Genomic DNA, 115343 nt, shown 5'->3' with positions numbered 1-115343 from the left:
GCAGTATTCCACCCATGCGGCCGCTTCCTCGGGCGTTCCCGACCCGTCGTTGACACAGATGAGCGGCTCTACGTTCAGCTCACGGCAAAACCGGATAAACTCATCCGTTCCGAAATATTTGTTCGTCCAGCCGCCCCACGCTTCATTCATCACGCACGGGCGTTCATACATCGGCCCGATAGCCTGCTGCCAATGGTAAGCGCTGATATAATTGCCCGCAAGTCTCATCATGCCGGCATTCAATTCCTTCGTCATCGCCATGACTTCCTGGCGGACATTGCCTGTGCGTACGGAAGGGAGCAAGGAAATGTGATCCAGCCAAAGCATCCCCGTGGATACGTGATCCAGCCAGCGCTCATGCTCCGCAGACACATACAAGCGGAACTCTGCTTGCTCGCAATCGCGTGAAACGGTGAGCACCGCTTCATAGTGCCGCCAGTCGTGGCTGATCAGCTCGATATTCGTCCGGCCCAGCACTTCGCCGCTTGCCCGGTCTACAATCTCCGCCGTGACCTGCTTGATCTCCACAGAAGCTCGCGCATATAGCGCCAAATCATAGCCTTGCGAATCCTGCTTCACTGCGATCGCTTGGCTTATGCCCGCATAAGCCTCATCATCGCTATAGATGCGAATCATCTGACTATGCCCGGAATGGCGGGCGGCCGCAGCCTCAAGCCCATAAACGGTGCTTTTGCCGTTCGTATAGGGACGCCAGTCACCGGAAATCCCTCTGTACGTGACGTCCATACTTTCAAAGTCCATATCTTTGAGCGGATAAGCCAACATGGCATCCATATGATCGCGGATGTCTTCGACGAAGTGTCCGAACAAGAACGGATTAATTTTACTTGTGCCGACGCGATTCGGCATGACCTGGATTCTAGCTTTTGATTGCACCATAGTCTAAACGCTTCCTCCCCCTGTTATCCTTTTAATGAACCAATCATAACGCCTTTCACAAAGTGCCTTTGAACAAACGGGTACATAACTAGCACCGGCAGGCTGGAAATAATGATCACAACATATTTGATGCTTTCGGCAAGCAGCACTTTGGACTCCAGCCCTACATTGCTGTCAGCCGCATCCGCCGAGTTGACCATCAGCACCTCACGCAGCACGAGCTGCAGCGGATACAAGTCTTTGCTGCGAATGTAAATCAGCGCGTTGAAATAAGAATTCCAGTGACCGACCGCGTAGAACAGGATCATGACGGCCAAGATCGGTTTGGATAAGGGTAAAATGACATGCGTCAACAGCTTCCAGTTCGAGCACCCGTCGATATGTGCTGCTTCCTGAATCTCCCAAGGGATGCTGGTTTGAAAATAAGTGCGCATCACAATCAAATTATAGGTGGCAATAGCGCCCGGGATTACCAGCGCCCACATTGTGTCCACCATCCCCAAGTTTTTCACGAGGAGATAAGACGGAATGAGCCCCCCGCTGAAAAACATCGTAAGCGTTACGAAAAACATAATGATCCCGCGTCCGGGCAGATCCGGTCTTGACAGCGGGTAAGCGGCGAGCGTCGTCATTAGCAGATTGATCAGCGTACCCACGAGTGTGTAGATAATAGTATTGCCGTAGCCGTTCCAGATTTGCTCGTTCTCAAAAACGTTCCGGTAGGCGTCCAACGTTATTTGCTTAGGCAGTAAGACGACTTCGCCGCTTAGCACCAATGCGGGATCGCTGAAGGATGCGCTAACGATAAAGATGAGCGGGTACAGCACGGCGACCACGATCAGGACGGCCAATATGTTCACGACGGCATCGAATATCTTCTCGTCCGATTTCCTTTTCTTGCGCGTTATTTCCTGCACGACAGGCCCCTCCTTACCATAAACTTGTCTCCGCCTTTTTCCGGGCGAACCGGTTCACGAGCAGCAGCAGCGCCAGATTAACGACAGAGTTAAACAAGCCAATAGCAGCCGTGTAGCTGTATTCGCCTTTCAAAATACCTGCGGAGTAAACGAACGTGGAGATCACATCGCTGGACTCCAGATTTAAATTATTTTGCATAAGCAAAATTTTCTCAAACCCGACATTCATGAAATGACCGACGTCGAGTATTAACAAAATGACGATGACCGGCAAAATTCCGGGAATCGATACGTGCCAGATGCGCCGCAGCCGGCTTGCGCCATCCATTTTGGCCGCTTCGTACAGCTGCGGGTTGACGCCGCTCAGGGCTGCAATATAGATGATCGATTGCCACCCCATATTTTGCCAGATGTTAGAGCCGATGAAGATCGTCTTGAACCATCCTGCCGAATCGAGAAACCGAACCGGCGTACCGCCAATCGCTTCAATAATCGTATTGACCGGTCCCCCTCGGGTAGACAGGAACAGCATGATCATCCCGACCATAACGACAATGGAAATAAAATGGGGAATATACGTAATGTTTTGCACAATTTTACTGAACGCCTTGTTTCGAATTTCCGTAACCAGCAAAGCAAGGAGGATCGGAATCGGGAAAGCGAACAGCAGAGAAAATAAATTAATCGAAATGGTGTTCCAGAGCAGCCTCCAGAAGTAGTACGACTCGACGAACCGCTCGAAATGATCCAGACCGACCCAGGCGCTGCCGCTGATGCCTTTGGCCGGTGAGAAATTCTTGAAGGCAATCTGCAGCCCGTACAGAGGCCCGTAATGAAACACAAGATACCATGCGATGGGGATGAGCAGCATCAAATAGAGGTCGTACCTGCTGCTCACCGCTTTCCAGAGGCTGGAGCGCCTCGATTGGGTTCGAGACGCCACGCCTGCCGTATTTACCGTACTCTTCATCTATAGCCCTCCAGCCGTCAAATACCGCTTATTTTCGCTGCTTTATCTTGTCGTAAGCGTCCTGATACAGCTTTTGCAGCTCGTCGATTTTCATTTTCTTGAGCGTGCTCTGGAACTCGCCCCACTTGTCAAAGCTAAGCGCTCCAGCGATAAACTTGGTGCTTTGTTCTTCGTAATACTTATCAATATCGTTACGTAAAATATTGATTTGCTGCGCAGTTTGCTCGTCGAACATCGGAGCCGCATAGAGAATTTTCGGCATATAAGGATCGAGCTTCTTTTGGGCTTCCTGTACCTGCGGCGGGTTGATGAACGAAGCTACCTTTTCGCTAATCAGATGAGGGGCCCCGCCTCCGGCGTAAGGGGTGATTTTGGACTGATTGCCTGTCGCCAGGAAGGCGTCCGTATAATAAGGAATCCCATTGCGCATTTCATAATTCTCTCCTTGGCGGCCGAATCGCAGCAAAGTAGCTCCTTCGTCACTGTAAAAATAATCAATCCAACGCATCGTTGCTTCCGGATTCTTATTCACCGAGGTGATGGCGAAAGCTCCGAAATCCCGTGGCACTGGAGCTGACAACTGCAGCCTGTCGCCATGCGGCCCTTTTACTGGAGCTATGCCGGCGTATTGTTCGTTCACTTTCCCACCCAGCATCGGATTGTTCGTCTGGTCAAAGAAGAAGCCTGTATTGCCTGATCCTTGCTTCGCCAAATATTGCGCTTCTTTCTGTGAAAAGATCTCCTGATCCAGAAGCTTTTCCGAATACAGCTTATTTAAATACATTAACATCTCTCTATTCCGGTCATTCCCCATCCATATTTGGACTTTGTCATTCTCGATGTTAATGTAATAGCCAAGCTGCTTATCCAGGCCGAATGACCCGCCCATGATATCGGCAACCGGGATGCCTAAGCCAGGTCCACCGCTGGCACGAGCCGTCATCGGAATTTCATCTTGCTTGCCGTTGCCATTCGGATCCTTATCACGGAACGCTTTTAGAACTTCGTACAATTCTTCCGTCGTTTCCGGTTCTTTCAGATTTAGTTTTTTCAGCCACGATTGGTTCATCCATCGCTTGTCCGTTCTGGCAGCGTTTACAGAAACAATGCCTGGCAGCGCATAAATATGACCTTCCGGCGTCGTGATCGCCGAGCGAATCTCCGGATACGTGTCCATCAGCTTCTTCATGTTCGGTGCATATTTATCGATCAAGTTCTCAAGCGGAATCAGCTGCCCGCCCGAGCCGTAGCGAATGGCCTCAAGAGGTGTGAGACCGGAGCGGTACATAGCGTCCGGAAGCTCATTGGACGCGAACAACAAGTTCTTCTTCTCCGCGAAGCCGTCCGTCGGCGCTTCAATGAATTCCACCTGCACGTTGCTCAGCTTCTCATAATCCTGGAACACCGGCATATCCTTGAAAGGTCCGTTAGCCGGCGCAATCCGCGTGAACATCTTCAGCTTGAGCGGTTGGCTTACAATCGGGAATCCTTCGGATGACACGCTTTTCGTTGCATCGCCCTGAGGCTTCTTCTCTTGATCTGTGCTCGAAGCCGTATCGGAGCTGCAGGCGGATAACGTCATACTGGAAACAACTAAAGTAGAAAGCAGTAAAGTCCCCCAATTTTTTTTCATTTTATCTTTCCTCCGTTCGTGGATGTTAGCCCTTGTTGAGAAAGCGTTTTCTAAGGGTTGCTCTCATTATAATGAATGTCGACTCCCCAATGGTTCAACATATATGACTTTCCATTCTACTTTTTTGACTGTTTCAAATGATCGATATACGCTTGCGGCGTCATTCCCGTTATCCCTTTGAATACTTTGAAGAAATACGTATAGCTCACGAAGCCGACCTCGCTGCTGATCTGTTTCAGTGCATAAGAGCCTGATTCCATCAGCATGCAGCCTTTCTTAATGCGAACCCGGTTCAAATACTCGGTGAAGGTCAACTGCGTCTCCTCCTTGAACAGCCTGCTTAGATAGGAAGGATTCAAGTTCAAGGCGCCGGCCGTACTGTCCAGAGAAATGTTAGAAGCATAATGGTCGGTGATGAATTGCACCGCTTTGGCAATATGGCGCGAATACGGTTCGCCGGCATGCTGCTTCTTGATCGTCTCCACCAACTGGGCGAAGTACGCTAACAGCCGCCGTTCCAGCTCGGACACGCTCCCCATGCGGGCAAGCTCGTTCCGTGATGACGCCATGTCCAGCTCCTCGGTCGACATGTGCGGATCATGCCGCTTCAACGATAATTGCACGAGATGCAGCATTTCGCTGACGATCACTTGCACCGTCATGGCATAGACAGGGAGATGAGCTGCTGCGGCAAAAATCGTTTGAACCGTGTGCTGGATCCGCTCACCGTCCAGCTGCTCCAGGAAGAGCAGCAGCTGCTTCTGCTGCTCGGCAAACCGGGCATCCCGCAGCATGGAGGCGTTCATGCCTTGCTGGAACTTGGCGTCCAGCTCTTGGTCGGCTGTGCGGTAGCTGCCTCCAAGCTGCTTCAGGCTGCCGCATAGAGGCCCGATGACATGCACGCATTTCATGTTCAAAAACTTCTCCAGCGCGTGAGCTAGCGAGCTAACCGCCTGGCGGATGGAGCTGGCGACCGTATGCTCGCTTCGTTCCTCCGAGGCGAAGAGCGCAATGAAACGCCCCTCCCCTACATAGCCGACCGTCCGCGTCTGCACGTCGCCGATCGCCATCTGCATCACATCGGTGGCCTGCTGCACAAGCCGGTTCTTCTGCACATCGTTCAAAGACTCCGTCAGCAGCAGAAAAGGAACGATTTGTACGGCGGCTACGCCGTAATTAACACAATGGGCGTAGAGCCCATTATCCTTCGCATAAGCTTGCAGCGCTTCCCCTGCATGCTCCGCATCTCGGGCCAAATTAGCCACGTATTCCCGAAGGATGACCGGGCTTAAGCGCTCGATCATTTTGGATTGCGCGCTTCTAGCTTCATGCTCCCGTTCTTCGCTCCGCAGCGCTTGAACCGCCTGTTCCAGCAGTCCCAGAAGCGTCGCCGGATTCAAGCGGTGCTTGAGCAAATAGTCCATCGCCCCGTTCATCAAGCAGGTTCGCACATAATCGTAATCGTCGAACGAGCTCAGCATAATCATCTTCACCTTCGGGAACCGCTCTCGGATCATCCGGCTGAGCTCCACGCCGTTCATAATGGGCATGCTCACATCCAGGATGGCAATATGCGGCGCCTCCCGCTCCATCATCGTAAGCGCGATCTCTCCGTTCTGCGCTTCACCGCAGATGGTGAACCCATGCTTCTCCCAATCCAGCATACTCTTCATATCGTTACGGGCCAGCGCCTCGTCATCCACCAACAAAACACGAAACATCTTTCATCCCTCCTGCTGCAATTGGGCCTGCTCCGCCGCCTTCCACGGAATGAGCGGAAATTTAATCTGTACCGTGGTATGACTGTTCGGCTCGCTATGAACAAACACGCCGTAAGACTCTCCGAACAGGCGCACGATCCGTTCATGCACGTTGCGGACTCCCATCCCGCTGAAACGCGTATTCGTCTGAACCTCGAACAGCGCATCGATCTGCGCTTGCGTCATGCCCTTGCCGTTATCTCTGACTTCGATTCGCAGCTCTTGGCCTTCCACATAAATGTGAATATGCACGAGTCCTTCATGCTCGGAGGCGGAGATTCCGTGAATGATTGCATTCTCCACAAGCGGCTGCAGCATCAGCTTCAGCACGCTGAATTGCAGAAGCTCCTCCTCTTTCACTTCAATAAGCAGCCGGATCGGCTCTACATATTTGTATTTTTCAATATTGACATAACTGCGGACATATTGCAGCTCTTCCTGCAAGGTAAGAAATTCATTCGTATTGCCGAGCACACCGCGCATCAGCTCGATGAGCGACTCCGATACCTCCACAATATTCGGCACCCCGTTCAGCTTGGCCAAATATTTCACCGTATTGAGCGAATTATATAGAAAATGCGGGCGAATCTGCGCCTGCAGTACGGCCAACTCCGCTTCCCGCTTAGCCTTCTCGGTCGTCACGATCCCTTCTAGCAAGCGCTTTAATTCCTCGACCATGCCCTTGAAAACATGGTATAGCTGGCCGATTTCATCTTTGGAGCGGATCTCAACGGCCGGCAGCGTCATGTTGCCTTCCGTCACATGCATCATCATCGATCGCAATCTGCGAATATTCCGGGTAATACGCGAGGATACCTGCAGCGTGCCGATTACGATGAACATAAACACAATAATGGCTACTGTTGCCAGTACATTGCGGATTCGAGCCGTTTCCGTGAGCAGAGACTTCATCGGGACGAGAGTGAGTGTCGTCCATCCGGTATAAGCGGATTTCCGCATGACGACCAGGTACGATTTTTGATCGATCATTCTTTCCACCGATCCGTCCGTGCCCGCCAATTCCTGGCCAAGCCCAACGATCGTTTCCTTGTCGAAGGCGCTCGTCTGCGGCTGGTAGATGAATTCATTCTTCCTGTCCACGACATACATCATGCTGTCCGAGGTCGGTTTGACGTCATATATTTTCTTAATGAACTCGTCATTCAGATCGAACATGACCATGCCGATCAAGCTTCGGTTGTAGCGCAGCTCGCGCCCGGTCACGATCGAATCGCTGACGCCGGTTTGATGGAAATAAGCATGGCCCGACGGATTTTGCAGCAAATCTTTCATCATCGGTGTCAGCAAAATATTCTTATCCAGCCAAGGGGAACCGACGAAGAACACCTTCTCGTTCAAACCAATGACAGCTACCCGCGATATGTAAGGCTTATAGGCGATCAAAGCGGACAAAAACTCCTCGATCCTCTTCTGCTCCTGGAACCATTCGTAACTCGGCTCTACTGACTTGCTCTGCAGCGTATCCAGCACGGTCCGATTCGTAGCGACTACCGTATTCAGACGGCTAACCTCCTCCAGCCGGAGATTCAAGGACTCATCCGCCTGCCGGATGCTTTCGGTTACGGACGTTATCGCATTATTTTTGACCGTTTCTCTCATATACAGATAGACAATACTCGTCACGGCTACGATGCCAAGCAGCGTGACCAGCGAGAAAGCGACGAAGATTTTCCCCTGGATGCTTACCGTAGGTGAAATGAACTTCTTTAAGGAGAAAAACTTCATGGACGGAACCCCTTTCCCATTCGCCTTAATTAGAAAAAAACATGAACCCGGCCCGTCTCCAGGCGTGATTCATGTTCTAATATTACCTACTGCAGGGCGTTATGCATAGCCCCTCTCCGTCATCTTCGGCCTGAAGCAGGACGATACCCGGACGGGTGCGGAACGGAGCGGTCCGGTCGTTGCCGAAGAAGGTTGACCACAGCTTGCCTTCCCGGTCGGTGAACATCGTGCCGTGCCCGCCGTGTGGAACCGCCAAGCGTCTCGGCGTATACGGACCGTACACGTGGTCGGAGACGGCGTACATAAGATCGTACGTGCCGTCTACGCGCGTATCGCCGTTCCATTCCGCAGCCCCCAGAATATACTTGCCTTGATGCTTGACAATGAAAGCTCCTTCATACCCGACGCGCTGTCCGTCCGAGCATAGCAGCTTGCAGGGGTCTTCCGCGAAGCCCGTCATATCTGTCTTCATCCGGGCGATTTTACCGTCCTGCCAGACGAAATACACCTGGCCGTCCTCATCTTGGAATAGACTGGAATCAATATCCGTATTCGTCATCCGGCCCATATCGAGATAAGGTCCTTCCGGCTTGCCGGATGCGCTCTTGATTAATCCGGTCCCCCCGCCCTTCAGCGAATATGTGATCCAGAACGTGCCGTACAAATAGATCATCTCCGGTGCCCATAGGCACGGGTCTTCATAAATGTTGTTCTCCCAGGTGCCGTTCTCGGCCAAGTCCCATACTTTGGCCACATGCCGCCACTCCTGCATATCGGCAGAGTTCCACACATGAAGCTGATTGTTGCGGTCCCAGAAATTGCTGTACGGCTTATCGGAGGTCCCGGTCATATAATACGTCCCGTCGGGTCCGACGCTGATATGCGGGTCGCGAATCGGGAAGCCGGCGACCGGCTTCAGGCTGCCCACGGCCCCTTTCTCCAGCACGGCTTCCTCATCCGGACGGATGAAGCCCGGTTCCGTCACGGACATCGGAACGATGGAGGGGTAGTGCTCGACAGGCGAATAGCTGCCGCACCCGGTGAAAGAAGCATACAGCCGGTCATCCGGGCCGTCAAACAAGCTGATCTGCCCGCCGTGCGGCAGCGCCAAATACCGGCGGCTGTAGGGGCCATAGATCGACCGGCTTACCGCTGCGAACGTATCGACGGCATCGCTGCCCATTCGAGCGAGCCGGTCCGCACAGAACAGATAATAGTACCCGTCCCGTTTGTACAAACAAGCCCCGTGCGAGCCCGCTTGCCATTGATTCGTGAAGGATGGCCGGTCCTCACGTCCCGGTACTTTCCAAGGCTGCACTTCGGCCGTAATCGGACTCTCCGCAAGGCCGGTCAGATCGTCCTTCATGCGGGCGATTCGGCCATTGCCGTAAACCCAGTAGACGGCCCCGTCTTCATCCTCGAACAGCGAGGCGTCCCGGCCGTCCGCCGTCATCCTTCCCATATCCCGGTAAGGGCCATGAACGGAGCCGGATTCGCTCCGCAGCAAGCCCGTCCCTCCTTCGGTTAACCCGTAAGCGACCCAGAACGTGCCATGCAAATAGCGGATTTCCGGCGCACGAACGCCCTGCCCGCTCCCCTTCTCCTGCTGCCATGTTCCCTCGGCTTCCATGCGCCAGACCGTTTCCGGTCCCGTCCATGCCTTCAAATCCGGGGAAGTCCATATTTGCAGGCTGGTGCCTTGTGTCGTTCCGGTCAAATAGTACGTTCCGTCAGGTCCCTTGCAGATACTCGCGTCTTCCAGCGGGACCGGCATAATCGGGCGGATGACGACGGCCGTGTCCGAATAGCCCGTGCATGCGGACCATTCCGTTTCGGGATGCGGAGGTTTGATGAGAAAGTCGCTCTTCACAAGTAGCGCCTCCTAGTGTGTGTTTTTAAGAATAGTATAACGCGCGTTAGGCTTACGCTTAATAGAGAAACCGGAAGAACAGGTGAGGAATATGGACATCTCCTTCACTCCAAAGCCGTTTTTGTCAATTGTTGTCCTACTTCTTCGCGCCATGCTACAATATAATGACAAGAAATGACAAGCATCGGGATCGACTTATAGAGGGAGCTGCGGACGATGTCGAATACCCCGGGGAAACAAGGGCCTATCTACCATCTGCCTCCTTTTGGAGAGCCGCCACCGTTAAGCGTACAATTCATTGGCGTCAATTACTGTGAACCTCATTACCGGAACGTTCGAACGCTGGCCAGAATTACCGTGATCGGTTATGTGCTTGCCGGCCAAGGCCGTGTACAAGCCGGTCCCTTGTCAGGCATTGCCCGGCGCGGGGATATTTTCATCCTGCCGGCAGGCTGCAGACACGAAGTGACCGCAGACCCGGATCATTCCGACACATGGAGTTACATCTGGTTAAACATAAGCGGCTCGTGGATCTTGAACATGCTGGAGGCTTATAAACTGCTTGATCATATCACGGTACAGGACAGCGGTCTTGAGCCTGTCTTTCAAGATGCTATCGAAAGCGCTAAGACCCTAACGATTGAAGACATGCAAAGTTATATTCAAATCGTCCTGATGCGTATCGTCGTCTCCCTGTCGGAATCGCTTCGCGGAAGAGGAGACACGCTTACCCCTACGGTTCGCGCGATTAAACAATTTCTGGACAATCATATTCTTCATCCGTTCGACTCCGGTAAGCTCGCGGACCATATCGGCCTTTCCTACAAACAGATGAACCGGTTGTTCAAACAAGAAGCCGGTACGACGCTATACAATTATGTTATCAACAAAAAGATTGAATCCGCCAAACTGATGCTGCTGGACACGCAGCTGACCGTCAGCGATATCGGGTATAAGCTGGGATATGACGATCCGCACTATTTCTCCAACTTATTCCATTCCAAAGCTGGCGTAAGACCGAGTGAATTCCGCAAGCTGCTTGGCCGAACGGAGTAATACCGTTCCATCACTTTCAGACGGAGCTTCCCTATGAACGTACAATTGGATTTGACAACGATGCTGATTGCGCTTGTGATCGGGCACCTCTTCACGGTGATGTTCATAGCCGCTTATCTGCGCGGGCAGAAGAACGATACGACCGTTCAACTCTTCATCACGGCCAAATGCGCCCAAGCCGCAGCTTGGTTCGTTCTGATGCTGCGCGGTGGCATGACCGACCCGTTGACGGTCTCTTCGGTGAACTCGCTGCTATTCATCGGGTACGCCTTCGAAGCCGTTTCCATCGTCCATTGCCGGCAGGCACTCAGCCGTTTAACGAAGTTCCTGTACATCGCACTGGTTGCCGTGAATATCGCCGGATTCCATATGATCCTTCTCTTCTTCAACAGTGAGAGATTACGGATTATTTTTGCTTCCGCAGGAATAGCGGCGCTGATAGTCCTGCCCGCATACCGGCTGCTTCGCGGGCGAACGGGTTCCAATCTCGCGAAGATCATGGGCTATTTCTATACGCTGGTTATCGTTACGCTTCTGGGCAGGATCGCTTTGGCCCTTCTTTTCAACAATCCGCTAAGCTTATTCAGCCACGGCGCCAATCAGACCGTGATGCTGCTTGCCCAATATTTGATCATGATTTCGGGGAATACGGGTTTCGTACTATTAATGAAGGAACGAACAGACCGTGAGCTGTACATACTGGCCCATTATGACGATTTGACCGGCGCCATGAACCGCAGAGCGTTTATTTCACGCGCCAAGATGTGCTTAACGGCTCATGCCAGGGTCAAGGAACCGGTCAGCCTGCTGCTGTTCGATATCGACCAGTTCAAACATATTAACGATTCGTTCGGCCACGATGCGGGCGATCGCGTCCTGGTCGACCTTTCCTCGCAAGTGAAACGGCATATGGGTACGGACGATCTGTTTGCCCGGTACGGCGGGGATGAGTTTGCCATTTTACTTCCAGGCACGGATGAAATGGCATCCACACAGCGCTCGGAACGCATTCGGCAAGCGGTGGAGGAGTCCGTCGCGATGTCCGCTAACATCCCCTATACGATCAGCATCGGCGTCTTGACGGTTATACCGGACCGCGATACGACATTTGAAGCGCTATACAGCACTTGCGATCAAGCGCTATACCAAGCCAAAGCGCTGGGACGGAATGCCGTATCCCGAGCCTTACCCGCCGAATAACGCCTGGTTATGACTTCTTAGAGCGTATCTCTTGGGCGATAAGCTGCGTGATCTCCGCCAAGCCGCTCGAGCCAAGGTCGCCTTCGCCACGCTTTCTGACGGACACCGCTGCGGAGCGTTTCTCGTTCTCGCCCAGCACGAACATATAAGGGACTTTCTCAAGCTGGGCCTCGCGAATTTTGTATCCCAGCTTCTCGTTCCGCACATCGGCTTCAACGCGAATGCCAGCCTCCTCCAAGCTGTACTTCACTTGCAAAGCGTAGTCGGCATAGTTCTCCGATACCGGCAATAGTTTGACTTGGACCGGCGCCAGCCAGAGCGGGAAGGCCCCGGCAAAATGCTCCGTCAATATCCCGATAAACCGCTCGATAGAACCATATACCGCGCGATGGATGACGACAGGACGATGCTTCTGGCTGTCTTCGCCGATATAGGAGAGATCGAATTTCTCAGGCATCTGGAAATCGAGTTGGATCGTTCCGCACTGCCAGCTTCTCTTCAACGCATCCAGAATATGGAAATCGATCTTAGGCCCATAAAACGCTCCGTCGCCTTCATTCACCTGATAAGGAATTCCGAGCTTCTCCAGTACGTTCTGCAGCGATTGTTCCGCCTGCGTCCACAATTGTTCGGAGCCCATGGAATCTTCCGGCCGGGTAGACAGCTCGACCTTGTACGAGAACCCGAGTACTTGATACACGTGATCGATAAGCGAAATAACACGACCGATCTCTTCCTCGATTTGTTCAGGCTGTACGAACAGGTGCGCATCGTCCTGACAAAATGTCCGAACCCTCATCATGCCGTTCAAGGCTCCCGAGAACTCATGGCGGTGTACTTGACCGAATTCACAAATGCGCAGGGGCAGATCCCGGTAGGAGCGCAAGCTGTTCTTGAAGACGAGCATATGTCCCGGGCAGTTCATCGGTTTGAGCGCATACTTCGTATCGTCTACGTTCGTGAAGTACATGTTGTCTTTGTAATGATCCCAATGTCCGGACTGCTCCCATACCCGGTTATTCATCATCAGCGGCGTGCGCACCTCTGCATAGTCCCGCTGCCGCTGCAGCTCACGGGCAAAGTTCTCGAGCTCGTTGCGAATCGTCATCCCTTTGGGAAGAAAGAAGGGCATCCCCGGCGCTTCTTCCGAGAACATGAACAGCTCAAGCTCTTTGCCAAGCTTGCGGTGATCGCGCTTCTTGGCTTCCTCCAGGACGTGGAGATGCTCTTCGAGCTGGGCCTTCTTCGGGAATGATGTCCCATAAATGCGCTGCAGCATTGGATTGCTGGAATCTCCGCGCCAATAGGCGCCCGCCACGCTCATCAGCTTGAACGCCTTGACCAGGCCTGTCGAAGGAAGGTGAGGTCCCCGGCACAGGTCCGTGAATTCGCCTTGGTCGTACATCGTAATGACGGCATCTTCCGGCAATCCTTGAATGAGCTCCAGTTTAAGCGGCTCTTCAAGCTCCCCGAATGCCTGGACCGCTTCCGCCCGGCTGACCACTCTGCGGATGACCGGCAGATTCTCGCCGATAATGTTCGCCATCTCTTGTTCGATGGCTGACAGATCTTCGCTGGACAGCGGTTTCTCCAGATCCACATCGTAATAAAATCCGTCCTCGATGACAGGTCCGATCCCGAGCTTAACGGACTTCCCGCCATATAGGCGTTTGAGGGCTTGCGCCAAGATGTGAGCCGTGCTGTGTCTATAAATATCCAAGCCGTCTTTGCTGTCCAGGGTAACAATTTCAATAAGGCTATCGTGCTCAATCGGTTGGTTCAGATCAACGAGCTTGCCGTTTATCTTGCCTGCCGCCGCATTTTTCTTCAAGCCCGTGCTGATCGACGCCGCCACTTGTTCAATGGTCGTGCCTTGCGCATACCTCCTATTTGTTCCATCCGGCAATGTTACTTTGATCTCCATGATTTAGCCTCCATTCCTCATTCGTTATTGTTTCGTTGAACGCAAAAAAACGCATCTCTCCCTAGAAGGGACGAGTGCGTTCGGCTCGTGGTTCCACCCTAATTCGACCAGGCTCTTCCGCTCGGCTGTACGCCAAATACTGAAGATGCAAGGTCCTTGTTGGTATCCGGTATCGGGGATAAACCGGTGCCGCTTACTGCCGCCAACATCGGTTGGCTGGGTTGGGCGCCACGGCTGCAAAGGGGTAATTTCACAACCGGTAACTGGAGAAGCTTTCAGCTGGAACTTCTCTCTCTGGACAGTTCGTGAAGGAAATCATGTCTTTGGTCATTGCCTGTTATGAGTTTCAACTTTTCTTGGAACAATCATACATAAGGACATTTCGAAAAGTCAAGCCCCAAATAAAAGCCCGCCGGTTAAGCAATGAAGCGGGCTTCTCTCACAGGCCGGCCTTACGCCTCAAAATGATACTTTTTCTTGGCGAACCGGCCGATCGCGTTCACGATTCCGTACAAGACAATGGAGAGGAGCGCCAGCATCGCAATGCTCACCATGACCATGTTCATCTGGAATACCTGGCCGCCATAAATAATTAAATAGCCAAGCCCTGCCTTCGATGAGAGGAATTCTCCCATGATCACGCCCACTAACGTTAGCCCTACGTTAACCTTCAACGTGGCCAGCAGATTAGGAATGCTCGCCGGCAGGAGCACCATCCGCAGCATTTGCGCCTTCGACGCGCCGAAGGACTCCATTAATTTCAGCTTCGTTTTGCTAATTTCCTTAAACCCGCTTTCGACCATCATGATCGTGACGATCACCGAGATCGCCATCGCCATGCCATAAATCGAGTATCGGTCTCCCAGCCAAATATAAAAGATCGGACCGAGCGCAACCTTAGGCAGCGCGTTTAAGACGACCACATAAGGCTCCAGCACCTTCGACGCGAAAGTGGACCACCAGAAGAGAACGGCAACGAAAGTGCCGATCAACATCGATACGGCGATTCCGATCAAGGTTTCCAGCGCCGTCGTCCAAGTATGCTTGAACAGATCGCCATGGAAGGCGAGCTCTTGGAATGAGCTGACGATTTGCGAAGGCTTGGAGGTCAGCATCGCGTCCACCCATTTCCAATTGGCGGCCAGCTCCCATAACCCGAGGAACAGCACCAGGACAAGCAGTTGGGACAGGCGAACGGTCCACAGCTTGCGCTTCTGAACCCGCAAATAGTCGGCATACTGCGCAGATACCGCCTTCTCCGGGACTAAGGTGATCCCTTGCTCTTTTAATGGCTCCGAACTGATGCTAGGCTCTCTAACCGGCATGAACGACATGACCTTCCAGCTCCCTCCAAATGTGATTAAAGTAATCGTTATACCCGGCGGCTTCCCGTTTGTTCCACGGTGTCAACTGCGCGCCTTGCCCCAAATCAATGTCATAAATGGCAGAGATCGTGCTCGGCCGTTTGGACATCACCATAACCCGGTCGCCCATGCTGATCGCTTCGGATATATCGTGCGTAACCAGCACAGCCGTCTTGCCCTGGTCTTTAATAATGCTATGAATTTCATCCGCCAGCGTAATGCGCGTCTGGTAATCGAGGGCGGAGAACGGTTCATCCAGCAGCAGAATATCCGGCTCCGTCACGAGCGTCCGGATGAGCGCGACCCTCTGGCGCATCCCGCCGGACAGCTGGGCCGGACTATGATGGGCAAAGCCGCCCAAGCCGTAACGGTCCATCAGCTCCAGCGCTTTGCGCTTCGCCTTCCCCAGATCCATCTTGCGAATCTCGGCGCCAACCAACAGGTTGCTCAAAATATCGCGCCATTCGAACAAATGGTCATGCTGCAGCATATACCCCACCTTGGGGGAGGTGCCTGTCACCTCCTGCCCGTCAATGAGCACCTTGCCTTTCGTCGGTTGATACATCCCCGAGATGAGCGAGAGCATCGTGCTCTTGCCGCAGCCGCTCGGCCCGACGATACTGATGAATTGACCCGCTTCGATGGCGATATTGATCCGGCGAATCGCCTCAGTCTCCTGTTTGAGCGTGAAATAGCTTAAGCAAACATCCTTGAGCTCGATTTGGGCCATCGTTATTCCGCCTTTCCGATCTTGTTCACGAAGGTCATATCCACAACGGCATTGATATCAGCCACTCGATCGGCCGGCTTCAGTACGCCATTGTCAATCAGCACCTGCTGCAGCGCAGCAAACTGCTGGGCGTTCAATTCAGGAACGGCAGGCCAAGTATCCTGTTTCAGATAGCGGTCGACGGATTGAATCAGAATATCTTTCGGCGTCCCCTCGAAATAAGGCGTCAACGCGCCCGCAATCTCATCCGGAGAGGCGGTTTGCATCCACTCTCTGCCTTTGGCCACGGCATTCACGAATTTCTGGATCACGGCAGGGTTTTTCTTGATGTAATCGGAGGTTGCGACATAGGACGTCTCCGGGAATGCGCCGAATTCCTGACCGACGGAAGCGACATAATGCGCTTTGCCTTCCTTCACCAGACTGGAGGCAATCGGCTCGAAGACTTGGATGAAATCTCCTTTGCCGCTGGTGAAAGCGCCGGCCATCGCGGTCGAAGCGATATTCGTGATCACGTCCGTCTGGGCCACTTTCTCCTGCGTCAGCTTCGTGTTCAACACCATTTGCGGCGCACTGCCCGGCCTCCAGCCGATAACCGACTTGCCGGCCAGATCGCTCCACTTGAAATTAGCAACCGGATTGCGCGAGAGCAGGAAGGAACCGTCTCTCATGGTGAGCTGATGAAAGATTTTGAGCGTTTTGTCCCCCTTCTGGTTATAGATGTAGATGGCTGTTTCCGGTCCGACCAGCGAAATGTCGGCGACACCGGCGATGAGTGCCGCAGCTCCTTTATCCGAGCCCTGCGCCGTGTTCATATCGACGTTCAACCCCATCTCTCGGAAGAAGCCCTTCTCCATCGCAATGTAATGGGGCGCATAGAAGACGGAACGGATCACTTCGGAGAACTTGACCGTTTGCAGCGCCTCGGGCTTCTTGTCTGCAGCCCCGGTTGATGCAGCCGGCGAAGTGGCTGCCTGGCCGCACCCGGCGGCAAGCGTAACTAACATGGCGGAGAGCACAAGCGAAGCGGTTTTCCTCATTGTCAACATGGTCGATCATCCTTTCAGGTTGATTAAAGTATTTGAGCAGCCTGGGGCTGTTTAAACACCAAATGCGATTCGGCCATTTCCTTGCCATATTGAACCATGCCCGAATGTCCGACATCCTTCAGCGGAACAGCGGTTATTCGCTCTCTGAGCAAGAACACCTCGACGCCCGGAAGCAGCATTTCCAGCGCATAAGCAAGCGGAAGGCCATTCTCCATCAGTTCAACGGAATGCGAATTGCCGACGATGAAATTGAGTCCCCGCTGTTTGGCCAGCCGGACGAAGTCATGATCCTCTCTCACCCTGGAGATGCTGGCGATAATCGTATCGGTTTCGGGATACATCTGCAGAGCCGTTTCCAAATTGTGCATCGTAAATCCAGTGTGCGGGAAGAAGTGCAGCACATGTTCGACGGGACTATCCGCCGTGCCGCTGAGCAGCCGCGCCGGATTGGCGAGCGTCGCTTCCTGCAGGCTCATCTCTCCGCGAATGCCCCGCTCCGCCTCGAGAATATCATGATCGATGTCTCTGCCCATGAGCCGGTCGATGCGGGCTAAAATATCGCCGGCCGTGCGGATCTCTTCCAGAGCGATCCCTTTATGTAGGACGTTGCCGGGGACGCCGCCGAAGGCGATGTCCGTTTTCAATTTGCGGTGGCCGTGCAGGAAGGTCATGCCGGGATGGAGCCCGTGGAACGCTTCATGCATTTCGATCAGCGCCAAATTGTACAGAGGCAGGTAATCCGAGAAAGGCACGCCTCCCGAGCTTGCAGCGTCGGCAACGGGATGATGCACGACGATCAAGTCAAGCTCCATGGCGGAGGCCAGCTCTATCACCGATTCCGTCAGCGTCATGCCGACGCCGATCTTCTTCACGGCCTTTTGCTTATCGCCGAATATAAGGCCGGGAATTTCGATCACGCTTTTGCCCGGAATGTTCGAAGTTTTCATCACGACATACGGATTCGTTCCCGAAGTGATTTCATTCCAATCCATCACCATCCTGCCTCTGGAAATGTGATTCAGCGCCTCAAGGACGGCTCCTACATCGGCTTGCGGTGGTATCCTCTTCATCTCTCGCCCTTCCTTTCTCCTGCTGTTTTGGCCTGCTTGGCCTAACGGGTCCAACAACAAATAACCGCTACTATGCGCATACGGAATCCATGAAGAAATCCGATAGTGTCAATAGTAGCGGTTGTAAAGCTCTCCAGGATTCCGGAGTTCCTTAGCACCTGCTAGAGGTTAAATGAGTGAAGTCAAGCACTATGGCATCCCGTCTCTTGTTTGCACAAGGATTCGATCCGTAACGCTCTCCCTCTTTGTAAAACGCTTCCATAGCCATCATATCATAGATTTGCCAAAAATGCTTGACTAATTGCATATTGTATACAAAAATTTATGACAACTTCTATGTCATCTAAAATAACATGAATCTAGCGTATTGGTCAACAAAAATATAAAAATTTCAATTAGTTTTTTGAATTCATGTGATATTACATAACACAAATATCACTCCAGCGGCTCTTTAAGCACAATCACTGTTCCTGAGAATTCCGTCTCGGGATCGTAATCCTTCAGGACCAGCTTGACCTCAAGTCCGAGCTTACTCTCGATCTGTTGCTTGAGCATGCGCTTATTAGCTTCCATAAGCAGAATGTCCACACTGGCGGTCAGACTCCGGTTCGATGCATCCAGTACTTTCAAAGCAGGTATACGCTTATGCGTGGCAAAAATAAACACTTTGTCTCCGGATATTTCTATCTTCTGCGACTTGATGCCGGTTCCGAAAATTTCCTGATTGATCGAATTATAAATCTTAATGAATTCCTGTTTTAATTCACCGGTCGAGTATGCCTGCTTCATCCAGCCGCCCCCCTGCCTTTTTTATTACTCATTATAGCATAGGAACCGATAGATTAATGCTCGTTTACATCAACCGGCGATCGGCAGATGAATACTGATGGTTGTCCCTTTACCTTCCCTGCTTGAAATTCGAACCGTTCCGCCGTGAGATTCAATAATTTTCATGGTCGCCATCATGCCGAGCCCCGTTCCGTTTTCTTTGGTCGTGTAAAAGGGAGAGCCGATCTTGGCGATCGCCTCTTCCGGAATTCCTTTGCCTTGGTCCATCACTTGAACCAGGATGGTATCCGGATTCGGTCGCGCGGCTGCAATCCGGATTTCCCCGCCATCCGGCATGGCCTCCATCGCATTCTTAATCAGATTAATGAAGACTTGTTTCAGTTGGGCCGCAACGCAAGCGACAGCGGGCAAATCGTCGACATCGACAGCCTTAATTTCAATACGATTAATCAAAGCTTGGGAGCTAAGGAGCATGACGACGTCATGAATGATTTTGCCCACCTGCTCGCTTTTGAACTCCTGAGCTTGCGGCTTCGCAAGGAATAGCAGCTCATTCGTAATGATTTCAATCCGCGTTAGCTCGTCCGTCATAATGTTGAAATATTCCGGATTCACACCCCGCACATTCTTCTCGATCAGCTGGATAAACCCTTTGAGCGAAGTAAGCGGATTCCTGATTTCATGCGCAATGGAAGCGGCCAGCTGCCCGACCGCCGTCAATTTCTCCGATTCGAGCAGCAGCTGCTCATTCTTGTTCTCCTTGGTAATGTTTCGCGCAACCCCGTACACCCCTACGGTTTCACCGTTCATGATGATGGGCATATTGGTGACTTTCACATCGATAACTTTCCCGTTCTTATGTATCGCTTTCGTTTCATAATGCTGGGTAATTCCTTTGACCGCTTGGGTAAACCGCTTTATCGTCAGTTCTAATTCCTCGGGCTGAATCAATGGGATGAACGACATGTTCAAATATTCACTTTCCCTGTATCCCAGCAATTGCTCCATAGCCGGATTCACGCTGAGGTAGTACCCATCGAGATCAAACGAGAAAACAGCTTCGGGATTATATTTAAAAAGCGACTCATAGTGGAGCTCCTGCTGCAGCCTCGCTCCCTTCTTGCGTGTTATATCTTGGAAAATGACGGTTAGCCCGTCAGGCGATGGATACGCTCTCACTTCAAACCAAGACGCGAGCGGCGGATAATACGCCTCGAACTCCACCTTCTCTTGTTCGCGCATCGCTTTATGATACTGTTCATAGAATGGCAGATGCACCGCTTCCGGAAATTCATTCCACATGCATTTGCCCACTAGCTCCACTTGCTCGCGGAACAAGACCCTTGCCGCTTCCTTATTGATATAGGTGAATTCCCAAAGGCTGTTTACCGCAAAGAAAGCATCGGTGATTCGATCTATCATTCCGTTCATTTCAGGATAATCCGTCATCTTAACCTCCACGCTCCTCGTCTCGCGAAAAGTAACACAGCAAATTAAAAAAGCCTAAATAAAAGCTGCTTCTGCAGCTTGTATTCAGGCTTATGCCCAGCACTGTCTCTGGTTCATTACCGCCAAATTATGGACTTGGATTCAGAATGAACACGATGACGCTTTTATCCAGATGAAAGTCCCAATCGACAAACACATCGATAACTCTCGTATGTAAAATCGGTTCGAAATGGCCGTTGTTATGCAGATAGCTTTTCTCCAGACTGCGTTTCGCAAGCCGAAGACTCTCTTCATGGCCGATTCGAATCAATTCTTTCTCAATGCTAATCAGGATCCCGTTGCGAATGACGACGAGCGTTCTGTCATTAAGCTTGCAGGAATATAACTCTTCCGGCCTCTTCTCAACCTGATGACTCAGACTGTCAATTTCCTGGTGAAGCTCCTCCTTGCCTGTATACCCTTCAAGTAATTCGGGATGCTCCTTACCCTCGTCCGCTTCAATCCCTACCATGATCCCGGAATGATTATGCAAGCCCCAATCGTAATAAAACTCCTGAATGTTCATGCCCGCAATGACAAGCAAATAAGCTTTAAATTCAGGAATTAACGATTTGACCAGCAGGTCTCTCGTATGTTGAATTGCAGCGATTTGGTCCTGTTGAAGGAGCACTTTCTCTGTCGGGGATAAAAAGTTACGCAAATAGATGACGACAAAAGGGCGGTTGATACTGACGAATATGGATTGCGGCCCTTTGCCGAAAGCTTCTCTTAACAATCTGCCTACATGGCTGGCTAGCTCGTTCTGAATCCGTTTCTCATCGGTTTCCAAGATTTATTCATCCTCGATTTAGGCAAAAGCATCGTATCTCTCGCCCACATTAATATTAGTTTCTTTTCTCTCATAAGACAACCTTTAACTGCACATTTCAGTAAGTACATCTACCATTCTGTCCATAGTTTGTAAAAATAAGCTTTTAAATGAAAAAGCAGCTCAACGCGGCTTGAATATACATCCCTATGGTGCATTTGGCGTTAAAATAAACACAATGATACCTTTATCCAGATGGAGATTCCAATCCGCAAACACGTCTGTCAGGTCGGATTTCAAAATTTTCGCGAATTGCTTGTTGTTGCGTAAATATCTTTTGGCGAGATTGCGCTCCGCCAGCTTCAAGACTTCTTCAAATCCGAGCCGAATCATTTCTTTCCCAATGTTAACCAGAATTCCGTTCCGGATCACGAGAAGTGTTCGTTCATTGATCATACAGGAATAGATGTCGTTCGGCTTCTTCTGAATCAGATGAGAGACTCGTTCGATTTCATCGTGCAGTTCTTCCTTACCTGCGTAGGCCTCTCCCGGGCTGCGGACCAGCGTATCGCCCTCGTTCTCAATCCCGACGATAACACCGGAATGGTTGTGCAGGCCCCAATCATAGTAAACTTCTTGAATGTTCATACCAGCGAGCAGCAGCAAGTACGCCTTGATCTCAGGAATTAACGATTTCATCACCAAGTCCCTCGTATGCTGAATAGCTGCAACCTGCTCTTGCTGAAGCAATATTTTCTCGGTCGGCGACAAAAAATTTCGCAAGTATATGACAATAAACGGCCGTCTGATGCTAACAAAAATCGATTGCGGTCCTTTCCCGAAAGCGTCTCTCAGCAGCCTGCCGATCTGGCTTGCGATTTCGATTTGAGATTGTTTTTCCTTATTATCCAAAAAATCCATCCTCGATCTTGATAATGAATGTCAAGTAAAACTAGTCGAGCTTTCCTTTCTTCGCAGCTAAAAAAGCCTAAATAAAAGTTGAACATTCCAACTTTTATTCAGGCTTATGTCCAGCGAATTATTCTGGTTCATTAATGCCGTATGAGTTTACCGTTACTACCGTTACATGATACACCGTGCAACACGATATAGATAAAAGCATTATTTCTTTTACCCTACTACGTATTGTAATAATTTTTGCCGATTATCACAACTGCAAATTTTCCCAAGCTTCTTCCTTACCGCTATGTAGCCAACCCTTCGGCAGCCCTCGCCGCTTACCGATATCCTTTGCTGCCTAGCTCCTCACAGGCAAGTCCTCTTACTGGTAAGTCCTCTCACAGGCAAGTCCTCTTACTGGTAAGTCCTCTCACAGGCAAGTCCCGCTCATCGGCAAGTCACCTCACCGGCACGCCCTCTCCCGGCAGGCGGCAGCCCTAGCCCCGACGCATGCGTAACTGGAATTTCTCCCTTTATTTCAGGGTAAAGGGCCTCCTATCGGCGTTACAACGGGAATTTCTCCTGTTATTACGGTAAAAATCGCCGCACTTCGGCCATCTGACGCAATATGAACAGGAGAGATTCCTGTTATTCTTCCAGTAGGCCCGATTGAGGATCAATTAACGGGAGGAATTCCCGTTATCGCTGATCGTTGAAAAAGGACCCGCCCGTACCGGCAGTTCCTCCCGTCAATCCCTGCTCCCGCAGCAGCTTCCTGTGCCGCGCGTCAAACCGCTACCGCCCCTACGAAACCTAAGAACTGGCCGCCACGCTCTTGCTTCGCATCAACACAAGCATCAGGACGATGCTGGCCATAGAGGTAAGGATCATCAGAATGAACGGCAGCCTGGGGTCGATCGTATAGGTCCATCCCCCGATGACTCCCGTCGGCGAAATGCATAATAAAACGAGAACTTGCAGAATCGAGAACATGTTGGCACGCTGATCGTCATCGATTGAATTGGCGACAACCGCCTCCAAATATGGACTCGATATAATGCTGCCGGCAGCGGCAAGCATCGTGCTGACAATGATCAAGCTTATTTGCCCTGGCGCTGCGGCGATCAACACAACTTTGGACAGGATCATCAGCAGGAAGCCGCCTATCATATACCGGTAAGCCCGGTTCTCCTGCAACCGCGGTACCACGAGAAACATCAAGACAAGCATCGCCACGGACGATATAGCCGGGAAAATCGAGATGAGCGCATCATTCATGTTCAAAGCTTCGACCAAATAGATCGAGAGATAAGCATTTTGCATCGTCACTTGAAAATTAGAGCATATATACACGCCGAAAATAATCAGCAAAGCGCGTTTGGCCAGAATCGCTTTGACTGCGCCGGCGTACGCGCGAAGCGTGTCCTTGACCTGCAGCGTCGAACTCTCGCTTCGCTTGCGAATGCCGATCTCCGTCTCGTGCGTTGCGAAGTTCCGCGCGAAGAACATAATCGTCAAGCTGATGAAGAACATGACATACAGGATCCGCATGGCAGGAACGAGCGTAAAATGGTTCACAAGCAGCCCGCCAAGAGGAGCAAACAGGCCTCCGATCACGCCGATGAGCTGCAAAATCCGAAAAACCTGAGACCGGTCACTCTCATGGGTATCCTCAACCAGCAAACAGTACCATGCGGTATTCGGCACCCGGAGGAAACTGTTAAGAACGGCCGCGGCGAGAAAATACCAAAAATTTTGCGATACCGCCCAGATCAAGGCAGCCGCACTCCAGCTGACAAGGTCGTAATAGAGCAGCGCACGCCGCCTCCCCATCCGGTCCGTGAGGTATCCGCTCAGGATGGACGTGAAAATTTGCATCACAAGGCCTATGGAAGTAATCCAGCCGATTTGCCTCTCATTCACACCTAGCTGAAACATGTAAACGGTTGCATACATCGTCAGCATACTGTACGGCACAATAAACATCGGTTCATAGATGAGGCAGCCTCTGGCATTGCCTTGAATTTTCCTGAACATTTTGAACCCTCCCATTCCTGCCGCCGCTCCAAAAAAAATCAGACAGAGCTGCTGTGCATCTGACTGATGTCGGTAGAAGGCCTTGATTATTTTTTGAAAGGAAGCTCGATCCGTACGGTCGTCCCCTGATCAATTTGGCTTTCAATCGTTAATTTGCCGCCATGTCCCTCAATAATTCGCTTGCATACCATGAGCCCCAAACCGGTGCCGTTCGTCTTCGTCGTGAAGAAGGGCTCCCCTAATTGTGACAGTCTGTCCTCGGAGATACCTACGCCCTGATCTTCCACGGAGATGATCAAGCCTTCGTGGCACTGATGCTTAATCCCAATTCGGATAATTCCACCGCTGACCATAGATTCTATCGCATTCTTCAGCACATTGATGAGTACCTGCTTGATTTGGTCCGGGTTACATGCAATGGCGGGAAGATCCGGGTCGGTGTCCATTTGGATTTGAACATTATACAGATGAGCATGCGGCTGCAGGAAAGCAATGACACTCTGCACAAGGTCCTGAATTTTGTTCTCCAAGTAATAATTCAGATGCGGTTTGGCCAAAGTCATGAACTCATTCACGACATAATTAATATGCTCCAGCTCTTCCAGCATGACATCGACATAGTCCGTATTTTTGGCTTTAAGCAGATGCACGAACCCCTTCAAAGAGGTCAATGGATTCCGGATATCATGAGCGATTCCGGCGGCCAACTGCCCGATCAGCGACAGCTTCTCGGACCTGATGATCGCTTCTTCCGACTTTTTGCGCTCGGTGAGATCCCGAATCACGCTTTGTACGATGGGGAACCCGATATTTTTGTGGACATAGATCGACGATAATTCAACATCGATGAATGTGCCGTCTAACTTGCGCATCTTCATCTCAATAAACTCGCTGTACCCGTCGGAATTCATGACCTCATGAAGCCGCGCGATGATAAGATCCATGTCGTTGGGGCAGAAAAAATCATAGATCGACCTGCCTTTGAACTCCTCCGAAGAGGTGCCGCCGAACAGTTTGCAGCAAGCATCGTTGACGAACTGGACGAAACCGTCCTTGTGCAAAACAATCGCTTCCGGATTCAGCTTGATCAACCGTCTGAACTGCTTCTCGCTTTCCAGAAGCTCCTCTTCGAATTTCTTCCTCTCACTGATATCCCGTTCGATACCGACGAAAGCGATGACTGTTCCTTCGCTATTTTTCACAGGCGAAACCGTAACGTTCGCGTAGAAGGAAGAGCCGTCTTTTCTAAGCTTCAGCGCCTCGAAATCCTTGACCGTCTGGCCGTCAATGAGCGACTGGTATAAGCGCAGCGCGTCCTCCCTATACGCTTCAGGCGTCATGGGCAGAAACGTGCCTACCACTTCCTCCCTCGTCCAGCCGTGCAGCTCTTCGAATTTCTTGTTCACCTCGAGCACCGTGCCATGTATGTCAACGATTACAATCCCATCGGAGGTTAAGTTCATTAAGGAATCGATTAAATGTTGTTTCAATGTCATGTCTAGCATCCCATCCCTAATTCTAACGATTCAATGCGGTTTAGTAGCTTTATTCGTTTTCGATGGAAAAAATACCTTTTTTATTTGCGCCAATCGATAAAAAAAGAGCAGCCGCCGAGGCGATCTGCTCCTGATCCTCACAAGACCGGCACATCTAGTGCCGTCTTTATATTTTGCAAATCCAATAGAAGCTGTTCGTTCATATTCCATGGGTGATACCACCCTTTTTCCATCATATACCTCATGATTTTCTCATGCGTATCGATGCTTTCTTCCAATTGCTTCTGAAGGATCGCTTTAATTTCCGGCGTGCCCGCTTCGGTTACAGCCATGGCGTAGCTCCTGACGGCGCTTTTGGCCGAAATTAGAAAATCGGTCGCGATGACCTGATCCGTCAACGTATGCATACCCGTCAAATGCTCGATAATCGTATTCATACTATCCGCCTCCTAGAGGATCGCATTGGATATAATCTGTTCCAGCTCCTGCAGCTGCCGCGTCGATAGTTGAACGTCCGCCAGCAATATTTCCTTCAGAGCCGGATCTGAGACCAGAAGATTCATCGTCTTCGCCTTCGTCAGGCCGTTCGTTTTGAACGTCGCGATTTCGTGAACTTCCAGCTTTTCGTGCAGCGCATAAGCCATCGGTCATTTCTCTCCTGTCTCTCAATCAATTAAGGTTTCAGCAGCACTTTAATACAATGATCCTGCCTCGTATCGAACAATTCATAGCCTTGCTTCGCTTCGCTTAAAGGCAGCACGTGCGTTACGACATCGCTCGGATCCACTTTGCCGGAATCGATCAGTTCGTACATATACGGCATATAGTGGATCACCGGCGCTTGTCCGCTGCGGATATTGACGTTCCGTTGGAAAATGTCGCCAAGCGGGAAAGCGTTATAACGCCCTCCATATACACCTGTGATTTGGATAGTACCGCATTTGCGAACAGCTTGCGAAGCGAGGACAATCCCGCCCATCGCGCCCCCGTGCAGCTTCAGCCCGGAAGCGATCGACTCCAGCGGAGTCATTTTCCCGCTCATCCCGGTGCAGTCGATCACGACGTCGGCTCCGCCTTTCGTCATTTCCTTCAATATATTTCCGGTTTGTTCACTGTGCTCCAAATTAACGATTTCCACACGGTTCGTCCTTTTGGCATGCTCCAGACGGTAGTCCAGATAATCGACGGCGATCACGCGGCTCGCTCCTTTGAGCCAGCTGAATTTTTGCGCGAGCAGCCCCACCGGGCCGCAGCCGAGAATGATTACCGTATCTCCGTCTTTGACTCCTGCGTTATCTACGCTCCAATAGGCCGTTGTCATTGCGTCTGCAATCAAACAGAGACTTTCGTCCGGATGCTCACAGCTTTCGGGAATTTTAAAATGCGTAAAGTTGGCATACGGCACCCTGAGCATTTCAGCCTGTCCCCCGGGGTACCCGCCTGTTGTTCCTGAATAACCGAAATAAGCTCCCATTTCACCGTTCTCGTTGGAGTTGTCGCACTGGCTCTCCAGCTGATTTTTGCAGTAGAAGCATTCGCCGCAAGAAATATTGAACGGTATGATAACCCGGTCGCCTTTTTTCAATTTCGTTACGCCGGGGCCGACTTCTTCCACAATGCCCATCGGCTCGTGTCCGATCACATAGTCTTCCTGGAGATTCGGAATCATCCCATGGAGCAGATGCAGATCGGATCCGCATATCGCCGTTGTTGTCATTCTGACAATCATATCGTCGGCTTTCTCGATTTTCGGATCGGGTACTTCTTTCACCACAACATTCTTAAGGCCTTGATAAGTCACAGCTTTCATAATAGTGTTCCTCCACTCCTGTTATTGATCGGGTGTCCGGTCAAACATGCCTTTCCTTGAGGTGTCGCCGGGGAACAGATTCATTCGTCCCATATGTACAGCATTGATCGCGCCTAATTGATCCAGTTTGTACTGTTCCTGAAGCTCGTAAGGGTGAAACCATTTCTTTCTCATCATTAGCTCGGATACTTCCTGGTGAAGCGCAATCCCCTGATGAAGCTGGCTGCGCAAGAGCGCTCTCGCGTCGGCGGACACCGTTTCCGTCAAAGCGATCGCCGTGTTGATGACCCCTTCCTTGACACGAACCAGAAAGTCCATGGCAAAGGTCATATCGGCCATTTCCGGCATATTCAGCGCATTGCTCGGGTCTAAATTATCGTAATCGTACGCTTCCTTCATCTATGCTCACCCTCAATTTCGTATAGGAGTTGGACGATCGGGAATCGGTGCTTGAAACGGGACTCTCTCATAAATGGCCTGCAAATCTGCGATGGCTTGCAAGGATTGTTCCACATCTTTCTGCATCAACGCTTTTAATTCTTGATCGAAAACCAACCCTTGCATCATTTTGGATTTCAGAACACACAACGTTTTGAAATTAAGAACTTCATGAAATTCCATGGACTCGTGCATAGCTAATGTCGGTTGGACTGTCATTGAAACACCTCCACAGGTAGAATGTCCCACTATCGCTTTTTTAACCAGAACACAAACGATAATAACCCTCGAGGCAATGCCTTGAGGGTTAGTTAGGTATGGACATGGTCTCACATGGCCGGACGTTTTAACAATTCGATCCCGTTAACCGGCAATTCTATGATGCCAGATACGATTTCATTCGATTCCAATCGCGTGTAGACGCGGTCATCAAGAGACACGCTCTTCGCTTCTCCGCTGAAATTCATCACAAATACGTAGTCCGACGAACCGTCCGTCCGCACCTGAGCGGTCACTCCCGGAGGCAGCTCCGTATCTATGGACCGTACGATTCCATTGTGCGTAATCAGCTTATGATAGAAAGCTTGCAGAAAATCCGGCTTTAACCGCGTCGCCATATGATAGGCTTTCCCTGCGCCGAATCGGTTCACGGTCAGAGCAGGCTGTCCGGCATAGAAGCTGTCGGTATAAACACCCAGCACCTCTGCGCCCTCGGCATGGATGATCTCGCATATTTCATGCGCTTCGAAGGCCCCTGCCAGTCCGAGCGGATTATCCGGGTGCATAGCCAAGCCATTGCGATCGTGATCGTACAACCCTTCGATCTCTTCCGCCCAAATGCCGAGCGTTCTCCGAAGCGGTCCCGGGAAACCGCCGAGATGGCACAAATCATGCTCATCGACGACACCGGACCAATACGTCGTGACCAGCGTTCCGCCTTGCTCGACGAATTTCTCGAGCTTGCGGCCCGTCTCTTCGCGGCACATATACAGCATCGGAGCAACGATGAGCTTGTATGCGGCCAGGTCATCCCCTGAGCCGATCACGTCCACCGGCACGCCTTGCTCCCAGAACTCGCGATGATGGGCAAGCACGGTTTCCTCGTAATGGATGCCCATATTGCGCGGACCTTGGGCGTCTTTCACCGCCCAGCGGTTATCCCAATCGAATATTATCGCCGTTTGGGCCGGGGTAATCGTGCCGACCAGTTCGGAGACGTTCGCCAGCGTCCGGCCCAGCTCCGCCACATCCTTGAACACGCGCGTATGCTCATACCCGGCATGATCGACGACGGCGCCGTGAAACTTCTCGGAGGAGCCTCGGCTCTTCCGCCATTGAAAATATTGCACCGAATCCGATCCGTGCGCTACCGCCTGCAAAGAGGACAATCGGTGCATCCCCGGCTGCTTCAGCTTGCTGACCGGCTGCCAGTTCGTCAAGCTCGGCGTGCTTTCCATCAACAGGAACGGCTTCCGTTTCAGCGAGCGGTACAGGTCGTGATAGAAGGCAACGGAGGCTCCGAGCGTGCTGTCATCCTGCCGCTCATGCCAAGTCGGATAAGCATCCCATGAGATGACGTCCAGCATGCCGGCAAACTTGCGGTAGTCCAAGCTTTCAATCATGTGCATATTCGTCGTCACGGGGAGCTCGGGATTCGCCCCGCGAACGGTATCGATTTCATGCCGGCAGAAGTCAACCGTTTGATCCGTAACGAACCGGCGCCAATCCAGATTATGTCCGTGAACCATATGTTCCCCATGCGGGGCCGGCGATTCCACCTGCTGCCAATCCGTATACGTATGCGCCCAGAAGGAAGTCCACCATGCCGCGTTCAAAGCTTCGAGCGAACCGTATTTCTTTTGCAGCCACTTGCGGTAAGCGTCCTGACAATAGTCGCAATGGCAGTCTCCGCCGAATTCATTGGAAATATGCCAGCCGACGACCGCCGGATGCTGACCGTAGCGCTCGGCCAGCTGGCCGTTCAAGATTGCCGTCTTCTCCCTGTACACGGGACTCGTATAGCAATGATTGTGCCTGAGGCCGTGCAAATTGCGGATGCGATTCGCCCCCACCCTTCTTACCTCCGGGTACCGTTCCGACATCCAGGCCGGCCGGGCGCCGCTCGGCGTCGCAAGCCATGCATAGATGCCATTGTCTGCGAATGAGTCCAGCAGCTTGTCCAGCCACTCGAACGTGAACGTGCCTTCCTCCGGCTCCAGAGCAGCCCATGCGAAAATGCCGATCGCCATCACATTGCAGCCTGCGAGCTTCATCAGCCGGATGTCTTCCTCCAAAATGTGCGGGTGCTGCAGCCATTGATCCGGATTATAGTCAGCGCCGTGCATCAGCACGGGCAGCTTCTTGCTGACCGGCGGGAACTTGCGTGTCATCGCCATCTCTCCTCTATGCAGGATATCGTCGTATTCTCTTATTCGCTTTTGATTATAGGATAATTCGCGTCTATACTAATAGAACAGAAAGCATGAAAAATCGTACAATATGAACATAGGTGGTGAGGATCGCATGATGCCGTTCCTGCTGGCTGAACTCGTGACGTTGGAGAATATCATGCCGCTCTACGTGTACTGCGTAGGCAGCCATGAGCAAAAGCATCTTAAGAGGCCTGACGGATATCCGGCGCAACAGCTCTTCTTGAGCCGCAGCGGCCGGGGAACTTTCCGGCTGGAGGGCGGTCCCGATATGGCGATGACTCCCGGAACGATGCTCATCCTTCCCGCCGGCGTACCGCACGAATATGATCCTGCCCCTGGCGAGGATGCCTGGGAGCTCGGTTTCGCCGCCTTCAGCGGCTCTGCTGCCGCTTCCATAATGGCGCATCTGGGCTGCCGGGAGCCCGTTCTGCTCGAGAAAGCTCATTTCGCTGCGCTTTGGGATAAGCTTGAATCGTTATGGCAGCACATCTCCCTGAATGGAGAGAGCGGTTATTGGGAGGCTTCGCGACGGATGTACGATATGCTGCTAACGGTTCTTCAAGGGCAATCGGACCAAGAGGTGAAACAGCGAATGACCCCCGCGGGGCAGCCCAATGCCGCCCTGCAGGAAGCGGTCAAGCTGATCCATGACCACTATAACGAACGCCTGCATGTGTCCAACTTGGCCAGAGCGGTCGGCTACTCCGTCCAGCATTTCCACCGGCTGTTCGTCGATAGTTACGGCGTTACGCCGCAGCAGTATATCCAGCAGATTCGCATGCGCCGGTCGGTTCAGCTGTTTCAAGAGAACCCCGGGATGACCGTTGAAAAAATAGCGCACCAACTGGGAATGGAGCCCAGTTATTTTATTCGTATTTTCAAGCGAACCTATGGCGAGACGCCTAAGCAGTTTATGAAAAGGAGCTAAGCGGGCGGCTGGGGAGGGCGTGCGGTGGCGGGGGCGTGCGCTGGCGGGGGCGTGCTGGCGGGGGCTAACGGACACAGCAGCCCCTATTCGTTCCATCGGGGCTGCCTGGAAACTGCAACGGACACCAGCGCCGCTATTTGCTCGTTTCGGGCGTATTTCACGCACGAATAAGGCAAATAGGGTATCTGGTGTCCGTTAGGCGTGAAAACCCGCCGGTTTCACGGAAATAACGGCCGTGGTGTCCGTTAGAACACCACGGCATTCCTCAGCGCGAGGGTCGCGCGCTGACTATCCACAACGCGCGGGCTAACGCGCTCGCGCTAACGGACACAGCAGCCCCTATACGTTCCATAGGGGCTGCCTGGAAACTGCAACGGACACCAGCGCCGTTATTTGCTCGTTTCGGGCGTATTTCACGCCCGAATACGGAGAATAGGGTACCTGGTGTCCGTTAGGCGTGAAAACCTGCCGGTTTCACGGAAATAACGGCCGTGGTGTCCGTCAGAAGCGCCGGTTCATGAGCCGACGGGATAGTGTCCATAGGCGAGAGTCGGCGAGGGTCAGCGAAGATCGCTAACTCCTTGCCCGTCAGGCGCCACCCCCGCAGGCGAGCTGCTAAGGAAGCACATTGCCTGCCGCACGATAAATCTCATACCATTCCTCGCGCGTCAATTGAATCTCGCTTGCTTTACAGCAATCCAGCAAGCGCTCGATATTCATGGTCCCCGTGACCGGCTGCATCCGTGCCGGATGGCGCAGCAGCCAGGCCATGGCGATCGTCGTATTCGTCACATCATATTTGTCCGCGATTTCATCGATCTTCTGATTCAGCTCCGGGAACTTCTCGTTCCCGAGGAAAACCCCTTCGAAGAAGCCGTACTGGAAAGGCGACCAAGGCTGAATCGTAATATCGTTCAGTCTGCAATAATCAAGCACATTGCCATCGCGGTTGACGGCGGAATCGTTCAGCATATTGACATTCATGCCGTTCGAGATCATCGTCGCATTCGTAATGCTGAGCTGCAGCTGATTGGCGACAAGGGGCTGCTTGACGAACTTCTTCAGCAATTGAATTTGCAAAGGCGTCTGGTTGGAAACGCCGAAATGCCGAACTTTCCCGCTGCTCTCAAGAAGATCGAACGCTTCCGCAACCTCTTCGGGCTCCACGAGCGCATCCGGGCGATGCAGCAGCAAAATGTCCAAATAATCGGTTCTCAACCGCTTAAGAATGCTATCTACCGATTGCAGAATATGTTCTTTGGAGAAATCGAACATCCCTTTGCGAATGCCGCATTTGGATTGCAGAATGATCTTCTCGCGAACATCGTCGTTCATATGAATCGCGTCCGCGAAGATTTCCTCACATTTGCCTCCGCCGTAAATATCCGCATGGTCGAAGAAGTTGGCTCCCGCCTCCATCGAAGTCTGGACGAAGCGCTCAGCCTCCCCTTTCTCCAAAGCATTGATTCTCATACAGCCTACCGCTATAACAGGAACTTCCAATTGACTTGTACCAAGCTTGATCGTTCTCATTGTTGGCTAATCCTCCTCCAAGGCTCTATCACAGTGCGCCATATACCTAATCTAGTTGTAACGCTATTATTGTGACACATAAGCCCGACGGTTAGCAAGATTAGCTAACAATGACAATGCCCTTACCCTTGAATGCTCTTCACCATGCAGCCGCAAGTGGCAAGATGCATCCCTTCATGGACGGCCACGAAGCCCAGCAATTCGCCCGCCCGGTGAAAGGTCAACGGTCCCAGCTGCAGCGGCGCTGCCAGGGGCTCCTCCAGACGATCGGGGGCGAGCTCGGAGAGCACGTTGAGCTGCAAGCTCAGCTGCTCGAGGAGCTCATCTTTGGAAGGGGGCGAACCGGTCCAGGCCGCCGGCGAGGTACCGGTATTGAACAACGCGGCGTATGTCTCCGGAATTGCCGATGCATTGGAGAAGCCGAGCATCATGCACGCATCCATCCAATAAACCATATGACCTATGTTCCAGCGAAGCGTGTTGTTGTAAGACGGGGGTTGAATGTCGAGCCATTCCTCAGGAATGGCCTGCACCTGCTGCAGCACCAATTGACGTACAGTTTGAGCCGTGTTCTTCATCATTTCGGACATTTTCGTTTCCTCCTTTGTCATGTGAAGCGCTTGTTATGTACCAAGTATAGGTCTCGGGGCATCAACCATCAATGCACTGCACATTACCGGAACGTTAAGTATAAGTTAACGTTTCCTCATTGACAGATATACAGGAACACGCAAAAATAAGCTTAAAAGGTATCTGCGCTCAAGAACGGAGGAAAGCGATGGAATTCAAGCAATTGGAATATTTCATGGCGATTTGCGAAGAGCTTCACTTCACTAGAGCAGCCGAGCGAATGGGTGTCAGCGCTCCGAATATCAGCCAGCAAATCCGAAGGCTGGAAGAAGAGTTGGGGGTCCTGCTTTTCGACCGCATCGGCAAAACGATCGCCCTTACCGACGCCGGCGCAATTCTTCACGAACATGGAACCGCTGTATTCGGACATCTCCAGCAAGCCAAGGACGCCATTGCCGATTTGAAGCAAATGCAAGGCGGCTCGCTATCCATCGGCGTGCTGCCCGGCGATGCGGATCTGATGTTCAACGCTTTGCTGCTGAACTTCCATCAAACGTATCCCACTATCTCGCTATCGCTGCTGGAAACGACCAAAGTCACCGAACAGGTGCTGGACCGAACCATCGATGTCGGCGTTACCATCGGCCCCGTGGCCGATGAGCGTCTCACCGTAATCCCTCTATTCCATGAGGAATTTTCTTTGGCCTTAAGCGCTAATGACCCGTTTTCTGCGGAAAGCTTCATTCCGCTTAGCAAGCTAAAGACCATGAAGACCGTCATGTTCCCGGCCGACCATCAATGCCGCAAGCTGATCGACCGCTTCTGCATGGAGAAGGGATTTGCCCTGCAGCCGCATATGGTCACAACCACCCTGTCCTCCCTCATCCAAATGGTTCAAAGCGGCGTCGGCGCCGCCGTTCTGCCACGGCTGCTCTTGGAGAACCTCCGCAACCCGGACATCAAGGTTGTGCACCTGACCAACCCGGTGCCTTCCCAGGATATCTGTCTAATCTACCGCAGCGATAGATATGTCGGATATGCCATGCGTACGTTCATCAAAACTTTGCGCGCGTACATCGAGTCCGCTATCCATCATGCGCAGTCGTCATAGACAAAGAGAAAAGCTTACCCCTGCCGCACCTCGGCCGGGTAAGCTTTTCTTGCATCGCTGCATCTACTTCTCGAAACGGGCAGGAAAATGAACGTCACCTGCTGGACGCCTGTCACTTTCTCCAGATCGATTTCCGAATAATGAACCTCCTTCTACGCTTCTGGCCTCCTCGACAAAAAAGGCTGTCGATCATGATCGACAGCCTTCCAAATCTCCGTGTATGGGGTCTGAATCACGGCTTCTCCGGCCGGCGAAGTTAATGCTGAGGTAATCGGATGAAGCCCGCGGCCGGCTAACGGACACAGATGCTCTTATACGGCGTATTCTCGCCGTTCTGACGATCTAACGGTCACCAGCGCCGCTATTCGCGGTTTTCGAGCCGATTTCACCGAGAAATCGGTAAATAGGAGCTCCTGTGTCCGTTAGCGCCGAAACAGGCCAGGGCGCCTACAAATAACGGCTGGGGTGTCCGTTAGCGCCCGGCGAACTGAGATTGGCACGGACAGTCCCACCGTTCGGCATGTGTGCCTGCCGTACGTACACCCCAGTCCGGTGCAACGGGATTAGCGGTTAGCAGTCTGGCTCTGCTCGGCCAAAGCTTTTGTACCCGCTTCCAAAACAGCAAGAATACGCTCCACATCGTATACGCTCCCCGCCCAGGTGCCTCCGCTGACAGACTGGAGGGCTGCCCATAGACGCGTGTCGTCGGGGAGCTTCTCGTCAGGCGCAAGCATCGGATGAGGCGAACGCGCTGCAAGCACTCGTGCGCCTTCTTCAGGCGAGAGCAATGCGACTCCGGCAACGGCTTCCGCTCCGACGGTAGCAGTGCCTGCGAGATCCGCCCCAATTCCTCCATCGCCACCGCCATGCTCTACAGCCTCTGCATCTCCACCGCCTCTTACACCAACCTCAGCTTCACAAGCTTCCACAGCTTCCGCTCCGACTGCGACTTCGCGATCAACGCCCGCTTCATTTGCGCACTCAGCACACCCGGCGCCAACGCCGGCGCCAGCTCCAGCTCCAGCTCCAGCTCCAGCTCCACCGTGTGCGACACTAACGGCGCCAACACCGACAAAATTAATGCTGCCCACCAGCCGATTGCGGTCAATGACAATGTCGATCAGATCGCCATCCCGCAGCTTCCCGATCGGACCGCCGGCCAGCGCTTCCGGCCCGACATGACCGATGCAGGCGCCAGTCGATACGCCGGAGAACCGGGCATCCGTGATAAGTGAGACGTATTTGCCGAACGGCAAGTGCTTCAATGCCGACGTCAATTGATACGTCTCCTCCATCCCCGTGCCCGACGGCCCCCGGCCGATCAGCACCATCACATCGCCGGCTTGAATGCCGCCGTTCTTAATGGCCGAGATGGCCGCCTTCTCCGAGGTAAATACTTTGGCCATACCCCGGTGGCGGTAAACCCCGTCATCGTCAACGGTTGAAGGATCAATTGCCGTCGATTTGATGACCGAGCCCTCCGGCGCCAAATTCCCCATCGGAAACGTAACCGTAGAAGTCAGTCCCCTCGCTTTGGCTCGTTCCGGACTCATGATGACATCATCCGGATCAATCCCGTCTCTCTCCATAAGCAGGCTTCGCATCCGTACCCGGCGTTCGCTCGCCTCCCACCAATCCAGAACGGTGCCGAGCGTTTCGCCGGTGACGGTCAACGCCTGCTCTTTCAGGACGCCCAGCCTGCGAAGATGAAGCATCACTTCCGGCACCCCGCCGGCCAGAAACACCCGCACGGTCGGATGATAATCCGGACCGTTGGGAAGTACGCTCACGAGTCGGGGCACTTCTTGATTGACGCGTATCCAATCCTGAACATCCGGCACTCGCAGTCCGGCTGCATGGGCAATAGCAGGTATATGCAGCAGCAAATTCGTCGATCCGCCGAAGGCCGCATGTACAACCATCGCATTGTGAATGGACGCTTCCGTCACAATGTCCTTCATGCGCAGTCCCGCTTCCTCGAGAGTCATCATCGCGCGGGCCGATTGCCTCGCCATCTCCAGCCATACGGGCTGGCCCGAAGGGGCGAGCGCTGCATGAGGCACCGTCATGCCCATCGCTTCTGCGATCACCTGCGAAGTAGCGGCAGTGCCGAGAAACTGACAGCCCCCGCCAGGTGTGGCGCAGGCCCGGCAGCCCAGGTCTGCAGCGGCTTCCAGACTGAGCTCGCCGCTCGCATATCTGGCGCCGATGGTCTGGATCTTCCCGGCATCCTCCCCTTCCGTCGGAGGCAACGTCACGCCGCCGGGGACGATGACGCAAGGAAGCTCATGCATGCCGGCTAATGCGATCATCATCGCAGGAAGTCCCTTATCGCACGTTGCCACACCGAGCACGCCTTTGCGAGTCGGCAACGAACGGATGAGACGCCGGAACACGATCGCCGCATCGTTGCGGTACGGAAGGGAATCGAACATCCCTTCCGTGCCTTGAGACCTGCCGTCGCACGGATCACTTACATAGCCGGCGAATGGAACGCCTCCGCTCTCTGTGATCACCTCCGCAGCCGCTTGTGTCAGCAGGCCGACCTCCCAGTGTCCGGTGTGATAGCCGAGCGCGACAGGACTGCCGTCTTCCTTGCGGATCCCGCCCTGCGTGCTCAACAACAGATACTGCTTCCCCTTCAGCCTGGACGGCTTCCATCCCATCCCCACATTCTGGGTCAGGCCGAACAAGTCCCCGCTGGGAGCATGCAGCAGCATGTCCGGGGTAAGCGGCAGCGCGCCTTCCGGCCCCTGTGCGTGCGTACGAATCGCATAAATATCGTTATTTTCAGCCAAAGCCATAATCGATCTTAATTGCTCTGTCATCGACTTTCACCCTTCCGCATAAGGTTCCCTAGCCAGATTGCGCCATGCTGTCAGAACAGCCCAAAAAACTACGCTTTTAGAAATACCGTTTTAATTGAGGTGAAAAATTCGATCGCCGCCTGCCCCTGTTCGCGCGAGTGGGAGCTGGATTGCTTCATGCCGCCGAACGGTGCCTGCAGCTCCACCCCGGCTGTCTCGGCATTAATTCTGACCAGACCGGCATCCATCTCTTGGATGAACGATAAAATGTTGCCGATGTTTTGCGTATAAATCGAAGCGCTCAAACCGTAATCCGAATCGTTCGCGAGCCGAATCGCTTCTTCCATCGTTTCCACCTGAATAAGCGCAAGCACCGGCCCGAATATTTCTTCCCGGGCAATCGCCATATCCGGCGTCACTTTATCGAATACGGTCGGCTGAATATAGAAGCCTTCACGAAGGTCCGGATGATCCGGCGAAGCTCCGCCGAACAATAGCTCGGCGCCTTCATCGATCCCTTTTTGAATATAGGATTGTACCGTCGCCAGTTGATTCTCATTCGCGCAAGGCCCCAGCCATGTCCCGGCATCCAGACCATGCCCGACGGTAAGTCCTTGCAGCTTGGTCAGCAGCTTTTCCTTGAAGCTTTCATACACGTCACGCATCACGATGACACGGCTCGTTGCCGTACATTTCTGACCGGTCGAGCGGATCCCGCCGCTGATCGTCCCATCAACCGCCAAATCCAGATCGGCATCCGCTGCGATCAGAATCGGATTTTTCCCGCCCATCTCAAGCTGATACTTGGCCCCTCTGGCCAGCGCTGCCTGACCGACCTTTTTGCCGACCTGATTGGATCCGGTAAAAGTAATGCCGTTCACGTCCGGGTGCTCGGCAAGCCCTTGACCGATAACCGCGCCGCTTCCGGTCACCAGATTGATGACGCCGGCAGGCAGCCCCGCTTCTGCGAAGCACTCCACGACTTTGGCAGCGGTCACCGCAGTCTCCTGTGCAGGCTTCAGGACGACCGTATTCCCATAGATGAGAGCCGGAGCCATCTTCCAGACCGGAATCGCCACGGGGAAATTCCAAGGCGAAATCACGCCCACTACGCCGAGCGGAACCCGAGTCGTAAACATCAGCGCTTCGCTGTCCGTAGAAGGAATCACATCCCCGATCTTGCGCATCCCTTCGCCGGCGTAATAACGCAGGATGGCAACGCCCCGTGCGGTCTCGCCTTTGGCTTCCGGAAGCGTTTTGCCCATTTCCCGGGTCATCGTCTCGGCAATTTCATCAAGCCTTCTTTCCAGTGCATTGGCCGCCCGGTATAAGAAGTCGCCTCTAGCTGCGCCCGACAGCTTCCGCCAACCCGATTGCGCGCCTTTGGCAGAGGCGACGGCTTCATTCAAATCCTCCAGCGACGATGACTGCACGTAGCCGACGACTTCGCTGCGTTTGGCGGGATTAATACTGGGAACTGTGTGCCCGGTACCGGCCTGACGCCATTCGCCATTGATATAATTCAAATACGTTTGTCCTCCAACAAATACGGATTCCATACTCATTCCTCCTGCCTAATTTAGTAAATTTAAGATGATTGGCCTGCATCAACAACATGATTAATAAGAGTCCCAATTCCTGCAATATTGATTTCAATCCGGTCTCCAGGTGCGAGAGTAAACTCGTTCGGCGGCACAATACATGTTCCAGTCAGCAATACGGTACCGTCAAACAATTCATTATCGCGAATTAAAAACTGGATCAATTCCTCCAGCTTGCGTTTGAGCTGTCCCGTATTGGCCGTTCCTTCGACGACTTGCTCTCCGTTGCGGTAAATGCGGCTGGTGATTTGCAAATTGTAAGGATCTTCAACCGTTTCGGGCAGCCGGATGGCCGGCCCCAAGGAACAGGATCGCTTCCACATCTTGGCCTGCGGCAGGTACAGCGGGTTCTCGCCTTCAATATCCCGGCAGCTCATATCATTGCCGGCGGTGTAGCCGATCAATTGCCCGCTGGCGCTCAGAACAAGCCCCAGCTCCGGTTCCGGCACCTGCCACACGGAGTCGCTGCGAAGCTGCACATCTCCGCCGGGGCCTACCGTCCGGGCAGCCGTCGATTTGAAGAAAATCTCCGGACGCACGGCATCATAGACCTTATCGTAAAAAGTCGTGGCGTCCAGTCTGCCTTCCGTTGCCTCATAATTGCGCGCATCCCGGCTGCGCTCATACGTAACTCCGGCCGCCCATACTTCAGGCGCTTCGATAGGAACGAGGAGCTGCAGCTGCTCCAGCGAACTTGAAAGCGCTTTAGAATTGGATGCCGTTTCGTTTACTAACTGCAGCGGTGAGATCCCCCTTTCGGCAGCCTCATGGACCAAGGCCAAGTAATCGCGCTGCGGAAGCAGGTAAATCTCCTCATTGTCAGTAACGGCAGCTAACTGGGCAACTCCTTCATTGGCATAACGGATTATTCTCATCCATGCTCACTCCTCGCATTTTGTTTTATAATATAAAACGACGTTCTCAAAATGAGGTGTAAAAATGCCTGGAACTGGCATGCAATTGCTTAAACGCGCCGAAACCCCAGGGTTTGCGAAATCATATCCGCTTCTTTCTTCAGCAGGCTGATATACTGGCCAAACAAGTGATCATCAACCGTAACCACAAGCGTAGAGATGCTGATTGCCGCCGCAATCGAACCGTTGTGTTCAAAAATGGGAGCCGCACCGCACCTTACGCCAGGTTCGTTCTCCTGGTTGTCAACGGCATAGCCCAGCTCTCTCACCTGATCCAGCTCGTTCATGAACGCTTCTCTCCCCGTAATTGTCGCTTCCGTATACTTGGAGAAATGATAATCCCGAAGGAGCGCATCCCGCTCATTCGGCGTTCGATAAGCCGCCAGCACCTTCCCGACTGCACTGCTATGGAGCGAAACCCTCCGGCCGATTCGGGAATACCGGATCGCCGCTTTGGCTCCTTCCACCTTATCCAAATAGACGCCTTCCCTCCCGTCCAGGATGACGAGATGCGCGGTCTGGCCCGTCGTTTCGGATAAAGCCTCCAGATGCTTGCGGGCAACCGTACGAATATCCAAGCCCTGCAGCATAAGCTGTCCCTTCTCGAGCAGCTTCAGCCCTAGCTTGTATTTGCCGGTGTCCGTATCCTGATGGATGTAGCCGTGTAACTGAAGCGTTTTCAATAAGGCGTGTACCGTACTCTTGTGAAGCTCCATTCGCGCGCTGATTTCCGTAATTTTCAGCTCTGTCGTGTACTCGTCGAATAAATCCATAATTCTCAATGCTCTGTCCAGCGCTTGAATAATCGGCATGCCATCACTCCTAACTACAAGTTCATCATAAACCTTTCGGCCCGCGCAAGCAAGATGAAGTTATCGCAAGGAACGCAGCAAGTCTCCAGAGTGTATCAAGCGGCATTAGCACTGTATAACGCCAAAAGGCGGCCGGTGGCCGCCTCCTATACTTCCCCGCCCGGATACAGCGTTGAGCTCGACAGCCGCTTCGGCTGCGGCAGCGGAACCCCCGTAGGGCGCATGTTCCAGTCCGCTGGCGCTGGCTTGCTGGCATAGATGGAAGCTGACTCGCTGTTATAAATGATAACCTGCTCCGTGCCGCTGCCCCATAAGTCGGCATGAACGGCGTAGCCTTCGGAAGGAAACTCCGCAACGACTTGCATATGGCCGTCGTACAAGGCAGGGGCCAAATCGCCGCCTCTGCGGTAAGCCAGAATATAGTCCGGAGCGTCTTCCGTCCAACCGCGCAAAGGCTCGATAATCGTCAGCCAACCCGGCGTCTTGCGGTCTTCCTTCCACACCTCCCGGCCGCTGCTGTCCAGCAGGAACAAAGCGTCCTTGCCGACTAATCCTTTGCCGTCATCCTCGCGCACAAGCCGGTCCAATCCGGCAATTTGCAAGCCCGGCAGATCGCTGCGGAACCTCCCCAGCGCGATATGCTGCGACTCGACCGAGCCTTCGTACCGCCACAGCTCCCGGCCATGACGGTCGTACATGACGGTGACGCTGCCGCCGATCACGAGCTCCGGCTCTCCGTCGCCGTTCACATCGCCGACCCAGATGCAATCGGCGTGATCGTCCAGATCCCGGCAGCTCCATAGAAGGGTGCCGTCATGATCCAGCAAATCGTAACCGGCCATCACTTCGTCGTATCCGTCACCGTCCAAATCGTACACCCAAGGGAAGTGGCCCGGGTTGCCCTCGTGCGTCCACAGCACATCCATATTGCGGTCCAACGCCCACATGCGGTGATAACGGTCCTTGAGAATGAGGTCTCCGGCATGAGAGCCGCCCGTCAAGTTCGCAACGATGATGCAATCGTGCGCCTGCGGGTCCGGCAGTTCATGGGATGAGCGCACACTGCCGTCGTGCCCGTTGATCACGATGAGCCTGCTGTCCATCACACATAGCACCTCCAGGCGGCCGTCTCCGTCAATATCGGCAATCTGTGCCGGATAATCCGAGCCTTGGCTGCCTGCTCCCGGATCCGGCTTGCCCGTCTGCCATAGGAGGTTGCCTTCCAGGTCGTAAGCCGTCAAGCACTGCACCTGATGCGGAATGTAACGCACATCCTGGCGGTTGTCGGGCTGCACGAGCAGCACTTCCATTCGGCCGTCGCCGTTCAAGTCGCCGAGCAGCATTTTGCATCGCGGACCTGCCGCCCGAATATCCAGCTTACCGATAAGCAGCGCTTCCTTAGCCGTCATTTGGTTCATAGGAATCTCCTCCATTATCCGTATGCCTACGGGGCATACACCTGCAAATTTCCGTACTCTGCAATAAGCGGGGCCATCTGGCGAAAGCCTAGCTTGCCTGCTCCGAGAAGCGGCCCCCAGGTCGAACCGTCATCTTGCCACCGGAACAGCACCAGACCATTCACGGCAAAAAGCACCTCACGCCCCCGCTTCAGCGCCAGCATCCGATACGGCCCCACCGCATCCGCCACATCCGGAATCGGATCGGCTCCCTGTGCGACAAGGTGAAAGCCGTAGCTTTTGCGCAGGTTGCACGTGTGAAATTGCCGCTCCTCGGGATACCGGCGGCGAAAGTAGGAGATATGGAACGCATCGATATCTCCATGATGGTATTGATCATAGATGCCTGTTCGCTTGGCCAGCCCGGGATCGAACACATCCTGCCCTTCCCTGCCTTGAGCGCATAAGAACATAATCGCCAGCCCCGGCTCGCGAACCGGCCAAAACTCCCAGCTGACCGCGATATCGGCAGGCAGCGCCTCCGGGCACCAGAACACCAGATTGGCGGCCTGCCCTTCACCGGGGTCGCGCGTGCTCTCGAGCCGCATCCGGCCCATCGGGAAGGAGACCGCCCCGTCCCCCTCCATCCGGAAGCCCGCCACATCGTTCTCCGACCGCAGCGGATTGTTATACACCATGCGCCAATCCGGCGGTATCAGCTCCATACCCTGTACACCGCTTCCCGCCGTCATCTTACCCGCTCCTGTATCGCTTGCCGCTCTTGCGGCACCTGCGGCTCCGGCAACCAGCCGGCAATGAGCTCTAGGGCGATAATCGTATTCAAAGACCACTGCGCCGCTTCGTTCGTATTCATCCAATCGATTTCGTCGAGCGTATCCACATGAGTCACGCTAGCCGCATCCTGCACGAGATCGACGCGCGCGAACGGATTTTCGTTCAGAATGTCCCAGCACTTCCGCGCAGTCTCTTCGTCGTTCTTGTAATAAGCACCGTAAGCGACGATCGCTGCGCTAAGCACGGGATGCTCGAAACGCTTCGTGCTGATACGGCCTTCCGTCAGCTTATCCTTGTCTTCCTGCGACTTGTTATAGTACACGCCGAATTCCGCCATCATCTCTTCCCACTCGGGGTCTTTCAGCATGCCGGCGAGCTCGAACCATACTTGCGGACCGCCCATACAGATCGCCAAATGGCGTCCCCAGTTGTCGTCTCCCATCGGCGTCAGCACACCCGTCTTCGGGTCATAGCCGTAAGTCGGACCCGAGATAAGCCCATAGTTAGCTCCCTTGATGCAATCGATGCCGACCAAGATTTTATCTCTATAAGCTGTGTCTTCATAGCGCTCCCATCGGGTCATCCAGTTCGAGGAGAAAGCCGCCCAATCCGGACCGACCCGGATATGCGTCGGATGCTCGTCTTTCGGGAAGTAAGCCCGCATCGGATCAAGATGAACCGTCGTGAAATCGGAATCCTTCACTTCGTCCATCATATCCCCGATCCGCTCATCTGCGGTCAAATAATAGAAATAACGGTGCAAACCGGCCATGCCGATCCGCGCTTCCTTGCAGCCGCAGCCCCAGTGGACGACGTTATGGCGGGAGCCGAGCCCGGCATATTCACCGAAGTGATACACGTCGACTTCGCTCGTATGCCGCGTCATTGCCTCCGCCATCCGGAAGATATCGCCTCTTCCCGAGCGCAGGAACATGATCCACAGCCACATATTCGGCGCCAGCTCCGTGTTCTGCCACGCACACCCGCCTAGGTCGTAATTCCAGACGTGGCGCACCGGATCATAGCTGTGCATGAAATCGCCGTAGTCCCAGAACCCGTACCACTTGCGCTGCTCGACTTCCTTCATGTAAAAGGCAATAATGCCGTCCAACCGCTCCTCCAGCTGCCGTTTGGACGCTGTCGAACGGTCCGGCAAACTCCAGATGCCGAAAGCGCCCGCCTGGCGGTAATACGCCGGCTCGCATACGAGGAGCGATGGGCTGTCCGTCTCCTGCTGCATAAGCTCCAGCGTCTCCGGAGCCGGCGCTCCCTCCGTGCACCACAGCATGAGCTCGTTCGTATTGGCGATGCCGTACGGGGTGGCGCGAAGCTCCTCGGCTCCCTCGTACGATGACTCCACATGCGTCTTCGTATCATAATGCCGCAGATCCATCGGCTCGCCGTCAGGCGCCCACAGCCATACCGTGAGCGAAGCCTCGGACTGCGACGTGCCGTGCGCTTCGAAGCCGGACGGATGCTTCTGCCAGAAATGGCGCAGCCCCGCCGCCAAGCCCCCGCCTTCGCCGCCTACGTAAGCCACACCGCCCGCACGCCGCCCGTCCGTCACTTTCACCCAGGAGCAGCCTTCGCCCGTCCGTTTCCATATCCGGTAATGGTCGGCCGACAGCTGCATCAGCTTGAAGCCGTCCCATGTAGCGGAATCGTCCAGCAGCCCGAGGAAATACGCATCCTCCTCCGGATCGAAGCGGACCGGGCTGCCTGCCGTCTGATGCTCGAACAGTTCGCGGTACTTGCCTTTGGTACGTCGCGTATGCAGCGTCTTCGGCGATTCGCTGAAAGCGCCGCTATCCCCGGCGAACCGGATATGCCGGTTATACTGCGCGCCTCTCATCGGGATTGCGAAGCGGACGCCCAAACCTTTGATATAGTCCTCATGCGGATTGCCGTCATAATAAAACGTATGTACGATACGTATCGTGTCGAGTCCCGCATAGAAATACAGCCGCATCGAGAATGGCAGCCACTTCCTGGCGCCGCCGGCAGCGCGGTGACTGCCTTCGATTTTGACAACCGCCCGAAGAGGTCCCTCCTGCTCCACGGTCAAGCGGTGCACATCGCTCTCGAACGGTTCTTCCCTCGTCGTTCGGATACCGGAGGCTGCGCTGCGGCTCTCCTTGATGCAGACCAGCTCGCCGCCGGAGCAGATCTCCGCGCCGCCGCGAACGATGCTGCGCAGCCAGCGGCTGCCCTGTTTGCCGAGCGTGCACTCGATGACTCCCGTGTTCAACCGGACCGTCTCATCGGTTTGCGTTACCGTCACCGTATGTACCGGAGCGGCGCCTTCGCCTTTGCTCACTGAGAACGCATCGGTCCCGCCTGTCAAATCGGCCGCCGCATGTGCGGTCCATTTGACGCTACCGTCCGGCCAGTAGGCCGTCGCCCAGCTCTGCATCGGTACCGCAGTCCCGTCGCCGCTTCTCAGCAGCCTCAGCTCCTCGTCCCGGCGCAGTTCGCCCTCTCTCCAAGGAATCCCCCAAGTCATCCCCGCCGGCAGCGAAGCCTTATGTGATAAACTGTGCAATTGAATAGCTGTGTTCATAGCCAAACGCTTCATCTCCTTCCCCGTCATAAGCCCCATTGTAGAGAAAGTCCGTCTTGCCCTCAATGAGACTTTATTGACGGGGATGAGCACCGTGTTTTCCGGCCTTTTGCACATTTTTGCCCCTTTTGCACATTATTGATTACGAATGCTGACTAAGCTCTCTGTAGCTCGTCGGCGTCATCCCTTCAAGCTTCTTGAAGATGCGGTTAAAGTAGCTATGCTGATACCCGACCTGCTCGGCAACGTCGTTGATTTTCATCTCGGAGTTGCGCAGCAGCTCCTTGGCTTTCTCGATGCGCAGCTCGGTCAAGTAATCGATGAAGTTTTTCCCTGTCACAATCTTGAACGATTTGCTGAGAAAAAACGGGTTCGTGCCGATATGATCCGCACAGTTGTCGAGCGATATATCGTGCTTGTAGTTTTGCTGCAGGTAAATCATCGCTCCTTCGATCAATCGTTTGACCTCGGCGTTGGAACGGCCGGAGAGCTCCTTCAGGAACGGTCCGAGCACCTTGTCCCTGAACCATTCGAGCATCCGCTTCGGCTCCCGGATTTGGGACAGCTGCTCATACAGATTCGCTCCTCTGAACAGCCGGTTCGGATGAATGCCCGAAACCATAATGGCATGCTGCACATTGCCGAGCAGATGCAGCATCCCTTGCTGCACATCGATTTCCTTGGCGCCCTGACACGATAATGCCTTCAGGAACGCCTCCAGCAGCTCGAACGATTCTTCTTCCCTGCCCGTACGCAGCGCTTGAATAAGCTCCCGCTCCAGCGGGAACGGATACTGCGGCTCCGCCTTGGCATCGCCCTCCATAATGCCTTGCTCCATATCGATGATCTGATTGACATTCTCAAAGTTGCGGTAGCTGACCGCCTGCTTCGCCCGCTCGAACTCATGCGGAATATCCGATATGCGGGCGACCGGGCGGGAGAATGCCATCGTGACGCGCATTTTCAGAATGCGGTTGATCGACGCCGTCAGCTCGTCGCTGAACGCTTCGACGGCCTCCTTGGCCGGACGGTGCTCCGGCAGAATCAGCAGCAAGCCCGCCGTCAAATCGTGGAAATTAAGCGTATCGCACTGCTCGAAATGCTGGGCCGCCAGCTCCTTAATCATGTTGACCGCCGCGAAGGTGACCAGCCCCTCGTCCCCATTGCGGAACGTTCCGTCCACACTCGCCATGCCGATGAGCTGCACATGCAGCACCACAAAATGCCGATTCCGCACGTCCCACTTGAACTGCTCCATCCGCCGCAGCAGATCTTCTTCCGAATAAGCGTACATATAGCCGTGCAGCAGCTGGTGCAGGAAGCTGTCCTTCACATGCGGCAGCTGCTCCGCCAGCTTCGTGTTCAACTCCAGACTCTCTTTGTGCATATGCTGCCACTGCTTCTCAATCAACGTGAACTCATCGCCCTGCCCGGCCCAGACGGCTCCGCCCCCATGGCCGCCGAGCATCGTGACAAGCCGTTTGACGGGCAGATAAATGCGGCGAGAAGCCAGCCATGACAGCAAAGCTGCGAGCAGCAGCGCAATCAAGCTTACCGTAATAATCAGCTTCGAGATGAAGACGACCGGCGACATAATGCTCGTGATCGGCGAGGCCGAGACATAGGTCCAATCATCCGCGATTCTGGACAGGCTGCCGTAAGAAACCGTATACGTCGAGTCTTTCCAATCGAAGAAGAAAGAGCCTTTCGGCGCATGCAGGCTATCGATTTTGCCCCGCAGCGCTTGCACGAACGGCGATGTGGAAGCGCTTCCGTTCGCGGAAAAGTAAAGGTCTCCCGAATTTTGCAGCAAAAACGCCTCGCCTTCGTAATAAGGCGTCATCGTTTTGAGCAAATTGGCCATTTTCTGGTTATCGAAGCGAAACACGATCACACCGAACGGATCCATGCTGCCGCCGGGGATATGATGGACTAACGTCAGATCCTTTGCCTCCGGATGGTTCGGATCGAATGCCCATTGTGTCCAGAACGTCGTATTTTTACTATGAATCAGCTTCTCGTACACATTGTCCGAAAGACGGTCCTCAGGCACCGAATACTCCGGATTGAACAGCACACGGCTGAATCCGCCCACGTAGAGCTCCGCTTTCTTCACCATCGCGTTCGAGCCCTGCATGGCGACCAGCGTCTTGGTCATATCTTGCGTTCTTTCGAAATTACGAACGAAATCAAGCCCGTTTAAACTGGAATCAAATTTATTATCAAATGCCCAATGAGCCAGCAGCAGTTCCAAATTGCTCAGCTGATCGTCGATCTGCTCGGAGCGCTGCTCGATTTGCTGATAATGGAGCTGCAGCAGCTCGCTCTCGATGCGGCCGCCCGCCATCCCATATACAAGCGCCCCCATGATGAGGCCGGGTATCCCGGAAACGATAAAAATCATAATCAAGCTTTTTCTGTAAAAACGCCCTTTGCCTCCGTCTGTCCGGCTTAACCAATTACCGATTCTGCTTTTAACCGTTCTCATTCTCAAGAGCATGTTCTCACCAACCATTTCTTAAGTTTAAGATGAGCGGACGGTAAATGATGCCGATGAAGCCCGCCTTGAATGACAATCAAATATAATTTCAAATATAAATTCGAGCATACAACGCCAATTGCGTTGGTGGAAGCTAAAATTCCGACTTTCTTATCCAAATTTCCGACTTCTTTGAACACAAAAGAAACCAGCCCCCTGGAAATCCAGGTAAGCTGGTGTCTGGTTGTTGCCATGAAGCTCGGATATTTAAGCCAGGGACTTACTTCTTCGCTGCGGCATACAGATCGTTCATTTCTTTCACGAGATCGTCGCCGCCCGATTTTTTCCACGTTTCGAAGGCGGCTTTCAGGCCGGCCTCATCCGTTTGACCGACGATGAATTTGATGCGCGCGTCATTGATAACGTTGTCGAGCTGCTGGCCTTTTTGCGAGTAAACCGTGGAGATGAACGGCTCAGCCGGGTTGGCCACGATGTACTGCTCCGCTTCTTTTTGAATCTTCGCCGTTTGCAGACGAAGCGGCGTTTGCTTCACTTTCAGTCCGCGGTCTTCTGGAATGAACGGCAGCATTTGGTTCAAGCCTTCCACCTCGGATTCCAGCAGCGCGGCGTCCTTGGTCGGTACGACAGCTTCGCCGTCTTTCGTATAATGCTTGCCTTCGATCCCGTATCCGGCCAGTGTCGTCAATGCCGGTTCATTCATTTGGTCGAGGAATTTCAGCACGCGCTTCAATTCATCTTCCGTTTTCACCGTCGATTTGGGAATCGCCAGCATGCCAGCGAAGCCTGATGTCGGCAGCGCCTTCAACCCATTTTTGCCCGTCACGCCGATCATATTGTCCACATAATGGACATCCGGCTTGTCTTTGCCTTCCTTCGCGAGCGCCGCATGGATTTTATCGTCGATTCGTGCCGCAGTATCGGTCACGTCTACGATAACGCCGGCTTGATTGTTGACGATAGGATCATTCCATTTCGCCGAATCGAACACGGCAAAATCCTGATTGATCAGCTTCTCGTCATACAGCTTTTTCATAAATTTCAACGCTTCCAAGTACTCCGCCGTTTGATGCTCCGGCACAAGCTTGCCGTCAACGACGCCCCATTTGTTCGGCGCCCCGAACCACAGCTTAATCGTATCGAAACCGCTTGCCCATTGGCCGGTCCATTTCACCAAAACCATCCCGTAAGTATCGGCTTTGCCGTTCTTGTCCGGGTCTTTCTCTTTGAATGCCTTCAGCATATTGTAGAAATCATCGATCGTTTTGGGCTGCTGCAAACCGACGGCTTCCAGCCAGTCTTTCCGGTAATTGATTCCGTTACGGCCGAGTGCGCGTCCGCGGTAGATCCCGTAGTTTTTGCCGTCGATCGAAGAGTTGTTCATGATGATGGCGTTCGCTTGACTCAAAGTAGGGAATTCTTTCAAATACGGTCCGACTTCCCAGAATGCGCCGGATTTGGCCGCATTGACGAAGCTCGGATTTTTCACATCCGGCACATAGATGATATGCGGCAGCTTGCCTGAGGCCAGCGTAATGTTGAATTTATCCGTGTAGGAGGAGTTCGGTACCCATTCCAGGTGAATATTCGTATTCGTTTGCTTTTCGATTTCGGTCACAACCGGCCCGTCGTCTTTCGGATAGTTCGTTTTGAAAATGGGCAGCATGATGTTCATATCGAGCGGTTTGGCATTTTGCGCAGCTGCGGTCGCAGTCGCTCCGGGCGATGCGGCCCCAGCCGCAGGCGTCGTTGCCGCCTCCTTCCCCCCGCTGCACCCTGTAATCGCTGTGATGGCCACCGTACCGATGGCTGCTGTAGAAATCCATTTTTTCATCTCATAACCCTCCTTTTAATAGTTGCCTATATCGTAATCCGTTTTACCCTTTGACCGAGCCGATCAAGACCCCTTTGGCAAAATGCTTTTGCAGGAACGGATAGACGAGCAAAATCGGGATGGTGCCTACGACGATAACGGCCATTTTGATCGATTGATCCGGAGGCGCCACAAAGTTCGGGTCCATCGAATTCAGATCGCCGGCCGCCGCCTGCGACAGCAGAACGATTTGTCTCAGCATGACCTGAAGCGGCCATTTGGCCGGGTCGTTAATGTACAGCAGCGCGGAGAAGAAGTTGTTCCAATGCCCCACCGCATAGAAAAGTGTAAACGTCGCAAGCACAGGCATCGATAACGGAAGAACGATCTTCCACAGCAGGCCGAGCTCCGTGCAGCCGTCGATCTTAGCCGCTTCTTCCAGCTCGGGAGGAAGCTCTTGGAAAAAGTTTTTCACAATAATCAAGTTAAAGGCGCTGATCGCACCTGGGATCATGAGTGCCCAATACGTATCCAGCATGTGCAATTCGCGTACGACCAAGTAGGTCGGGATCAAGCCGCCCCCGAACAGCATCGAGAAGACGACCAGATTCAGCACCGTACTGCGGCCCATCAGAGTGCGTTTGGACAGCGCGTATGCCATTGTCACGGTAAAAAACAAGTTGACCGCCGTGCCGAATACCGTCACGATGAGCGACACCCAAATACTTTGCAAAATCGTATCCGTAGAAAAAATGAATGTATAAGCCGCTAAGGTAAACGTTTCCGGAATGAGGAACACCGCTCTCTTCGTCAGCTCCGCATCCGATGCGAACGAGCCCGCCACGACATAGATGAAGGGCAGAACGGCCAGCAGGCCGATTATGCTGAGCACGATCACGTTCGTAACGTCGAATATCGTACCTGGTATGCTTTTGTACTGCTTTGCCAATAGTCTCTCCTCCTTCTGCGCGAATAGGTTCTTGGCTAGTAAATGCCCGATTGGCCGAACCGCTTCGCTAACCAGTTCGCCCCCAGTACGAGCGTGACGCCGACGACCGCTTTAAACAGGCCGACTGCCGTACTATAACTGAAAGCCCCTTGTGTAATCCCCATCATATATACATACGTATCGAATACTTCGGCTACGTCCCGGTTGAGCGGGTTGCGCATCAGAAAGATTTGTTCGAACCCGTTGTCCAGCACATCGCCCATCCGTAAAATGAGCAAAATGACGATCGTACTGCGGATGGAAGGGAGCGTAATATGCCACATTTGCCGCCAGCGATTCGCCCCGTCCGTAATGGCCGCTTCATACTGCTCGACATCGACGCCGGCCAGAGCCGCCAGGAAAATGATCGTTCCGAAGCCCGTTTCTTTCCAAATCGTTTGGATAATGATCATTGGCCTGAACCAGTCGGGGCTGGATAGAAAGTCGACTTTGCTTCCTATATATTTCTGCAGCAGTTCGTTGACGAGTCCCCCTTCGGTCGTAAGGAACACATAAGTCAAGCTCGCTACAATAACCAACGATATGAAATGCGGAACATAAATGAGCGTTTGGATCGTGCGTTTGAAAAATGCAAGCCTGATTTCATTCAGGAGCAGGGCCAAAATAATCGGCGCCGGGAAAAAGAACAGCAAGTTGTAGAACGAGAGCAGCAACGTGTTGCGGAGCAGCATGAAAAACTCCGGATTCGTAAAAAAGATGCGGAAATGCTCCAATCCGACCCAATCGCTTTTCCAGAAGCCCAAGAAGGGCTGATAATTTTTGAAAGCGAGCAGTACGCCCCACATCGGGACATATTTGAAAATAATGAAATATAGCAAACCCGGAGCTAACAGTGCATAGATCCATTTATCTTTTCTTAACCGGTTCAGCACGCTGGAGCGCTGCGAAGCTTTGGCGTTTGCCTTATGCGCGCTCTCCATTTGATTAGGGGCCGCCGCCTGTTTCATTCCCATCACCTCCAAGTTATTGATCGCATCTGCGAGCGGTGTACCCTTATTATCGAGCCGCACTGACCTTTCCGCCAATCGGACATTTTTGAAAACACTTACAAACCCCTGTTTGACGCCAAAATCAAGAAAATGCAAACCGCACAAAAATGTAGAAGACGCCGTACAAAGCTAGAAAAACCGTTCAAAAGACGTACAAATCCGCGTAACAAGGCGTGCAAAAATGTCTTATTGTTCATCTTTTCAAAACCGCTTATAGTGGATGCTATTGTTGAACTGTGAACATGAACGATATTCGAAATGGATGGGTGAATAAAACATGGGAAACAAATTGTATCACGGAGCGGCCTGGTATCCGGAGCTTTGGCAGGAGGATGTGCTGAAGGCGGATATCGAGTGGATGAAGAAAGCGGGCATCAACGTCGTGCGAATAGGAGAATTCGCGTGGTCGAACATGGAACCGCAAGAAGGCGAGATCGATTTGAGCTTCTTTGTCCGCATAGTCGGACTGCTATATGACAACGGCATCGAAACGGTGATGTGCACACCGACGCCTACCCCGCCGATTTGGTTTACGGACGGTCATCCCGAGCGCATGTACGTCAACGAGCAGCTGCAGACGATGGGCCACGGCTCCCGTCAACATGCTTGCACGAACCATCCTTACTTCCGGGAAAAAGCGGCTATCATTACGGAGCATATCGCCCGCGCCATGGGCCGATTACCCGGTCTGATCGGCTGGCAGCTCGACAATGAGTTCAAAGCGCATGTATCCGAATGCATGTGTGCAACTTGTCTTACCCAGTGGCATCAATGGCTTGAACGCCGTTACGGTACGATCGAGCGGCTCAATGACGCTTGGGGCACGCAGATCTGGAGCGAGTATTACCACCGCTTCGATCAAGTGCCGCTGCCGGGCCCGGCGCCATTCCTGCATAATTCGTCGCTGAAGACGATGTACCAGCTCTTCTCTATGGAGTCCATCGCCCAGTTCGCAGACGAGCAGGCGGCGATTATCCGCCAATATTCGGACGCTGGGATTACACATAACAGCAGCGTTGCATTCAGCGTCGACAATGAGCGTCTGTTCCAAGGCCTGGATTTCGCTTCCTTTGATACGTATGCCACGTACGATAATCTGCCGGCCTATCTCATCAATAACGACCTGTTCCGCAACTTCAAACGGGGGCGCGATTATTGGATTATGGAGACAAGCCCCTCTTATGCCGCTTCGTTGGAAAGCTACGCCAAGCCGCATCCGAACGGCTACCTCAAGGCTGAAGCCGTAGCTGCTTACGCGCTTGGCGCCGAGGCGTTCTGCTACTGGCTGTGGCGGCAGCAGCGGGCCGGCTGCGAGCAGCCGCACGGCTCCGTGCTGAGCGCATGGGGCAAGCCAACCGTCGGCTATATGAACGTGTTGGAGGTCGAGCAGGCGCGGCAGGCTATCGAAGCCACGATCCTGTCCACCCGGCCGGCGCAGGCGGAAGTCGCGATGACTTATTCGGACCGGGCCAAAGCGTTCCTCAAGACGGAGCCGCACCGCAAGCTGAATCATCGCGGACTTGTCACCGACTTCTACGCGCGACTGCTGCATGTCGGCGTTCACCGGGACGTCGTGCCGGAAGGAGCGGCACTTGACGGCTACAAGCTGCTGTTCACCCCGCTGCTCCCTTACGTCTCGCCGGACTACATTCAGCGGGCGACGAAGTTGGCCGAGGACGGCGGCGTGTGGGTCATCGGCCCGTTGACCGGCGGCCGGACGGAGTCGCACACCGTCCACACGACCTCCGCGCTCGGCGAGCTGGAGGAGCTTGCGGGCGTGGAAGCCGCCTTCACTTACCCGATGGACGACAGCGGAGCCATCGGCAGCGCCTTTGGCCATACGGCCCCGCTCTCCCTCTGGAGCTCCGTCTACGAGCTGAAGGGTGCGTCAGCGGTCGGCACGATCGAGGGCGGCCTGTCGCCGGGCCTTGCCTTCGTAACGGAGAAGCGCTGCGGCAAAGGCAAGATCGTCATGCTCGGCTCCATGCCGGCCGGCGAGGACGGCCAGCGCTTGCTGGACGCCCTCATCACGCACTATGCCGATGAGGCCGGGGTTACGCTGCGCACGGACGTGACGCCGGGCACCATCGTGGCGCCGAGGCGCGGCGACGGGTTCGACGTCTGGGTCGTCGTCAACATGGACGGCAAAGGTGGCAGTGTTACACTGCCTGCCGGCGGCGTCGATGTGTTGAAGCAGGAGCTTATCGCGCCCGGCAGCAAGCTTGCGGTAGGGAAATACGAATACAGAATGATTCGGATTTGAGGTTGGATGCTGAGCGGTTTGTGCGCTCAGCATTTTTTGTTGCGCGCGGGGCGCGAGGCGCGGGGCGCGAGGCGCGGGGCGCGGGGCGCGAGGCGTGGGGCGCGGGGCGGCGCATCAATCCGTTGCCTCGGCTAACGGACACAGATGCTCTTATTCGGCCAATCCCGGCCGATTTATGCTGCTAACGGACACCAGTGGCGTTATTTGCCCTCCAGGGTGCGTTTTCGCCCCCGAAATCAGCAAATAACGTCCTCCGTGTCCGTTAGGTTTTTCAAGAGCCGCTTCCCCTGGAAATAGCGGCTCCCCTGTCCGTTAAACCGCGGGCGACGCCAAGCGCGGGCAAATACATCCGAACCCGCGACCACCGCGGGGCGACGCATCAGTCCGTAGCCTCGGCTAACGGACACAGATGCTCTTATTCGGCCAATCCCGGCCGATTTATGCTGCTAACGGACACCAGTGGCGTTATTTGCCCTCCGGGGCGCGTTTTCGCCCCCGGAATCGGCAAATAACGTCCTCCGTGTCCGTTAGATTTTTCACGAGCCGCTTCCCCTACAAATAGCGGCTCCCTTGTCCGTTAGACCGCGGGCGACGCCAGGCGCGGGCAAATACAACCGCACCCGCGACCACCGCGGATGCGCCGCATAAGTCCGTTGCCTCGGCTAACGGACACAGATGCTCTTATTCGGCCAATCCCGGCCGATTTATGCTGCTAACGGACACCAGTGGCGTTATTTGCCCTCCAGGGCGCGTTTTCGCCCCCGGAATCGGCAAGTAACGTCCTCCGTGTCCGTTAGATTTTTCCCGAGCCGCTCCTCCTAGAGATAGCGGCTGCCCTGTCCGTTAGACCGCAAGCGGCGTCTAACGCCCCGCTGCCGTCTTAACGACGGCCAACGAAACGAAAAGACAGAACACCGCCGCATACCATAAGACCGGCCGCAGCTATCACAGCCATATGCATACCGGCCGCAAAAGTGGTGGCCGAGCCCACCATCGCGCCGAACAGGACAACGCCCAGTGTCGCGCCGATCTGGCGGCTTGCGTTCAGCGCGCCCGATGCCGTGCCCCCTAGCTCTCGCGGGGCAGCGGACATCACAGCAGCGATTAAGGAAGGGATCGTGAGCGAGATGCCGCAACCGTTCAAGAGCAAGCCGATCATCGTCAGCCCGTAGCTCGTATTTTCATCCGTCCACACTTGCAGCAGCATCCCGGCAGCTCCGAGAGCAAATCCGGCAACGATCGGCATTCTTGCACCGTATCTGGCGACAAGACGGCCTGTTAGTATGGGGCCCAAAGCTAACGGAATCATCATCGGAAGCAGGGCAAGCCCTGTGAGATGGGCAGAGAAGCCTCTGACATGCTGGTAAAATAATGGCATAACGAACAGCAATCCGGACAAGCCGATATTGACCAACAGACCGGCGAGCATCCCGGCCGAAACCGCTGTGTCTTGGAACAAACGAGGCGGCAGCAGCGGATGGGAATGCTTCCGCTCCAAGTAATAAAACAAAACGCCGCCGGCCGGCACGAGGCACAAGGCTCCCACAATAACAGATGATGCCCAACCGTAAGCATCGCCCTCCATTAGGGCAAAGCATAGCGCTGCAATAACGAGAATGGCGCAGAGCTGCCTAATGACACCTAATTGCTGCCGGCCCCTGCGAGGTGTCTCGCCCGCATAGCGCCATACGATAGCGAAGCTAACGAGAGACACAGGCACATTCAGCATGAAAATGCTGCGCCAACCCAGTGTGTCAACCAGCAAGCCGCCGATCACTGGCCCCGCGGCCATCGCTGTCCCTGTGATGGCAGCCCATATCCCCAATGCCCTCGCTCGCTCCGCCGGTTCCGGATATGCATGGCTTAGAAGCGCCAAGGAAGAAGGTGTAAGGAGTGCACCCCCGACTCCGAGAAGGGCCCGCGAACCGATCAATGCCGCAAGTGAATGAGCTGCCGACGAGACCACCGAGATACCGGCAAAAAGGAGCAATCCGGCGAGAAAGACGCGTTTGGCCCCGAGCTTATCCGCTAATACGCCCATAGAGAGCAGCAATCCCGCGAATAGGATCGTATACGCATTAACAACCCATTGCAGGCCGTCTATACCGCTGCCAAGATCGTTTCTAATCGACGGCAGCGCCACATTCACAACAGTTGTATCCAATAAAACAAGAAAATAACCGAGCGAGGTACCGGTCAAAAGCAACCTCTTCTTGAAATCGTCTGCAGGACGGGCCTGCATTTGTCTTGAAATTTCCAACGGAATTCTCCCCTCTTCACCATGTACATATAGTCGTCGTATTCGACATGGAAAGTGTATAATGGAATTCACATTGAATTAAGATGACGGTTTATCCTAGGAGTTAATCTCCCGGGATGGCTGGCCTCATCTGAAGAAAGGCTGTACTATGGATAACTCAAATCAACAGCGGCTTCGTGAACTGGCCCAGTTCCTGCGGACACGGCGCGAACGTCTAACTCCCGAGCAAGTTGGCTTTTCACCGCAAGGTAGAAGGCGTACGCCCGGGCTTCGCCGGGAAGAAGTTGCCATTCTGTCCGGTGTCAGCGTCGATTGGTACACTTGGCTGGAACAAGCACGGGACATCCAGGTCTCTTCACAAGTGCTCGAGAGCATCGCTTCGGCTCTCCGGCTTGATCCGATTGAACGCAACCATCTATTCGTCTTGGCGCTGCAGCATCAGCCTTCCGTTCGGCAGCAGGAAGACTGTGTGATCCATCCGACACTACAAAGTTTCCTTGATGGTCAAGGGAGCAGCCCTGTCTATGTCATGAATCAGCGTCTCGATATTGTGGCCTGGAACCAGGCGGCCAACCTGATTTATGGGGATTACGAGAAGATGTCCAGGCAGGATCGCAATTCGCTCTGGCGGTCCTTCGTTTCGCCTTATACCCGCGAGATGCTGCAAGAAACATGGGAAACGCACGCCAGACACCGTCTGGCTCAATTTCGCGCGAATTATGGGAAATACGTAGGCGATCCATCCTTTATGGAGCTAATTGAGGCGTTGAATCAATCGAGCGAGGAATTCAGAGAATGGTGGCCGCAGCATGATGTTTTGAATGGCCCTGAGGGAAGGAAAGTCAACTATCATCCGGCTGTAGGCGTGCTGGAATTCGATCAGCTCTCATTCCTGGTCATGGATGCCCAGCATCTCACCGTTACCGTGAATGTCCCGGCAAATGAGGATACGAGGTTGAGAGTCCATAAGCTTCTAGCGAATTCTTATTGACCTAAGCCTGTTTGGTCGTGTGACAGGCGGCGCTTCTCTCTGCAGCGGATATCAAAAAAGACTGCTGATCATCAGCAGTCTTGCAGTCTTTCAGTCTTACCGTCTTTCAATCTTACCTCTTACCGTTTTACCGTCCTTCAGCCTTACCCTCTTACCGTCTTCCCCGCCTTTATCCGCGCAGCAAATCCGCTACGCTGACCGGCTGTCCGGTTCGGATTGCGCGGTTCGCGGCGATGCCGACAAGAATAGATCGGGCGCCGTCCAGATGGTTCGCCGCTCGTCGGAAGCGGTCCTCCTTCGCTTCTCCGAATATGTCATTGAGCAGCACGGGATCTCCTCCCCCGTGACCGCCAACGCCGCTCTCCACTTCCACTTCATAAGGTTTGCCGAACATCGGAAAGAGACGAATCTCTTTATTTTTAATCGCGCCTTCAAGCGCTTTATCTCCGCCCGAATTCACATACGATTGCTCCATGATCGTCATCTCCAGGCGCCCTTTCGTCCCGTTGAAAGCAATCCGGTAGCCTTCCCAAGGGGAGTACGCGTTCAGCGAGTAGGTCAGAATCGCTTTGTTCTTATATTGAACAAGCACGCCCATCGTGTCCTCAATGGAGATGCCGTCACCGAAGACGTTCTGGTCGCGCAAATAACCGTCCTCGTGCTCGGCGTCCAAATACATCGCCTTGAGCCGTCCGTTCCGGTCCAAATGAAGCGCGAACGGGTCGTCCTCGGCAAGCGGGTTGCCTGTCGCCCTGTTGTAGAACTGGGTAATTCCGCGTTTTTCCGCATTTTCCCGCCCATAGAAGAGCAGATCGCCAAGCGCAAACACCGTAACCGGTTCCGAGCCGATCCAGAAGCTGACGAGATCGAAATGATGCGTCGACTTGTGAACGAGCAATCCCCCGCTATTGCGCTTGTCACGATGCCAACGGCGGAAATAGTCGGCACCGTGCTTGGTATTGAGCAGCCATTCGAAATGTACGGAAGTAACGTCACCGATAGCGCCGTCCTGAATCAACTCGCGGACTTTCGTGTGGTGAGGCGCGTAGCGGTAGTTGAACGTAACGCGCACGTTCCTGCCCGTTTTCTCCACCGCATCCAGAATGCGCCGGCATTTCTCCTCATCGATCGTCATCGGCTTCTCCGTGATAACATCGCAGCCCAGCTCCATCGCACGAATCATATACGTATGATGAGTGCGGTCCACACTCGTAACGATGACGGCATCCGGCTTCTCGCGTTCGATCATGAGGTCGAATTCCTCCGCTTTGTAGGTGCGGACTTCAGGATAATCGAATTTATGCTGCAGCTGCGCTTTCGCATAATCCATACGCGTCTGGTTGACGTCGCACAGGGCTAACAGCTCCGCGGTTTCCCGAAAGTCGGTTGCAATCGCTGAATAAAAGAACCGCGCTCGCCCGCCGGATCCGACTAGCACGTATTTTTTCTTAATCGTCATGGTTTCACCCTTTTCCTTATGCTGAAGGCCAACCGTTAGACGGATGGTTCCAATATCGCCAAATCGCTCTCGAAGACATAGCGGCCCGATCCGAGTTTGAACCGGCTTTCCTCTGCCGCCGCATTCTCGATGCCGTCAATGGCATACACATGGCCAGGCACATAGACCGTCGCCGTCGTGTTGACGGGAACCGCCACTTCCAGACGGAACTTCTTCGCTGCAGACAAGCTCCACTTGACCTCAATTGTCCCGTACAGGGATTCATAGCCGGCATGGACTTGAGTCAAACGGCCTCCCGGCCTTGGCCGGATGATGGCGTGTTTGAAGCCGGGTTCCGCCGGATCGGCTTCGATGCCGGCCATGTAACGGAACATCCACTCTCCTACCGAGCCGAGAGAATAGTGATTGAACGAATTCATCGACGGTGTCTGGAATCCATTATGGGCGGTCCATCCGTCCCAACGCTCCCAGATCGTCGTTGCCCCATGTTTAATCGAATACATCCAGGAAGGAAATTCCTCCTGTGTGAGCAGCGTGTATGCGACATCCAGCTTCTCGTGCTCTGTCAGTGCCGGAAGCAAATATCCGACCCCCAGGAAGCCCGTCGACAAGCGGTCTCCTTTCGCGCGAATGTTAGCGGTCAAATGCTCGGCTGCCAGCTTGTTTTGCGCTGGGGTTAACAGACCGAACTGCAGCGCAAGTACATAGACCGTTTGGGTCTCCCCTTGAATGCGTCCGTCAGCGTCAACGAAGGCATCGCGGAACGCCCGGGCGATCTCAGCGAACAACGCCTCATAACGGTTCTGCTCCTCCGTACGCCCCAGAACGCCCGCAATCTGCGCCAACAGCCGTGTACTGTAAGCAAAATAAGCCGTCGCCAGCACTTCCTTAGGCGTATCCGCATCGATGGACAACCAATCCCCATAGTTGGCATAGGCTGGCCGGACCAGATCATCGGTGTTATCCCGAAGATATTCCACCCAGCGGACCATCGCATCGAAATGCTTCGTGAGAATGCGCGTATCGCCATACATTACGTATAACGTCCATGGAATAATAACGCCTGCATCGCCCCAACCGGCATTATCGGGGGCGAACCAGTTCAGGTTCGTATTCCACATTTTGTGGCGAATCCAGCCGGCGTCCGGGGCCACATCGGTGAAGGCTCCCGACGGCTGCTGGCTGTCAATGACATCCTGCATATATTTCGTAAAGAAACGTGACACATTCATATTGTAAGCCGCCGTGCGCGCGAATATTTGCGCGTCTCCCGTCCAACCCAGCCGCTCGTCGCGCTGCGGGCAGTCCGTCGGTACGGATAAGAAGTTGCCTCGTTGTCCCCATGTAATGTTGGCATACAGACGATTTACCATGTCATCGTTCGTTACAAGCTTGCCCGTTTCCGGCATCTCGGAATGAATGACTTTGCCCTCAATCGTATCCAAATCCGCCTCTCCGGGGTATCCGATCAATTCCACGTAACGGAAGCCGTGAAACGTAAAATGCGGCTCGTACCGCTCCTCGCCGTCCCCTTTGAGCACATAGTGATCCTGCTGAACGGCCACCCGCAAGTTGTCCAAATACAAGCTGCCGTCCGGATTCAGCATTTCGGCGTGACTCACGGTGACCTTGGTTCCCTTCGGACCTCGAACCTTCAGTTCCGTCCAGCCGACCATGTTTTGACCCATATCGTAAATATAGGTGCCATATTCCGTGCGGCGTATCGATTCCGGCTTCCGCGTTTGAATAATGCGAACCGGAGGCTCCACGTTGCCGCCAAGCAATCCGTTATACCCGGAACGGACATCGGGAATTTCCCAAGCATCCGCTTCCGCGTACCCGGGTTGATCCCAACCCGTCGGCTCCAAGCGGGCGTCGTAAGCCTCCCCTTTGATCATATCGGAATAAAGGATGGCCCCTTTGGCTGTTCGCCATGAAGCATCGGATACGATGTTCTCGCTCGTGCCGTCGGCATACTCAATCTGGGCTTGAAGCAGCAGAAACGGTCTCTCCCCATACACATGTTTCCCCAGAAATCCGACCGTTCCCGCGTACCAGCCGTCGCCCAGCATGACGCCAAACACATTCTCGCCAACCGCCAATTCCTCCGTTACATCGTAAGCCTGGACTTGGATGCGGATGTTATAATCCGTCCAGCCCGGCGCGAAGAGCGAGCCGATCCGGCGGCCATTTATCCGCAGGTCGTACAAGCCTAACGCCGTTACGTAAACGAAGGCGCGTTTTACGGCTTTCGCCAGACGGAAGCTTTTGCGCAAGTACGGGGATGGCTGCATGTCAACATTGTGCTCCTTCTTGCGGCCGATCCACTTCGCTTTCCACTCCCCGCGGGACAGCAGCCCCATCGACCAGTATGCGGTTTCACTCCAATCCGAAGCTGTCCCGTTACGGTCCCAGACCCGGACCTTCCAGTAATAGGATTGCCCGGAGCGAAGCGCTGCCCCCGCGTAGGCTACCTGCGTCGATTGACCGGAAACCACTTTTCCGCTATCCCACATATCGCCTTTCTCTTCATTCAGCTGCTCCCGCGAGGAAGCGACCAGCACTTGGTATGCTTCTTGTACGGCGCCCCGTTCGTTCGACGCCAGCTTCCAGAACAGCCGCGGCTGTTCAACATCAATTCCCAGCGGGTTATGTGCATATTCCGTTAAGCAGTCAATAATGGCTAAGCTCACAATGCATCCCTCCTTAAAGTTTACAGCTTGCTAGCTTGTATTATAGAAGTAGAATCAATCGCTGTTATGGGGGGATCGACAATAGTTTATAGGGCATAATCATTATTTTTACATCAAAAAAGCGATTCGAATGTCTGCCTTCGTCCATACATGAAAGAAATAACCTATAAAATTGAACTCAATCCCCTATGTTGCCGGGCACATTATATATTAAAGTCGAGAAAGTTAACCTGTACTCGCGTCCATTGTTTACTCCAGTTTTGAAACCGATTACATCGATGGACACTGTGAGACATCGGAAAGGAGGAAAGTGATTGTAGGCTGACCCGCTCATAGAGCGTATTAAAGGAGGAATTAGATTGAGATCATGGGTACTCTTCGTTATGTCGGTCTTTCTATGCTTTAGCCTGTCGCTGAACATCGCCGCAGCAGCCCCTGCCACCTTAACGGCAGAGCTCGACGATACGTCAGGGATCGTTACAATATCCGGCAACACCGGCCTGCCGGGCGAACACGCCGTTACGGTGCAGGTTCGCGATCCACTCAAGCGCCTTGCCTACCTGGATCAAGGAACAAGCCATGTCAACGGGGAATTCTCGTTTTATTTTCAAGCGGATTTAAGCGTCTCGGGTACGTATTCCGTATCAGCCCGCGGAGATACCGCTGACGCCATCTCAACAACGACTTTCGTTATCGCAGTTCAAGACACAGTCGCTCCCGTTACGACTGCCTCGGTAAGTCCCCTCGACGGCCAAGGCGGCTGGTACGTGACACCGCCGACTGTAACGCTTAACGCTGCAGACAACGTTTCGGTGACCGAAACCGTGTACCGGTTGAACGGAGGTGCTTGGAACCTGTATACCCAGCCTGTCACCATAACCGGTCCGAGCGGCACGTACCCGTTCGAATATAAGAGTGTCGATCAAGCGGGTAATGAAGAAACCATCCGATCACTGACGTTGAAAATAGATCAAGAAGCGCCTCTAGGCAGCGTTACTTTAGATAGGAGCACATTGTGGCCGGCGAATCATAAGCTCATTACGGTGACAGCGGATGTTTATGGATTTGATGCGGTATCGCAAATTGACTCCATCGTGCTAACGTCCATCACAAGTAATGAAACGCTTCAACCGGGAGATATTCAAGGTGCGGAGTACGGCACATCCGACATGCAATTCGCTCTACGCGCCGACAGAACAGGCGGAGGTTCCAGTGGAGGTTCCAGCGAAGGTGCCGGCAGAGTTTACACCATTACCTACACGGTAACGGATAAAGCCGGAAACAGCTCGGCGGCTGTTGCGACGGTCACGGTACCACACGACCAATCCGGCAAAAATAAGTAATGATCCAGCGGAGGTGTTAGTTTGAATAAGCAATCGTTGCAGCACATCATTCGGATCATGGTCCTGATTGCGATGATCACTGCGCTATACGGCGTCCCCCCATTTGAAACGAAGGCTGTGGCTGCCGAAGTAACTGAAGATGGCGGTTGGCAGGTGCTCATTGACGACAATTTCGAGAACAAGACCGTAGGCACAAGTGCGGAAGAGCTCGGTTATGCCGTCGACGAGCCCATGCTCGAAGCCGGGAATGCCGGAAGCTTGAAGGGCGACGCTTCAATTGCCAAGTCCCCCGGCAAATCAGGCAACAGCTTGTATGTCTACGACAACTTTAACTCGGTCAGCCAGGTTGCCTACCGGAATCATACGAGAATCGTCAAAACGTTTGAGAAACAGGAAGGTGTCGTCGTTGCGGAGGTTTCCTTCATGCAGCCGGGTCCTCAGCACGAGAGAACGAAAGTGCTGAACCTGTTAAGCAGCAGCGGAGACTATATCGCACGAATTACGGCGGATCCCGGACAACAGAAGTTCGTTTTCGATGCCAAAACAGGCCCTGACAATATGTACCCGTACGAACCGAATCGTTGGTACAACATTAAACTGGTCGCCGACATCGTGAACGATCAAGTCATGGTCTACGTCGACGGCAACCTTTGCTTCTCCAAGCAGCCGACCGTCGAGGTTCGGAGCGCAGGCACCACCACAAGTGAGAAAATTAAGCAAAACGTCGCGATGCTGGAAATGCTGACATCAGGCGAATCGCCGAATCCGATCAATGCTTTCTATGTCTCGCAAATTAAAGTAACCGCCAAGCCCCCTGCGATTTCGCCTGATGCGCCTACGGGACTTACGGCATACCCTCGGGATAAAGAAATCTACGTGGAATGGACGCCGTCGGCCAGTGCCAGAACGAATAATGTTTACGTGGCGACCAAACCGGATGCGGCAGACTCCGAGTATGTCAAAGTTATTGACAAATACAACAAAAAATTTGTGCCAAGCGATTACGTGTCCATCACGAAGCTGGGGACGTCTTCCAGCAGCCCTCCGCTCGAGAACGGGAAAACGTATTATGTGAAAGTAACCCAAAACACGAGACTTCTCGCCCGGGGAACCGACTCGGAAGTCGAGAGCCCTCTCTCTTTGTCCCAAGCCGTTGCCGTAACGCCGGCGCCGAGACAAGTTCTGGACTCTTCGGCCTCCAGCGTCATCCAGAACGTTTACGTGAACGATACCAAGAACATCGCCGGGTGGTCGGTGCAAAGCGGTCTCAAGCTGGGCAGCCTGCCTTATGGCGATTCGCAAAATACCATTACCAAACTGCCTTCGAGCTATGTCGGAGCCGATTGGATTCAGGCGGCGAACGCTTCGAGCGCTTACACAGCCAGCGATGTGCTCACGACATTCACCGTTGCGGATGATACGGATGTGATTGTCGCTCTGAGCCAGGAAACGATGGAAGCCAATATCGCTTGGCTGTCGGCATGGACGAAGACGGGCGAAGTCATTGAGCTCGGCGGAGGTTCAGAGGTATTCAATCTGTATAAAAAAAGCTTCCCGGCAAATGCGCAGGTCACGCTAAGCAAAATCGGGCAAGCCGACAGCAATGGCTATTTCGCCATCGTTCAAAGCCGTTCCATTCAGTTGAATACATTTGAATTTATCGACTGGGACGGGAACCCTATCTCCACCTTAACTCCGGGGATGAAGGCGACCGCCAAAGTCGAGCTTACGAATAATACCGATCAGCAGCAGACATTCGTTGTCATCTGCGCGTTGTACGATACCAACCATCGCATAGTGTCGTATACCTCCGCCTCCGTGTCCACACGTCCTGGGGAAAAGAGGAGTGTTCATACCGGTTTCAAGGTCCCGGATCAATTAACCGGCTACGAAGCCAAAGCCTTTATTTGGGATAGCTTCGTAAATATGAAGCCTTTATCGAACAGCATAACGATTCATTAGATCCGAGGAGGCACCCATGAAAAAAATAGGTTCCATGTTGCTTGGCATTTGTATTGCGGCCAGCCTGCTCCCTTCGGTAGCGGCCGGGGCTGAGCTCACGCCTGCCTTTCCCGGTGCGGAAGGCGCCGGCATGTATATAACAGGCGGACGGGGAGGCGAGGTGTACGAAGTGACGAGTCTGGACGATTATACGTCTAAGGAGACTCCCATTCCCGGCACATTGCGTTACGGGCTCATGAAGGTCGCCAACAGCAATGCCAAATCGACGGTTATCGTTTTCCGCGTTTCCGGTACCATTCACTTGAAGGAGAAAATTAAAACGAATGTTTACAACTTGACGCTCGCAGGTCAAACGGCGCCCGGCGGCGGTATCGCGATCGGCAATTATTCCGTATCTCTTGGCGGCTCCAATATTATCATGCGTTATCTTCGCTTCCGGGGAGGCTTCGCGGAACTGGATGACACGTTCTCACCGAATGCTCCGAAAATGATGATTGATCACTGCTCGTTCAGCTGGAGCACGGATGAGGTTCTTTCAAGTAAAGACAAAAGCAGCATTACCGTGCAATGGTCCATTATCAGCGATTCCTTGAATATGTCCATCCATGATAAGGGAGCCCATGGGTACGGCGGTATTTGGGGCGGCACGAACATGACGTTCCATCATAATTTGATTGCCAGCAACAATAGCAGAAACCCTAGGCTTGACCGTGACTTCCGGCTTGAAAAAGACGCCCCCCTGCAGTTCGATTTGCGGAACAACGTCATGTACAATTGGGGCGCGAACAGCGCGTATGGCGGAGAGAACGCAACGGGTGTCAATGTCGTCAACAACTATTACAAAGCGGGTCCCGCCACATTCGATGATGTGAAGAACCGGATCTTCAATCCGTGGTCCGAGCAGCCCGGAAACTATTATGTGGATGGCAACTATGTCGCCGGCTACCCGGACATCAGCGCGAACAACTGGGCGGGCGGCATTCAACCGGAATATGGACTGGGAACGGTTCATCGTCTGGCAAACCCCGTTGCCATCACGTACAAAAATACCGACGGCACCGTTACCGATACGACCGTTACGACCGACTCCGCCGAGGAAGCTTACAGCAAAGTGCTGGAGCATGCCGGAGCCGTGCTGCCGAAACGGGATTCGCTGGATGCCCGCATCGTGAACGATGTCAGAAACGGGTTGGGCAAATTCGCCAATACCCCGGACGGTGACGGTGGCTTCCCGGAACTCGCGGAGCTCACCCTGCCGGCCGACTATGACAGCGACCACGACGGCATGCCGGACGAATGGGAAGCGGCGCATGGCCTGAATGCAAACGATGCGGCAGACGGTAAAGCCGTCAGTGGCATCGATGGCAGTGGTTACACCAATCTGGAGAACTATCTGAACGGGATTGTTGGCAATGGCTCCGCCAATCCTGTCGTAGCGATCTCCAGTCCCACTGCAAACGCAAGACTGCAAGAAAATCGCGACATTGTCATTGAAGCGTCGGCATCCGACAGCGACGGCACAGTAGCGAGCGTTGAATTCTCCTACTACGATACGAGAACGATGAAGCTAACTCCACTCGGGTCGGTCAACTCCGCCCCATATACGTACACTTGGTCCAACGCTCCGGAAGGCACACATTATTTGTATGCCAAGGCGACTGACAACACCGGCACTCAAACGTTATCCTCCCTGGTTGTTGTTCACGTAAACGGGGATAGCGGCACCGGAGCCTGGACGTCTGCCGATATCGGGGCTGTGACGATTCCCGGGACTGCGAGCTTGTCGGAGTCAGACAGCACCTTCGTCATCAAGGGAACCGGTGAGATTGGAGCTAGCAATGACGGAATCCATGCTTCGGATGCTTTTCAGTACACGCACCGTGATGTGACAGGCGACATGGAATTGATTTCAACCGTTAGCCTCCAGAATCCGTCGGAGTATGATAACGGTGTGAAGGCCGGGCTCATGATTCGTCAGGATCTGAGCGAGACGTCCCCTTTTGCCATGATTGCGGTGAAAAAGGAAGAGTATTATGGCTCTCGCATCCATTTCATGAGCCGTTCCGGCCAAGGCGATCTGGTCGTATCCACGGCGAAGCCGAATGTCGAGCTGCCGGCATTGCTGAAAATAACCAGATACGGTAACGAAATCAAAGGCTACGTTTCCGTAGACGGCGGCTCCAATTGGGAGCTGGTCGGGGCCACGGCGCTTGATTTGCCTGAGCATGCCTATATCGGGATGGCTGTCGACGCCACGAAGAGCACGAACAACTTTGATTACTACAATTCCTCGATCTTTGCGAATACGAAGCTGCGGACGAATAACCTGGCGGGCGATGTCTTCTCTGTAGGCGATATGCAGGTGAATGACGATGAAGGCGAGACTTCGGTCAGTGTTGAGTTTACGAATCAATCCCAGCTGGATAAGAACGGAATCCTCGTCATAGCGCTCTATGACCAGGACAATAACATCGTGAACTATTCGTATTCGAGCGATTTGGTTGAGGGGCTGGGAGCTAGAACGCTTACCGCTAGCTTCCAGATACCTCAAGATTCAGCTTCTTATAAGCTGAAAGCTTTTGTATGGGACCAGCTCGCGAGCAAGCAGGTCATTTCCAATGTCGTTGAGCTGCCTTGAGGCGGATCAACGGAGAAGGAGCTGGGCACACAATGTGCTCAGCTCTTTTTTTGGGGTTTGCGCAGCTGCGCGTTGGCGCAAGGCACGGCAACCGCAGGCGCTGGCCGCTGGCCGCTGGCGCCGGTTGCGGCCAGCCCCCACGCCAACCGGTCGCGTCCGGCTAACGGACACAGCGGACCTTATTCGGCCCATTTCGGCCGATGCAGAATTCTAACGGACACCAGCGCTGCTATTTGCCCGTTTTCGGCTGAATTTCGCCGGAAATCGGCAAATAGCGTCTCCTGTGTCCGTTAGAATCCGAACGGACCGGTTCCCACGGCTTTAGCGGCCGTGGTGACCGTTAGCGCGCCCGGCCTTGGCGGCGACGCTGCTCCCTGCCGGCCGGCGGCCCGACTTTGACAGTGAACACACCAGTCGGTCGCGACCGGCTAACGGACACAGCGGACCTTATTCGGCCCATTTCGGCCGATGCAGAATTCTAACGGACACCAGCGCTGCTATTTGCCCGTTTTCGGCTGAATTTCGCCGGAAATCGGCGAATAGCGTCTCCTGTGTCCGTTAGAATCCGAACGGACCGGTTCCCACGGCTTTAGCGGCCGTGGTGACTGTTAGCGCGCCCGGCCTTGGCGGCGACGCTGCTCCCTGCCGGCCGGCGGCCCTCTGAACCGCGCCCGGCCCCGCTCGAACTGTCCGTCCGACTAAACGGACACAACAATAATGCCCTCAGCCGTCAAGGCCAAGGGCATCAGTCGTCAACTCGCGCTAATCCGAAGTCGCGAACCAGTCGTTCTTCATCGTCGCCACCAATCGGCGATGACCTTCAAACTCCTCATAAATATTGAAGTCGTACGTTTTGAGGAAGCTCAGCTTGTAGATTAAATCGCCATTCTCGAGGCTGATTTTGAAATCGGTATGCTTGCCGACCTTCAGCTTCGACTGCGGCGTCTCCGGCGATTCATTCGGCTGCCGCTCGAAGCTGCTCAAGTCAGCCGACCATTCGATAGCCCGCATACCGTTCGTATCGTTGATCTGAAAAATAATCTTACGCCCCTGCGTGCTAATCTTCGTGCTCATGTCCTTCACGATTTCATAGTTGAACTTCAAGGACAGCTCTTCATCGTTCAGCGTCGTGCCGAAATGGTCGATGGAGATCGTGTACGGCGCAAGCTGGATCCCCTTCAGCGGTGTCTTCACCTCGTGCTGAGCATCCGGCAGCCAGAAGGCGAAAGGCTTCACATAGAGATCGGCATCAGACGAATCGTCGTCGTCCGAGTCGTCATCGTCATCATCATCATCAGCTTCCGTAGATACCAGCTTGCCATTCTCCGCAACGGCTTCCCCGAGCAGCAGGCTCATACCGCTCTTGTCTAACCCCTTCGGAAGCATGCTGGAGACAATCAGCAGCGCTTTCCCGTCGGGTCCCACCTTCTCCTTCACATCCAGCACGCTCGCAGGATACACGGTACCGCTCGCCGAGCGGAAGCTCGCCACCAGCTTCGCTAAGTTCGTGAATCTTTTCTCCAGATTCTGGGCGAGCACCCGCACCGTGTACTGATCTGTCGATTCGCCTTCGTAGGCCAATACGTTTTGAATGGAATATTTGGCCTGATAGCCCGGATCCGCCAATTCGTACGCAGCTGAAGCCGCTTGAACCGGCACTTTCAACAGATCCGCCTGCGTCTCGAACTCCAGCAAGTCGACGATTTTATCCTCGGACGTTTTTTCCTGCAGCACTAACTTTAACTCGGAGAATTCGTACGTATACGGAACTTTCGCCGCCATCTGCATCCCGATCGAGCTCCCTATCCCAAGCCCCAATACCTTGGCGGGAACGATGACCTTCGCTTCCACTTTCACTTTACCATCCAGCAGGAAGTAACCCTTCAAGTCCGGAATCGGCAGCGAATCCGCCCCTTTATTCAGAAGCGATAAATCGGCCGTCAGAATATCCTCATCTTCCCATGGCAGTCGGTACATGCCGTTCATTTGGGCCGTATACATGCCATTCTCATCGGTAAACTCCGCCTCTTCGCCCGCACCTGTCACCACCTGCTCGGACTGGGCCGGCAGCGCCAAATAGGCAACCGGAACGTTCAGCTTCAAATCGGGCAAATTCTGCGCAATCACCAGCTGCCAATCCTCCGAGACGACCGAGGCAGGGATGCTGCCCGTTAGCTCCACTTCCTTCGACTCTTGGGAGCCGACGATGAGATCTTTCAGCCCTTTGGCTTGCAGCGGATACGTATACCCTTCCGAGGAGCGTATAGCGAACTGGTATTCAGGTACGGCAGAACTGTATTTGCCGGTATTGGTAAGCTGCAGCGTTAATTGGGGTAAGCTGTTCTTTTCATTACGGCCAAGCGTATATTCGGTCACCTTGACATCCATGGTTGTGCCTGACATTTTGACGGCTTGCGAGCTGCCGGCCGGCGTCACTTGCGTAAAGTCATCAGGTACGGGAATGTCGCCAAGCTTGCGTTCGAAGGAAGCGAGTGAGAAATCCCATTTGCCCAAACTGAATGTCAGATCATGCAAAGACGTTCCTTCGTTGACCATCGCATAATAGGTATATTGCTGGGTAGAGCCCGCTGCAATTTTCGTTTTCTCTTTGTCCTGCGGCATCATTTTGGCCGTAAATTTATCGCCGTTCTTGCCGTACAAGCGCACCCAGTAATCAATGAGCGACAGGCTCTCCGCGCTTTTGTTCGTAATGCTTAAAGTGAATGTCACGATATTGCCGTTCTGATCCGACAGCAGATTCAACTGATTGATCTCTGCGTAACTGCCTGCACCTAGCTGAATACGATTCAATGAGATAGCCGTTTGCGCCATACTGCTGGCTGCACCGTCTGCATACACGGCAGATGGGATCAGCGAACTTACCATGGCAGCCATAGCAATGGACATGAGGCCGGGAATTCGTTTGGACAATCTGGTCATCAGCAGCTTCCTTTCCACCTAAAATGTCGTTTACGCTTGTTTACCCATCGTTTCAAGACCGAGCAGCTCTTCCGGCCTCATGGCCTTCAACTGCTTTTCGTACAATTCGCGGTACAGCCCGTTCTGCGCGAGCAGCACGGGATGCTTGCCTCGCTCAACGATCCGTCCGCGGTCGATGACGAGGATTTGATCGGCCCGGACTACGGTTGCGAGACGATGTGCGATAACGAACGTCGTCCGCCCTTCCATAAGCCGTCCGAGCGCCTCCGTCACCAAATGCTCGGACTCGGCGTCGAGCGCTGATGTAGCCTCATCCAGAATTAAGATGCGGGGACTCTTGAGAAGCGCTCGCGCGATCGCAATGCGCTGCTTCTGCCCGCCCGAGAGCCGAACGCCGCGTTCGCCGATCATGGTTTCATAACCGAGCTCCCATTCTTCAATGAACTCATGCGCATTAGCCGCCTCAGCGGCCGCGATAATTTGCTCCTTCGACGCCTTGGGGCTGCCGTAAGCGATATTCTCATAGACCGTTCCCGAGAACAAAATATTGTCCTGCAGCACGAGCGCCATATGGCTTCGCAAATCATGCAAATCATAATTGCGCATGTCTTCCCCGTCGAGCGTCACACTGCCTTTATTGGGATCATAGAAACGGAGCAGCAAATTAATAATCGTCGACTTGCCCGCGCCGCTTGGCCCGACAAGCGCAATGACATCGCCGCTTCTAGCCTTGAAGCTGATCCCTTGAAGCGCAGCCCTGGACTCCGTGACCATGGAGGGCGGATCCGGTCTCATTTTCGGCGGAATCCAATAGAACCGCTTGGCGGGCTTCTGCCGCTCAACCAAATCTTTATCCTTCGGCTCCGCTTCGACCGGCTGCTTCTCAGGCCTTTCGATCACGTAATCGAAACCGACATCATGAAATTCAATTTCACCCTTGCACGTTTTGAGCGGCCGGGGATTATCGATATTCTTGATTTCGGGTTCAATATCGAACACCTCGAAAATTCTTTCCACGTTAGCAAGCGAATTTTGGATCGTAACGTTCACATCGGAAAATCGTTGAATGGGACCGTACATTTGGGACAAATACGCTTGAAAAGCAATCAATTCGCCGACCGACATCTTGCCCCGAATGACCATCGTTCCCCCTGCGAACCAGATGAGCAGTCCCCCGAAGTCTTGAAACGTTTGACTGATGCGACCTAAGGTGTTCGAGAGAAATTGGGCCGTCATCGCGTACGTATAATGGGCTGATGCTTGCTTTTTGAAACGGTTCAGCTCCATTAATTCCCGGTTAAAGGCCTGCACCACTTTCATCCCGGCAATACGCTCTACGAGCACGCCGGACATGCGCTCCATCTGCCGGTGCACCGAGCGCCACGCATAACGAATATGCACATTCGCGTTCGTAAAAGTTAAATAATAAACGGGAAGCAGCCATAGCGACAGCAGAGCCAGCTTCCAATCCATATGAAACAGCATAAATCCGGCGAAGACGACTAGAAATAGGTCGATAACGAGATTAATGACCCCGGCGCCGACCAGATTTTGCGCGCCATTCACATCATTCAGAATTCGCGAGACGATGCTTCCGACTTGTCGGCTGTCATAGAACCGCTGAGACAGCTTCTGCATATGCTCATAGAGCTGGAACCGGATGTCGATGACCATCGAATTGCCCATTCTCGCCATTACCCATTGACGGGCATAATTCACAATCGTCCCAAACAGGTAGACGGCTGCCAAAACACCGATCACCTTGGACAGTGTCCATGAACTGCTTTTTAAAGGAAGCACTTCGTCGATTAGCACTTTGGTCATCCAAGGCACGGTCATGGGCACGATAAATTGCAGAATGCCCAGCCCGACAATCGTCAAAATCATAAAACGGTATGGCTTCAGAAATTTAAAATACCGCCGTATCAGATGGGAATTTACCTCTTTCCGCATCGTACACCTTCTTTCCGTCATAGCTGCTATCCGACTACTCCGTCCCTTCAGACAGTCACGATAGCCCTAAGCGAACCCGTTCAAAAAAATCCGGCGGTCCCACTTGCCCGCCCTTCAAGACGACTTCCAAACCGTCCAATCGTTCATCGTGCGAATAGGCCCGGCACAGCGGACCACCCGGAACGACAGGCGCAATCATTTCCAACGCGTATAAATTCAACTGTTTGATCGCAAAGCCCGACGTATCGCCTCCGGCAAAGACGACCCTGCGGAGACCGGCTGACATCACGAGTTGTTTGGCCATTTCGCCCAACCGCCCGCCGATTCGCTCACCGGTTGCCGACAAGTGCCGGCCATCCTGGCTCAGCAATTGATGTGTTTCTGCTATTGATTCATCATTCGGTCCCAGCGCTGTGTACATAATGACATTCTTGCCTGCCCGGAGATGACGCTCCGCCTCGCGCATGACCTGCTCTTGAACCTCTGCTGCATCTTCCGCGAAAAATAAAGGCGCAGGCACGCGAACCCCCGCATATCCGTGCGCCAAAGCCCAATTAATTTGCGCGCTGGTCGCAGGCGAACAGCTGCCGGATACGACGAGCAGCTGTTCGGCGGGTTCCGCTCGCAAATCTGGGGCGCAGGCAGGCAGCCTGCCGAGTTCCCGCAGGTGAGCGACCAGCGCGTATTCCACCCCTGAGGAGCCTGCTGCGAACAAAGGCGCCCGCTTGCTTTCTTCCGCAAGCAGGCTGCCGATTCTGGCAAGATGCTCGTTCGTCAGCACATCGAATAACACGATATCGAGGTTATCCTGCAGTCTCTCTTCCAAACGTTCTTTCAACTCTTCTCCGCTTAGCTCCAGATCGAGGACATCGAATAAGCCGATCGAGCCGGATGTCTGTTCAGCCAAATGAACCCGGAGGTCCGCTTCATTCATCGGCGTAACCGGGTGGTTGGTCATATTCGGATGCCGGTCTAAGCGAAGCGTAGCCTCCCCGTGTCCTGTAAAATGGTTGCCAAACACGGTATACCGCTTCAGGACAGGCGAACCTGCCAAAAGCGGCGTAAAGCGTTGGTCCGGGAAGAGATCCCGGCCGATTTCGATAGCTTTCCCGATGCTGCCGACTTGCGGGGAAGAATCGAAGGTAGAGCATATTTTGTAGTGAATGATATCCGGCTGGAAAGCTTTAAACGCCGCTAGCGCCGGCCGAAGCGCGCTCTCCATCTCCTCCGGGCTCATCGTCCGGCTCACGCCGGCCACACCGAAGCCGTCGTAATCGCGGAATTTCTCCTCCCACAACGCTTTGCCCGGAACGTCCATGAACAAGATGACGCGCATTCCGCCCGCCGTCAGCGCCTCCAGCACATCCGTGGACCCGGTGAAGTCATCCCCGTAATAACATATCCGCATTCGCAATCGTCTCCCGTCTCTCATCCGCCGAGCTTCAGCCGAAAGCGGCCAAAGCCTGCTTCAATTCCGGATGCTTCTCTCCATACAAGTCGAGCGGAATGCCTGCCAGCGCGGCCTCCCATCCTTGGACAAGGCTGCGGAAGCCTGCGCCCGGACCGCCCGGATGAGCATGAATGCCGCCCCCGGCGATATTCATCAAATCCACGGTGCCCAGCGTCTTGAACGTCTCCGGCGCTGCGCCCGCCCATTGCTTCGAAGACAGCACGGGAAGCACCGTATCCGAAGCGCCGAACATCGGCTTCAAGCAGTCTTGCACGCTCTCGATGACGGAGCCGTTGCTTTCATAGAACTTATTATTGAGCCCATTCACATGCAAATGGTCTACACCGGCGAGGCGGCATAGTTTTTGATAAGCCGCAAAGGACATACCTAGATACGGATACCTCGACAGCATTCCCCACTGGTTCCGGTGCCCGTGAATGCATACAGGCGCATGCTTCCTCAGATGAGCCAATCCCGCAAACCCGATGCTGTTCACGCTGACCATGACACAGTTGCCGCCGGAGTTGACGACGGTTTCCAAATGCTGCAGCATCGGATCGATATCGTCCGTGATGTTGAAGGCGTACATCGTTTTTTTGCCCGTGATGTCCGCTACCCGTTCGATCTCTTCCATTACCGCCTTCACGCGCTGGCTGATCGGAGCATACGGCGGATTGCCGTGAACCTCGTCATCCTTGATGAAATCAATGCCGGCCATCGCAAGTTCCCGGACAATAGCCCGGAGCTGATCGGTCGGCAATCCGATGTTCGGCTTAATAATTGTCCCGATGATAGGCCGGTTATGAACACCGGTCAGTTCCCTTGTACCGGAAATGCCGAAGCGCGGTCCTTCGTACCTATCCAGGAATGCCGGAGGCAGCTCAAGATCGAGCAGGCGCAGTCCGGACAGCTCTTCCAATTCGTACAGATTGCCCGCGACCGTCGCGAGCACATTCGGAATGGACGGGCCGATGTTGTCATATGGAAAAGCAATCTTCACGATGCCACGGCGAAACTCGCCTTTGTGCCCGGCAGGAACCTTCGCTCCTGGAAGCGAGGGAAACGGCACGCTATCGAGTTCTGTGATGGATACGATCTGGGCACGGTGCTTCAGCTTTAAGCTCTCCGTTTCGTTCGGCAGCGCGATGAACGTCCCTGTGGACTGCTCACCGACGATAATTTCACTCGCTTGCTCCAAGGAAAGAGCCGTTTCAAGCCAATAGGTGGCAATGATTTGATTGTTCGTTAGCATGGATATTTCCCCTGTCTTTCCAATTCGGCGCGCACAGCCATCATCCCCAACCGGGGGCTTGCATATACGGGAAGTCCGGTTTCCTCCCGCAGCGTTTTCTCCATTCTAACCATGGAGCCTTGTGCCAGCACGAGCGCGTCGGCTTTGCCTGCAACGGATTTAGCCGCTTCATAGATCAACCGGTCATGCTCATCAGGCTGGCCTGACACCAAAGCTTGATAAGCGCCTTCCGCCAAGGCATCATGCACGGTGACCTGACGCTTCTGAAGCTCGGCCTCCCGCTGCAGCAAATGCCTGGTTGGCTCAAGCGTGGTCGGCAGCGTTGCCAGCACGCCGATCCGTTCGAAATTCAAAGTCGCTTGACGGGCCATTTCATCATCGATTTTCACAATGGGAATATGGAACAGAGGGCGCACGCGGTCCGCCACTTCGCCGACCGAAGAGCATGTATTGAGAATCAGGTCAGCCCCGATATCTTCCGCGTGCCGGTAGTACTGCACGAGACGACGGATGACGCCCGTCGTCACATTCCCCGCCTGAATGACCTCGGCAATCAAGCTGTCGTCGATAATGTTAACAAGGCGGCAGCCCGGCAATTCCTCCCGAAAGATCGGCGCGATTCGCTCCGAAAGCCCTTGGCCCGTATACACCGCAACAACTGTAGTCATCCCTTCTCCTCCTTTAGCTTGCTGAATCTTGCACAAGCGGCGTGGCATTGCCCAATCGTCCCTCTTGCAAGAGCCAACGGTCCGCGTCCGGGATATCGAAATAGCGGAGCATGCCCGGCATAATAAAGCTTAAGGAATCCGTTTCATCATAAAATGGTTCTCTGATCCACTCGCCGATACTGCTCATTCGGTCCGTTAAATTGACGTTTCTGACCCGATTGTCGAGAAGTGCCGCAAGCTCCGCATAAATGGCATACTTCCCGCTTCCGTAGAGCTCGATCTGATCCGGATCGACATTCTTTAGCGTCGTTGCCAGCTCCACCGCACGCAGGACATCGTAGGTGCGGACGGCCGCCATGCTGTCGCCAAGCCACATGAGCTCATCCGTATAACGGTCCATCATGCCGAAGCGCTTGAACGGCTTCTCTTCAGGATTATTAAGATAAGGCAAAAGCGATCCGATGCCCACGGGGTTCAGCACCATGGCGATGCGGCCAGCGGCACAAGTTTCCTCGATCCACTTGGCATGCGCGTCGGTCTGCTTGGTACCGCCGTCCCAGATGGCAATCGTAATCGGCAGCCTGCGGCCCGCGAGCTCCGACCGGAAGAACTGCAGCGCATTATTGAGCAGTCCCTTCTGGCTCCACCAGACCGTTCTAAGCGCCCACAGCTGCTCCACCTCTCCGCCCCCGGAAAGACGCGGATTCAGATCGCACGGCTTGCGTTTCGCATAGACAGCGTTTCGCAGCCAGGTCAGCGCCTGCCGTTTGTGCATATCCGCCGGCAGCGACTGACGCGCCTTCTCCAGCACGTTCAGACGGTCCACCGTTTCCGTGTGGATGCTTCGAGCATTCGGGCATTCCCCGATCACTTGACCGCTCTGCGTGCAGCGGAGCTGCTCGGCAGGCAGCAGTTGGATGGTTTCCTGCGACACCGTCACCTTGCGGCCCAGCAGATGTTCAGAGAAGAACTCGGCAGCCGCCCGTGCCAGCGGAAGCGTGAAGCGGTGCGCATTCTCATCCTCGAAAATATCCAGTAGATGCCCCTTGCCATGCATCTCCCAGAACCTACGGTTAACGGCTACCGTATGGCGAGGCGCCTCGATCGGAACGGAATCGTAGGTGGTCGCGAGCACGCGAACCGGTCGCGGAGCCATGGCGAGTACGATATCCTCGTGGTCGAAGCCCAAGGCCGAGAAGCCGGGCCACTTCTGCTCGGCATCCTGCGCTTTGCCCGTGAGCAGGAAGTAAGGGCGGTTCATAATAAATCCGCCGGGTGCGGCGGCAGCGATGCGTTCGTCGTACATCATGAGCAGCGATGTTTGTGTACCGCCGCCGGAATGGCCGGTAACCCCGATCTTCGCCGGATCGACTTCCGGCCTCGTGCACAAGTAATCGATGGCGCGCACGCAATCATGCAGCATATAGCGCGCGAAGCTGTCGCCAAGCGGCAGGCATTGCCGGCCGACGTTCTCATGCTCCGTCACGCTCGTCATCGGGGCTTGCCCCGTCTCCGGATCATAGAAGCCGAACCGCTCGCCTTGACCTAACGGATCCAGCGACATTACGATTAGACCGGCATGCACCAAGTAGTGGCATACCGTCTGATACTCGTCGCAATGCTTCGCCTGCTCGCGGTGCCCGCACAGGAGCAGCACGGCTCCGCGCGGTTCCGTGATCCCGTCCGGCACGTACAGATTAGCCGTGGCATACACGTGCGGTCTCGGCTCGAAGATGATTTTCTCCACGCTGAAACCGTTCCCTGCAACTTTGCCGGTCACACGCGGATGGAGAGGCGTATCCAAGGCCGGCATACCGCCAAGGCAGTTTACAATTTCCTGGCGGATCTTCTTTTGCCGCAAACTCAGATCGTTGACATTTTGAATAGCTTCACGGTCCTGCTCGCCTTTCTCGGCGGCACGCATGGCGGATTCGTAGATCCACCTCGGAAGTTGGCTTTTGACATCAAAGTTGGCTATTTGAACATTTTGGAAATTCTCAAACACGATGTGTTCCCCCTTTCGAAACTTCTGCAAGGTCCGGCTGAACCAGCAGATCGGCTAAGCGGACAGGTTGATTCGCAAGCGCCGATTTCCAGACGGCTTCACCGGTCAGTACGGCCAAGGCTCCGGCTTCGGCACCTGCCATAATGTCGTAAGGACGCAGCGGATCAGGTCCGAGGAACAAGTCCTCCAGTATAAGCGGATCGCCTCCGCCATGCCCACCTGTTTGCGGTACGACTTGAATCGTTTCTTTTCCCCCGAATAGCGGGAAATAGTCAATCGTTTGCTCCGGTACATGGAAGGCAGCCCGTCCGGACATAATCTCCTTCGTTTCGATTCGGCCTCTGGTACCATTAATCGCGAGCCTATAGCCTTCGTACGGCAGCGAGAAATTCACCGAATAGCTGAGCATCGCGCCTTTGTCATACTTAACCACCGCTGAGTACGTGTCCTCGATATCAATCTCAGAGTCGAAAATGCACCCGTCAGGACGGTATCCTGTATAATTGGCAGGCTGAATATCCACGGCCGTCACATGGTCGTCCGGCGGTACAACCTCTTTGCTGCGGGAAGACCAGCGCATGAAGTACGTACATGACGGCTTGACTTTGCATGTGCCGCAATACCTGCCGTCTTCCTTCTCGGGATTAAGCTCGCCGTTCGGACCGAAATAGTTGAGCGCCCCATATGCAAACGCTTCCAATGGTTTCTGACTGATCCACCAATTGACTAGATCAAAGTGGTGCGTGCTTTTGTGTATGGACAGCCCGCCGGAGTTGCTGCGTTTGCGGTTCCATCTCTTGAAATAGCTCGCTCCGTGATACGTATCGATATACCAATTCAAATCGACGGACGTCACCCTTCCTACCCGTCCTTCTAGAATCAGTTCCTTAATTTTCGTGTGAATCGGTGAATACCGATAATTGAAGGTTACATGCAGCGTGCCTCTGCTGTTGCGCTGGGCGTCCAGCACCCGCTTGCAGTCAGCTCCGCTCGTCACCATCGGCTTCTCCGAGATGACTTCAAGATGATGCTCTAAGCCCCCCACAATATAGTCGGCATGGGTATAATCCACGCCTGCGACGATCACGGCGTCGGGCTGCGTCTCCCGGATCATCTGCTCGAACTGCTCTGGCGCGTAAACCGGAGTGCCCGCCAATGCAGGAAATTTCTTGAAACAATTAGCAAAACGGCTTGGATCTGCATCCAGTAGTCCGACGATTTCACAATGCTGTTTGAAGGTATCCAGCATAGGACGGATAAACATGCCGTTCGCCCTTGTGCTGACACCGCATATAACGTATCTTTTCTTAGCCACGTCGTTCCCCTCCTCGCTTCTACTGATAAGTATACAAAGTTGTGAATAGCAAACCAGTAGTGAAAACGACTGTCATTATAGGTCAATCCTGTCTGTGGCTACAGGAAAAAAAAGAGAAAGTCCATGTTCGGACTTTCCCGCAAGCTGTTTAATATTTTCTATATTATTGGGCTGTTAAATTTTGGAGGCCCAACTCGGCGCCACCAAATCCGATTCCGTCTGATGACAGCTCTAAGATGAATGAAACCGTGCCAGAATATCCGCTGACATCAATTTCACCAAGTCCTCCCCAATAATCGTCGTTTGATGTCACGCACTGACCATTTGCGGTAAAAACAGCGGCATAATGCCAATAATTTCCCCTACCCCAGTGGGAATAAAGCACGTCAATTGAAAGTTTGCTGGCATTTGAAACATATGTAGTACCGTATACTGCTCCATAACAGCTGGAATTACTATTTAAACCACCGGACATATAAGTAACTCCGCTATAATCATTCAAAACCGAACTGTATTGGCTCGTATAACACGAACTGTCTGCATCATTAACAGTCCATTGAATAGGGTCCAATCGTGGTGTACCGCTTGCAAATGCTGATTGAACTGTGAAAAACAACGAGCACAAAACTAATATTATGCTTAAGATCCTCCTACGTTTCATCGAATACCCTCCATTTTAATTTTTTTATAGCTGGCCAACTATATGAAAATAATTACATTTTTCCCTTTGAAATAATAGGTAATTCCCTTGAATGTAGGTCTATTACGCAACCAATTGCTAGACCAGGAGAGAAAAATCCCTGCCGGAATCCGGCAGGGATAATTTTGGTTAATTATTCCGTATCGCTGAAGAAAACTTGAGTCTTCGCTTGCTGAGTACCTCCAACGAGGTAAATGGTAAATTGCTTAATATTATTCTTCGACTTATCGGAACCATTGCGTGTGTAAGATAATGTAAAATCTGGATTTACGGATACAACATCCTGTTTAGCCGGATCTAGTTCCGTATATACGATATCCCCAATGAACGCTTGAACGGAAAGCTGATCGTTGATGGAAGTAAACTGATCCTGATTATTTTCTTTTGGACAAGGTGATACGGAACCTGAACATTGGTTGGTAAACGTACCATAACCAGTCGTAACAACTTGAATCTGGCCCATCAGATTAGTCTCCCATAAGTAAACGCCATTCAGAGGATTCGCCGTCCCGCCTGCGCCTTTCAGCGTTTTCGAACTGTTTTTGATCTTCAGTTGATTCGGAACCATGGAGTCAACCCCTGAACCTAAGCTTTGGGTAAGCGACTTCACTCCGGTTGGCGTATCAAAGAATACCGTAAAGTTAAATTTGCCGCTATCCAGACCCATCAGTCTTCCGATGCCTTTTATTTCCTTATAGGCTACAGTCTTTGGATTATCGGAAGTAACAGCCCTAACTTTAACGGTAAGTCCGGTGTCCAAACCTAAGGAGTCCTTTGTTAAAACATTTACATCCTTAGCTAGAGCAGCATAGTTGTTGAACAAATACGTAGCATTCGTAACACTGTCCAGCTTGCCCGAATCGTACAGAATTCTTCCCACAGCTAGAAGATCGCCGGACTTAATATCAAGCGCATAGTTTAAGGTCGGATTCGTCGGATCATCCACATCGACGATAACAGAATCTGAACCAAGTCTTTCTTGAATTTGACCGTTCGTGTCCAAATGAACTAATGTTGCTGTCAGTTTGTAGCTGCCTTTTTGATTAGGAATAGGGCGCAAGGAGATCCCTTTACTACCATTTTTATCGAGTAGACTCGATATATTGGTTAATACAACCGGTGTTGCCTCGCTAAGAGCTGCGGGGCCGGATGTATATACAGCTGCTGTAACTCCGCTAATTCTTTCCAGCTTCATTTCCACTTTATAATCATTGCTGTTTGTATAATAATCAGCGTCGAATTGATCAAATACTTTGAATGCGGCTTTCGTTTTCCCCTCCGGTAAGGTATTAATCACCAAGATGGTCCCTGCAGAGTTGTTCTCATCCATTTTGATAGAACTTGGCTTACGAGCTGGTTGAATCATAATCGGATAAGAAACAGTTTGGTCAAGACCATTAATCCGAATATAAATCGTAGCCGGCCCTGGAGAAGTAACTTCTTTAATACGGATTGATCCAGTTGGATTTAACTTTACATTAACGCCATCGCGAGTAGCTGGGTTCCCTTCCAGAATAATACCTCCGGTTGCGTAAACGGTTATTTTGCCCGCCGATTCCAGCTCTGCAACTTCTTCTCCTTCTAACTCCCGATTGACCGAATCAATCACTTTTAAACTGACTTCTTTATTCAGATCTCCTTCCGTCAGCGGCTCCGTTACGGGTCCAATGACAATGGAATATGGAGATTTAGGCGCGATCACTTTCACTTTCTGTGACACTTGTTCACCGTTGAAAATGAAATTCACGTTGACTTCCTTGTCGCTGTCCAGATCCGGATACGGTGCCAATTGCAATTCCGGAAAGCCATCGTTGTTAAAGTCAACGAAATCGTTCGGAGCGTCTGTTCTAAACACGTTGCCTAGAGCGCCAGTAAAAGTTTTAAGCATTAATCTGTTAAGTATTGTTGAATCAACAATTGGCATATCATACTGGTCATAAGCCTTGAAGGTAAGATACGCTCTTCCTCCGGATTGAAAAACCGTCTGTCCAGCAGGAAGTATCAGATTTCTTTCCGTATCTCCTAAGTCAACTCTCTTCACCTGCGGCATGTCGCCGACCGTAAACGTTTTGCTGACGCTCAGATAACCGCTTCGCTCAAGTAGATTAACCGTAATGGGGCTGTTCGGCGTCAATTCACTCAGATCGAGGATAATGGTATTACTGTTCGCCAAAATGGTCGATGAGACACGCTTATTAGCTCCTACATAAATATTAAGGTTGCTCGCTGCTAATTTCATAGGCTCGCCATACTGGTTAACAGCTTTATATTCGATTAACGCTTTGGACCATGGGAGTATATCTCCTGCCGTTACGATTTCTACCTTCGCCGGACGTTCATTCTCCGGCATGAAAGTCATCGTGCCGTTTGCAACATCTACACCGCTCAGAATGACTTGATACTCAGCGAACTCAAAATTATCCGTCATTTCAAGCTCGGCAGTCGTATTGTCGTCAGACCAATTCGTGATCGGTTCAAGTTTAACCAGCTTGTTGTCGGAATCCAGAAACCCTGCGATCGTCACATTCAGCACAGCCTTATTCGTGTCGACGTCGCGATTCAGCCTTACCGACAATTTATTTTTGCCGATAACCTTCACTTCAGCAATCGATGCCTTCTCTGGCTTGGCCGTAGACGTATGAAGTCTATATGCTTCATAAGCGGCTAACGCTAACGATTGTCTAGTAACATTCGTTGTCCCTTCGAATTTCCCGCCTGTCAGATTGCCCATCAGCTTCTGCTGAAGTGCGTAAGCTACATAGCTTTTGTATTTATCATCGACAGTCGTATCCTTCGATGGCGCAGCCTTCTTAGCCTTCTCGTCAAGGCCAAGCCCCTTGAGGAGCAGCATGGCGAGCTCTTGGCGGGTTACAACACCTTCCGGGTTGTACTTGTTGTCGGCAGTGTCGTATGTCAGTAATGCTGCCTTCAGCGCTTCGATGTAAGCGAGATTAGGATCACCCTGCTTCACATCGTTGAAGCTGGATGATTTTACTTTCGGATCCATCGTCAGCCCCATCGCCAGCACAGCTGCTTTCGACAGTTCGGCGCGTGTGATTGACGTGTTCGCTCCTAATTTGTCTGCTGCCTCGCTTTCGATCGCGCCCATTTTCAGCATGACGTTGATTTTCTTTTTATTGTCTTTGGAGAGTCCCTTTAGATCGCTTAGCAGATCAGCGAAATAAGTATCTGAAGTTACTGTCGGAGAGGCAGCAGGCTTCGATGCGGGTTTCTCGTCTGCTTTCTCATCAGCTTTCTCATCTGCTTTGTCCTCGGCCGGTTTCTCGGTTGCTTTCTCGTCCTCGGCTGATTTGGTTGAAGGCGCTGCCGATGCTTCCGCTTTCGTCTCCGTCGATGACGAAGCGGCTTCTTCTGCATAGGCAAGTGGAGTTAAGCTGGAGAACAGCAACATAAAGGATAAAACGAATGCAAGTTTTTTTCTCAATTCATGCACCTCCCTAAAAGATGTCAACCACAATAAAACGCTTACATTTTATGCGAGTACAGCTATTTCTCCAATCCGATCAGCCCCGCTCTCTTATATTCTTTTTCCTGCATGGACTAACTTTATTACAAAAAACCGAAAATTTTATAGGCTCTTTTGTGCAAGATTATAGGTTATTTTATTCATCGTTGCCCCCTTGTAAGATGGATACGAGGTTTTTGCGTCTTCAGTAATGCTCTCCCGTAAAAATGCCGGATCGGTGCTTCTGCGCTTTACAGCCCAGTCCCGCCGATCCGGCACCCTGTTTTACAACTGAATAAACACTTTCCCAGCTTCCACCTTCACCGGATACGTCTGCAAATCCACGCACGCAGGCACGCGCTTCGCCGCACCGGTAGGAATATCGAACCGCCCGTTATGCTTCGGGCACTCGATCTGCTTGCCCATGACTAAGCCATCGGACAGATGGAACTTACCATGCGTGCAGAAGCCGTCCGATGCATAATAGTCGCCTGCATCCGTGCGATAAATCGCATACGTGCGGTCGCTGTAGTCGAATCGGATCACATCCTCCACTTCCACTTCGTCCGCACCGCAAGCTTCAACCCATACGCCAACACTCATCCCAGTTCGCTCCTCTCGCTGATTTCATGCACCGGTCCGTACCTATACGGGCGAGCCGTTGCAGGCAGCGGTTTCACCACCACATAGGAAGGGTCCAGCTTTTGCTTTTTTAACGCAACGACAACTTCTTTCAGCGCAGCCCACAGACTCGGTCTTGCCGCCGGACAATCCCCTTTCATTTCTTCATGCAGCTTAGGCAGCGCGTGATAGGGAACCATCGGAAACATATGGTGCTCCGTATGATAGTTCATGTTCCAATACAGGAACCGAAAGACGGGATTCATATACACGGTGCGAGTGTTCAACCTGTGGTCAAGTACGTCCTCATAGAGTCCCAGATGCTGCGTAACACCGAACAAGAGAACAACGATACCGCCGTAAAAAGAAGGCAAGAACACAAACATAGCGGGCAGTATGCTTCCTGTGGACAGGCAGGCTGCAACAACAGCTAGAATAATGAGCATGTAAATCCGCGCTTCCAGGAACGTTTTCCGGTGCTGCGATTGAGGAATATATACAGATTCCTGTTCATCCAATCTGCCGAATGTGTGCAGCAGGAAGCGTTTAATTTCGATCGGTCCGCCATACAGATGGAAAATTTGCATAATCAGAATTTTCCAGACCGGCGGACGCTCTGTAATAATTTCCGGGTCGCGCCCGACGATAATCGTGTCCGTATGGTGGCGGGCATGACTCCAGCGCCACGGCGTCGCCGACCGCAGAACTAGGAAGGAGGCTATCTGGTAGACGACCTCGTTCATCCACGGTGTTTTGAAAGCTGTGCCGTGGCCGCACTCGTGCCACCTGGAATCACCTGGCGTCGCATAGAGAATGCCATAGGCCAGGAAGGCAGGAATGGCCCACCACGTGCCCCAGGATAAGTAAGCCAAATAGCCTAGAACAAGAAGGCCAACAAACCAGATCACCGTATCCCGGATTGCGGGACCGTCTTTACGCTTCATCAATTCTTTCATTCGCTGCCGAGGAATCGGACATGTGTACCATTCCGCTTCCGCCAGTCCGCGATCGATGGCCTTTTGATTCTCCGCGCCTGTGATGCTGTAATCCCTTTTTTCCCTTTGTTTCGTTGGTTCCATGCTGGCTGGCATGCCAAGCACCTCCTCTGCCCTTCACCTTTAACCGCCGACCCGCTTCAGCTTGTCGTCAAGGAATCGTTTCGCACGCGGGATATCCGCTTCATCCAGATGCTCGATAATAATCGGGATATTCGGATGCAGCTTGGATAGCTTCTGCAAATAAAGCTCATAATTGAGAATTCCGAGACCTGGCGCAGGCAGCTCGACAGCCCCCGCTCCACGGAACGTATGCGACTCGACGGCATCGATGTCGGCATGCTTCTCCGACAAGTCTTCCGCAGGCTTGCAATCCTTGGCATGGGCAATTTTTATTTTATCGCCGAGCGTGTTGAAGATACGGTTCAGCGTTTCATCGACGTGACCGATGTTGCTGTCCGTGAAGTAATTGGTCGGATCCATGAGCAGCCCGAGTCCCGGATGGTTCACATCAGAAAATAATCGGGTCAGTGCGTCAACAGAACCAATCACATTATTGACGTAGTTCTCCACAAGGAACACCGAACCATGGTCATAAGCGAATTTAGCCAAGTTCTCAATTTGCTTGCAAATCAGCTCGTAAGCTTCCTCCGTGCCGTTCTTAGGATCCCATACCCAGTCGCTCTCCGTGTTGAAAGTCCCCGTCTCGCTGATGACGTAAGGACTTCCCAGGTCGCGGGCGAATTTCAATAACGTTTGCAAACCGAATAGATTCTGCTCCCGCTTCTTCGGGTCGGGGTGAATAATATTCGTATAACCGGAAATACAGACGATCGGCAAATTAGCTTCACGGAAGGCGTCGCGAATAATGTGGCATTTCTCTTTAGTAAGCGACTCGAAGGCAAGGTCCATTCCTTTGAACGATAGATCCAGCTGCACACAGGAAAAGCCATCCCTTTTGATGCGGGAGATGGATTCCTCCAGGGAATACGGATAATACCCATTGAAAATACCGACTGAGATCATAAGACATTTCCTCCTCGAGATTCTAATTTTTTATAGAAATGAATGGCTGACTTCAGAAAATAATACGGTCCGGCCTTCCTCAATGGACTTATAGCAGGCGTCCACCGCCGCCATCGTTCTTAGATTGTCCCTGCCGCTGATTTCCGGCTCGCTATCGGTCTCAACCGCCCGCAGCAGCTGCGCCATCGTGCCTTGGAAGGCATCCGGGAACCAGACCTCATCCCAAGTCGGCCGCAACCACTCGTTCGGAGCCTGTTTGGTCGTGAATGCCAACGTGCTGGGTGATCTCTCCGGATAGAGCGGCCACCCGATCGTTCCCTGCGCCATGCCTTCAAGTCCTTCTACGCGCCATTTGATGTATATATCTTTCTCTGCTCCTTCGCCCGGCCATGCCCAGACGTCATCGAGACTCGTCGCCATCAGCTCGTTCGCATACTGGAACGTATACTGGGTAATGCCGTCCAGATGCGGGAATTTCGTACGTGGATCCTTACGGGTAACAGCGGTAACCTTGTGAGGATCGCCAAACAAATAACGGAACACATCGACATGATGAATGCCCATATTCAAAATCTCAAGCCGCTCATATTTATGCAGGAAGTCCTGCCAATGCGGGATGGCCCGCATTTCTATGGTCGCCAGCACCGGCTGCCCGAGATAACTCCGGTCCAGAATCGCCTTCAACGCACGCATCGACTGATCAAAGCGCATATTGGAATTGACGGCTAGCTTGATGCCCGCTTGCTCGCATAGCTCGACAATTTCGCGGGCTTCGCGGGAATTCATAGCCAGCGGCTTCTGGCATAGTATCCCCTTGATATGCTTCATCTTCACGGCAAGACGCACGACTTCGAGCTGCCGGTCCGGAGGAAAAGCGATGTCCAGAATTTCAATGTCCGGAGCCTGAACGAGCTCCTCCCACGTTCTGTACACTGTTGCAATGCCGCGCAAATCGGCTGCCGCCTTAGCGTTCTCGTAAGTCCGCGAAGCGATCGCCACCGGGTGAAAGCCTGCATCGCGATAGGCCGCGAGATGGCAGTCGCGCATGATGAACCCGGAACCGATGCAGCCAATGCGGAAATCTTTCCTTGCCGGCATTTCCGGCTTGATAGGCAAGTTCAAATCGATGTTACTCATCCGTTATTCCTCCTCACATTATTCGATCCACAAACGATTGGCGAACCGGATCTGTTCACCGGCCCGTATCCCCCGCGCTCCTGTCTGTTCGTGTTCGTAAGGGAGATTGAATGCATCCGTTACATACGTGTAAGGCTCCAGCGAATACGCCTCTGCCCAATCCGGACGAAACAGGACAACATAAGGGAAAAGAGGATCCAATTGATAAACGATCGTACGGCCTCTGTCTTTCATTTCAATACGGCACGTGCGGTCCAGCGCTTGATCAAGCGTGACCAAGGAACAACCTAGCTGCGGATAGTCCTCCAACGTGATGCCCTCGCTCAGCCTACGGCTGAACGCAGTTGCTTCCGGCAGCCCAGTTACGAAAGCTTGATTCGTTACAGGCCATTCCTCAGCCGCAGGCAGGCGAAGAACCATGCTCTCGCCGAAGGGCAGAGCGAAATAGGGATGCAGCCCGAAGGCGAACGGCGCCTCCTCCATGCCTTCATTCTCGATGACACCCTCCTGGTACAGTCTTCCTTCCTTGACCCGGTATGTCATCGTGAACGTCAGCAGATGGGGGAAATAAGCCATAATTTCCGGATGTTCCGCCAAGCGGAACCGGCTGGTCACCCAAGCCCCCTCCTCCTGAGACGCGCCATACCCCGACACCGTCCATGCTTTGGTGCATAATTCACCGTGTAAATGGTGGTCTGGCGGTTCGTTGAGCGGCAGTTTGTATTCACGCCCCTTGAAGGTAAAACGTCCTTGCCGCACCCGGTTAGGCGGAAACAGGATCGGCGTCCCGTATTTGAAAGCGGCGTCCGTGTCTTGATGTAATGCATGCAAGCTGGCAGGCGGCAGAATGATCTCCTGACCGCCGCACACGAATCGAAAGAGATTGCAGCCGATTGCCGGGATCAGCTCCGCGGTGGATTGGCTATCGTCGTCGGTCAACTGAATGACCGAGAAGCCTTCCTTAATTACGGAGCCTGCCCAATAGTTGCTCATATGCGTCCTCCTCCTACCACACCATTTCCTCTTCCAGTCTGCGGTACTGGACGTTCCGAAGCGGCGCTTGCTCATAGATCTTGCGGTTGTTATAGAACGGGTGGTGCGTGCCTTCCGGGCTCAGATGAATAACATCGTCACCGCGCCAGCGGGTAATGAAATCCTGCCCGACCGCCTTCTCGATCGTTTGACGCTCGCTAAGCGGGAAGGTAATGGTAATCTTCTCCCCTTCTTGGACTTGCCCCAGCAGAAGGAAGCGCTGATTCACCCACATGCTCGGATCGCCGCCGGACTGTGTTCGTACGGCATCTCCATGCTCCCGTTGCACGGCAACCTTCGCATAGCCGGCCCACTCCGGAATGCGTACTTGCAGTCTGGGCAGGCTGCGGTGAATGTTCAGCTCGACCCGGCCTTCATGCGGCAGGAAGCTGTTAACGTCCAGCAAGCGGGAACCGCGATTCAGCAGGAAGTTCACGCTGACGGTTTCGTTATGCTGTGTAATCGTATTGCTCCAGCCCATGAACAGTCCCCGTGTTCCCGAGCCGATGCAGCATGTCTGCAGGTCGTTGGTATGTCCCCGGCCTCCGCTCACATTGCAGCAGAAATCGTTGGGAGCGGAATAACCCGCGAAGGCACCGCGTGCGCGTTCCGCCACGTTATAGTAGGATTTCATACCGACATCGTCATTCGATTTATCCGCCGCGTCCGTCACCCAATCCAGGTTCAGCAGCTGCGATTCCGTCAAATGATTGCGCAGGAAGCGCTCGACGACGCCCCAGTATTCCACGTAGCCGCTGCGGGCGAGCGTAATCCCTGTAGAGATGAGGTCGACAAGCGAGCATGTTTCATGTTCGAAGGCTTGCTCATGCATATCTCCCGGTGTCCAGCCGAAGCTCGTGCAGCGTGTCAGCGCCCAATCGTAGCTCTTCTTCACGAAATGGATGATGGAGGCGTCCTGGGTATGCCACGCAAAACGGGCTAGCGCGTCCAGCGTGCCGATGCGCGTATGGAAATGCCCGCTGCGGAATGCCAGTGCATCGTTGAAGCTGCCGTCCGGGTTGAACACGCCGCTGCGATGAATGATGAGCGCGCTGAAGAATTGGCACAGCTCGAACGCGTCCGTGTTCCCCGTCAGCTCGTAATATTTCAGCAGCGGCATGACCAAGCGTCCGCAGAATGCAGCCGGGTCCGGGGCCAGCCGGAGCTGGACCGCATTCGTGGACGGCCAGCCGCCGTCTTTATATTCGGATGCCGGATAGTACCATACGTCCTTCTCCTTCACGGCGATCCGCTTGAGCGCTGCCACGTGTTTATCCGCAACGTGCTTGATCTTGCGGTCGCCAGTCGACATGTACCAGGACGTTAGCGCCAAAATAACGGCCCGCTGGTCGATCATGTTGGCGTTGGTTTCCCAAGGCGCCTTCGGATTCAGCTGCCGGTAGCTGAGCCCGTCTTCCTTGAAAAAGCTTAGGAAATTAGTTCTGTAATGCTCTTCAATGTCGCGCCCGCGCTCGTCGCCGGACATGTGGCGGGCCAAAATGAAGGCGTCGATCAGCCGTCCGTGGCTGGAGCCGTAGTCCCAGTCTCCATGCGTTAAGAACGCAGGCTTCTCCATTAAATTCGCGGCAAAAAAAGGAACATGCCCGAAATCTTCATCGGCCATCCCGATAATGGCGCTAAGCACGTGTCCTGCCCGTTCCTCCAGCAGGAGAGTATCCGGAATTTGAGTTGCAACCTTGCTAATTTGGCTAATCATTGACATTTGCTCCTTCGCTATACTTTGATCGGAGGTACGAGTACAATTTTGCCGTCCTCCACCGTTACCTTCACTTTATTAGCTTCCTTCATTCCAATGGATTCCAAATAACTCGCCGGGATTTGCAGCCGTCCCGCTTGGTCCAGCACCGCATATTCAATATGCGATTCTTCCTCCTGCATATCTTCGATGCCCTGCTCCAGATCGAGGAGTTCCTGCTCATATGACTTGCGTCTCACAATTTCCGAAGACGTCTTCCCGTCCCGGATGGCGACGACGCGGTCCACTTTCTTGGCCAGTGCAGGATCGTGGGTAACAATGACGATCGTGATCCCAAGATCTCTGCACAGCTGGCGGAACAAGTCCAGGATCTGATTCGCCATGTTCGTATCCACCGAACCGGTCGGTTCATCCGCCAGCAGCAGCTTGGGATGATTCGCCAGCGCAATGGCAATCGCCACACGCTGCTGTTCCCCCCCGGATAGTTGATTCAACTTATTGTTTCTCCGGTGGCTGAGCCCGACGGCTTCGAGCAGCTCGAGCGCACGTTCCCGCTTCCTTTTGCCCCGCAGCAGGATCGGCAGCTCCACATTTTCTTGTGCCGTTAAATACGGAATCAGGTTACGCGCGTTGTTCTGCCAGACGAAGCCGACCGATTCGCGTTTGTACTTAACGAGATCTTTCTCCTTCATATTCAGCAAATCTTTGCCGTCGACCGTCAACCGGCCTGCCGACGGACGGTCAAGTCCGCCGAGCATGTTAAGCAGCGTCGATTTGCCGCTCCCGCTGTTGCCGATGATTGCCATCAGCTCGCCGGCCTCAACATGCAGGTCCAGCCCCTGTAAGGCGACTACTTCCAAATCGGCGATTTTGTAGATTTTCACCAAGTTTTCGCAATGTATCATCCTAATCCTCCCCAAGCTTAACGGCCTGATGAATCCGGATTCGCGAAACGATATGTCCCAGCACCGCAAGACCGCATGCAATCATCACGGTGACGATGCCATACAGACGCTCGGTGTCGCGCGGATCGAACGTAACTTGAAACGGCGGCACTTGCGTTCCCGGATCGAACGATAATTCGAAGAGCGGAACGAACAAATGGCTGGCCAAGTTCCCCGTCATAATGCCGATGAAGATCGCGGCACCCGATACCATCACCTGTTCGCCAACCAGCATGACGATAAGCTGCCCGACGGATACGCCCATCGCCCGGAATATCCCGTACTGCAGCGTTCTCGCGGATAACGAGAGCACCCAGTACAAGAGAAATCCGAAAAAGCAGACGACAACCGAAATGATAAAGCCCAAAGTCATGACGCCGTTAATCGCCAGTTGAAAAGGATCCTTGATCGCCTTGATCTGCTCCTGTTTCGCATCGATGACGGCCTCGATCTCATAGCCGTGGTTGCTGACAGCTTCATATACGCTATGACTGCCCGCCTCCGGGGTCAGTTTCATCCATACTTCATAAGGCTCAAGCGCAATATTGTTCTGGATATAAGCCAGGTGCCCGACGATCAGCATCGGCTTCTTCACCTTGGTCGTCGTTCCCGACTTCGTCGTCACCGATACAGTATCTCCCGGTCCCGGATTCGGATTCCAGGACGGCCAGTAATCGATGATGCCGAATACCGTGAACGAAGCCGGCTCGACATTGGACCAACCGGCCGTTATCGTATCTCCTACCTTAACGCCGTATTCATCTGCGATCGATCTGGAGATCAGGATGGCCGAAGGGTTCTTGGCGATCAAGTTCAAATACTCATTGATATGATGATCGAGCAAATTGTCCCTCAGCCACGCCGTTTCTCCGAAATCCTTGGTATCGATGCCCATCAGCTGGACAGTGGCGCTCGTCTTGCCTTTGTTAAAAGAGGCATCCTTGCGAGTGAACACCTTGGCTGCATGCTCGACACCCGGGAATTGGGTGAAGGGCAGGAAGGACGGTTCACTGTATTGAACCCTCGGCGGGGCGGCGGCCGGCGTATCCGTTTCCTCCGTTTCCTCCTCTTCCTCGGATCCTTCGGCGCCGAATAGAATCGCAGGCGGCGCATCGTTCTCCCAATGAATTTGCATGACGATATCGGCGCCTGAGGCATAATGGATTTTATCCGTCGTATTCTGATTGATCGTACGTGTGGCGCTGGCGCTGAAGAGCCCGGTAGCGATCGTGATGATCAGGAAGACCATGATGAACTGGTACTGAATAATCGAACGGCTCACCTGAATTAACGTGGAGTACACGGTTGGCGGCCACCATTTCTGCCCTGCCCGGTACAGCAGCTTCATGAACAAGGGATACAGCCGCAGCACGAGCAACCCGAGCCCGAGGATGAACATCGCCGGAATGAGGAACAACAGCGGGTCTACGCGCAAATCCGCCGATTTCAAGCCGAGCGAAAGAATATCCTTGACTCTTGTCTTATAGTTTTGCAAGCCGTACAGTGCAATGCCGATAATGGCGATATCGAGATAAAATTTATGCCAGAAGGACAGCTTCTGCAGTCTCGCCGACTGCTGCTTGTGGCCTACGATTGTTACGCGCGTTGCAAGGATAACGGGAATCAGCGTCATGACCAGCGAGGCTGCAATCGCGGTCAGCGCATACAGATAAGCATCTTCGCTGAGCTTGGTTTCCAGCTTGGCGCGCTGTACGAATTCCAGAAATCCGCTTGAGGCGCCTAACAATTTGGTTAGTGTGGCGCCAAGGTACGGTCCGACCGCCAAGGCAATTCCCCCGAGCACCAACCCTTCGACCGCATAGCTTAAAACGATTTGCAGACGGCTGGCTCCCCGGCTGCGCAGCACGGCGATTTCCGTCTTCTGCCGCTCTGTGATCAAGTTAGCTACCATGAACAAGTAGAAAGCGAGCATCAGCATGACGGGCACATTGAGCGACCAGAGCATTTTCCGCAAATTCGACTCTTTTACGTAATAGTTGCTAAGCGTTTGCAACGCCGGTACATTCTTATTGTGAGATTCATAATGGGCATCCATGAACGTGCCGATGGCATAGTCGTTATACAGAAACTCGTCGGCCGAGGCCAGCGTCAACAGCTTATAATCGAGCGCCAAATACCAATAACTCGATTGCACGTTCAACTTGCCGCCTTCGGTGAAATCCTTCTCGAACAACTGAAAATCGATCAGGAAGCTGTTCTTGTAGCTGCTCGTATTGTTGTACCAATAAATGTCGGAGTAATCCTTGCGGTCGAACACGCCGACGGGTTTGATCGACACGGGCTGCGGCAAGCTGGCGTCATTGATGACGAACACCGTATTCAGCACCATGCCGAGTTCGGTAAGCGCCTCCGGCGCAACAAGCGCTTCATAGACGCCGTCCACCGCTTCTTTCGCCGGAAGGCGCCCATCCACGAGACGCATGTGGCTTTCCATCCCGTCGATCGCCGATATATCCGCCGATCTTTGGATATGAGTATCGATTCTGTCAGGCTCTGCCGGCACCAGATTGTACCGCTGAGTCGCTCTCTCGCTGACAAAGTTTTGGGCGGGAATGCCGAACCTGTTCTGCCGTTCCTTCAGATATTGTTCCGTCTCCTTGATGTTAACAGGCTTCGTCTGTTTGTCCTGCTCGCCCAATGCAGCCGATATCCAGAAAATCCCCGGATATTGATTGCTGTTCAACTGCAGCTGCTGCATCTCCTGGATCAACATTCTTTGCAAAATGGCACTCGTATAAATCGGCATGCTGCTCGCCAAAGCGACGGACAGCACGAGTCCGAACAACAGGCTAAGCTCAAGCCATTTATTATTGATCATTTTGCGCAAGATCATGATAAATAACGCCAATGTCTTAGCCTCCTAATTGATAGTATGGGCCCCCGCAAAGTAATCGGAATCATCTCCGGAGCTTGGCGTCACTTTGTGGGGCTACATAGGGATCTTTGGGCGGAGCCCATAGTCTCTCGTTAATTGTTCAGAATAATTTGCTGTCCTTCACTTAGGCCTTTCCGTATTTCCACTTCCGTCGCTGCGACGATCCCCTTCTCGACATCCACCTCTTTGCGGCTCTCGCCATCCAGCACCTGCACATAATCGCGCCCCATGTAGTTGCGCAGACCCGCTCTCGGAATGATGATCACGTCATCCCGTTTCTGGGTGACGATGGTAATGTCGGCTTGGGCGCCGATCGTAACGCCCTCCGGCAAAGTATCCACTTGTATGAATATCGCTTTGGCGTTCTTGTCCTGGATCGCCTTATTGCTGTTCGGCGGTGCGGACAGAGGCGTTTGCACGACTTTCCCGGTAAAAGACTTATCCTTGATTTTGATGGCTACATCCATCCCGACTTCGACCCCGCCGAGATCGTTCTGGCTGGCTGCCGTATAGACCAGCTTCATCTGCTTCGGATCGGACAGCGTGATCAGCTGTTTATAAGCCGCCACTTGATCGCCGGGCTGAATCGTATCGATGAACGTAACAATCCCGTTAATCGTCGACGTCAGCCGCGAATTTTGCAGCTGGTCCTGCAGCGCTTTCAATTGAAGCTGGGCGCTTTCCATATCCAACAGCTTCAACCGGATATCGGGATCATCGGCATCCTTCTCGGCCATGGCCTGCTGCAGCGTTATTTTAAGCTTCTCGATGGAAATTTGCTGAAGCTTGATTTTCATATCCAGGTCGCTCGTTTCCGTCGTAGCCAGCACATCGCCGGCTTTCACCAGATCGCCTAATTTCACATTGATTTGTCTTAGACGCGCGCCAGATTCCGAGTAGAACAAATAATCCATTTTGTCCGAAGCAAAGGTGGCCACACCGGTAATTTGCTGCGAAACATTGCCGCGTTTCACGGCGTACAAACTCAATGTCTCCTTGGCAGGCTCGACAAGCGGCGGTTTCAGTTCCTCTTCCTCGACCGGCAGCAGCGAGCACCCGCTCAGCATCCAGGCCATGCAGCATGCGCCGATCATCGGCATTAAGATTCGCTTAAGTCGCATCGACAATTTGTCCATCCTCCAATGCATAAACATGATCGGCATAGCTCATAATGGCCGGATCATGCGTTGTAAGAATTATCGTCATCCCCTCGTTATGTACGAGATCCCTGAACACTCGCATCACCTGCGCTCCCATCTTGCTGTCCAGCTCCGCTGTCGGCTCATCGGCCAGAATCAGCGCGGGCTTGTGGGCAATCGCGCGGGCAATCGCCACACGCTGCTGCTCGCCTCCCGACATTTCAAACGGTCTGTGCTTCATCCTCGCCTTCAGGCCCACATACTCCAATGCACTTTCGGCATACGACTTGAAATGAGCGGATTTGATGCCGGCTATGCGCAAGCCGAATTCCACATTCTCGTAAGCCGTCATCAATGGAACGAGACCGAACGATTGGAAAATAAGCCCCATGTCTTTCCGTCTTACAGCGTTGCGCCTCTTTTCCGAAAACGAGCTGATCTCGTCGCCGTTGAAGAACACATGTCCCTCCGTCGGCCGATCCAGCGCTCCTAGAATGTTAATCAAAGTCGTTTTCCCGGACCCCGATCGTCCTCTCAGTGCAATGAGCCGCTTGGCCGGTATGCTGAAGCTAGCTCCGCGCAGCGCGTGAACGGCGGAGGAGCCCCGTCCGAACACTCTTGTCACACCATCCGCCTGAATAAGGGGCAGGGTACCGGGTTGTTGCTGTGCATGCATGGCAGTTCACGCTCCTGTGTCGGCAATTTACGGTTAGTCAAAGAACTCCAGTTCGCAAACTGGAGTTCCATTTGTAGTTCCAAAGGCGTTAGCCGTTTTGCAGTGTGAACAAAACAAGATTATCGAGCAGCTTCCAAGTGTCAGATGTTGCGTTCTCATAATTGCCTGCGAAGGAGAAGAACGATAGGCGCGCTTTCACTTCATAGCCATTATCTGCGTGCGTACCTTTGTTGTAATAGAAGATCGTTGCTAATTTGGGTTTGCCAGGGATCGTTGCTACGATCGTTGCCTCCTTACCTGGAATTCCGTAAGCAATTGCAGTTTTCGGATCTGTTTTCAACAGCAGGTCCACATCTCCGGAAAGTCCAGCCGCTGCTTTGTCTTTCGGCTCAACAATTGTCGTTGATTTGATGTTGTATTCGTTCGTGCTTTCCTCTTGGGAAGAAAGGCCGAGATAGTACATGCCATGGTTTTTCAAGTAAACCGTCGGAATCGCGACATCTTTCAGCATGCCGGAACGTAAATATTTGGAGTTTAGCGTGTTGCTGACGAATAGCAAATCATAGCCTTCTGTTTTCTCAACCGTCAATTTATCACAGTTGATCCACGTTACTTTGAAGCCAAGATCCTTCAGACGCTTAATAATTTCTTCATCATCTGGAGTATCTTTCAACTGTGACATTTGGGAGCTTTGACGCGTTACGAAAAGAAGCTTCTTGCCTTCAGCGGAAATTTCGCCTGCAGGCGCTGTTGGTTCTTTGCCAGGGTCTGGCTCTGTAGCGGGTACTTCAGGCGTTACGGGCTCGTTGCCAGCGAGGATTTCCTTCGCCGCATAGCTTGCCAGTGCCAGCATTTTGCGGGTAGCGGAAGCTTTCCCGTTGAATTTGCCCTTGGACACATTGGTCAGCAAGTTTTTCTCAAGCGCTACGGCCACATAGCCTTTCGCCCAATCGTCTACCGAAGAGTCGGCAACAGGCTCAGCCGCTGTGGCTTCATCTTCCAGACCAAGTCCACGGATAAGGAATGCCGCCAATTCTTGGCGGGAAACATCTCCAGCCGGTTTGTAGGTTTTGCCTTCGGCATCATAGCCGTTCGTCAAACCTGCGGCTTTCAACGCTTCGATGTAAGGAAGTGCATAAGAGTTAGCCGCATCATCGATGCTCACATCGGAGAAAGAAGAGGTCGTCAGCGATGCATCTGTTTCCAAGTTGAAAATGATAGCAGCTACTTTCGCAAACTGTGCGCGGTTCATGCGTGCATCCAGCCCGAACGTATCTTCCGTCAACCCGTTGAAAACACCGTCTTCAATAAGGGCTGCGAACTTATCCTTTTCTTCTTGCGGCAAATTTTTCAAATCTTTGAAATCGTCGACGCTTTTGACGGCTGCCGCCGGCTCATCCGCTTCTGCTGCCCAGGCAAACGGCAATACCGTTAAGGACAAGATGAGGATGGATAGGAGCGAGAATACAAATTTCTTCACCTGAATCACCTTCCTAAGTTAGAGTTGGCCAAACATATAGTAAATTGCTTACTACTTGTTGGAAGTTGCTGCTTGATCGATCGTGGATTTAGCGGCCTTCACCGTTTCAATCGACTTCGTGGCCGCTTCCTGCACCATGCGCAGTGCGGTCACCGAGTCCTTGGATTCCTTGAAAATTAACGGCTGGAAGACCCCTTGAACGGGAACGTCGTACCATACCAAGCCTTGATTACGGGCTCCCGGCGGCATCGCATTTTGACTGGCAAAGATCGAAGCCACATTCTTGCCCTGTACTTGCGGCAAGTTTTTCCCGAAGGCAGCCTTCACCGCATCCGTTTGCAGCGGACCGATAACGCCTTCCTTGGCAAGCTCGATCTGATGTTCTTCGGAGAGAAGCGCGTCCATGACCTGGAACGCCAAATCCTTTTTCTTCGACTGCTTCGTAATGTACATGGAGTACAAGTTCGGCTGATACTTCGTGTTCGGAGCATCGCTTAACGAAGGTACGGATGCAATGTCAAAGTTTAGATTCTTGTTCTCCTCATAAAACTTGACCAGATGGTCGCTCACCGTAGCTACCGCCATGGCGATACTCGGCTTCGAAGCGAACGTTTCCACCGTATCGAATTGATTGGCCGGGATTTCATAGAATCTTCTCATATTGTCAACGAGCTTCTTCCAACCAGGGTCGCTCATATCGCCTTTATCCTCGGTTTTGCTCAGAGGAGACAGCGACAGCTGATTGAAGTTCAAATAATGGCCGGGATTTTGCGAGAAGCCTTTATACGTAATATCTCCTTCTACGCGCGTCAGCTTCTTGGCCATTTCGTAAATCTCATCGTACGTCATGCCGTCCTTCGGATAATCGACTCCGAACTTATCGAAAATATCTTTGTTATAGAACAAAGCAAAATCGTTATTGAAGAAAGGCAGCCCGTATATTTTCCCTTCCGGCGTCAAATTTTTCATTTGCGCCATGAAGGCCGGGTTCAATTTGCTCGTGTCGAAGTTATACTTCTTGATCAGCTCGCTAATATCGTATTGCAGATCGTTATCAATCAAATAGCGCTGAACATTCATTCTGGTATCGTCCATGATGATGTCCGGAATCGTACCGGCTGCGATCAAGTCTTTATACTGCCTGCCGGGATTGTCCCAGTGAACATGCTTAATGGTAATATTGGGAAATTTCTTTTTGATATAGTCGCCAATTTGCTTTTGGAAAATTTCCTCTTTGACGTAATACGCCGGCCATACGGTATAAATGAACAATTCGTTCTCAGGTGACGATTGTGCTTGCGGCGAATTAGGAGCACCTGTGCCGCTTGGACTCGGAGCGGCCTCGTCTGTGCATCCCGCCGCCAAAGTCAGCGTAAGGGCAAGCGCGAAGCTCGCTTTTAACATCTTCATTCGGTTTTATGCCTCCTTCAATGCCACTACGTTCGAATCATATTACCCGTTTTGCAAGGTCCACAAGACAAGGTTATCCCACAGCTTCCAGCCCGCATCCGTGGAAACGTCCTGCATGCCGTTACTCCAATAGTAGTACGATACGCGCGATTTTACGGCAAATCCGTTATCGGCTTTCGTGCCTTTATCGTAGTAATAAACGGTTGCTTTCGTTTTATCTCCAGGAAGTGTCGCAATGACCTTTGCTTCTTTACCTGGAACACCGTAGCTGACGCCGTAATTATCGCCAACTTCTGTATAGACATCTACAGTGCCGGATAATCCGCCGGCAATCTTCGACTTGCTGTCGACGATTTCGATCGCTTTCGCTTTCTTCACCGTCGTTCCTTCCTCTTGGGAAGACAAGCCGAGATAGAACATGCCATGGCTCTTCACATAAAACGTAGGAATTGGAACTTCTTTCATGACGCCTGTCTTCAGGAACTTGGAATTCGTCGTTTGACTGATATAGATCAAGTCGAAACCTTTCGTCGCTTCAACCGTCAGCTCGCGGTCGGGCAAATGGCTAACGCTGAAGCCCATCCCCTTCAAGCGGGATGCAATCGCCGTGTCCTCTACAGGAAGAGGATCGGAATCACGGCCGACGATCAGCACCTTCTTCCCTTGCGGCGAAATCTCCGCTGCCGGAGCCGGTTCAGCCGGGCTGGCGGACGGCGCAGGCGCGGCAGCTTGCGTCTGAGCGGGAGCTGCCGTCGGCTTCGCTGTTGCAGCTGGAGCCGAACTTGCCGGTGCCGGGCTGGCGGTTTTCGCAGCTTCCGTCGTTGCCGCCGGCGTAGCTGAAGCCTCAGCCGACGGAGAGGCGGAAGGTGAAGCGCTTGCAGCAGGAGTCTCGGAAGCTTTGACATCCGCCGTAGCGGTTGCTGTCGCAGACGGCGTCACGCTGGGCGCCGGCGTTGCGGAAACAGTCGGATTAGCAGCTTGCTCCGACGATGAACACGCAATCATCGTGATGGTCATGAACACCACCATCAGCATGGTTAGAAAACGTTTCATAATGGATCCCTCCCTTTTCAAAGCGGAATGAAGGGCCCCCCACACTCAGTATGGAGGAGCCATCCGCATGCCTTATTGTGCAGCTTTCTCAGTTTGAATCGCTTTGGTCGAAGATTCTTCAATCATGCGCAGTGCCGTTACGGAATCTTTGGACTCTCCGAAGATCAGAGGCTGGAACACGCCGTGTACCGGTACGTCGATGTAAGTCAAGCCTGCAGCCCGAGCAGCCGGCGGCATTGCGTTCTTGCCGTAGAAGATCGCTTCCGTGTGCTTGCCCTGCATCTGCGGCAGGTTCTTACCGAACGCTTCCTGTACTTTAGGCGTTTGCAGCGGTCCGATAATCCCTTCCTTAGCGAAGTTGATTTGCATTTCTTCCGACAGCAGGTACTGAATGACTTGGAACGCTTGATCTTTCTTCGTCGATTGCTTGGAAATATAAGCGGAGTACAAGTTCGGCTGCGCTTTCACGCCCGGAGCATCCGAGAACGACGGCATCGCTGCGATATCGAAGTTCAAGTTTTTGTTCTGCTCATACCACTGTACGATCTTCTCCGTCACGTGAACGCTCATGGCCATATTCCCTTTCGGGAAATCATCGACCGAAGTGAATTGGTTAGCCGGTATTTCATAGAAACGTCTCAAATTGTCAACTTGCTTTTTCCAAGCCGGCGTATTCAGCTCCGCCTTATCTTCCGTCAAGCTCAAAGGAGAGAGCGAAAGCTGGTTATAAGTCATATATAGGCCCGGATGCTGCTGGTAGCCTTTGTACGTCTTCTCGCCTTCTACGCGAGTTAGCTTTTTGGCCAGTTCATACACTTCATCATAGGTCATTCCATCCTTCGGATAGTCGACGCCGAATTTATCGAAAATATCTTTGTTGTAGAACAAGACGAAATCGCTTAATTGGAAAGGCAAGCCATAAATTTTTCCTTCCGGCGTCACATTTTTCATTTGCTGCATCGCCGCAGGATTCAATGTACTTGTGTCGAAGTTGTATTTCTTGATCAATTCTGTCATGTCGTACTGCAGATCGTTCTTCAAAATGTTACGCTGCAGATTCATCCGCGCGTTGTCGATAATAATGTCCGGAATCGTTCCGGCGGCAATCAGATCTTTATACTGCCGGCCCGGGTTATCCCACTGAACGTGCTTGAACGTAAGGTCCGGGAATTTCTTCTTGAGGTATTGTCCGACCTGCTTCTCCCAGATGTCTTCTTTCGCATAGAATGCAGGATATACGGTATAAATGAAAATTTCGTTATCCGGCGCTTTGGCTGAGGCAACGGGCTGCGTATCGGTCGATGCGGTTTCAGGCTCAGACGTACAACCTGTCACGATGGCAAAGGCCGTGGTGATCATTAAAGTGGCTTTTAGGACCTTCTTCATTTCTCTATGAACCTCCCAATCAAAATTTCAATTATTGTATGCTTTTACTTTATTACGAAATGATTACGTTTACATTAGGGGAGATCTCCAACATTATAGGTTGTTTGTTGCATCTTTCCCCCCTCATTTTTGGTCGGATGCCCAGCCAAGGGCTTCATCAAGCAGTTTCCACCCATTGTCGTTGCGGTTAATCTCTTCCCCGCCGGTTAAGTTGAAGAACATCCGTCTGGCCGGCAGAGGCTCCCCTCTCATATCTTTCTCGCCCTTCTCGAAATAGCATATGACCGCCCGCTTCTCGTTATCAGGCGCTGAAGCGACAATGTGGCCACCTTGCGGCACGACGTAGCTGATCTTGGCTTCTTCCTTGTAAATGTCCACAGTGCCGGACAATCCGGCGGCAAGCTGGTGCTTGCTGTCCTTGATGGCGATGCCCCGAGCGGAATATTCGCCGTAATCCGAATCGTCTTTGCTGGCAAGAGCGACTTGCCCCAATATTTTACCGTTCGCATAAATAACGGTCACAGGCGCGGTCAATAATTTATCAGCCACGCGATGAGAGCCGGCGAATGAGCTGACATAGACGACTCCGTAGTTTTTGGCCATTTCCGGGGTAAGCTCTTTGTCGGCCGTCAATGTCACCTCATAGCCTATTTCCCGCATATGCTTCATCACAATGCGGTCGTTCGCGCTGTCCGTTCCTACATACAGCGCTTTCTTAGCCATGCCGGAAGCTTTCTGCGTTTCCGTTGAACAAGCGGCTGCCGTTAGCATCAATACGACGAGGATCAAGCAGGAAATAAAACGTTTCAACACGTCCGCCTCCTTCTCCAGTTCAGCTATTAGCTCTTTCCTTGCGCCCAGTTAACGGCAGCATCGAACAGCTTCCAGCCGTCTTCGGTTTGATTGATCTCTTCTCCGTTCATCAAATAGAAAAACACCTCGCGCGCAGCGACCGGCTTCCCTTTGAGATTCGTCACGCCTTTCTCATAAGCGACGAAGGTCGCCTTCATCTCATCGTTCGGCACGGTAGCGATCACGATTGCGTCTTTGCCTGGTGTTACCCAGCCCATCTTCCCGTTATCTTTGTAGACGTCCACGTTGTTTTGCAGACCGGCTGCGAGCGCATGCTCGCTGTTGCGGATCTGAATCGTCTTAGCGGCATTGCCGTTCTCGAGCTGGCCGTTCATATCCGGATCGCTCATGCCGATGTCAGCGGATACTTGCGGCTCGTCATAGATGACAGGCACGGGGGTCGCCACGAATTTGTCCTTGATTTTCCCCGAGTTGACCGATTCACTGACATAAATGAGCGAGAAGCCGTTCGCTTTCTCGGTGGTTACTTCCTTGTCGGATACGATGGTTACATTCATCCCGTGCTTTTCTTTCAAACGCTTAATGACAATGCCGTCTCCGCCCCCTTCTTGGCCGATGAAGAGCACGCTCTTCCCGTTGCTTTGCGTTTTGGCTGCATTCGTGGAAGAGGGCTGATTCGATACGTTTGCCTGCTGAGTCGGGACCGAGCTGCATGCGGATAATGCCAATACCATACAAGCCATGACGGCGGCGCTTAATTTTTTCATGAACAAATTCCTCCCAGTCAAGGTTATCCCTGATTATTTTGAACCGTTCTTGGCAGCCCACTCGATGGCTGCATCCAACAACTTGAAGCCGTCATCCGTTTGATTCATTTCTTCCCCAGCGGACAAATAGAAGAATACTTGACGTGCCGGCACCGGCTCGTTGCCCAAGTTTTTCACGCCTTTCTCATAGCCGAACACGACGGCCTTTTTGTCATCCCCTGGCACAGTTGCAATCGTCGTAGCTTCTTTGCCGGGCAGAGCGTAACCGATTTTCCCTTCGTTTTTGTAAACCGCCACCTGATCCTTCAGACCCGCAGCGAGCGGATGCTTGCTGTCTTTAATCTGCACCGTTTTGGCCGCGCTGAGCTCGTTATAATCCAGCAGACCCGTTAGCTGAGAAATGCCGGCTACCTGCGGCTTGGCATAAACGACAGGCACAGCCGATTGCTTCAGTTGGGCATCGATCCGGGAAGAATTGACCGTAGGGCTGACATAGACGACGTTATACCCCTTCACATTCTCCGATTTGAAAACGTTATCCGCCATGTCGATGACGGTATAGCCCTTTTTCTCAAAATGCTTCACGACATAGGGATCGTTCGTTCCTTCCCCCCGCTTGAGATAGAGCATCTTGATCGGGCCGGCCGGCGCGCTTGCCGACTCCGCCTTGGAGCACGCCGCTACGGTGACAACCGTAGCGCCGATTAAGCATAATGCGATAAAACGTTTCATTTTTCTTGTACCTCCGTTCTTATTGGATCGTCATCTGCTACTCAACCAAACCTGTACGTTCTACGCCTTCTACGAACCAACGCTGCGTGAACGTGTACAAGATCAGAGGCGGGATGATCATCAAGAAAGTCGTGGACATCCGGATCGCTTCATCATTGACCGACGGTCCGTAGGCTTCGGCTTGCTGGCGCAGCGCCGATGCGATCTTCTCGATACCGAGCGATAAAGGGGCCGTTTCAATATCGGACAAATACATGCTCGGTAAATAGAAATCGTTCCATGTCCATATGAAGGAGAACAGGAAAACGACAAGGATGGCCGGTTTGGCTAACGGCATCATAACCTTATAGAAAATCTTGAACACGCCCGCTCCGTCGATGCGCGCCGCTTCCTCCAGCTCCTTCGGCTGTGTAGAGAAAAATTGGCGGTAAATGATGACGAACAGCGCGCCTTTCAAACCGAGACCGAAGAAGGCAGGAACGATAATCGGATAGATCGTATTCAGCAGCCCTAACTGCCTCGCATAAATGATGTTAGGCAAGATCGTAACCTGCATCGGCACAATGAACGTCAGCATGAGGAAGAAAAACAGCACCCGCTTGAACGGGATCTTGAGCCTTGCGAACGCATAACCGGTAACAGCGCACGAGAGTGTTTGCAGAATCGCAACCGACAGCGAGAGGCTTAAAGAAATGCCCAGCGCCTTCGGATATTTCATCCACTCCCATGCCTCTTGAAGGTTCCCGAGATAGATCGTTCTCGGGAACCAATTGACGGCCGGATCGAGCAAGTCGTCCGCATTTTTGACCATCGTCGTAATCATGTGCAGAATCGGCTTCAAATAGATGTAGGCCGTATCGATCAGGATCAAGTAAATGAACAGCTTGAACAGCAGACCTTTATCCGCTTCTCTTCCGATAACCGCATACCGGACTTTGCTGAGCAGATCCAGTATGCCGGCCGTCTGCTCTTCTTTCAATTTGATACGAAACATAGCTTCATCCCTCCAATCGTTTGATGGTTATGTGCGATGCGACTTCGTCACTCGGGCGAAAATGATAAACAGGATGACCAAGAAGAAGGCGATGATCGAGAAGTAAATCCAGAACAACGCACTGTACTGGCCGTACTCGCTTTCCCTTACCTTCGATAAGATCGGGTTGGTCGGGAAGGTGAACAAATCGACAACCGTATAGATCAAGTTGAGGAAAATGAACGGTGTCATAGCGGGAAGCGTAATTTTCCAGAACGTTTCCCAAGGGCCCGCTCCATCGATGCGCGCCGCCTCATACGCCGAGTTCGAAATCGTCTGTCTTCCGCCCAGGAAGATCATGATTTGAACGCCTGAGTACCATAAGATAAGGACGAATGAATTCAGGATGGAAATGAGCGGGTCGGACCATGTGGCCGATAAGTTGGCCTGAATGAGGCCGGAAATGTTGAATTTGGACATGAAGCCGAGATCGCCCTCGCCTTGCGTCAGAAACTCCTTCACGACTTCCCCGGTCGCCAGAATGACGGGAAGGAAGAAGATGGCCCGGAAGAACGTCCGGCCGGGAAACTTCTGATTCAAGATAATCGCGATGAGCAGGGCGAAAATGACGATGATCGGAATCATAAACAACGCCTGGCGCAGAAACGGCAGCAGTTGGTTGTACAGAATGCTCCCGTTCTCGAACAGGATGTACTTGTAATGGGTCCATCCGATGAAGCGCGTCGTCGTCTTCGTCGCCGTGATCGTGACGTCCTGGAAGCTCATGAACAGCGAGTATCCGATCGGGAACGCCATGAAGAAGATGAAGCCGATGAACCACGGGGCGATAAACAGCGTTCCTTCCAAATATTCAATCAGGGTTGACTTCATTCTCGCTTTGCGGTTCATTGGCCTCCTCCTCCCCGAATGGCAACAAAGTTATGTGCCGGTACGACCAAATCGCCGCTCCGGTACTCCGTCAAGTTATAGTTGACGATAATTTTTTTGCCGTTCGCATATGTCGTTTCTTTGACGCCTTCGGCCAGCTTCCGGTGACCTGTAATGAATTGGTCCTGCACGTCGCCGAGCGCCTCATTGTAAAGCTTATATTGATCTGCGGCAAACTTCTCCCAGTCCGGGAAATACGTGTTGTAATAGCGCAAGCCGTAGGAATTCACATATGTCTTCGTTTCCGCGTGCGTGAAGACGAACGATGGCGCCGCCCCGTATTCGATATCGCGCAGGAAATCGTTCACATCTTCCTGACGGTTGTTCACATACTCGGAAGAGTACGTAACGAGCCCATGCGCAGCAATTTGCGCGAATGGAACGGATTCGTCTGAGAACAAATCGTAGGAATTGTCATAGACCATGCCCCGGATGTAATTGACATGCGGCATGGCGTACACATTCGACTTCTCTCCCGCTACGCCGCCCAGCGTATCTTTGACCTTCTTCATAATGCGCTCCTGAATGGTGCGCGCCTCTTCTCTCGACGATCCGTATTCCGTGTTGTAATCGTTATACAGGCGCTGCCCGAGCAGTCCGACGGCAAGCCCGTCAACACCCATCGCCTTGTAGGTAGGCAAATCGTTATCCACCATCTGCTCGACGAATTTATCGCTGACGACCGGCGTCCGCTCACGGTTGAACAGAGGGCTCTGCATCAGCGTGCGGCCTGCCAAGTTCACCATCGCGTTGAACTTCTCGTCGAAGCCGCCGCTCTTCGTATTGTTAAGCGCGTACTGCGCCTCCAAATAGACCGGATATCCCAATCCATGCGCATGGTCAATGAAGGCCTTCATGCCGGAATCGCCGCCAATGTGGGAATCGACCGGGAACGTTCGGCCGAAGGAACTGTATCCGCCTTTCTGCCAGCCGGAGAACGTGAGGGACATATTCTTGATCCCTTTCGCGTGCAGGGCATCGACGATTTGCATGCCCTGGCTCGTCGTCGTCAGATTGAGATAACGGTCGCTGACCACCCCTTTTTCCCGGTCCGCCCCGACGATATTCGTAAACATCGGAATATTCGGATCTTTGACCGTGACGGGCTGTGCGCCTTTCTCCTTCATCAGATATTGGCGGTATGCTTCCGCCATGCCGACGTAGTCCGTCTTCTTGTCGTCCAGCATGTAATACCGGACTGTACGGTCGCTGCCAAACCACTGTTCCCGGTTATAATCGACATATCCCCAGGAGTCCGGAACGTCCGTGTTTCGCGTTGTAAACTGCAGGAAGCTCGAACGGTAGTTCATTTGCGCCCCGACCCAGTTGTAGTTGCTCAGGACGCCGGCTGGCGCTGCGACAATGTCGGCATACTCGTCGCCATCGTGCACGACGGCCAGGAAGCCTTTGCTTCCCGATTTCATGCCGAACACAGGCATCATGATTTTGTTGCGGTTGTTGTTGATTCCCGGAAAGGCGATATCTTGACCGTATACCAACTCGTCATACATTTTGTTGACGTTCAATTCGTTATTTTTGAATCGAACAAGAGCTCCTGCGCCATCGGGAATGAATAAATATCCGTCCTGGCCTTTGGTGTACTCTGCACCCATGAACGGGAACAGTCTGACCCATACGAGCCCCATCTTCGTTTCTTTTACGCCTTCTTGAATAATTTTGGTTTCTACATAATCCTGCTCAACCGTCACCTGAATCGGGATCGTAAACCCGGTTGCCGGCAATTCATAGGTAAGCTTGAAGCCGCCGGGAATCGTTTGGACGTCCATGACCCGTCCGCCTTCTGCCGCCAGGTTCGTCTCTTTGGCCTGCAAAATGTTTTTCGAGAAATCCACATATTGAACCATCAGCGGAGAGGCCAGATGCTTCTTCCACGTTTCGGAAATTTTCTCTTGCGGCCAATCATTCGGATCCGGGTAGGAGCGGTAGACGTTGCCGTTCCGTTTATCCTCGACGATAAAATGTCCGGTCTTCTCATCCATCTTCAGCTTCAACGTGCCGGAGTCGGCCACTTCTTTGAAATCCGCATCGGCCGGCAGCTTGGCCGGAACGCTCTTCACCTCGCTTGCCGTGTTGGCTTGCGCCGCCTGTGCGACGCGCCCGTCCGGAGCTTTGAACTCAATCTTCACACGGGTCAGGAAAATGCCGATGGCCGCCAAGATCAGGATGGTAACGATGATGGCTGTTTTATTCATTTTGATCATCCGGATCATCTCAAGGTCACCTCCTGATACATCTGATAAAGTAATGATCCAAAGTCGCTGGTGAGGCCAATAATAATGAAAATCAACACGCCGATGACAAGCATCGTACAGATCGTGAGGAAAATATTCATGATCGTCTCGCCGAACGTGTAATTATGCACATTCTGGATTTTCCAGAAGATGAGCAGTCCGATCCATACCGTCATGGCGTTCCCCATGAATTGGTAGATCGACGACTCCGACATCGTCATCACATTGGACACGATAGCCAGCGGGATGCCGATGGCGATGTATGGCAGGAGCGCGTAAGCACTGCCGATAAAAATATGCTTGAACCGCCCTTCTCCCCGATAAATCGAGCTGACGAGATAGTTAGCGATAATCCAAGCGAACCAGACGATGAAGAACTGGGTGAACGTGGAGTAAATGTCCACGAACGTTTTCGGATTGAACGAGAAACTTGTCACAAATTGGCTGATTATCAGGGATGCATAAACGCAAAGCAGAATGACGCTTGCGCTCAGATAGCTCCCCTTGTTCTCATAATGGATCGCGGAGAATCCGTCTATCGGGTGTTTCAAAATATGCAGCACAAGCCTTGTGTTCGCGATGAAGCGGTTCTGGCTCTTCGGCCGGTTGCGCCATCTCGTCCGGAACTCGCGATTCGCCGTCATTTTGTCCGCCGCGATGTAGAGGATGATGCCGAGCACCAGCACGCTGGCAATCCAGGAGAAATTTTGCTGCAGCCACAGCATCCTGATCTGCCAGAACGAATCGGAATACCCCTGCTGGTCTCCCGCTTCCTTGAACAAATCTTTCGCCACTTCATACTGCTCTTTCTTGAAAGCCGACTTGGCGAGCCCCAGATAAGCCGGTGCGAACTGTCCATTGAGACGGAGCACTTCTTTCCACGGCTGCTCGCTATCCTCGTAACGGCCGGCCAATGTAAGCTGGTTCGCTTGGTCGACCTTTTGCCCGAATTCCGACAAGCGGAATACTTGCACGATATTCTCCTGATCGTCCAGCACGAACAGCTCGTTCCTGCTGTTCACATCGAGCGCGACCGGGCTTTTGAGCAGCCCGACCTGGGAGGAACCGATCGCAGAGGCGCCGCCCCAGAAGTAGAGCAAATTGCCTGAGGCGTCATAATGGCTGATATATTTATTTTGCTGATCGACTACGATCATGTTACCGCTCTGATCTACGGCAACGTCGCTCAATTGAGGTCCTGTGACGACCCCTTCCGCCGGAACGTCCCATGGGGCGGTTTCCCCGAACGGTTTGGAGGAGCCGCGAAGCAAGTTGTCGCCTTTGACGTTCAGCTTCTTCAATTGATTCGTTGTCGCGGTTCCGCCGGTGACGGTGAAGATGTACCCGTTCTTATCCGTAGCTACGCTGTTGATCGGTTCCGGCCGCTTGGCGACCTCGTTGGCGTACATTGTCTTCGTGTACAGCATTCGCTTCAAGGCATCCAAAGGCGAAAGCGCCGTGTTGTTAGCGCCGAAGAAGCCCTGGAATTTGCCTTTCGGGTCAATCATCACAAGCCCTTCATAACTGCCGTGTACGGCGACATACATGAATTCACGCTCGTCGACCATGACCTTGGCCGGATCGAATACGAACGTTTCGGGGATATAGCGGGATTCCGGACGTTTGTACTCCTGCACCAGCTTGCCGCTGGCGTCCAGCTTGAGCACCCGCTTATTCCCCGTATCGGCGACATAGATGCTGCCGTCACCGGTAACGAATACGCCTTCCGGTTTATTGAAAGGATTGTCGGGCAGTGTAATGTACCTTAGGAGCTTCCCGGTTTCCGTCATATGCACGAGCCGGTTATTGCCCGTATCGGCGATATAAACTTCCCCCTTCGCATCGATGAAAATATCTTTCGGATTCTTCATCGGCGAGCTGATCAGCGCCTTGCTGGCGGGATCCGTCGCGGTCAAATTTTGCCCGATGACACCCAGTGGAAAATATGACGGCTGAAGCCAGATCAGATTGCCCCGGCTATCCTTCGTATAGGTGGAGTACTTCACCGAGGCATATGCTGATGCTGGCCATAGTGCAGCGCATAAGAGGATGCAGGTTATTACGAACAGCCCCCACTTATGGATTTTCATGCTCAACCCTCCGTTTCCATCTCTCTGTGTATAAATTAATTTGCCCAAATAAGCCATAAGGGCGCAGCCGATAGTCCGGGGTGAAATGCTGCCCTTCTTGGCGGAAGGACGCCCAGCTCGTTGTCGCACTCTCGCCGGCCGCCTGATGGAACGGCCCCAGCATATTGCGCGGGCTGCCCATCACTTCGATCTCAATCCTGTTCGGACCCTTGTGAAGCCGTTCCGTGAGATCAAGGCGGTTCGCAGCCCGCCATGGTATATGCCCGGCGTGCTCGCCGTTCACCCGCACCTCGGCGGTCACTGCCGCATAATCGCCAAGCGCAAGCACCTTCCGGCTGTCCGTCAGGTCGTCCGCTTGAACGTCGAAATGATAAATCATGCTGCCGCTGTAGTGCGGATAACCTTGTTCGCACCAGTCTCCGAACGACAATTCTTCCGGTTCGTCCGTTATGCGCCTTGCCTTATCTACGCCGAACGAGCCGATCACATAAATATCCTCCACTTCCATCCGGTTCAGATAGCCGCACGATAAGATCAACTCGTTCTCCCCAGCCTTTAAGCCGGGTAACGGGATCTTGTCGAACGTCCTATCGAGGAACCATCCCTCCGGCCGGTTCGCCACAGGCTCGCCATTAAGCTGGATCTCGTAATATTCCGCCGATTCTACAACGGCATATACGGGCTCTTGCGGTACGGCTGCAGCCTGGAACGTGAATTTGAATTCGACCTTCTGCCCGTCTTGGGGATGAGGCTCGTGAATCCATTTATACCTCTGCTCGATGCCGTTGCCATACACCTGCCTCATGCCCAAAGCTTCCCGAACGGCCCGCTGGGCTTGCCAAACCTCCATCCCGCTCGACCACTCGCCTCCCGCCATGCGGTAGGAACAAATGTCCAGCGTCAATACGTTTGGCTCTGTCCGGGTGAACTTGCACACGGGCCCCAGCTCCTGTGCGACCGCTGCGGGTTGTACAGGCCGTTCCTCTTTCACAGCTGACTGCCGGCTTGACTTATGCCAGACGTACAGCTTGGAATCCGCGGGACCGAACTCCTCCTGGAAGATGGCGCAGCCGTCTTCGAAGCTCGTGGCTACCGCCTTGACCTCGCCGGTCAAAGCACACCATTCCTCCATATGACCGGTTTCGTTCTCCATCGCAACGGAGATGGTTACGCGGCGGCTGCGCTCGCGGTTGTTGTTGACGGCGAAGAGCGCCAGGCTGTCTCCCAAATCCCTTAACATATACAGGAAATCGGAGCATTCTCGGTCATCCGCTTCCCGGATGCTGACCTTCCTTGGCAGCCGCTGCTCCAACGCCGCAATGGCTTGCTCCGCATCCGGAACAAGAGTCATCTGCGGATGTTCGTAGAGGCCGGACAGAAGGCTCGTTTCCCTGCCCTCCAGCATGGCGGGGCGGGGGCCGACCGCGATCGCCCGGCCTCCTCCGTCCAAGAACTGCATCAGCAAGCGAAACGTACTGCCGAGCATCGTCCGAATTTCCGGGATGACGACAACCCGGTATTCCGCTGCACCGACGGTAAGCAGATCTCCACGGACGGCGCCGGTCTCGGCCATGATCGTCTCATCGCCGAGATCGACATCGTAGTGCGCCCTGAGCAGCTTGCCGAGAAATTCGTTGTACGCATGGCCGTACTTGTTCGCCGCCGAAACGTCGGGGTCTTTGCCGCGGGCCGGAAACCCGTAAGGCGCCGTGCCGATCATGCTCCATGCCGTCGAAGCCGGATGCAGCACGAGAACGTCGCGAACCGGACGCCCTTCGCTCAGAACGGCAGACAGTCTGGCGAAATAATGTTCGATGACGGCATTGTATTTCCACCAGCTCGTGTTGTAATTGAAGACCGGCGGATAATCCCGCTTCCGGCATCCCTTGATGGAATAAAGCGCCAAATGCTGGGATCGCAGATTCACGCCGAGCACGAACTGAAAGTCCCCGATCCATCTCTGCCCTTCGAACGTGAAGCCCCAGCCCGTGCAGCCGTAAGTTTCGGTAAGGACGAATCTTCGATCGTATTGATGGGCAACGCTGGTGCATTGCTTGACAGTTATGTATTCGTTCGTCTGTTCGTTCAACATGTCGATGCCCGGAACGTGCTGATAGCGGTAATTGGGCATCACCGCCCCGCAAACCCGGGTGGCTGTGCCCAAATTGTTCTCCCAGAGATAATGGCCGGTGAAGGACAGGTTATGGTTCCCGCACCATTCGCCGATTTGTTTGGAGTAGGATTCGCTGAACCGTTCGGTGATCGTCCGCCAATAATCGTGACGTACCTCTGCGGATCGCTCCCCGTTGAAATACAAGTATGGGACAAGATCCAGCAAATCGTATCCGCGTTTCTCCTGAAAATAATCAGGCAGGGACCAGCTCCACGGCATCCAGCCGCGCCCTTCCGTGAACTTGCAGTGGCGGTCGTGGATGCTCGGTTCGTCGGTGAAAACGCCGCGGACCGTTTTGCCGAAATGCCCGCCCACTTCCCGCTTGTAAGCTTCATACGTAATGTCGATGAACGCCTGCACGGAGTCGGGATTCAACTGATCCGGCGGCGCCTCATCGTTGAACCAGGCGCTCCGCTCCGACACCTCGACACGAAAGACGAGCAGCGCGGCATCCGCATCTCCGTCCGCAGCGGCGGCACCCGGTTGAAGCCGCTCGCAGTGAAGCAATTCCCTGTCGCGGATGACGGCTCTGAACAATGCCACGGCATCATTCAAGGAAGCGGCCCCATCGGCTGCCACTTCAGACGCCGCAGTGCCGCGGAGCACCTCCATTGTCAGGCCCTTGGCACGGAAAGCATCACCGCCGCGCGCCTGCACGAGGCCGCCGGCAAAGCCCGACGGCCAGCGGTCCTCGTCATACAGCCACGCCTGCATCCCGAGCGCCTCCGCGGTCTCCACCGTCTCGCGAACGAGCTCCATCCATTGTTCGCTCATATAGACGGTTTCCAGCCCATCGCGCGAATGAATGAAGAATCCGCCCATGCCTTGGTCCTTCATTTGCCTCACTTGCCGCTTCAGCTCTTCCTCCTCCAAGTCGTCGTTCCATGCCCAGAACGGCAGCGACCTGTATTCGGCGGACGGATTTGCAAATTGGCGGCGCAGTCGCTCAGTCGCTTCCACTCGCAACAGCCTCCTTAGGGGTCTCGAGAATCATGACGCTCTTGGGCGGAAGCGAGAGATCCCCGCTCACGCGCATGCCGCTAAGGAGCTCCTGCTGCTCGTGCTTCCCAGCCGGTATGTTATGCGTTTCGTCGCTATGGTTCAGTACAAAAGTAAACTGCCTGTCTGCGTGCTCGCGGCGAACGATTTCGACGTCGTCCGGTGCTTCCAGTATCGGGGTAATTCCCTTGTTGTCGCAGAGCCATTTCATCCACTGCCGCAGGAAGATCCGGCTTGGATTCGTCGCTGCATACCAAGCGTCTCCGCTGCCGAAGCGGTTCCGGGTTAAAGCCGGAGAGCCTGCATAATAATCACTGCCGAAGGTGGCGATTGTGTCTGCACCCTCCCCGTGGACCACCTCGCAGAGCAGCCCGCAATCGTAAGAGCCACTCAGCTCGCCCAGCTCCTGCAGCATAGCCAGCGAGTTTCGCTTGTCGGGATGCAGCGCATCGATTTCCTCCACCCAGATGCCGAGCAGGCTGCGCAGCTGTCCAGGATACCCGCCTGCCGTCACCAAGTCGTTCTCGTTCGCAATGCCGCTGTAACATGTCGTTACGAAGCTGCCCCCTTGCCGGACATACGCTTCCAGCTTCTCCGCATAGCCAGGCTTCACCATATATAACAGCGGGGCTACGACCAGATCGTAGGGTTGCAAATCGGACCCCGTCTGGACGAAATCAACTTGAATATGATTCTCATAAAAAGCGTCGTAATAATGCTGAATTTGATCGAGATATTTCAGATGTGCGGAAGGACCGCCTCCCAGCTCAACCGCCCACCAGTTTTCCCAATCGAACACAATGGCGACCCGGCTCTTCACACGCGCATCCAGCAAGCGATCGCCGAGGAGCTGCAGCTCCGAGCCCAGCTCCGCGCATTCGCGGAACACGCGCGTGTGCTCATGGCCGGCATGATCGATGACCGCGCCATGAAATTTCTCGTAAGCGCCGAGCGAACGGCGCAGCTGGAAAAACATGACCGACTCCGCGCCCCGGGCGATCGCCTGATAGCTGCGAAGCCGCATGACGCCGGGCCGCTTGGTCGGGTTCACCGTCTTCCAGTTGAGCACGCTCGGCGTCGACTCCATCAGCATGAAGGGGGCGCCGTCTTTCAGTCCGCGCATGAGATCGTAACGGAGCGCCATATAGCTTTCCGGCGTCTGGTTTTCGGGATATATATCGAGAGCGACGATGTCCAGATAAGGCGCCCATTTGAAATAATCAAGCGGCTTATACGTACCGTTCCCCTGGAAATTGGTCGTGACGACCGCATCCGGGATGACCGATTTGATCGCGTTATATTCAATGAGATAACAAGCCAGCCAACTGTCGCAATTAAAACGGTAGAAATCCAATGTCATGCCTTGAAAAGCCGTTTGGTCGGAGTTCCCTCCTGAGAGCCCCTCGCTTAATGCGCTCGGAAGGACGATATCCTCCCAGTCATAGTAGGTATGTCCCCAGAATCGCGTATACCAAGCCTCGTTGAGCTTATCCAGCGTACCGTAGCGGTTCTTCAGCCACTCCCGGAACGCGTTCTCACAATTATCGCAATAGCAGCGAATGCCGATTTCATTGTTCACATGCCACAGCAGCAACGCCGGATGTCCTTTATACCGTTCCGCCAGCCTCCTTGCCAACTCGGCGGCATAATGGCGGAACGTCGGACTGTTCGGACAGGAGTTGTGCCTTCTTCCGAACTTTCTTTTCTTGCCGTCGGAGGTAACGGTCAGAATGTCGGGGTACTTCCTTGCCATCCAAGCCGGATGCGCCGCCGTTCCCGTCCCCAAGCATGCATGCATGCCGTTCGCCTGCAGCTTGTTCATCACCTCGTCCAGCCATTCGAAGCGGTACGTCTCCTCATCAGGCTGGTTGAGCGCCCAAGAGAATACGTTCACCGTTGCGATATCGATGCCGGCAAGCTGAAACAACCGCATATCCTCATCCCAGATTTCTTTGGGAAATTGCTCCGGGTTGTAGTCGCCGCCGTACATCATTTTGGGAAACTTCCTGCTGATCATTGTCCCGCCCCCTGCATGATTAATCGGCCGTCCTTCATGCTGCTGACCGCATCCTGCTCCGGCCACCGCTTGCTCAGCTGCATCGGCGACGTATCGCGGGCGGAGAACGGCTTCAGCCGCAGCCGGAATGTCGCATCCTCGGGTTGGAGCAAATACCGCTCCAGCGGAGGCGCTTCCCCGCAGCTGTGATTGCCGATAGGCGCTTGCCTGTAATCCATGTTCACAATCGTCTCCTGCAGCCGGACTAAGTCTGTCGTATGCTTCGCAGCTGCAACATTCGCCGTGGCATAGTGGCTCACGCTTACATCGAACATCGGCATGCCGCCGATGAACAACCCTGTGCCAAGCGCATTCGTGACCGCCGCCCACCGGGCATCGGCTTTATTCCCGTGCTCCTGCGGCTTAATGTACGGCACATACTGATCTTGAACCGATCCGTGATACACACCGAGCCTGCCGCTCGTCTTCCGATCGATATAACATTCGTGCGGGCCCAGCCCGAACCACGAGAATCGATCGAAGCCGCCGGGCATGACCATTTGCAGGCCCAGGCGCGGCAGAGGCGGCAGAAGCGGCAGCCCGGAACGCGGCTTCACATGTACGGTCATGACGACATCTCCCGATCCGTATACCGTGTAAGCCACGCAGGTTTCGAAGCATGCGCCTAATCCGGCTGCGCCCAACGTCGCTTTCACCTTCATCTGCACGGACTGATTCCCGTGGGGAAGGATCGTGAACGACTTCACCCGCTGCTGCAAGGCATCATACCCGGCCTTCTTCCACTCCTTCGACTGGCGGGAGTCGTTATCGATCGTGGCGCGCCACATATTAACGACGGGACCCGCTTCAATCAGCGGCAGTCCGTTATATGAGAAGTCGGTCAGATGGCCGCTGTTTTTGTCCCAAACGATGTGGAAGTCGTTCCCGTGGACGTGCACCTCATGCTGATGATCCGCAACCCGCAAGCCGGGCATCGACTTCATGCTGACGTGCGGAGCGGCTAACTGCTTAGCGGCCAGCGGCAG

85 protein-coding genes (2 of these 85 only partly in view) are annotated in these 115343 nt (G+C 53.3%); 12 read left to right on the top strand and 73 right to left on the bottom strand.

Translation table 11 applies throughout. From position 1 onward, the window contains the following. The 7 genes from J2X61_RS12075 to J2X61_RS12045 form a co-directional block, all read right to left on the bottom strand. A protein-coding gene (locus J2X61_RS12075) for an alpha-L-arabinofuranosidase C-terminal domain-containing protein (protein ID WP_310188007.1) crosses the window boundary here: on the bottom strand, positions 1–900 show its beginning. It extends 1122 nt beyond the left edge of the window; the window shows 900 of its 2022 coding nt (coding positions 1–900); its start codon is at positions 898–900; its stop codon lies off the left edge, out of view. A gap of 23 nt (positions 901–923) precedes the next feature. Beyond that, positions 924–1808 carry a carbohydrate ABC transporter permease gene (locus J2X61_RS12070; protein WP_379240353.1) on the bottom strand — a complete coding sequence of 295 codons (885 nt, stop codon included), beginning with the start codon at positions 1806–1808 and terminating at the stop codon, positions 924–926. A 22-nt stretch (positions 1809–1830) separates the two neighbouring features. Next, positions 1831–2787 (bottom strand): ABC transporter permease, encoded by a 957-nt coding sequence (locus tag J2X61_RS12065; RefSeq protein ID WP_274469854.1) that lies wholly within the window; start codon positions 2785–2787, stop codon positions 1831–1833. Between the two features lie 28 nt (positions 2788–2815). Further along, on the bottom strand, positions 2816–4420 hold the full coding sequence (locus J2X61_RS12060; protein WP_274469855.1) for an extracellular solute-binding protein: 1605 nt from the start codon (positions 4418–4420) through the stop codon (positions 2816–2818). Positions 4421–4536: 116 nt separating this feature from the next. Then, entirely contained in the window at positions 4537–6141 is a 1605-nt protein-coding gene (locus J2X61_RS12055; RefSeq protein ID WP_310188004.1) for a response regulator, read from the bottom strand. Between the two features lie 3 nt (positions 6142–6144). After that, positions 6145–7926: a cache domain-containing sensor histidine kinase gene (locus tag J2X61_RS12050; RefSeq protein WP_274469857.1), complete on the bottom strand. Its 1782-nt coding sequence runs from the start codon at positions 7924–7926 to the stop codon at positions 6145–6147. Between the two features lie 82 nt (positions 7927–8008). Next, entirely contained in the window at positions 8009–9796 is a 1788-nt protein-coding gene (locus tag J2X61_RS12045; protein ID WP_310188002.1) for a family 43 glycosylhydrolase, read from the bottom strand. Positions 9797–10012: 216 nt separating this feature from the next. Between J2X61_RS12045 and J2X61_RS12040 the strand changes: the two genes are divergently transcribed. Both J2X61_RS12040 and J2X61_RS12035 read left to right on the top strand, forming a co-directional pair. Then, positions 10013–10852 carry an AraC family transcriptional regulator gene (locus J2X61_RS12040; protein ID WP_274469859.1) on the top strand — a complete coding sequence of 280 codons (840 nt, stop codon included), beginning with the start codon at positions 10013–10015 and terminating at the stop codon, positions 10850–10852. Between the two features lie 33 nt (positions 10853–10885). Further along, a complete protein-coding gene (locus J2X61_RS12035) occupies positions 10886–12052 on the top strand; it encodes a GGDEF domain-containing protein (RefSeq protein WP_310188000.1) in 1167 nt (388 codons plus the stop codon). A gap of 7 nt (positions 12053–12059) precedes the next feature. Here J2X61_RS12035 and thrS read toward each other — a convergent pair whose 3' ends face one another. Further along, a complete protein-coding gene (gene thrS / locus J2X61_RS12030) occupies positions 12060–13976 on the bottom strand; it encodes a threonine--tRNA ligase (RefSeq protein WP_310187998.1) in 1917 nt (638 codons plus the stop codon). A 156-nt stretch (positions 13977–14132) separates the two neighbouring features. Between thrS and J2X61_RS12025 the strand changes: the two genes are divergently transcribed. Beyond that, a complete protein-coding gene (locus tag J2X61_RS12025; protein WP_274469862.1) occupies positions 14133–14285 on the top strand; it encodes a hypothetical protein in 153 nt (50 codons plus the stop codon). A 143-nt stretch (positions 14286–14428) separates the two neighbouring features. Here J2X61_RS12025 and J2X61_RS12020 read toward each other — a convergent pair whose 3' ends face one another. The 16 genes from J2X61_RS12020 to J2X61_RS11945 all read right to left on the bottom strand — a co-directional run bounded on the left by J2X61_RS12020 (position 14429) and on the right by J2X61_RS11945 (position 30306). After that, entirely contained in the window at positions 14429–15310 is an 882-nt protein-coding gene (locus J2X61_RS12020; RefSeq protein WP_274469863.1) for an ABC transporter permease, read from the bottom strand. After that, a complete protein-coding gene (locus J2X61_RS12015) occupies positions 15291–16070 on the bottom strand; it encodes an ABC transporter ATP-binding protein (RefSeq protein WP_274469864.1) in 780 nt (259 codons plus the stop codon). The genes J2X61_RS12020 and J2X61_RS12015 overlap by 20 nt, the downstream gene beginning before the upstream one ends. A 2-nt stretch (positions 16071–16072) precedes the next feature. Next, positions 16073–17119 (bottom strand): ABC transporter substrate-binding protein, encoded by a 1047-nt coding sequence (locus J2X61_RS12010; RefSeq protein WP_310187995.1) that lies wholly within the window; start codon positions 17117–17119, stop codon positions 16073–16075. A 23-nt stretch (positions 17120–17142) separates the two neighbouring features. Next, the gene (locus J2X61_RS12005; RefSeq protein WP_274469866.1) at positions 17143–18189 is read right to left on the bottom strand and encodes a Nif3-like dinuclear metal center hexameric protein; all 1047 of its coding nucleotides are present in this window, start codon (positions 18187–18189) and stop codon (positions 17143–17145) included. A gap of 435 nt (positions 18190–18624) precedes the next feature. Further along, a complete protein-coding gene (locus tag J2X61_RS12000) occupies positions 18625–18978 on the bottom strand; it encodes a Na-translocating system protein MpsC family protein (protein ID WP_274469867.1) in 354 nt (117 codons plus the stop codon). A 69-nt stretch (positions 18979–19047) separates the two neighbouring features. After that, positions 19048–20427, bottom strand: coding sequence for a PAS domain-containing sensor histidine kinase (locus J2X61_RS11995; RefSeq protein ID WP_274469868.1), 1380 nt, complete (start codon positions 20425–20427; stop codon positions 19048–19050). 127 nt (positions 20428–20554) lie between these two features. Further along, positions 20555–21256: a Na-translocating system protein MpsC family protein gene (locus J2X61_RS11990; RefSeq protein ID WP_274469869.1), complete on the bottom strand. Its 702-nt coding sequence runs from the start codon at positions 21254–21256 to the stop codon at positions 20555–20557. A 186-nt stretch (positions 21257–21442) separates the two neighbouring features. After that, the gene (locus tag J2X61_RS11985; protein WP_274469870.1) at positions 21443–22147 is read right to left on the bottom strand and encodes a Na-translocating system protein MpsC family protein; all 705 of its coding nucleotides are present in this window, start codon (positions 22145–22147) and stop codon (positions 21443–21445) included. An 801-nt stretch (positions 22148–22948) separates the two neighbouring features. After that, complete coding sequence (locus J2X61_RS11980) at positions 22949–24172, bottom strand: MFS transporter (RefSeq protein WP_274469871.1); 1224 nt, start codon at positions 24170–24172, stop codon at positions 22949–22951. A gap of 86 nt (positions 24173–24258) precedes the next feature. Next, entirely contained in the window at positions 24259–25668 is a 1410-nt protein-coding gene (locus J2X61_RS11975; protein ID WP_274469872.1) for a PAS domain-containing sensor histidine kinase, read from the bottom strand. A gap of 137 nt (positions 25669–25805) precedes the next feature. Beyond that, on the bottom strand, positions 25806–26105 hold the full coding sequence (locus J2X61_RS11970; protein WP_274469873.1) for a spore coat protein: 300 nt from the start codon (positions 26103–26105) through the stop codon (positions 25806–25808). A 12-nt stretch (positions 26106–26117) separates the two neighbouring features. Continuing rightward, a complete protein-coding gene (locus J2X61_RS11965; RefSeq protein ID WP_274469874.1) occupies positions 26118–26312 on the bottom strand; it encodes a hypothetical protein in 195 nt (64 codons plus the stop codon). Between the two features lie 29 nt (positions 26313–26341). Further along, positions 26342–27478: a zinc-dependent alcohol dehydrogenase gene (locus J2X61_RS11960; RefSeq protein ID WP_274469875.1), complete on the bottom strand. Its 1137-nt coding sequence runs from the start codon at positions 27476–27478 to the stop codon at positions 26342–26344. Between the two features lie 21 nt (positions 27479–27499). Beyond that, positions 27500–27877, bottom strand: coding sequence for a spore coat protein (locus J2X61_RS11955; RefSeq protein WP_274469876.1), 378 nt, complete (start codon positions 27875–27877; stop codon positions 27500–27502). Between the two features lie 12 nt (positions 27878–27889). Continuing rightward, on the bottom strand, positions 27890–28135 hold the full coding sequence (locus tag J2X61_RS11950) for a spore gernimation protein GerQ (RefSeq protein ID WP_274469877.1): 246 nt from the start codon (positions 28133–28135) through the stop codon (positions 27890–27892). A 110-nt stretch (positions 28136–28245) separates the two neighbouring features. Beyond that, positions 28246–30306, bottom strand: coding sequence for a beta-galactosidase (locus J2X61_RS11945; RefSeq protein ID WP_310187988.1), 2061 nt, complete (start codon positions 30304–30306; stop codon positions 28246–28248). Positions 30307–30415: 109 nt separating this feature from the next. Between J2X61_RS11945 and J2X61_RS11940 the strand changes: the two genes are divergently transcribed. Both J2X61_RS11940 and J2X61_RS11935 read left to right on the top strand, forming a co-directional pair. Beyond that, entirely contained in the window at positions 30416–31276 is an 861-nt protein-coding gene (locus tag J2X61_RS11940) for an AraC family transcriptional regulator (RefSeq protein WP_310187986.1), read from the top strand. 24 nt (positions 31277–31300) lie between these two features. Further along, positions 31301–31447 (top strand): hypothetical protein, encoded by a 147-nt coding sequence (locus J2X61_RS11935; protein ID WP_310187984.1) that lies wholly within the window; start codon positions 31301–31303, stop codon positions 31445–31447. 444 nt (positions 31448–31891) lie between these two features. Here the strand turns inward: J2X61_RS11935 and J2X61_RS11930 are convergent, their stop codons facing one another. Together J2X61_RS11930 and J2X61_RS11925 are read right to left on the bottom strand one after the other, a co-directional pair. Next, positions 31892–32809: an aldo/keto reductase gene (locus J2X61_RS11930; protein WP_310187981.1), complete on the bottom strand. Its 918-nt coding sequence runs from the start codon at positions 32807–32809 to the stop codon at positions 31892–31894. 122 nt (positions 32810–32931) lie between these two features. Continuing rightward, positions 32932–33399: a DinB family protein gene (locus J2X61_RS11925; protein WP_274469882.1), complete on the bottom strand. Its 468-nt coding sequence runs from the start codon at positions 33397–33399 to the stop codon at positions 32932–32934. 188 nt (positions 33400–33587) lie between these two features. On the opposite strand from J2X61_RS11925, the gene J2X61_RS11920 reads away from it, so the two are divergent. Further along, positions 33588–34490, top strand: a complete 903-nt coding sequence (locus tag J2X61_RS11920) for a LysR family transcriptional regulator (protein WP_310187978.1) — start codon at positions 33588–33590, stop codon at positions 34488–34490. 563 nt (positions 34491–35053) lie between these two features. Here J2X61_RS11920 and J2X61_RS11915 read toward each other — a convergent pair. The 11 genes from J2X61_RS11915 to J2X61_RS11865 form a co-directional block, all read right to left on the bottom strand. Continuing rightward, a complete protein-coding gene (locus J2X61_RS11915) occupies positions 35054–37318 on the bottom strand; it encodes a YjhG/YagF family D-xylonate dehydratase (RefSeq protein WP_310187977.1) in 2265 nt (754 codons plus the stop codon). 68 nt (positions 37319–37386) lie between these two features. Further along, on the bottom strand, positions 37387–38856 hold the full coding sequence (gene gucD, locus J2X61_RS11910) for an alpha-ketoglutaric semialdehyde dehydrogenase GucD (RefSeq protein WP_310187975.1): 1470 nt from the start codon (positions 38854–38856) through the stop codon (positions 37387–37389). Between the two features lie 29 nt (positions 38857–38885). Beyond that, on the bottom strand, positions 38886–39773 hold the full coding sequence (locus tag J2X61_RS11905) for a fumarylacetoacetate hydrolase family protein (RefSeq protein ID WP_274469886.1): 888 nt from the start codon (positions 39771–39773) through the stop codon (positions 38886–38888). Between the two features lie 89 nt (positions 39774–39862). Next, positions 39863–40624, bottom strand: coding sequence for an IclR family transcriptional regulator (locus J2X61_RS11900; protein WP_274469887.1), 762 nt, complete (start codon positions 40622–40624; stop codon positions 39863–39865). Positions 40625–40770: 146 nt separating this feature from the next. Continuing rightward, a complete protein-coding gene (locus J2X61_RS11895) occupies positions 40771–42042 on the bottom strand; it encodes an FG-GAP-like repeat-containing protein (RefSeq protein ID WP_310187973.1) in 1272 nt (423 codons plus the stop codon). A gap of 26 nt (positions 42043–42068) precedes the next feature. After that, on the bottom strand, positions 42069–42773 hold the full coding sequence (locus J2X61_RS11890; RefSeq protein ID WP_310187971.1) for a DUF1961 family protein: 705 nt from the start codon (positions 42771–42773) through the stop codon (positions 42069–42071). Then, positions 42770–45376 (bottom strand): exo-rhamnogalacturonan lyase family protein, encoded by a 2607-nt coding sequence (locus J2X61_RS11885; RefSeq protein ID WP_310187970.1) that lies wholly within the window; start codon positions 45374–45376, stop codon positions 42770–42772. The genes J2X61_RS11890 and J2X61_RS11885 overlap by 4 nt, the downstream gene beginning before the upstream one ends. A gap of 142 nt (positions 45377–45518) precedes the next feature. Beyond that, positions 45519–47864 carry a helix-turn-helix domain-containing protein gene (locus tag J2X61_RS11880; protein WP_310187969.1) on the bottom strand — a complete coding sequence of 782 codons (2346 nt, stop codon included), beginning with the start codon at positions 47862–47864 and terminating at the stop codon, positions 45519–45521. A gap of 271 nt (positions 47865–48135) precedes the next feature. Further along, complete coding sequence (locus tag J2X61_RS11875; RefSeq protein WP_310187966.1) at positions 48136–49707, bottom strand: extracellular solute-binding protein; 1572 nt, start codon at positions 49705–49707, stop codon at positions 48136–48138. Between the two features lie 43 nt (positions 49708–49750). Next, positions 49751–50635 (bottom strand): carbohydrate ABC transporter permease, encoded by an 885-nt coding sequence (locus J2X61_RS11870; RefSeq protein WP_274469891.1) that lies wholly within the window; start codon positions 50633–50635, stop codon positions 49751–49753. 35 nt (positions 50636–50670) lie between these two features. After that, positions 50671–51642: an ABC transporter permease gene (locus tag J2X61_RS11865; protein ID WP_396135440.1), complete on the bottom strand. Its 972-nt coding sequence runs from the start codon at positions 51640–51642 to the stop codon at positions 50671–50673. A gap of 319 nt (positions 51643–51961) precedes the next feature. Between J2X61_RS11865 and J2X61_RS11860 the strand changes: the two genes are divergently transcribed. Next, positions 51962–53947 carry a beta-galactosidase gene (locus tag J2X61_RS11860; protein WP_310187963.1) on the top strand — a complete coding sequence of 662 codons (1986 nt, stop codon included), beginning with the start codon at positions 51962–51964 and terminating at the stop codon, positions 53945–53947. 880 nt (positions 53948–54827) lie between these two features. Here J2X61_RS11860 and J2X61_RS11855 read toward each other — a convergent pair. After that, positions 54828–56207: an MFS transporter gene (locus tag J2X61_RS11855; RefSeq protein WP_310187960.1), complete on the bottom strand. Its 1380-nt coding sequence runs from the start codon at positions 56205–56207 to the stop codon at positions 54828–54830. A gap of 148 nt (positions 56208–56355) precedes the next feature. On the opposite strand from J2X61_RS11855, the gene J2X61_RS11850 reads away from it, so the two are divergent. Beyond that, positions 56356–57198 (top strand): helix-turn-helix transcriptional regulator, encoded by an 843-nt coding sequence (locus J2X61_RS11850; protein ID WP_274469894.1) that lies wholly within the window; start codon positions 56356–56358, stop codon positions 57196–57198. Positions 57199–57367: 169 nt separating this feature from the next. On the opposite strand, the gene J2X61_RS11845 is transcribed toward J2X61_RS11850, so the two are convergent. Together J2X61_RS11845 and J2X61_RS11840 are read right to left on the bottom strand one after the other, a co-directional pair. After that, entirely contained in the window at positions 57368–58657 is a 1290-nt protein-coding gene (locus J2X61_RS11845; protein ID WP_310187956.1) for a Gfo/Idh/MocA family protein, read from the bottom strand. Positions 58658–58692: 35 nt separating this feature from the next. Continuing rightward, complete coding sequence (locus J2X61_RS11840; protein ID WP_310187953.1) at positions 58693–61350, bottom strand: family 78 glycoside hydrolase catalytic domain; 2658 nt, start codon at positions 61348–61350, stop codon at positions 58693–58695. Between the two features lie 359 nt (positions 61351–61709). Between J2X61_RS11840 and J2X61_RS11835 the strand changes: the two genes are divergently transcribed. From J2X61_RS11835 to J2X61_RS11820, 4 genes are read left to right on the top strand one after another with little or no spacing between them, the layout of a single operon-like run. Beyond that, positions 61710–62693, top strand: a complete 984-nt coding sequence (locus tag J2X61_RS11835; protein ID WP_310187951.1) for an OmpL47-type beta-barrel domain-containing protein — start codon at positions 61710–61712, stop codon at positions 62691–62693. A gap of 21 nt (positions 62694–62714) precedes the next feature. Then, positions 62715–64655 (top strand): fibronectin type III domain-containing protein, encoded by a 1941-nt coding sequence (locus tag J2X61_RS11830; protein ID WP_310187948.1) that lies wholly within the window; start codon positions 62715–62717, stop codon positions 64653–64655. Between the two features lie 16 nt (positions 64656–64671). Then, complete coding sequence (locus tag J2X61_RS11825) at positions 64672–67293, top strand: Ig-like domain-containing protein (protein ID WP_310187945.1); 2622 nt, start codon at positions 64672–64674, stop codon at positions 67291–67293. A 57-nt stretch (positions 67294–67350) separates the two neighbouring features. After that, positions 67351–67587, top strand: a complete 237-nt coding sequence (locus J2X61_RS11820) for a hypothetical protein (protein ID WP_310187942.1) — start codon at positions 67351–67353, stop codon at positions 67585–67587. 468 nt (positions 67588–68055) lie between these two features. Here the strand turns inward: J2X61_RS11820 and J2X61_RS11815 are convergent, their stop codons facing one another. The 33 genes from J2X61_RS11815 to lacZ all read right to left on the bottom strand — a co-directional run. Next, the gene (locus J2X61_RS11815) at positions 68056–70233 is read right to left on the bottom strand and encodes a hypothetical protein (RefSeq protein ID WP_310187939.1); all 2178 of its coding nucleotides are present in this window, start codon (positions 70231–70233) and stop codon (positions 68056–68058) included. 30 nt (positions 70234–70263) lie between these two features. Continuing rightward, on the bottom strand, positions 70264–72120 hold the full coding sequence (locus tag J2X61_RS11810; RefSeq protein ID WP_310187938.1) for an ABC transporter ATP-binding protein: 1857 nt from the start codon (positions 72118–72120) through the stop codon (positions 70264–70266). A gap of 121 nt (positions 72121–72241) precedes the next feature. After that, a complete protein-coding gene (locus J2X61_RS11805) occupies positions 72242–73594 on the bottom strand; it encodes a four-carbon acid sugar kinase family protein (protein ID WP_310187936.1) in 1353 nt (450 codons plus the stop codon). Positions 73595–73628: 34 nt separating this feature from the next. Then, entirely contained in the window at positions 73629–74888 is a 1260-nt protein-coding gene (locus tag J2X61_RS11800) for a ribulose-bisphosphate carboxylase large subunit family protein (protein ID WP_310187933.1), read from the bottom strand. Next, positions 74882–75556 (bottom strand): aspartate/glutamate racemase family protein, encoded by a 675-nt coding sequence (locus tag J2X61_RS11795; RefSeq protein WP_274469905.1) that lies wholly within the window; start codon positions 75554–75556, stop codon positions 74882–74884. The genes J2X61_RS11800 and J2X61_RS11795 overlap by 7 nt, the downstream gene beginning before the upstream one ends. A 13-nt stretch (positions 75557–75569) precedes the next feature. Then, positions 75570–77561 (bottom strand): alpha/beta hydrolase family protein, encoded by a 1992-nt coding sequence (locus J2X61_RS11790; protein ID WP_310187931.1) that lies wholly within the window; start codon positions 77559–77561, stop codon positions 75570–75572. Continuing rightward, positions 77554–78876 carry a Gfo/Idh/MocA family oxidoreductase gene (locus J2X61_RS11785; RefSeq protein ID WP_310187928.1) on the bottom strand — a complete coding sequence of 441 codons (1323 nt, stop codon included), beginning with the start codon at positions 78874–78876 and terminating at the stop codon, positions 77554–77556. The genes J2X61_RS11790 and J2X61_RS11785 overlap by 8 nt, the downstream gene beginning before the upstream one ends. 163 nt (positions 78877–79039) lie before the next feature. Further along, positions 79040–79351 (bottom strand): hypothetical protein, encoded by a 312-nt coding sequence (locus J2X61_RS11780; protein WP_310187925.1) that lies wholly within the window; start codon positions 79349–79351, stop codon positions 79040–79042. Positions 79352–79709: 358 nt separating this feature from the next. Beyond that, positions 79710–83021: a cell envelope integrity protein TolA gene (locus J2X61_RS11775; RefSeq protein WP_310187922.1), complete on the bottom strand. Its 3312-nt coding sequence runs from the start codon at positions 83019–83021 to the stop codon at positions 79710–79712. Between the two features lie 306 nt (positions 83022–83327). Further along, entirely contained in the window at positions 83328–83645 is a 318-nt protein-coding gene (locus J2X61_RS11770; RefSeq protein ID WP_274469910.1) for a MocE family 2Fe-2S type ferredoxin, read from the bottom strand. Next, positions 83642–84754 (bottom strand): fatty acid desaturase family protein, encoded by a 1113-nt coding sequence (locus J2X61_RS11765; protein ID WP_310187919.1) that lies wholly within the window; start codon positions 84752–84754, stop codon positions 83642–83644. The genes J2X61_RS11770 and J2X61_RS11765 overlap by 4 nt, the downstream gene beginning before the upstream one ends. A 27-nt stretch (positions 84755–84781) precedes the next feature. Then, the gene (locus J2X61_RS11760; protein WP_310187917.1) at positions 84782–85684 is read right to left on the bottom strand and encodes a sugar phosphate isomerase/epimerase family protein; all 903 of its coding nucleotides are present in this window, start codon (positions 85682–85684) and stop codon (positions 84782–84784) included. Positions 85685–85714: 30 nt separating this feature from the next. Continuing rightward, complete coding sequence (locus J2X61_RS11755; RefSeq protein WP_310187915.1) at positions 85715–86821, bottom strand: Gfo/Idh/MocA family protein; 1107 nt, start codon at positions 86819–86821, stop codon at positions 85715–85717. A gap of 18 nt (positions 86822–86839) precedes the next feature. Continuing rightward, complete coding sequence (locus J2X61_RS11750; protein ID WP_310187913.1) at positions 86840–87814, bottom strand: aldose 1-epimerase; 975 nt, start codon at positions 87812–87814, stop codon at positions 86840–86842. Positions 87815–87827: 13 nt separating this feature from the next. Beyond that, positions 87828–89570 carry a glycoside hydrolase family protein gene (locus tag J2X61_RS11745; protein ID WP_310187911.1) on the bottom strand — a complete coding sequence of 581 codons (1743 nt, stop codon included), beginning with the start codon at positions 89568–89570 and terminating at the stop codon, positions 87828–87830. 17 nt (positions 89571–89587) lie between these two features. After that, positions 89588–90475: an ABC transporter ATP-binding protein gene (locus tag J2X61_RS11740; RefSeq protein WP_274469916.1), complete on the bottom strand. Its 888-nt coding sequence runs from the start codon at positions 90473–90475 to the stop codon at positions 89588–89590. 1 nt (position 90476) lies between these two features. Further along, positions 90477–93383 (bottom strand): ABC transporter permease, encoded by a 2907-nt coding sequence (locus J2X61_RS11735; RefSeq protein ID WP_310187908.1) that lies wholly within the window; start codon positions 93381–93383, stop codon positions 90477–90479. 119 nt (positions 93384–93502) lie between these two features. After that, positions 93503–94531 carry an efflux RND transporter periplasmic adaptor subunit gene (locus J2X61_RS11730; RefSeq protein ID WP_310188072.1) on the bottom strand — a complete coding sequence of 343 codons (1029 nt, stop codon included), beginning with the start codon at positions 94529–94531 and terminating at the stop codon, positions 93503–93505. Then, on the bottom strand, positions 94521–95225 hold the full coding sequence (locus tag J2X61_RS11725; protein WP_274469918.1) for an ABC transporter ATP-binding protein: 705 nt from the start codon (positions 95223–95225) through the stop codon (positions 94521–94523). The genes J2X61_RS11730 and J2X61_RS11725 overlap by 11 nt, the downstream gene beginning before the upstream one ends. Positions 95226–95313: 88 nt before the next feature. Continuing rightward, positions 95314–96705 carry an S-layer homology domain-containing protein gene (locus J2X61_RS11720; RefSeq protein ID WP_274469919.1) on the bottom strand — a complete coding sequence of 464 codons (1392 nt, stop codon included), beginning with the start codon at positions 96703–96705 and terminating at the stop codon, positions 95314–95316. A gap of 51 nt (positions 96706–96756) precedes the next feature. Next, the gene (locus J2X61_RS11715) at positions 96757–98115 is read right to left on the bottom strand and encodes an ABC transporter substrate-binding protein (RefSeq protein ID WP_274469920.1); all 1359 of its coding nucleotides are present in this window, start codon (positions 98113–98115) and stop codon (positions 96757–96759) included. Between the two features lie 42 nt (positions 98116–98157). Next, complete coding sequence (locus J2X61_RS11710; protein WP_310187903.1) at positions 98158–99168, bottom strand: hypothetical protein; 1011 nt, start codon at positions 99166–99168, stop codon at positions 98158–98160. A 72-nt stretch (positions 99169–99240) separates the two neighbouring features. After that, entirely contained in the window at positions 99241–100554 is a 1314-nt protein-coding gene (locus tag J2X61_RS11705; RefSeq protein WP_274469922.1) for an ABC transporter substrate-binding protein, read from the bottom strand. Between the two features lie 123 nt (positions 100555–100677). Next, positions 100678–101364, bottom strand: a complete 687-nt coding sequence (locus tag J2X61_RS11700) for a hypothetical protein (protein ID WP_310187900.1) — start codon at positions 101362–101364, stop codon at positions 100678–100680. A 29-nt stretch (positions 101365–101393) separates the two neighbouring features. Then, positions 101394–102134: a hypothetical protein gene (locus J2X61_RS11695; protein WP_310187897.1), complete on the bottom strand. Its 741-nt coding sequence runs from the start codon at positions 102132–102134 to the stop codon at positions 101394–101396. 33 nt (positions 102135–102167) lie between these two features. Continuing rightward, a complete protein-coding gene (locus tag J2X61_RS11690; RefSeq protein WP_274469925.1) occupies positions 102168–102866 on the bottom strand; it encodes a hypothetical protein in 699 nt (232 codons plus the stop codon). 37 nt (positions 102867–102903) lie between these two features. Beyond that, the gene (locus J2X61_RS11685; RefSeq protein ID WP_274469926.1) at positions 102904–103860 is read right to left on the bottom strand and encodes a carbohydrate ABC transporter permease; all 957 of its coding nucleotides are present in this window, start codon (positions 103858–103860) and stop codon (positions 102904–102906) included. Positions 103861–103887: 27 nt separating this feature from the next. Beyond that, a complete protein-coding gene (locus J2X61_RS11680) occupies positions 103888–104748 on the bottom strand; it encodes a carbohydrate ABC transporter permease (RefSeq protein ID WP_274469927.1) in 861 nt (286 codons plus the stop codon). Continuing rightward, a complete protein-coding gene (locus tag J2X61_RS11675) occupies positions 104745–107018 on the bottom strand; it encodes a DUF5696 domain-containing protein (protein WP_310187893.1) in 2274 nt (757 codons plus the stop codon). Before J2X61_RS11675 ends, J2X61_RS11680 begins: the two co-directional genes overlap by 4 nt. After that, the gene (locus J2X61_RS11670; protein ID WP_274469929.1) at positions 107015–109129 is read right to left on the bottom strand and encodes a YIP1 family protein; all 2115 of its coding nucleotides are present in this window, start codon (positions 109127–109129) and stop codon (positions 107015–107017) included. Before J2X61_RS11670 ends, J2X61_RS11675 begins: the two co-directional genes overlap by 4 nt. After that, positions 109116–112262 (bottom strand): glycosyl hydrolase, encoded by a 3147-nt coding sequence (locus J2X61_RS11665; RefSeq protein WP_310187890.1) that lies wholly within the window; start codon positions 112260–112262, stop codon positions 109116–109118. Before J2X61_RS11665 ends, J2X61_RS11670 begins: the two co-directional genes overlap by 14 nt. Further along, on the bottom strand, positions 112249–114318 hold the full coding sequence (locus J2X61_RS11660) for a beta-galactosidase (protein ID WP_310187889.1): 2070 nt from the start codon (positions 114316–114318) through the stop codon (positions 112249–112251). Before J2X61_RS11660 ends, J2X61_RS11665 begins: the two co-directional genes overlap by 14 nt. Beyond that, positions 114315–115343, bottom strand: partial view of a beta-galactosidase, LacZ type gene (lacZ, locus tag J2X61_RS11655; RefSeq protein ID WP_310187888.1) — the end only. The gene runs 2124 nt beyond the window's last position; 1029 of the gene's 3153 nt are visible here — the last part of the coding sequence; its start codon lies beyond the right edge, outside the window — the gene reads right to left on this strand; it ends in the stop codon at positions 114315–114317. Before lacZ ends, J2X61_RS11660 begins: the two co-directional genes overlap by 4 nt.

Origin of the sequence: Bacillus sp. 3255 (assembly GCF_031456485.1) — a bacterium.
GTDB lineage: Bacteria > Bacillota > Bacilli > Paenibacillales > NBRC-103111 > Paenibacillus_E.
The sequence above is the reverse complement of the archived record's forward strand: the minus strand, read 5'-3'. Positions and strand labels throughout refer to the sequence as shown.

Coding starts and splice junctions, on each gene's coding strand:
- J2X61_RS12065 (WP_274469854.1), bottom strand. CDS start 2,787: ATGAAGAGTACGGTAAATACGGCAGGCGTGGCGTCTCGAACCCAATCG.
- J2X61_RS12060 (WP_274469855.1), bottom strand. CDS start 4,420: ATGAAAAAAAATTGGGGGACTTTACTGCTTTCTACTTTAGTTGTTTCC.
- J2X61_RS12055 (WP_310188004.1), bottom strand. CDS start 6,141: ATGTTTCGTGTTTTGTTGGTGGATGACGAGGCGCTGGCCCGTAACGAT.
- J2X61_RS12050 (WP_274469857.1), bottom strand. CDS start 7,926: ATGAAGTTTTTCTCCTTAAAGAAGTTCATTTCACCTACGGTAAGCATC.
- J2X61_RS12040 (WP_274469859.1), top strand. CDS start 10,013: ATGTCGAATACCCCGGGGAAACAAGGGCCTATCTACCATCTGCCTCCT.
- J2X61_RS12035 (WP_310188000.1), top strand. CDS start 10,886: ATGAACGTACAATTGGATTTGACAACGATGCTGATTGCGCTTGTGATC.
- thrS (WP_310187998.1), bottom strand. CDS start 13,976: ATGGAGATCAAAGTAACATTGCCGGATGGAACAAATAGGAGGTATGCG.
- J2X61_RS12020 (WP_274469863.1), bottom strand. CDS start 15,310: ATGTCGTTCATGCCGGTTAGAGAGCCTAGCATCAGTTCGGAGCCATTA.
- J2X61_RS12015 (WP_274469864.1), bottom strand. CDS start 16,070: ATGGCCCAAATCGAGCTCAAGGATGTTTGCTTAAGCTATTTCACGCTC.
- J2X61_RS12010 (WP_310187995.1), bottom strand. CDS start 17,119: ATGTTGACAATGAGGAAAACCGCTTCGCTTGTGCTCTCCGCCATGTTA.
- J2X61_RS12005 (WP_274469866.1), bottom strand. CDS start 18,189: ATGAAGAGGATACCACCGCAAGCCGATGTAGGAGCCGTCCTTGAGGCG.
- J2X61_RS12000 (WP_274469867.1), bottom strand. CDS start 18,978: ATGAAGCAGGCATACTCGACCGGTGAATTAAAACAGGAATTCATTAAG.
- J2X61_RS11995 (WP_274469868.1), bottom strand. CDS start 20,427: ATGACGGATTATCCTGAAATGAACGGAATGATAGATCGAATCACCGAT.
- J2X61_RS11980 (WP_274469871.1), bottom strand. CDS start 24,172: ATGTTCAGGAAAATTCAAGGCAATGCCAGAGGCTGCCTCATCTATGAA.
- J2X61_RS11975 (WP_274469872.1), bottom strand. CDS start 25,668: ATGACATTGAAACAACATTTAATCGATTCCTTAATGAACTTAACCTCC.
- J2X61_RS11970 (WP_274469873.1), bottom strand. CDS start 26,105: ATGAATACGATTATCGAGCATTTGACGGGTATGCATACGTTGACGGAT.
- J2X61_RS11965 (WP_274469874.1), bottom strand. CDS start 26,312: ATGGCTTATGCGCTGCACGAAAAGCTGGAAGTTCACGAAATCGCGACG.
- J2X61_RS11960 (WP_274469875.1), bottom strand. CDS start 27,478: ATGAAAGCTGTGACTTATCAAGGCCTTAAGAATGTTGTGGTGAAAGAA.
- J2X61_RS11955 (WP_274469876.1), bottom strand. CDS start 27,877: ATGAAGGAAGCGTACGATTACGATAATTTAGACCCGAGCAATGCGCTG.
- J2X61_RS11950 (WP_274469877.1), bottom strand. CDS start 28,135: ATGACAGTCCAACCGACATTAGCTATGCACGAGTCCATGGAATTTCAT.
- J2X61_RS11945 (WP_310187988.1), bottom strand. CDS start 30,306: ATGACACGCAAGTTCCCGCCGGTCAGCAAGAAGCTGCCCGTGCTGATG.
- J2X61_RS11940 (WP_310187986.1), top strand. CDS start 30,416: ATGAACATAGGTGGTGAGGATCGCATGATGCCGTTCCTGCTGGCTGAA.
- J2X61_RS11930 (WP_310187981.1), bottom strand. CDS start 32,809: ATGAGAACGATCAAGCTTGGTACAAGTCAATTGGAAGTTCCTGTTATA.
- J2X61_RS11925 (WP_274469882.1), bottom strand. CDS start 33,399: ATGTCCGAAATGATGAAGAACACGGCTCAAACTGTACGTCAATTGGTG.
- J2X61_RS11920 (WP_310187978.1), top strand. CDS start 33,588: ATGGAATTCAAGCAATTGGAATATTTCATGGCGATTTGCGAAGAGCTT.
- J2X61_RS11915 (WP_310187977.1), bottom strand. CDS start 37,318: ATGACAGAGCAATTAAGATCGATTATGGCTTTGGCTGAAAATAACGAT.
- gucD (WP_310187975.1), bottom strand. CDS start 38,856: ATGGAATCCGTATTTGTTGGAGGACAAACGTATTTGAATTATATCAAT.
- J2X61_RS11905 (WP_274469886.1), bottom strand. CDS start 39,773: ATGAGAATAATCCGTTATGCCAATGAAGGAGTTGCCCAGTTAGCTGCC.
- J2X61_RS11900 (WP_274469887.1), bottom strand. CDS start 40,624: ATGCCGATTATTCAAGCGCTGGACAGAGCATTGAGAATTATGGATTTA.
- J2X61_RS11895 (WP_310187973.1), bottom strand. CDS start 42,042: ATGAACCAAATGACGGCTAAGGAAGCGCTGCTTATCGGTAAGCTGGAT.
- J2X61_RS11890 (WP_310187971.1), bottom strand. CDS start 42,773: ATGACGGCGGGAAGCGGTGTACAGGGTATGGAGCTGATACCGCCGGAT.
- J2X61_RS11885 (WP_310187970.1), bottom strand. CDS start 45,376: ATGAACACAGCTATTCAATTGCACAGTTTATCACATAAGGCTTCGCTG.
- J2X61_RS11880 (WP_310187969.1), bottom strand. CDS start 47,864: ATGAGAACGGTTAAAAGCAGAATCGGTAATTGGTTAAGCCGGACAGAC.
- J2X61_RS11875 (WP_310187966.1), bottom strand. CDS start 49,707: ATGAAAAAATGGATTTCTACAGCAGCCATCGGTACGGTGGCCATCACA.
- J2X61_RS11865 (WP_396135440.1), bottom strand. CDS start 51,642: ATGAAACAGGCGGCGGCCCCTAATCAAATGGAGAGCGCGCATAAGGCA.
- J2X61_RS11860 (WP_310187963.1), top strand. CDS start 51,962: ATGGGAAACAAATTGTATCACGGAGCGGCCTGGTATCCGGAGCTTTGG.
- J2X61_RS11850 (WP_274469894.1), top strand. CDS start 56,356: ATGGATAACTCAAATCAACAGCGGCTTCGTGAACTGGCCCAGTTCCTG.
- J2X61_RS11845 (WP_310187956.1), bottom strand. CDS start 58,657: ATGACGATTAAGAAAAAATACGTGCTAGTCGGATCCGGCGGGCGAGCG.
- J2X61_RS11825 (WP_310187945.1), top strand. CDS start 64,672: ATGAAAAAAATAGGTTCCATGTTGCTTGGCATTTGTATTGCGGCCAGC.
- J2X61_RS11815 (WP_310187939.1), bottom strand. CDS start 70,233: ATGACCAGATTGTCCAAACGAATTCCCGGCCTCATGTCCATTGCTATG.
- J2X61_RS11810 (WP_310187938.1), bottom strand. CDS start 72,120: ATGATTTTGACGATTGTCGGGCTGGGCATTCTGCAATTTATCGTGCCC.
- J2X61_RS11805 (WP_310187936.1), bottom strand. CDS start 73,594: ATGCGGATATGTTATTACGGGGATGACTTCACCGGGTCCACGGATGTG.
- J2X61_RS11800 (WP_310187933.1), bottom strand. CDS start 74,888: ATGCTAACGAACAATCAAATCATTGCCACCTATTGGCTTGAAACGGCT.
- J2X61_RS11795 (WP_274469905.1), bottom strand. CDS start 75,556: ATGACTACAGTTGTTGCGGTGTATACGGGCCAAGGGCTTTCGGAGCGA.
- J2X61_RS11780 (WP_310187925.1), bottom strand. CDS start 79,351: ATGTCCGGTGGTTTAAATAGTAATTCCAGCTGTTATGGAGCAGTATAC.
- J2X61_RS11770 (WP_274469910.1), bottom strand. CDS start 83,645: ATGAGTGTTGGCGTATGGGTTGAAGCTTGCGGTGCGGACGAAGTGGAA.
- J2X61_RS11765 (WP_310187919.1), bottom strand. CDS start 84,754: ATGCCAGCCAGCATGGAACCAACGAAACAAAGGGAAAAAAGGGATTAC.
- J2X61_RS11760 (WP_310187917.1), bottom strand. CDS start 85,684: ATGATCTCAGTCGGTATTTTCAATGGGTATTATCCGTATTCCCTGGAG.
- J2X61_RS11755 (WP_310187915.1), bottom strand. CDS start 86,821: ATGAGTAACATCGATTTGAACTTGCCTATCAAGCCGGAAATGCCGGCA.
- J2X61_RS11750 (WP_310187913.1), bottom strand. CDS start 87,814: ATGAGCAACTATTGGGCAGGCTCCGTAATTAAGGAAGGCTTCTCGGTC.
- J2X61_RS11745 (WP_310187911.1), bottom strand. CDS start 89,570: ATGATTAGCCAAATTAGCAAGGTTGCAACTCAAATTCCGGATACTCTC.
- J2X61_RS11740 (WP_274469916.1), bottom strand. CDS start 90,475: ATGATACATTGCGAAAACTTGGTGAAAATCTACAAAATCGCCGATTTG.
- J2X61_RS11730 (WP_310188072.1), bottom strand. CDS start 94,531: ATGCGACTTAAGCGAATCTTAATGCCGATGATCGGCGCATGCTGCATG.
- J2X61_RS11725 (WP_274469918.1), bottom strand. CDS start 95,225: ATGCATGCACAGCAACAACCCGGTACCCTGCCCCTTATTCAGGCGGAT.
- J2X61_RS11715 (WP_274469920.1), bottom strand. CDS start 98,115: ATGAAGATGTTAAAAGCGAGCTTCGCGCTTGCCCTTACGCTGACTTTG.
- J2X61_RS11710 (WP_310187903.1), bottom strand. CDS start 99,168: ATGAAACGTTTTCTAACCATGCTGATGGTGGTGTTCATGACCATCACG.
- J2X61_RS11705 (WP_274469922.1), bottom strand. CDS start 100,554: ATGAAGAAGGTCCTAAAAGCCACTTTAATGATCACCACGGCCTTTGCC.
- J2X61_RS11695 (WP_310187897.1), bottom strand. CDS start 102,134: ATGAAAAAATTAAGCGCCGCCGTCATGGCTTGTATGGTATTGGCATTA.
- J2X61_RS11690 (WP_274469925.1), bottom strand. CDS start 102,866: ATGAAACGTTTTATCGCATTATGCTTAATCGGCGCTACGGTTGTCACC.
- J2X61_RS11685 (WP_274469926.1), bottom strand. CDS start 103,860: ATGTTTCGTATCAAATTGAAAGAAGAGCAGACGGCCGGCATACTGGAT.
- J2X61_RS11680 (WP_274469927.1), bottom strand. CDS start 104,748: ATGAACCGCAAAGCGAGAATGAAGTCAACCCTGATTGAATATTTGGAA.
- J2X61_RS11675 (WP_310187893.1), bottom strand. CDS start 107,018: ATGATCCGGATGATCAAAATGAATAAAACAGCCATCATCGTTACCATC.
- J2X61_RS11670 (WP_274469929.1), bottom strand. CDS start 109,129: ATGAAAATCCATAAGTGGGGGCTGTTCGTAATAACCTGCATCCTCTTA.
- J2X61_RS11660 (WP_310187889.1), bottom strand. CDS start 114,318: ATGATCAGCAGGAAGTTTCCCAAAATGATGTACGGCGGCGACTACAAC.